The organism is Eubacterium sp. AM05-23, from assembly GCF_003477535.1.
GTDB classification, from domain to species: domain Bacteria; phylum Bacillota; class Clostridia; order Eubacteriales; family Eubacteriaceae; genus Eubacterium; species Eubacterium maltosivorans.
Map to the genome: position 1 here is coordinate 221,526 of NZ_QUDF01000004.1, position 115,343 is coordinate 336,868.

Sequence of the window (115,343 nt, forward strand, 5' to 3'; positions counted from 1 at the left end):
AGGAGGAGCGCATGAATAAAAATAAGATAAGCATACGCCCCGCTACCGTACAGGACGCGGCGGCGCTTTTGGATATTTACAGGCCCTATGTGGAGGAGACGGCCGTCAGCTTCGAGTACGAGACGCCCTCGGTGCAGGCCTTCGCGGGACGTGTGGCAGCCATCCGCGGGAAGTACCCCTATCTGGCCGCCGTGCAGGACGGCAGGCTCCTGGGATACGCCTACGCCGCGGCGTTTAAGGAGCGGGCCGCCTACGACTGGGCGGTGGAGACCACCGTGTACGTCGGGCAGGAGGCCCGTGGAGCCGGCGTTGGCCGGGGGCTCTACGAAGCCCTTGAAGCCTGCCTGGCCGCCCAGAATATTCTCAACCTTAACGCCTGCATTGCTGTGCCCCAGGGGGACGACCCCTACCTGAGCCGGGACAGCGTGGCCTTCCACACCCGTCTGGGCTACCGGCCTGTGGGCGAATTTCGCCAGTGCGGCTACAAATTTGGCCGTTGGTACAATATGCTGTGGATGGAAAAGCACATCGGCGCCCACCAGAGCAATCAGCCCCGGGTAAAGGCCTTTGAGGAAGTCTGGGAAGAGCTGGAGGCGCAGTATGAGTGAGCGTCCAAATCTGGATAAAAGCCTGGACAGCGCGGCGTTCCGAAACTATTACTACCTGAAGGAGGAGCTCGTGGCCTTTTGCAGGCAGAACGGCCTGCCCGTTTCCGGCGGAAAGCTTGAGCTGACCGAGCGCATCGCCCATTTTCTGGACACCGGCAGGGCGCTGGCCCCATCTGCCAAAAGCCGGCCGGGCAAGGCCCGGGTGGGCTTGATCACAGAGGACATGGCCATCGAGCCGGATTTTGTCTGCTCCGAGAAGCACCGGGCATTTTTTAAGGAGAAGCTCGGCAAAAGCTTTACCTTTAATGTGGCTTTCCAGAAGTGGCTGAAGGCCAATACCGGCAAAACCTACCGGGAGGCCGTCGCCGCCTACGAGAAGCTTCAGGCCGAGAAGAAAAAGGGAAAAACCACCATTGACCGGCAGTTTGAGTACAATACCTATATCCGGGATTTCTTCGCAGACAACGCGGGCAAAACCCTAAAGGAAGCCATTGCGTGCTGGAAGTATAAGAAAGGCCTGCCCGGCCACAACCGCTATGAGCGGGCAGACCTAAGGGCCCTGCCAGACAGGCAGGAGACCGAAAACAGAGAGGAGCGTTAACCATGCGTTTAGAATACATGGAAATTGAAAACATCCCTGCCCTGCTCTGGGGCTGGCCGGCGGACAAGGTCATCATCGCCGTCCACGGCAGCCAGTCCAGCAAGGGTGACGACCCCATCCGCATCATGGCCGAACACGCCAACATGATAAACGTCGGCTATCAGACGATCAGCTTTGACCTTCCCGGACACGGGGACCGGAAAGGCGAGGACACCCCCTGCACCGTGCAGGCGTGCCTGGCGGATCTGGCCACGATCATAGACTGGGCAAGAAAGCGTTGGCAGTCCGTCAGCCTGTTTGCCGTCAGCCTGGGCGCGTATCTCAGCCTTACGGCCTATTCCGGCGAGGCCCTGGACAGGGCGTGGTTCCTGTCGCCGCTTGTGGACATGCAGGGCATCATCGAGAACATGATGGACAGCTTCGGCGTTACAGGGGAACAGCTCCAGCGGGAGCAGGCTGTCGCCACCCCCATCGGCCAGACCCTGTACTGGGATGACTATGCCTATGTGCTGGAGCACCCTGTCAGCCAATGGACAGTGCCGACCGAGATCCTGTACGGCGAAAAGGACGACACCTGTGAGCGCAGCGCCGTCGAAGCCTTTGCCCGCCGTTTTTCCTGCGGCCTGGAGATCGTGCCAGAGGGTGAGCATTACTTTCATACACCGGAGCAGATGGAGGCCTTTGTGGCCTGGATTAAGCAGACCGGGCTGTGGAAAGAATAAAATTTCTTTTTAAAACCCGTTGACCCTCACGCTGCGTGATAGTGTAAGATAAGGTTAAACCATTAATGAGACAGGAGTTGATTTTAGTGAGAACCGTAAAGCAAGTAGCAGCGCTGACTGGCGTGAGCGTGAGGACGCTGCAGTATTATGATGAGATTGGCGTGTTTAAGCCCACCGAGGTCACAGAGGCGGGGTACCGGCTCTATGACGATGAGGCCCTGAGAACCCTTCAGCAGATTCTGTTTTTTAAGGAGCTGGATTTTCCGTTAAAGGACATCCGGGAAATCATGGCCGACCCTGGTTTTGATAAGACCCGGGCCTTTAAAAAGCAGCGGGAGCTGCTGCGGGCTCGGCGAGACCGGCTCAACAAGCTCCTCGACCTTCTGGATAAGCTGGAAAAGGGCGAATCCTGCGTGAGCTTTGAAGCCTTTGACCTGAGCGAATACCTGCGGATCCTGGAGGAATTTAAAACCGAGAACACCGCGGACATCGTCCGCCACTGGGGCAGTGTGGAGGCCTTTGAGCAGTTTATGAAAAAGGTGAAGGAGGATGAGACCCACATCGCGGAGCTCGCAATAAAGCAGTACGGCAGCGTCGCAAAATACACTGCGGCCATGAAGGACAGCATCGCTCATTTTTCTGAGAATATGGAAAAAATAGAGGCCATGAAGCAAAACGGCGCCATCGAAAAAAACGCGGCCCTCATGGAGGCGCTGTACAGCAGCAGGGAAAAGGACCCGGCGTCGCCCGAGGTGCAGGCCATTGTAGGCGAGCTTATCGCCCTGGGGGAGGAAATGAACCTGAACATTGACAAGGGCGAGCACTACTGGGATATGATGATCGACTGGTACCTCCACAACGACGCGGTCATCAAAGCCATCGACGCACAGAAAGGCCCCGGGACTTCGGCCTTTGTGGGGCGGGCGCTTGCGTGTTATTTTGAATCAGAGCGTGTCCGCGCTCAGATGCATGAAAAATATGGCGTATGACGGATTATGAGATTATTTATACAGAGAAAGCTATTTCAAGCGGACTTTTGGCCAATAAAGGGGCATCGTACTGAGAGCACGGCACAATTTTGTGCCGTGCTCTTTTGGCTTCAAGTCAGAATCCGCCCGGGAAAATAGACGGGGTGGGTGGATTGTGGTAAAATGTTGAGTAAGGAGCGGCCATACAATGAATATAATGATACGGGAAATCCGGGAGACGGAAATCCCAATGTTAAAGGATTTTTTATACGAGGCGGTCTTTATACCGCAGGGGGCCGAAGCCCCGCCAAGAGCGGTAGTGGACACGCCAGAGCTGCAGGTCTACGTGCGTGATTTTGGCAGACAGGCGGCAGATCTTGGCCTGGTGGCCGAGGTAGATGGAAAAGTCATCGGGGCGGTCTGGGCGCGGATTATGGAGGACTACGGGCATATCGATGCCCGGACGCCGTCCCTTGCCATCGCCCTTTTTAAAGCATACAGGGGCCTTGGAATCGGCACAGAGCTGATGCGGGCAATGTTTACCAGGCTCGCGGAAAAGGGCTGGGGGCAGGTCTCCCTGTCGGTCCAGAAGCTTAACGGCGCGGTCAGGCTGTACCGGCGCCTTGGCTTTAAAGTGGCAGACGAAAACAGCGAGGAGTACATCATGGTAAAGGAGCTGGGCAGACAATGAATGATTTAGTGGCCAATATTGACAGGCTGCACACCACCGAAATGGGCGCGGCGCGCATAAAAAGGAACCTGTCCATTGGGGATGTGGACGCTGTGCAGTGGTGCAGGGCGAGGATACTGGACCGGGACGCCGTAATGGAAAGAAGGGGCAAAAACTGGTATGTCCGCGTGGGGGGCTGCGAGATCACCGTCAACGCCCACAGCTATACGGTTATCACCGCCCATAAAATAAAAGAGCAGCTGCCCGGACAAAGCAGGGCCAGAGGGAGTAAAAAAGATGGCGGTTATCTGCCAGAAGATTAGCGGGCTGGCATTTACGCAGAGGGGAGCAGACAATGTCGAAAAACCTAAAGGCAATGCTTTTTTCAGAAAATGGCATGAAAATTGTGAACACCCTGTTTTTGATCACCGCTTTTTGCGGTGGCGGTGTGCTGACCATTTTAACCTACAGCCTCTGGCTGTTTTTTCTGGCCGGCTCGGTCAAACGCACAGAATCGAAGGCTATGAGGGCCTTTTATGTTTTGCTGGCCTTTTTTGCGGCGGCGGTGGTGGTGTGGCAGCTGGCCTGGCTGGTGATGGGGCTGTTTCTAATTTAAGAAAATCTTAAGAGGTCTCTAAGAAAAAGGCAAGGACATTCAGGCAAAGTTCAGGTACAATAAAAAGAGAAACCATCACACTTAAAAAGGAAAAGAGAAATGCAGACCGAAATATTAGTAGTAGACGATGAACCGGAAATCGCGGATCTGGTGGCCCTTTATCTGGGCAATGAGGGTTTTGCGGTGCGCCGGTTTTACAGCCCAAAAGAAGCCCTGGACTCCGCCCTCGAGGCTCCGCCGGAGTTAGCGGTGCTGGATGTGATGATGCCCGGGCTCGACGGCTTTACCCTGTGCCGCAGGCTCCGGGAGAAGTACACCTTTCCCATTATCATGCTCACCGCCAAGGAGGAGGAGATCGACAAGATCACTGGCCTTGCCATCGGCGCGGACGACTATGTGACCAAGCCCTTCCGGCCGCTGGAGCTGGTGGCCCGGGTCAAGGCCCAGCTGCGGCGCTCCCTGCGCTACAACGGCGGCCAGCAGGAGGCCGAGGCCACCGCTGCCTACCGGGGGCTGTTTCTCAACCGGGAGACCCATGTGTGCACCCTGGACGAAAAGCCCGTGGAGCTCACGCCCATCGAGTTTTCCATCCTGTGGACCCTGTGCAAAAACAGGGGGCGGGTCATCAGCTCCGAGGAGCTGTTTAAAGAGGTCTGGGGCGAGAAATATTTTACGGGCAATAATACCGTCATGGTTCACATCCGCCATCTCCGGGAGAAAATGCAGGATTCGGCGGAAAACCCGCGGTATATAAAGACCGTGTGGGGCGTGGGGTACAAAATTGGATAATCCGTTTAAAAGGCTGAAGCGCAAAATCCTGATCCAGGTGCTGCTGGCCGCTCTGGCCGCCCTGGCTGCGGGCTGGGTGCTCATGACCCTGTTTGTGGACGGGGTTCTCCAGGACAGCTTTGCCGACTACGTGGTTTATGTTTTCGCCCATTTCACCAGTGGGGAGCGGGCCGAGGCACTCTACCGGGAGATTTTCCAGAGCAATAAAACGCTGTGGATGGCCGCGGGCTATGTGCTTTTGCTCTGCGCCATTTTTTACTGGGGCATGACGCGCTTCACCCGGTATTTTGAGGAAATCAGCCAGGGGGTCGACGCGCTGGCCGACGAGAAGGCAGGGGACATTGAGCTGCCCCCGGAGCTGGATTTTATGGAGAAGAAGATGAACCAGGTGCGCCAGTCCCTGGAAAAGCGCGCCCGTGACGCGCGCGAGGCCGAGCAGCGGAAAAATGACCTGGTGGTGTATCTGGCCCACGACATTAAAACGCCGCTGACCTCGGTCATCGGCTACCTGAACATTCTGGAGGAGGCGCCCGACATGCCCCTTGAGCAGCGGGCAAAATACACGAAGATCACCCTGGACAAGGCCTGCCGCCTGGAGCAGCTCATCAATGAGTTCTTTGATATCACCCGCTTTAACCTGCAGACGGTGGTGCTGGAAAAGGAGCAGGTCCACCTCTCCTACATGCTCATGCAGCTGGTGGACGAGTTTTACCCCATTTTCGCGGCTCAGAACAAACAGGCCGAGCTTAAGACAGACGGCGGCATCGACCTGGAGGGCGACGCGGACAAGCTGGCCCGGGTGTTTAACAATATCTTAAAAAACGCTGTGGCCTACAGCGATCCGGACACAGTCATCGAGATCGAGGCGAAAAGGGCTGGGGAGGCTGCAGTTGTCACCTTTAAAAACAGGGGACGAACCATTCCGCCCCACAAGCTCGAGAGCATTTTTGAGAAGTTCTACCGGCTCGACGCGGCCCGTTCCACCGCTTCGGGCGGCGCTGGCCTCGGGCTTGCCATCGCAAAGGAGATTGTCCTGGCCCACGGCGGCGGCATCAAGGCAGAGAGTGCCTCCGGCCTCACCACTTTTACCGTGACCCTGCCCCTGCGGGGTTAAGAAAATCTTAATGGGAACCTAAACAAAGGTTAAAAAACGCGGCTTCTTTCTGTGGTTTAATAAAGCCATGAGAAAGGAGCTGTCAGGCAGTCAAAAAATTTAATCGGCAGAAGCTAAAGTCTTAAAAAGCACAACTTGAATGGAGAATGTAGAATTGAGAATTGAGAATTACCGGAGCAAAATGCTGCTGCATTTTGATTAGAAGCGGCCGGAGGCCGCAATTTCAATCGCCCCCGCCAGGGCGAAAGTGTTCCGACATTCTCCATTTTCAATTTTCAATTCTCCATTGATACCGCTTCACGTTTTGGCTTTGCAGCTTGTGACCGACTTTTCTGACATTCTGGCGGCTTCTTTCTGTGGTTTAATAAAGCCATGAGAAAGGAGCTGTTTTTTATGTATGACAACCGAAGAAAAAGCAACCGGTACAAAAGAAAGCGAAAGTCCGGCGGGCGGGTGGCTCTGCTTGCGGCCATGGCGGGGTTCGGCCTTTATGCCTTTATTTTTGCCTTTAAGCTCATAAGCCCCGCGGGGTCTGCGCACCCGGTGAGCGCCATGGGCGGCGTGAGCCTTTACAGCGAGAGCGCTGTACTCATGCGCCTGGACGACGGCGAGACCCTTTATGAGAAGAACAGCGGCGAAAAAATCTACCCCGCCTCACTGACCAAGCTCATGACCACGCTGGTGATCCTGGATCAGTTCGAGGATCTGGATCACACGGTCACCCTGTCCGAAGCTGTTTTTGACCGCCTGAGCGGCTCCGGAGCCTCCATGGCCGGGTTTTTACCCGGTGAGCGGATTACCCTGAGAGACCTGCTCTACGGCTGCATGCTGCCCTCCGGGGCGGACGCGGCCATGGGGCTGGCCTGCGCCACTGCGGGGTCAGAGGCGGATTTCGCGGCGCTCATGAACCGCAGGGCAGCGGAGCTGGGCATGGCCCACACGCATTTCAAAAACGCCACCGGCCTGCACGATCCCGGGCATTACACCACCGTCTCCGACATGGCGCGCCTGCTGAGGGCAGGGCTTGAGAACCCGGATTTCCGGGTGCTGTTCACCACCCTTTATTACCAGACAGCCCCCACCAACCGGCACCCCGGCGGCCTGGGCCTCAGCAGCACCCTGAACGCCCTCATGGATACGCCTTGCCCGAACGGTGTGACCCTCCTCGGCGGCAAAACCGGCTATACCGAGGAGGCTGGCCTGTGCCTGGCCTCCCTGGCTCAAAAGGGCGGGCGGGAGTATATTGCCGTCACTGCCGGGGCGCCGGGCAGCCATGAAACCTCACCCCGCCACCTTGAGGATGCCTTCCGGCTTTATGGGCTGGTGGATTGCGTTTAAGCGCCTTCTGTGGTAAAATTAATCAATTACAGCAGACTCGTGAAGGGAGTCCCCGGCGCCTTACCAAAGCCCGGGCAGGAGGGAATTATGATGATGGAAGAATATTTGTCCGTGCTGGGGGCGGATCAGACCGCGTCGGTGCTGGATAATGCACCGGTCGCGATTTATGTCAGCGCACTGGACAACTGGGAGCTGCTTTACGCGAACCGTCTGGCAAAGGCGCGTTTTTCAAAGCAGCTGTTAAAGCCGGGGCTGACCTGCTATCAGGCCGCGGGCCAGGACCGCCCGTGTCCCTTCTGCAGCGCGGAGAAAATGAGCCGGGAGACGCTTTTAGTCAGAAAGTTCAGCCACCCGCAGACCGGACGGGTCTATGAGCTCAGCGGGAAGATCATTGACTGGGCGGACCGCCCCGCGCAGATTGAGTACATCGTGGATATTACCGACAGAGAGCGGGAGGAGGCGCGGTCAAGATCGCTCAGGGCTGAGCTGGAGGAAACCTTTACCAGTATTCCCTGCGGCCTGTGCGTTTACCAGTTTGACGGCGTCCAGATTTTGCCTGTGTTCCACAATCCGGCCTTTTATGAAATCATGGGCTATTCCGAGGCGCATATAAAGGAAGTGGAGCAGTCCACCGAATTCCTGGGGGTGCATCCTGAAGATGCGGAAGAACTGCGGCAGAAAATCCAGAAAGCCATTTTGTATAACGGCACCACGCAACACACCTACCGTGTTTTTAACGACCGCAAGGGGGAGTACCGATGGATTCGGCTGGATGGCTCAGTCAAGGAAAAGGAGGACGGCGCCAAGCTTTTATATGGGGTTTACAGCGACATCAGCGAGTCGGTGCGCCTGGAAAAGGAGCTGACCGCTGCCAACGAGAAGCTTGAGCACATTGTTAACGCCATTCCCGGCGGCGTGGCCAGCTACCGCGTGGAGGGAGACCGCTTTATCCCGACCTTTTTTTCCGACGGCATCATGGCCCTCTCAGGCCATACCCGGGAGGAATACCAGGCGATGGTGCGGACCGATGTCTTTGATATTATCTACGAGGCTGACCGGGAGCGGGTGCACGCGGCTGCCTGCGCCGCGGTTAAAAGCGGCGGCGTCCTGGACGTCTCCTACCGCATGCGCCACAAGGACGGAAGCCTGGTCTGGATTCATCTCAACGGCCAGTGCATGGGGCCTTTGTCTCAGGATGCCCAGTTTTACGCAGTGTTCACCGGCATATCGGACGAAACCCGCCTTTTCCAGGGCATTGCCAACGAGATTGCCGACGGAGTCTATGTCATCGACAAGTCAAACTATGACCTGCTCTATGTGAACGAGTCCGGCGCCCTTTTTAGGGAGGAACGGAGCTGCGCGGACCAGAAATGCTATAAGGCGCTGTTCGGAAAGGATGCGCCCTGCGCCTTCTGCACCCTGAAGACCCACGCGCCCGACGGCAAAAGCCACAGCATGGACACGGGCGAGGCGGGGCGCTTCTACAGCACGCGTTTTAAGGAAACCAACTGGAATGGCATCTCCTCCTATATTAAATATGTGCAGGATGTGACCGAGGAGGTCCGCGCCCAGAAGGAAAAGGAGCGGATGGAGGAATATTTCCAGACAGTGGTCAAAAACCTGCCCGGCGGCGTGGCGGTTATCCGCTGCCTGGAGGATGGCCGCATGAAGCCCGAGTACATTTCCGACGGTTTTGCCGAGCTGTCCGGCATGCCGCTGGACAGAGTCTGGCAGATCTGCAAAGAAGACGTCATGGCCGGCGTGCACCCCGAGGACCGAAAAAAGGTGGGTGAGCGCATGGCCGAGTACATCCGAAACGATGAGAACTACTGTGAGATGGTCTACCGCCTGAGAAGGGGTGACGACTCCTATGTATGGATCAAAAACACCCTGTCGCTCATAAGGGGCAGCAGCGGTGAAAAGCGCATCTACGCGGGCTATCACGATATTACAAAAGAGCGTGAGGAGCAGGAGCAGCTGCGCAGAAAGTACAACGATCTCATCATGCAGCACTACCGCAGGCCCGATCCAGACGCCCTGATCATCGGCCACTGCAATGTGACCAAAAATCAGATCATCGAAATCATGGACCACACCGGCTCCGATCTCCTGGAGACCTTTGGAAATGTCCGGGAATCCTTTTTTACCGGGGTCTCCAGGCTGGTGGTGGACCCGGACGAGCAGCAGGCCTTTTTGGATAACTACCTCAACGCGCCCTCGCTGGCCGCCTTTGAGGCTGGTAAAACCGAAGTGGTCATGAAAAGCTATATCAAGCTGCCCACAGAAGCCCACGGGCGCTATGTCAAATTTAAGGTAAACCTGGTGGAGACACCGGATACCGGCGACGTGACCGGCATCCTGACAGTGACCGACATCACAAAACAGACCATCTCGGAGCGCATGATGGGCAAGCTGGCAGTGGCCAGCTACGACCTGGTGGCCGAGGTGGATGTTCTTCAGGACCGCTACCGGGTTATCTCAAAGGACGACGCCTACAGCGACATACCCGAGCAGGAGGGCATTTATTCGGAATGGATCAGCGAGCTGGCGGATTCCAGGGTGGTGCCCAAGGACAGAGCCCAGGTCGAGCAGCTGTTAGATGTCCGCACCCTGCCGGAGCAGCTCATGAAAAAGGGAGACTACTCTTTTTCCTATTCCGTCATGGGTGAGAAGGGCGAGCTGCTCTTTAAGAACATGACTGTCTCCGCGCTGGATATGCGGCTGGGGCGTGTCTGCCTGGCCAGAACCGACATTACCGATTCCATCAGAGAGCAGCAGGGACTGCTGAACGTGATCGCCTATACCTTTGAGATGATCGGCTTTATCGACATTGACACCGGGCGCACCACCATGTACACCCGCCAGATTGTGCTTGAGAGCCTGCCGCCCTATGTGATCGAGGATTACACGAAATCCGCGGGCCGGCTCGCAGAGTTTTATGCCTCGGACGAGGGGCAGGACAATGCCCGGAAGCAGTTTAGCCTGGACACCCTGCGCGGCCGTCTGGAGAAAAAGCCAGAGGGCTATGATTTCGTGCTGCCATACCGCCTGGGCGAGGGGGAAATGCGGTACAAGCAGATTAACGTGCTGTGGGGCGACCAGAACCAGAAAACCGTGTGCCTGGTGCGGGCAGACGTCACCGACATGCTGGCCTCCGAGCGCGCCACAAAGGCAGCGCTGGAAAAGGCGCTGTCACTGGCGGAAAAGGCCAACCAGGCCAAGAGCGATTTTCTCTCATCCATGAGCCATGATATCCGCACGCCCATGAACGCCGTTATGGGCATGACCACCCTGGCCTCGGCCCATCTGGACGACCGCGACCGGGTCAGGGACTGCCTGGATAAAATCGCCGTGGCCTCAAGGCATCTGCTCAGCCTTATCAACGATATTCTGGACATGAGTAAGATCGAGCGGTCGCAGATTACCCTGAACCACTCCGCCATCGCGGTTTCCGACCTGCTCCGCCAGGTGGACGCCATGATCGCGCCCCAGGCCGCGAACAGTGGCCTCGCCTACAGCGCCCGTTCGAAGAATCTCCGCCACCCCTATTTTTACGGCGACCCGCTGCGCATCAACCAGATTTTGATCAACCTCCTGAGCAACGCCATCAAGTTCACGCCCGAGGGCGGCAGGATCGAGCTGCTGGTGGAGGAAATACCACCGGTTAAAGCGTCTTCCGCTGTCCGCTACCGGTTCAGCGTCAGCGACACTGGCGTGGGCATGTCCGAGGAATTCCTCATTCATGTATTTGAGCCCTTTACCAGAGGCCGAAACGTGACGCGGATCGAGGGAACCGGCCTTGGCCTCAGCATCACCAAGGGCCTGGTAGATTTGATGGAGGGCGAGATCACCGCCGAAAGCCAGGAGCGCGCAGGCACCATTTTCCGGGTAGAGCTGGAATCTATAGCCGCCCAGAGCGCGTCTGAGATTTCCCCGCAGCCTGAGGAGGAATGCCTGGGTTTTTCCGATGAAAAGCTGCTCGCAGGGCGCTGCTTCCTCATCGCAGAGGATAATCCCATCAACTCCGAAATCCTCAGTGAGCTGCTGAAAATGCTGGGCGCCGTCTCCGAGATCCGGGTTAACGGCGCCGAGACTGTGGAGGCTTTTAAGCGCGCTGTGCCAGGCACCTACGACGCGGTGCTCATGGATATCCAGATGCCTGTGATGAACGGCTTCGAGGCCACAAGGGCGATTCGAAGCCTGCCTAGGCCCGACGCGCGCGCCATCCCCATTGTCGCCATGACCGCCAACGCCTTCGCCGAGGATATTCAGGCTGCCCTGGACGCTGGCATGAACGCCCACGTGGCCAAGCCTGTGGATATGAAAATCCTGCGCGCCACACTGTGCAGGGTGCTTAAAAATAAAGCATGAGGATGAAACTAAAAAAGATCGGCACAATTTTGCGCCGATCTTTTTTTAGGCTGCTGCGGTAGTGTTGTATTCGATAATCAAGAGTTCGCTTGCCAGATTTTCCGCGGTTTGCATTAAATCCTCAAGTCGGTCAATGGTGTCGCCATCAAAGTATTCCTCGCCGCACTGGCGGCATTTTGAGCAGGGCACGTTTTTAACAATGAGAATGCAGTTTTTTAACTGTGAAAAAAAAGTTGTCTGTGCGGGTTCCATGGTTCCGCCGCAGGTAAAACACTTCATGCTTATTTCTCCTTTCGCGTTTTAAGATCTTCTTCCCATTCTTCTGAAGGTTCCTAAGCTTTTCCAAGGAATCCACAAATTTTCGTCCGTTTTTCGATTTTTTGGGTAATATTTATTAATGAAGTCTTTTAATTCTTAAAGTGGATTAAGAATTACAATAAAACGTTATATGATTTACATAAATCATTTGACAAAATATTGGTTAGGGTGTATGATTAATGCATAGACGAGGTGAAAACTATGAAAAAAAGTGTATATAGCCTGATGCTTTTTGATGAGATCGTTGAAAAGATCGATCAACTGGCATATGAAAATAATACCAACCGCTCTCAGCTCATCAACGATATATTAGCTGAGAAGATCGGTCTCGAGACGCCTGAACAGCAGGTGCAGAAAATACTGGAGCAGCTGGACCAAAACCTCAGCGATACCCTGTCGGTGAGCCAGATCAACAAAAACTCCAGCATCCAGTTTGGCAAAAGTCTGAAATACAAGTACCGGCCAAAGGTGCGGTACAGCTATGAGTTTGTTAATGATAACGGGCAGAAATACGCGGTGCTTAAGGTAAGCTCCCGTACCAAGTCCGAGGATTTGAACGAGCATTTTGACCAGTTTTTCCAGAAAATCTGTAACATTGAGCGCAAAAACAACGAGGCGGATGAAAAGGACAGCGAATACCTGACCAACCACAAATTCATCCGTGAGTTTAAGGAAAACGGTGCGGTGCAGAACGGTGTCGGCAGCGTCACCAATTTTCTGACCGAGTACCTGCGCATGATCGATTCCGCCATGAACCTCTATTTTGAGAGCAGCGGCGATGAAAATCTGGATCAGGAGCTCGAAGCGCTGTATGAACGGTTTTTTAAAGAACCGGAGAAATAAAAAACGCCGCCAGACGGCTTGACATACAAAATTTAAGAGAAGTAGGTGATATTTAATGGACATGAACATGTTAACACAGAAATCAATCGAAGCGGTTAAAAACGCCGAACAGATTGCCATAGACCATGACCACATGGAGATTCAGCCGGAGCATCTGCTCCTGGCGCTGCTGACTCAGGAAAACGGCGTGGTCGGAAGATTATTTGAACGGCTGGGTAAAAACACCTATCCGATTGTTGAAGAATTAAAGGGCGATATTGACAATATGCCCAGCGTGACCGGCCCGGGACGCGAACCCGGAAAGGTTTATATCAGCCGCGACACCGACAAGGTCATGAATGAGGCTTATAAGGAAGCCAAGAAGATGGAGGATCAGTACATCTCCGTCGAACATTTGCTGCTGGGCTTTTACAGCCTGAGCCGGCAGAACGCGGCGCTGGAACTGCTCACTCGCCACGGCGTCACAAAGGACGAGGTCTTAAAGGTCTTAAAGGATGTGCGCGGCGGCCAGCGGGTCACCAGTGACAACCCCGAGGGTACCTATGAGGCCCTGACCCAGTATGGGCACGACCTGGTGCAGGACTGCATCGACAACAAGCTGGACCCGGTCATTGGCCGTGATTCTGAAATCCGGCATACCATCCGTATTTTGTCCAGAAAGACCAAGAACAATCCAGTGCTCATCGGGGAACCGGGCGTTGGTAAAACCGCCATTGTCGAAGGTCTGGCTGCCCGGATTGTGCAGGGCGACGTGCCCGAGGGCTTAAAGGACAAGCGCATCATCTCTTTAGATATGGGCGCGCTGGTAGCCGGCGCCAAATACCGCGGCGAGTTTGAAGAGCGGCTCAAAGCCGTCTTAAAGGAAGTGAAGGACAGCGACGGACGCATCATCCTGTTTATCGATGAGCTCCACACCATTGTAGGAGCCGGGAAAACCGAGGGTTCCATGGATGCCGGCAACATGCTCAAGCCCATGCTGGCCCGCGGCGAGCTCCACTGTATCGGCGCCACCACACTGGACGAATACCGCCAGTATATTGAAAAAGACCCGGCGCTGGAACGGCGTTTCCAGTCTGTGCTGGTCGATGAGCCCACCGTTGAGGACACCATTACCATCCTCAGAGGCTTAAAGGAACGCTATGAAATCTTCCACGGTGTCAAGATTCAGGATAACGCCCTGGTCTCCGCGGCAGTGCTTTCCAACCGGTACATTACCGACCGTTTCCTCCCCGATAAGGCCATCGACCTTGTGGACGAGGCCTGCGCCATGATCCGTACCGAAATTGACTCCATGCCCGAAGAGATGGATGAGGTCAACCGTAAGATGATCCAGCTGGAAATCGAGGAAACCGCCCTCAAAAAGGAAGAAGACAAGCTCAGCAAGGAGCGTCTGGAACGGATTCAGAAGGAGCTGGCCGAATACCGCGACCGCTTCAATGAAATGAAGATCCAGTGGGATAACGAAAAGAACGCGGTGGAATCGGTTCAGAAGATCAAGGAAGAAATCGACCGGGTCAACCACCAGATCGAGCTGGCCCAGCGCGAGTCTGACTATGACAAGGCCGCAGAGCTGACCTACGGCAAGCTGCCGGAATTACAGAAGAAGATGAAGGAAATGGAGGAAGCTGCCGAAGCCAGAGGCGAAGGCGAATCCCTGATCCGTGAGAGCGTGACCGAGGACGAAATCGCCGAGGTGATTTCCAACTGGACCGGTATTCCTCTGAGCCGCCTGATGGCAGGCGAACGGGAAAAACTCCTGAACCTGGAAGATACCCTCAGAAAACGCGTGGTCGGCCAGGAAGAACCCATCGAAAAGGTAGTCGACGCCATTATCCGCTCCCGCGCGGGCATCAAAAACCCCAACAGCCCCATTGGCTCTTTCCTGTTCTTAGGACCGACCGGGGTCGGTAAAACCGAGCTGGCCAAAGCCGTTGCTGCCAACCTGTTCGATTCCGAAGACAACATGATCCGGATCGACATGAGCGAGTACATGGAAAAATTCTCCGTGAGCCGCCTCATCGGCGCACCTCCGGGATATGTTGGCTATGAAGAAGGCGGCCAGCTGACAGAAGCCGTACGGCGTAAACCCTATTCGGTCATTCTCCTGGACGAAATCGAAAAAGCCCATAAGGACGTGTTCAACGTGCTGCTCCAGATTCTGGACGACGGCCGTGTGACCGACTCCCAGGGGCGGACCATCGACTTTAAAAACACCATCATCATTATGACCAGCAACATCGGCTCCGAATATCTGCTCGAGGGCATCGACGCCGAGGGCAACATTCTCATCGAAACCGAGGAAGCGGTCATGAATTCCCTGAAGAATTACTTCCGGCCCGAATTCCTCAACCGTATTGATGAGATCGTGCTGTACAAGCCACTCACCAAGCACTCCATCGGCAGAATCGTTGACCTGATGATGGCCGAGCTCCAGAAACGCCTGGACGACAAGCGCATTGTGGTCAAACTCAGCGAGGACGCCAAGGAAGCCGTCATCGACCAGGGTTACGACCCCAGCTACGGCGCCCGCCCGCTCAAGCGTTTCCTGCAGAAAAACATTGAAACCATGATCGGCAAGGAAATTATCCGGGGCAACCTGGATGAAGACCAGGTGGTCACCGTCGACTTTAAGGACGGCCACTTTATCATTGAAAAATAAAGAACGACTGAGACCAGTGCAGATTCGCGCTGGTCTTTTGCGTGTCGACAAAGTCGTTTATGAGATGCAAAGCTAAAGCTTGAAGCCGTTTGAGTTGAAAATTGAAGGTTGAAAGTGGAAGGTTATGGAACGTTTTCGCTGACGCAAAAACGATTAAAAGGCGGCCTGTGGCCGCGTCTCATCAAATGTGCAAAGCACATTTGTACCTGAACTATCCACTTTCAACTATCCACTTTCAACTAAACAATCCTCTTTTTAACGCTTTATATCCTGCTGACATTTTTTGCCAATATTTGAGATCGGCGCAGATTTGCGCCGATCTTTTTTTGCCAATAAAACGGCAGACAAAAGCTTTATCCAGCATAAAAAGAAATGACCAGAGGCAGAAAGCATGCTATAATCATCATATACCGCCGGGGACAGTGCGCCGGGCGGCCATATTTGCTTTCAGACACTGTGAAAAAAGAGCGTTCAATATTGTGGAGGAACAACGATGCGTGAGCCGTTATATTTTAAGACCCGCGACGCGTTCAGAGGCTGGCTGGCGGATAACTGCCAGTCCAGTGACGGCGTCTGGCTGGTATTTGGAAAAACAAAAGCGTTCGTGACTGTAAAAGCCAGTGAGGCGCTGGAGGAAGCCCTGTGCTTTGGATGGATCGACGGCCAGATGAAGCGGGTTGACGACCAGTCCTACATCAAATACTTTTCCGCGCGCAGAAAAAACAGCAAATGGTCCGCAAAAAACAAGGCCCTGGCAGAAAGCCTTGAAAAACGTGGGCTGATGACAGACATCGGCAGGGAAAAGATCGAGGAGGCCAAGAAGAACGGCCAGTGGGACAGCGCAGTGAGCCCCTCTGCCATCACAGAGGAGCAGATTGAGGCAGTCGCCGGACTGCTGCGGGAAAACGAATTGGCCCACGCCAATTTTCAAAACATGCCGCCTTCTGTGAAAAAGACCTATACAAGAGCCTATCTCGACGCCAAAACAGAGGCCGGACGCGCCAAACGCCTGGCGTGGATGACCGGCCGGCTGGAGAAAAATTTAAAGCCCATGTGATCAGGCAAAAAAGGAGAAGCGTTTGTGAAATCAAAAGCCGTTTTTCGCACCGCCTGCGGCATTGCCGCCCTCTGTCTGATAGCCAGTGTGATTTTTGGCCTGCGGGGACACGCCAGCGAAACAAAGGTGGTGGCTGACAAGCCTTCACCCTATACACAGGAGCAGATAGAAGCCGCGGCGCGCGCTGTCAAATGGGATGTTAAGCGGCGGTTTGGCTGGGAGCTTCTCGAGCTGACCTACGAGGACTGCGGCGTTTTGGAAGATGGGAAAAGCGCCGTGTTTTTTAAAGCTGTGATCCGTACGGGCTTTCTGACAGATGGCAGCGCCCCGCCGCGCAGTATGCTGTACTGGGGCTTTTGGGTTGCCCAACGGCCGAACGGCGGCTGGTATGTGGTGCGCTGCGGGTATGGGTAAAAGACGAGGATAGGATTGGCCCTGCGCTTATAAAAAACAGCAGGCCTTCTCTTAGTGGAAAGGGCCTGCTGTTGGCGGTTCGGGCCTGGCGGCCTCAGTGTGTTTTAGTCATGCAGCCTGCTGTCTGCCCAGCCTTTGTCAATCGCCGCGTTACAGTCTGCGTCGATGGCTTCGGCTGTTTCTTTCGGGGTCTTTGTTCCGGTAAGCAGACTGTGGATATGGGTGTAGAATACATCGCGCACACCACGCCAGTTCGGGTTGTTGGCAGTGAAATCCACCGTGTTAGCAGTATTGGCAGTATAAGCCTCCTGCATAAAAATGTGGTCGGCTGTCCGTTCTGTTGTGGCCCTGCTCGCGGGCAGTCCGATCTGGGCGTAGTCCATCAGTTCCTCATTGGCATAAAAATAGCTTACGAAGTCCTTGGCGGCTTTCAGCTTTGCTTCATCGCCATTGTCAAAAACCTGAAAGCCGGTGACAAACGATGTGTTATAACCCTTTCCGTCCATACTGGGGAAATTGACAAGGCCAGTTGCGCTCATATCGAGGCTGTCTGTTGTGGCGCTGTTCATCATGTGAATGGCCAGCTGATTGTTCAGGAAAAGATTCACACAGTCGTTGATCTCCAGGTTTTCACAGCTTGCGGGAAAGTATCCTTTGCTATAGGAATCCGCGATCCACTGGAGCGCAGCGACGCCCTCCTCAGTGTTGAGATGGAAGCGGCCTTTTTCATCAAAAAATGAGCTGCCCTTGCTGCGCAGCAGGGTCATGATATGTGTGTCGCCCTGGTCGTTTTTGGCGTACATCATCATGGGATAAGACATCTCTGGCAGCTTAGCCGCCAGTGTGGACAGGATGGTCTCCCATTCCTCAGGGGTCCAGCTCTGGATTTGGTGGTCCTCGCCAATGTATTGGTCCAAGCCACACTGGCGGAACAGGTTTTTGTTAAAGCACATGGTGTTTTGCAGGCTGTAATAGGGCAGCATGTAGGTTTTTCCGTTTATCTGGCTCATCTCCCAGCTTGCCCTGTCAATGTCGCTTTTCATGTCATCTGTGATCAGGTCGTCCAAAGGGACTACCCGGCCCGTATGAATATAGCCCGCCATGTTAAAATAGCCTTCAAATAAAATGTCTGCGGCGTTTTCGGTGTCAAAGCAGTCTGTAATGTATTTATCCTCATCGACGTAGTCGAATTTTACGACATTTACGGTAACATCAGCGCCTTTGTATTGGGCCGCGAATTCTTTGCCGGCCTGTATGAGCACGTCGTACATGTCCGTAAGGTCGGTGTTGGCGTTCGCCACGGTAAGCGGTGGAACCTTAATCGTCAGGACCGTCTGCTCTTTTTCGGGCTCTTTAGCAGTACAGCCAGACAGAACCCCCAGCAGGAGGCTCAGGATTAAGCCGCCTGCTAAAATTTGTTTCCATTTTTTCATTTTTGATTTTTCTCCTTATTTTGTAACGCCCAGCATCTGTATGAGCTTTTTGACGTCGATGGGCTTTGCGATAAAGTCGTTCATTCCGCTTTCAAATGCTTTGTCCTGGTCTTCCTTAAAGGAATTGGCGGTACAGGCGTAGATGATTATGGATTTTGCGTCGGGACGGTTGAGCCCGCGGATTATTTTTGTCGCCTCGTAGCCGTTTCGCACGGGCATCTGCACGTCCATCAGAATAACGTCGAATTCGTAGGGGGCAGAGGCTTCAAACCGTTCGACCACCTGGCCGCCATCGGCCGCGTGGGTGACAGTAAAGCCGGAAGCCTTCAGCATTTCCAACAAAATTTCGGCGTTCAGATCATTATCCTCAGCCACCAGAATATTGAGCGGCCCGCGCTCCGGCACTTCTGTCGGGACAGCTTCTGCGGCGGGCGCCGTATCGGAAACGCTGTCTGCGGTGCCGGCTTTTATGATAAAGGTGAAACAACTGCCCTTACCGACCTCGCTTTTGACAGACAATGTGCCGCCCATCTGCTTTGCCAGCAGGGAACTGATGGACATGCCAAGCCCCGTGCCCTCAGTCCCCTGGGAGACGGTATTGCGCTCCTGGCTGAACGCGTTGAATATTTTTTTCTGGAAAGCTTCGCTTATGCCGCATCCGGTATCCTCGACGGAAAAAATTGTTGTGACCTGGCCGGACTCAACGTTTGTCTGAAGCGCCCGCAGGGTTACCTGGCCACCTTCCGGTGTAAACTTGACTGCGTTGCCAAGAATGTTCATCAGGATTTGCTCAATCCGCGTCTCGTCCCCGATGATTTCAGGATATCTGATATCTGTTTCGATCTGAAAGCAGATCTTTTTGTCCTCCATACGGCTGCGCATAATGGTTGCGACTGTGGAGACCAGCTGTTGAAGGGAAAAAGGCTTTGCGTCAAGCGCCATCTTTCCGGCCTGCAGTTTTGACATATCCAGAACATCGTTGACAAGGGAGAGCAGGTATTTTGCGGTTGCGTCGGATTTATGGAGATACTCTGAAAGCGCCTTCGGGTTTTGGGTGTTCTGCTGCATTAACTGGTTCAGGCCGATGATGCCGTTGAGCGGCGTCCGTATCTCGTGGCTCATATTTGACAGGAAGTCCCCGCGGGATTTAGCTTCGGCCTTGGCAGTGGCGGAGATTAATAAGACCCGGATGATGATAAACATCATTGCGCACAAAACGGCCACGACAACCGCGAGCATAGCGCTGGTCATCGAAACAAACTGCTGTGTCTGCTCGTTGAAGGCTTCCTCGTCGACTGTCAGCACGATGCTCCAGTCTGTTCCGGGCATGGGGATAAACGAGGCCACCTGTTTGGTGTGATCCTTATATTTAAAATGCTTTAAAGAGGATTCGCTTTGATTAAGCTGGGTGACAATTTCCGTGATCTCTGTTTCGGACATGCCCGTGTTTTTCTGGAGCTCCTCGAAATAGTTGTCAATTTTTCCAATGCCGGCGCTGGCGTCATAGTTTACAACATAGTTGCCCCTCTTGTCGATAATACTGGTAACCCCACGGCCGTCGAAGCTGTCGATTTTCAGGCGGTCGGCAATAGCGTTGATTTTTGAGAAACCGACAATCCCGATAAATTTTACATCGTTTAACTGAAATGGGTTACACTGGATGCCGTAAACAAGGCTTTCTTTGAGGGTCTCCAGATAGTCGGTGTCATCGTAGCGCATCACAAATTTTTCATCGCCGGAGAGCAGGGGCCGCACATAGCTTTTATCGCTGCTGTTCTGAACAATATTCGCGCTGGAATAGGTTCGCCCCTCGGAGTCCACCAGATAGATGTCATCAAAATTATTGGTCAGATGTTCGAGATTCAGGCGGCGGCACACATCCTGTATCGTCGTGTATTTATTGTTCTCTGTTCTGTAATAAACAGCGGATAATTCATCCCATGAGTTTTCCAGTTCATTTTGGATATTCTGCCGGTCATGTTCAGATAATTCGTCCATAAAAGCAATGACAGAGGATTCTGTTGCGCGGGAAAGCTGATTGATATATACTAAGACTGCGGACAGCATAACAATAAATGTTGCTGAGACAAGAAATGTAATCCGAATTTTATTCCTTTTCATTATAGGTCTCACCCCCGATGATAAAATATTATGGTCACTGAAAATTCAGGATATCCTTAAGCAGCGGATCAGACGTGATACCGTTTAATTAAAATATGATCGGATTCAAAGTACCATTTATAAGAGTAAGTATAACAGAATCAAAGAATAATAGCAACTGCATAAATAAATTCAGCATAATAAGTGACAGCGAACAATTCAGGAAAAAGGCGTCTCCCCGGAAACAAGCCACGGGAGAAAATAGAACGGCCTGATATAAAAAGTCGGTATGGCGAAATAGATGTGTTCGCATTTTATAGATTAAGCCGATATATGCAAGGAGGAAAAAATGAAATCAAAGGCATGGAACTGGGAGAAAAACCAGTCGGATTACTGGCTCATCCCCTGTGTGGAGAGTCCCTATCTCGCGGAGCGGTGGCAGGCGAAGGGCTTCCTGCGCTTTCTGGACCTGGGCTGTGGCCTGGGGCGGCACGCGGTTTATATGGCGAAAAAGGGCTTTGAGGTCACCGCCGCCGACCTGTCTGCGTACGGCGTCGAGCACACCAGAAAATGGGCCGGGGAGGAGGGGATCCCCCTCACGGCCTGCGTGGCCGATATGCTGGACCTGCCTTTTGAGGACAACACCTTTGACTGCGCCATGGCCTACAATGTCATCTACCATACGGATATTCCGGGCTTTCAGGCCGCCCTGGCGGAAATCCGCCGGGTGTTAAAGCCTGGGGGCGAGCTGTTCCTCACGCTCATCTCCAAAAGCACCTACGGCTACCGGCAGGCAGACAGCCGCCGGCGCGTTGACGCCAACACCCTGCTCTCGGAAAAGAGCGATACGGAGACGGGCGTGCCCCACCTCTATGTGGACCTGGAAGACATCAAACATTTCTTTAAAGCCTGGTGCCTTGAGGACAGCCTGAAAGAATCCTGTGTCTATAACCCAGAGGAGCCGCAGTATTACAGCGCGCACTGGAGCCTTATCGTCCGAAAATAAATCGGTTCGATTGCATATTGACAAGTATAATAGAAGCAGGTATAATGATAAAAATTGAATAGCCTTTGAGGTGCTTAGCAATAAGAGAATAGGGAAACCGGTGCGAATCCGGTGCGAACCCATCACTGTAAACAGGGACAAAGCCTGAAAGCCACTGGAGCGATCCGGGAAGGCAGGCCGCGGACGAGCTGTAAGCCAGGAGACCTGCCTTAAAGAAGAAATGCGTGCAGGGGGATTATGCAGCGGCGTGTTTGAACAAACGAAATCTCGGAAAATGGGACCGATGAGCAGAGTGCTTATCGGTTTTTTTATTTGCCGAAAAGTCAGGGAGCCTGTTTTATGGAAAGATGTTGATATCCGCGAGGATTTGACATAAATTTTATTTTTAATGGAGGGAAAAATGAGAAAGAAAATCATTGCGCTTGTGTGCGCGCTGCTTCTGCTGGTTCCGGTATTTGCCGGCTGCAGCCAGAGCGGGGATTCAGCAAAGGCGGAGAGCATTACCGTCGTGGACGATACGGGCCGTGAGGTAACCATTCCCCAGCCCCTTGAAAAGGTGGTGGTGGCCAACCGCTACAATTCGGAGCTGATCCGAGGGATTGGCGCCATCGACAAGGTGGTGGCTGTGGATAAGAACACCGCTCAGGACCGTGTGTACTGGGGCCAGTTCGACCCGGATAATGTCATCGGCAAGGGCCAGAGCGAGCTGAACTATGAAAAGATCGCCGAGCTGGGCGCTCAGGTGCTCATTACTCCGGACAACGGAACCTGGGAGGAAGACATCAAAAAACTGGAGCCCTTCGGCATTCAGGTGGTGGTGGTATCTGGCTATAACAACGCTGAGCTGCCCAAGGAAATTGAGATTTTAGGCAAGCTGTTCGGCAAGGAAAAGGAAGCCGAAAAGCTCACCAAATTTTACCAGGATAACATGGACATGGTGGCCGAAAAAATTAAGGACGTCAAAGGCACTAAAAAGGTGTACTGGGAATACGGCGACCCGAATACCACCTGTATACCAGGGACCAGCAATGACGGCTGGAACAGCATGCTTTTAAATGCCGGGGCTGTGAATATTTTTGGCGACCCCACCATTACCGGCAAGACCATTGACCCGGAAAAGATTCTGATGGAGGACCCGGACCTCATCATCAAAACCTCCTCTGGCCCGGCGCTCAAGAATACCGGCGTCTACACGCCGCCGACAGCGGAGGACTACAGCACCATCTCCAGCGAAATGCTGAGCCGTGCAGGCTGGTCCGATTTAAAGGCGGTCCAGAATGACAACTTCTATGTGACCACTGGCTTCTGCGCCGGCGGACTGGGCAAAATGATCGGGACGGTTTATACCGCGAAATGGTTATACCCTGAACAGATGAAGGATGTTGACCCTGACGCCATCTTTGACGAATGGATGGAAATTCAGGGGGTCGATCCGGTAGAAGGGCATGTTTTCCAGGTTAAGCACCAATAGCGATGGAAAAGCAGCAGTCATTAAAGGCCTATCATAAAAAAAGAGCGGCGCTGATGCTGGCAGCAGTGATCCTTTTGATCATTGCTGCTTTTTCCAGCTGCTTTGTCGGCGTCGCCAACGTGACTGTAGGGCGGGTATTCGCGACCCTGCTGCCCGGCGGCCATTTTATGGGTGCGACGGCTCTGAACCAGACCGAGCTCACAGTGCTCATGCAGCTGCGCCTGCCGCGCATTACCATGGCGCTGGTTTCCGGTATCGGCCTGGGCATCAGCGGGCTGGTCATGCAGGCCATCACGGGCAATAAGATGGCGAGCCCCTTTACCACCGGGCTCTCGAACGCCGCGGCCTTTGGGGCTTCACTGGCCATTATTTTCGGGTTTATGCCCTTTGGCAGCAATCAGGTAGGCACTGTCGTGATGGCCTTTGTGTTCGCCTTTATCTGTGCCGCCATGGTGTACGGCATCGCCTCGGCCAAGGGCATGGGCAAGACCACGATCATCCTGATCGGCATTGCCCTCAACTATTTCTTTTCAGCCCTGAACGCCAGCATGCAGTATGTGGCCAACGAGCAGCAGCTGTCCGCCATTGTCCACTGGACCTTTGGCAGCCTTTCGGAGATCACCTGGGAGCAGATTATCGTGGTCTCGGTGATTCTGCTTTTGATTTTTCCGTTTATCGTCCGTTTTGCCTGGCATTACAACCTCTTGTCCACCGGGGACGAAAGTGCGGTGGCGCTGGGCGTGAATGTCATGCGGCTGCGGCTGTTTTCGGGCATTGCGGTCACGCTCATCTCATCGGCCATCGTCAGCTTTACAGGGGTGATCGGCTTTGTGGGGCTGGTGGCCCCGCATATCGCCAGGCTTCTAATCGGCGGCGACTACCGCGCGCTCATCCCGCTCACTGCCCTCTCCGGCGCCATTCTGCTTATCGCGGCGGATACCGTGGGCCGGGTGGTGGTTTCGCCGGTGATCATCCCGGTGGGCATTGTGGTCTCCTTTATTGGGGTGCCGGTGTTTATCTACTTAATTGTAAAAGAACAGAAAGAGCGGTTGGTCTGATGAAAATCACAATCAAAAATTTAAGCTTTGGCTATCGAAAAACTCCTATTTTAAAAGGCGTTAACATCGAGGTGGCGCCGGGAAAGCTGTGCGTGCTGCTGGGGGCGAACGGAGCGGGCAAAAGCACACTGATCAAGTGCGTCAACGGGATATTAAAGCCTGAAAAGGGCGAGATTTACCTGGATACTACCGATCTTCTCGGTCTGCCGCAAAAGGAAAAATCCAGGCGCATCGGCTATGTACCCCAGAGCACTGAGGTGGAGGACAGCGGCCTGAATGTTTTTGAGATGGTGCTGTCCGGGCGTGTGCCCCATATGAAGGGCAGGATGAAGGACGCCGATTATGAGATTGTCCGCTCGGTTCTTGAGAAGATGTCGCTCAGCGGCTACAGCACCAAGCTTTTAAACCAGCTGAGCGGCGGCGAACGGCAGCGGGTTTTTATCGCCCGCGCCCTGGCCCAAGAGCCGGTGGTCATGCTTCTGGACGAGCCCACCAGCAACCTGGACCTGCGCTACCAGCTGGAAACCATGGAGATTGTAAGAGGGCTCTGCCAGGATAAGGGCATGACGATTATGGCGGTGATCCACGACGTCAACACCGCGGTCACCTTTGCCGACCAGGTGGTACTCATGAAGGATGGAAACATTCACGCCGCCGGGCACCCCGACGAAATACTGAACACAGAAAGCCTGGAGCATATTTTCGACGTCCGCGTCGAATTCGCGGCCTATCAGGACAAACAGTATGTGATTCCCAGGCGGTGCACCGGTTAAAAAATTAAGGTAATACCAATATACCCGCCGGGCGGTCAATAAAAAACAGCCCGGCGGGTATATTTTTTAAAGAAAGGCTTTTAAATCCGGTGAAATTTATGCTATAATAGGCATGTAAAACGATTACTATCTTGTGCTAAAATAAATAATTGTAAATTCGGTGATTTTGCTTGATCTTTTCGCCACTTATATTACAATTATAAGGTAACGGCACAAATAGTGAAAACCAATGTTAAATTAATTATTTATCAGGAGGATAAAATATGAGTATTCGATTCGATTATTCCTATGCAGGACTGTCTCAGGAAGAATTTGACAACAAGGCGGCACAGATCAGCCTGGCAGACAAAATGCTGAAGGAAAAAACAGGCGCCGGCAGCGATTTCCTAGGCTGGTATGATTACCCGGTGGCTTATGATAAGGAAGAGTACGCCCGGATCAAGGCGGCTGCGGAAAAAATCAAGGGCTCCTGCGACGCGTTTATCGTCATCGGTATCGGCGGCTCTTACCTTGGCTCTAAGGCGGTAATCACCGCGCTTACCAGCACCTTCTTCAATGAAGAAACCGACCGAAAAGCGCCTAAAATTTATTTTGCCGGCGAAAATATCAGCGGCAAATATATGAAAGACCTCATCGACCTGGTCAAGGATCAGGACATCTGCGTCAATGTGATCTCCAAATCCGGCACGACCACCGAGCCGGCCATCGCCTTCCGCTTTTTCAAGGAAATGCTGGAAAAGAAATACGGAAAGGACGGCGCCAAGGACCGTATTTTTGCCACCACCGACAAGGAGCGGGGCGCCCTGAAGTTCTTAGCTGATCAGGAAGGCTATGAAACCTTTGTGATCCCGGACGATGTGGGCGGCCGTTACTCGGTTTACAGCGCTGTGGGCCTTTTGCCCATCGCCGTCGCAGGGATTGATATCGACGCTTTCATGGACGGGGCCAAATCCGGCTATGAGGAATACGGCGTGGATTCTGTTGCCGACAACGCCTGCTACCAGTATACCCTTTACAGAAGCTGCCTGTACAACCGTGGCAAGGCCATCGAGATTCTGGTGGATTACGAGCCCTCTCTGCGCTACTTCTCCGAGTGGTGGAAACAGCTTTACGGCGAGAGCGACGGCAAGGACGGCAAGGGCCTGTTCCCGGCGTCGGTCCATTTCTCAACCGACCTGCACTCTGTGGGACAGATTATCCAGGACGGCCACAAGAATATTTTTGAAACCATTCTGGCAGTGGACGAGCTGGACGGCGATATGACGGTTAAGCATGAGGAGGCAGACCTGGACGGCCTGAACTACCTCGAAAACCGCACCATGCAGGATGTCAACGAAAAGGCGTTTTTAGGAACGCTGCTGGCGCATGTGGACGGCGATGTGCCAAACGGCGTCATCTACCTGTCCAGGCTGGACGCTTTCCACATTGGCAAGCTGGTTTACTTCTTTGAAAAGGCCTGCGGCCTCGGCGGCTACCTCCTGGGCGTTAATCCCTTTAACCAGCCAGGGGTCGAAGCCTATAAGAAAAACATGTTTGCCCTGCTCCACAAGCCAGGCTATGAAGAGCTGACCGAAGCACTGGAAAAACGCCTTCCCAACAAATAAAAGTACGAACAGAGATCGGCGCAAAATTGTGCCGATCTCTTTTTCATGTTCGTAAAACTGACCATTGGCAGAATGGAAGGATTATGGTAAGATAAATAAATTGGAAGTTAAAGGAGGAATTATGGAAAAAAACGAAAATCAGAGTCCTGAGAGCAGGCATACCCATCAGAACGGCGGTTTTACCAACAGCCTGGGGTTTGTGCTGGCCTGCGTCGGCTCCGCAGTGGGACTCGGCAATATCTGGATGTTTCCCTACCGGGTAGGGCAGTACGGGGGCGGCGCGTTTTTAGTGCCTTATATTTTATTTATTGTTATTTTCGGCCTGGTGGGCCTCTCCGCAGAGTTCGCCATCGGCCGGCGCGCCAAAACCGGAACCCTGGGAGCCTATGAGTACTGCTTTAATAAAATCGGGAAAGGAAAGCTGGGGTACATTCTGGGCTGGATTCCGCTGCTGGGGTCTCTTGGGATTGCCATCGGTTACGCCATTATCGTGGGTTGGATCATCCGCGCTCTGGCCGGATCCGTCACTGGCGCGATCCTGAATACGGACGCGGCGGCTTATTTTGGTCAGGCAACAGGCAATTTCGGCAGTGTGCCCTGGCATGTGCTGGTCATTGTCATTGCGGCGGGCATTCTTATGTTCGGCGCTACAAAGGGGATCGAGAAGATCAACAAGATTTTAATGTCGTCCTTCTTCATTCTCTTTGCCATTCTGGCCATCCGTGTGGCCTTTCTGCCCGGTGCGGTCGAAGGCTACAAGTTTCTGTTTATGCCGGAGTGGAGCGACCTGCTGAAGGTGGACACCTGGGTCATGGCCATGGGCCAGGCGTTTTTTTCGCTGTCCATTACAGGTTCGGGCATGATCGTCTACGGCACTTACCTGAACAAATCCGAAGATATCCCCAAGGCCTCCATGCGCACGGCTATGTTCGATACTCTGGCGGCCATGCTGGCAGCCCTGGCCATTATGCCGGCTGTTTTTGCCTTTGGCATTGAGCCCAACGCGGGCCCGCCGCTGATCTTTATCACGCTGCCCAACATCTTTAAGCAGATGCCTTTCGGCCAGCTCTTTGCAGCGGTGTTCTTCCTGTCGGTGGCTTTTGCGGGCATTACCAGCCTCATCAATATGTTTGAAGCTGTGAGCGAATCGCTCCAGACCCGTTTTAAGCTGCCGCGCAAGGCCGCAGTTGCCCTGTGCGCGGGGGTGGCGCTGCTCGTGGGTATTTTCCTTGAGGCAGAGCCGAATGTCGGCTCCTGGATGGATTTCATCACCATCATTGTCGTGCCTTTCGGCGCAGTGCTGGGCGCGGTGTCCATCTACTATATCCTGGGCTACAAAGACATTCAGAAAGAACTGGAGCTGGGGAGAGAAAAGCCCCTGGGCGCTTATTTCGGCCCCCTTGCCAAATATGTTTACGTGCCGCTGGCTGTGGTGGTATTTATCCTCGGTCTGGTCTACGGCGGTATTGGCTGATCCTTTTAAAAGCCGGAGAAAAGTGAGCTTCTCCGGCTTTTATTTTTGAGAAATTATGCATAAACGTGAAAGAATATGCAAAACTGCTTTACTTTAATCAAGTTTTCTAATAAAATAAGTACATTAATATTTTTTTAAGGAAGCGAGGAGTTATGAGTACGATATTAAATCCTGAGTTTATTATTTTTGTGATCTATCTCATCATGCTGGTTGGCATAGGACTCTATTTCTACAAAAAGACCTCGAGTATTGAGGGGTTCCTTTTGGGAGACCGCGGTCTGGGCAGCTGGGTTACAGCCTTTTCTGCGCAGGCCAGCGACATGAGCGGCTGGCTGCTGATGGGATTGCCAGGCGCCATTTACCTGGGCGGTATGCCAGAGGTGTGGATCGGCATCGGCCTGTGTGTGGGAACCATTTTAAACTGGAAATTTGTGGCCGCGCGCCTGCGCACCTACACAGAAAAAACCGATTCCCTGACCCTGTCCACCTTTTTTGAAAGACGGTTTAAAGACCCAACCGGAGCGATTCGTGTGATTTCTGCACTGATCATTTTAATCTTTTTTACCATTTATTCATCCTCCGGTATGGTGGCCTCCGGCAAGCTGTTTCAGATGATGTTCGGCATTGACTACACCACCGCGGTGCTCATCGGCGCCCTGGTCATTGTGGCTTACACCTTCCTCGGCGGGTTTTTGGCCGTATGTTGGACCGACCTGATCCAGGGGATTCTGATGATTATCGCCATTGTAGTGGTGCCCATTCTGGCCATGAGCCACCTGGGCGGCATGCAGCCTACCCTGGACGCCATGGCGGCCCAGGGACTGAGCATGAACCTGCTGGGCGGGGGTATCTCGGTCATGGCTATTATCTCAGCGGCCTCCTGGGGCCTTGGTTACTTTGGGCAGCCCCATATCCTGGTCCGCTTTATGGGGATCAAGAGCATCAAGGAGCTGCCAAAATCCATGACCATTGCCATTATCTGGGTCATCATTGCCCTGACCGGCGCGATTTTTGTGGCGCTGTTGTCCATTCCGCTGTTTCCGGGCCTCACAGACGGCGCCCAGGAAACCGTGTTTATGCTCATGATCCGCAAGTTCTTCCCGCCGTGGATCGGGGGGATTTTCCTGGCGGCGATCATGGCGGCGATTATGTCCACCATCGATTCGCAGCTGCTGGTTTCCTCCTCAGCCCTCACCGAGGATCTGGCCCGCATTTTCTTTAAAAAGGAGCTGACGGAAAAACAGAGCGTGAATCTTGGCCGCCTGTCGGTTATCATCATCGCAGTCATTGCCCTGTTCATGGCGCTGGTGCCAAACTCCACGGTTATGGGGCTGGTCTCCTACGCCTGGGGCGGTTTTGGCGCGGCCTTTGGCCCGCTGGTGCTCTTTGGCCTGTACTCCAGAAAAACAAGCTGGAAAGCGGCCCTGTCGGGTATGATTGTCGGAACCCTCACCGTTATTATCTGGAAGCAGACCGGCCTCAGCAATACCCTGTACGAGATCGTGCCAGGATTTTTCTTAAATGTGATGACCATCCTCATCGTCAATGCTTTCTCTAAGCATGATGAAACAGCAGAAGCAGAATTCGACGAGGTGCTGGAGGAAATGAAAGCCATCAGGGCAGAATAAGATACGCATAGGACGGCTGTCAAGAGCAGCCGTCTTTTTTATGCCTTTAATTTATTTAAGGTACCTGTACAAAATCCTTGACACGTGCAACAGGTACCTGTATAATATAAAGCATAAGGTACCTGTTATAAATTAAAGGAGGTAACAAAATGGACGAAAAAGATATGGAATTATATGAGAAGCTGTCAAGACTCCAGTGGCTTATGCAGCGCAGCCACCTGAGAAATCATGTCAAAAACGGCCCGGTAGGCGATCCGACACGGGGACAGGGCAGAGTGCTGGCCATGCTTAAGATACAGCCTGAGATCAGCAGTAAGGATCTGGCCTATCTGCTTGGCATACGGCAGCAATCCCTCAACGAGCTTTTAAACAAGCTGGAAAAGAAGGGCTACGTGACCCGCATGCCCTCAGAGACAGACCGCAGGGTCATGCTTGTCCACCTGACCGAGCAGGGAAAGCAAGCTCAGGATGAAAACAGCGGAGCAGACGACGCAGGACTTTTTGACTGCCTGACGCCTGAGGAGCGGGACCAGTTTAACGCATACCTGGACAGGATGATCGCAGCCTTTGAGCAAAAGTGCGGAGACGGCATGGACGACGGCGCCAGAGAATGGATGCGCGGGGCCTGTGAACGCATGGGAAAGGACCAGTTTGAGCGGCTCATGAGCATGCGGATGGGCGGCCGCTCCTTTGGAAATCATTTTGGGCAGGGCGGCCCGGGCTTTGGGCCCTTTGGCGGCTTTGGCAGACCCGGTGATCCGGAGGACGAGTGATCCGGCAGCTCCGCGGGCGCAGCGGTGTTTTAAAGCCGAAAAGGAGGGATGTGTATGTTTTCAGCAATAGCCCTGTGTTTTTACGGCGTTTACCTGATCTGCGAAGCTTATAAAGCGGACAGAAGCCAGGTTCAGCAATAAGAATCCTGACGAAAAAGACGATATGCCAAAAGGACATGCTCCCAATAAAGCGGTATTGTCACAGCATACGGCGTAGCCAGTTTTGGCTATGCCGTTTTTCCGTTCAGCGCCTTGATTCCGGGACGATAGCGGGCGTAACAGAATAGACGAAATCAGCGGTTTATGATAGAATGTGGGCAGGACAGTAACCTGTTCCGGGCCAGCTTGTTTTTGGTGATTGTATGAAAAATAACGATTAGGAGGTGAGAACATGATCACAGGATACTACTGCACAAATATTTTTTCTGAGCAGGCAAAAGAACTGATTGCATTTTATGCACAAATGCTGGAAATACCTTTTATTAAAACCGATGATGACAATTCAAACGGGGTTTATCTCGGTTTTATCGAAAACGCGCCCACTCTTTGCATATGGGACTGCAAAAAATGCGGCGTAGAGCCGACCGGGCGTCAATCCTTTGTATTTCAAACAGAAACCCTTGATTTAACAATAAAAAGCTTGAAGAAAAAAGGGCTTTCACTGTCTGATGCCGTCCGATATGATTGGGGAACCTATGAGGTTCGCTTAAGTGATATTGACGGAAACGAGATCGTGATCGCTGAGTTTGTGTGATAGACGGACGATCAGTGAAAAGCTGGTTGCCCGCCTTTTATTTTACGCTTAAATGTGTTCGAAAATGCTTAAATACGATTGAATATGTTCTTTTTTGTTGACAAAACCCTGTAAACACGATATTATAAACAAAAGAAAGCATAAATGTTCGTATTTAAACAGAATGACCGGTTCCAATGCGACCGGATAAAGAGGAAAATCATGTTTCCAATAGAGAGAAGAGAAAAAATAATCGAAAACCTTGAACAAAACGGCAGCATCACCGTTGAGGCGCTGGCCCAGAAGCTCGAGGTCACACCCACAACCATCCGAAGGGATCTGAAATACCTGGAGGATAACGACCGCATTACCCGCACCTTTGGCGGGGCGGTGGTAAAAGAGGGGCTGGTGGAGGAAATCGCTGTCGCCAAAAAGGCCAGCGCCTACCAGGCTGAGAAAAAACGCATCGCCAGGGAAGCCGAAAAGCTGGTGGAGGACGGACAGACCATTGTGCTGGACGCCGGCACCACCAACATGGAGCTGGCCCTGCTGCTGGCCCGCGGCACGAAGCAGATCAGCGTGGTGACTGATGATATCCTCATTGCCGCCAGACTGCTGGAAGCGCCCCTTGTGGATGTCCACTGTACCGGCGGCCATGTCCAGAAGGATGTGGGTGTCTGTCTCGGCGGGCACGCCGAAGCCTTTTTTGAGGGTATTAACGCAGACATCGCCTTTTTGGGCGCCAGCGCTGTGGATGTGGAAAAGGGCGTGAGCTCGCCGTCCATGGAAAAGGCGGCGCTGAAGCAGCAGATTCTGGAATGTGCCAGAGAAAAGGTGCTGCTGTCCGACAGCTCAAAGTTTGGCCGGGTCAGCTTTGCCAAAATCTGCGGGATTGACCGCTTCGACCGGATCATAACCGACGCGGGGCTGGACCCCGAGACAGAAGCGCGGCTCTTAGAGACAGAGATCGAATGGATTAAAGCATAAGGGGGAGAGCAGATGACAAGGGCAGTAATCATCGCCGACGATTTAACTGGGGCCAATGTGACCGGGGCTTTGCTCAGGAAAAACGGCTACCGCTTCGCGACCTTTCGGCACGGCGCGGCTGTCGGGCCCGTGGTATTATCAGACTATGACGCTGTGGCGGTCAGCACAGACAGCCGGGGCATCGAGCCGGAGGCAGCCTACAGCAAGGTAAAAAGCACAGCGCAGGCCTTTTTGCTGCCCGCGGGCTGCTTTTATCAAAAGCGGATCGACAGCACTTTGAGGGGCAACATCGGTGCCGAAACCGACGGGCTGCTGGACGCCCTCGGCGGCGAAGCTGTCGCCCTTGTCTGCGCGGCTTATCCGGATGTCAAGAAGCTGGTGGCCGGGGGCTACCTTTTAATTGAGGGAAACCTGCTGGAGCGCACCGGGGTCGGCAAGGACCCCAAGTGTCCGGTAACCCTGTCATCGGTCCGGGCGATTCTGGAACAACAAACCCGCTACCCGGTCGGCACTGTTGGTATGGATGTCGTGTCCAGGGGAGCGGGAGCTATCCAAGGAGAAGCGGAAGCGCTTATCCGGCAGGGCACGCGGATCATCAGCTTTGATGCGGTGGCGGGAGAGGACATCACCGCCATTGCCCAGGCGGGCACATCTCTTGGCCGTCCCTTTATCACGGTGGACCCCGGGCCGCTGACACTGGCCTGCCTGAACGCGGGAAAAAAACAGCGCACCCGCAAACGCGTGCTCATGGTCATCGGCAGCGTGGTGCCCATTGTCAGGCAGCAGGCCGAAGCCTTTGAGGCCTTTTTCAAAACCGGGCTGGTGCAGGCCGATGTGCTGGCCCTGCTGGATGAAAACCGCAGCGCCGCCGAAAAACAGCGGATCTTCAGCGCTCTGGACGCGTGCGCGCAGCACAGCGATTTTGTGGGCGTAATGACCGCCAAAAGAGAAGAAGACGTGCTGGACTTAAGGGAAACTGCCGAGCGCTTCGGCTATAATGTCGAGACCCTGTCCGAACACATCGGGGCAGCCATCGCCGAGCTGGCCGCCGCTTATCTCGAGGCCCACAGCCGCGAGATACAGGCCCTTTATACCAGCGGCGGGGACATTACCCTGGGCGTGTGCGAAGCCCTGGAAAGCGCGGGTATCTGCGTGCTGGATGAGATCGAGCCCTTTACCATGTACGGAGAGCTGATCGGCGGCCCTTACAGCGGCCTGCCCATTGTGACAAAAGGCGGATTGGCCGGAAGGGTGGATACCCTGCGAAACGCCATGTCCTATTTACAGATAAAACTAGCCGAAAAGGAGTAAGAGTATGAAACCAATCATTGCAATACCTATGGGAGACGCGGCGGGCATCGGACCGGAGATTACCGTCCGTGCTCTGGCCGATAAGATGATACAGGAGATTGCCCGCTGCGTGGTCGTGGGCGATAAGGACGTGCTGGAGGACGCCATCCGTGTAAGCGGTGTGGACTTAAGGATTAACTGTATCGAGGAGCCAGAGGACGGCGACTATACGCCCGGTGTCCTAAACCTCATCGACCTTGACAACATCGATATGAACACCCTTAAAATCGGAGAAATCCAGGCCATGACCGGACAGGCGGCCTATGAGTATATCAAAAAAGCCACAGAGCTGTGCCTTGAGCATAAGGCGGACGTGCTGTCCACCACAGCCATCAACAAGGAGTCCCTGAAGCTGGCAGGGGTGCCCTATATCGGACACACCGAGATCGTGGGCGCGCTGACAGGGACAAAGAACCCGCTGACCATGTTCCAGGTCCGGAACCTGCGGGTGTTTTTCCTCACGCGCCACGTCTCGCTGAGAAAGGCCTGTGATTTGGTGACAAAGGACAGCCTGCTCACTTTTATTGACGACTGTGTGAAAGCGCTGGAGGTGCTGGGCGTTGATAATCCGAAAATCGCCGTGGCGGGCTTAAACCCCCACAGCGGTGAGCACGGCCTGTTCGGAACCGAAGAGGTAGACCATGTGATCCCCGCGGTTCGGGAGGCAAAGGCCAGGGGCATTGACATCGAGGGCCCCATCGGCGCCGATTCCGTCTTTTACCAGGCCTTAAACGGCCGCTACGACGCGGTGCTCTCCCTGTATCACGATCAGGGGCACATCGCCACAAAGATGGTGGATTTTGAGCGCACCATCTCCATCACCAACGGGATGCCGATCCTCAGAACCTCGGTGGACCACGGCACAGCCCTGGATATCGCGGGCAAGGGCATTGCCAGCCCGGTCAGCATGATTGAGGCCATCCGCCTGGCCGTCGAGTACGCGCCCAATTTTAAGCGCGAATCCCAGAGTTTGCAGGCAGTGTAAGCATTGCAAAAATATATTTAAATACGGGGGTATTTATGATGCAGAAGTTTGAAAAAGTGTTTGACATGTCACAGCCGGTATTTCACAATTGTCCGGGATGGCCCACCTATGAGCTCACAGAGGTGACCTATGAGGCCATTAACCCCAAGGACGGCTTTACGGCGGAAGTCTTTAAGATGAACGCCCACACCGCCACCCATCTGGACGCGCCCTTCCATTTTTTCCCGGAAGGCAAAAAGATTGATGAAATGCCCATTGAAGGCTTCCAGGGCGAAGCACTGATCATTGACCTTCGGGGCATTGCGCCGGATACAGGCATTACCAGCGAGCACCTCAAGCCCTACGCGGACAAGATTAAGGAAGGGGACATTGTCCTCATGAACACAGGCTGGTGCAAGAAGAGAGCCATGACAAAGGAATACTATTACCAATGGCCTTATCTCACAGGCGAAGGCGCGGAATGGCTGCATGAAAAAGGTGTAAAGGGCGTTGGCATTGACGGCCTGAGCATTGGCGGATGGGGACCGGATAAGGGGCCGCAGCCCCATGTGGTTCTGCTCTCAAAGGAAGTATGGCTCCTGGAAGAAATCGACTTCCCGGATGAAGTGATGGATTACGAACGGGTTTACTTCTGCTGCTTCCCGCTCAAGCTTCAGGGCTTTGGCGGCGCACCGGCAAGAGCCGTTGCCATGGTGTAAAACCGGAGATACAAAAAGATCGGCGCAAAATTGCGCCGATCTTTTTGTAATGTCTTATGCTTCAGGTGTTTCCATGGATTCCAGAATCGCGTCCACAAGTCTGTCAAGCTCTTTGGTTTTTTCGGGATGGAGAGCAGAGGCCATGGACAGGCGGTCATTGATGACGGTCATGTCCTTCAGTTCATTTTCGACAAATTCTTGCATCAGATCGCCGGAGCAGGGAGCCCAGGAGCCGTTTTCCACAATGGCCACGGTGCGGTTCTGCACGTTCAGGGCCTTCATATCCATGAGGAAGTTATGCATGGCCGGGTAGATGCCGAGGTTGTAGGTCGTAGAGGCCAGAACCAGGTGGCTGTACTTAAAGCTTTCGGAAATGAGCTGGGACACATGCGTGGAGGACACATCATACATGACCACATTGGTCATGCCCCTTTCACAGAGACGCACAGCCAGGGACTGGGCGGCGCTTTCCGTATTGCCGTACATCGACGCGTAGGCGATCATCACACCCTTTTCCTCCGGCACGTAGCGGCTCCACAGATCGTATTTTTCGATAAAATACATCAGGTTTTCGCGCCAGACTGGCCCGTGGAGCGGACAGATGAATTTGATCTTGTCCAGAATGCCGGCGGCCTTGCCCAGCAGCAGCTGCACATGGGGGCCATATTTTCCGACGATATTGGTCAGGTAGCGGCGGGCGTCGTCAAGCCAGTCACGGTCAAAATTCACTTCGTCAGCAAAAAGCTTGCCGTCCAGAGCGCCAAAGGTGCCAAAGGCGTCGGCGGAGAAAAGGGCGCCGTTTGTCACGTCAAAGGTAACCATGGCCTCGGGCCAGTGCACCATGGGCGCGAAAACAAAGGTGACGGTGTGCTTGCCGAAAGAGAAAGTATCGCCCTCCTCTACGACAATGCAGTCATGGTCGTCGACATGAAAGCCGAACTGGCGCATAAACAAAAATGCTTTTTCATTGCTGATAATCTTAATTCCCGGGTAGCGGATCAGGATTTCCTCAATGCTGGCCGCGTGGTCAGGCTCAAGATGGTTGATGACAAGGTAATCCAGGGATTCGCCGTCTAAAACAAACTCAAGGTTTTCTAAGAGCTGGCGGCAGGCCGACCAGTCCACTGTGTCAAAGAGTACATTTTTTTCATCGCGCAGAACATAAGCGTTGTAGCTGACGCCGCGCGGAATGGGATAAACATTTTCAAACAGGGCCAGGCGGTGGTCATTGGCCCCAACCCAGATCAGATCCTCGGTTACATTTCTAACTGCATACATTGATTAAGCCTCCTTTTTGGCGATAATAAATTCAGATTTTTCGGCGCCGCACAGCGGGCAGACCCAGTCTTCCGGAACATTTTCAAACAGTGTTCCAGGAGCGATGTCGTTTTCCGGATCGCCCAGATCGGGATTATATTCGTAGCCGCAGCCGCCGCAGATGTAGGTTGGGCCTACGGGCGTTGGTTTTGGAGCCTTTGGCCGTTTAATCTTGACCATTTCAGGGGCTGGTTTTTTCTCGCCGGTGCCCAGGGCTTTGGCCAAAACAGGCAGCACCTCGTTCACATCGCCCACAATGCCGTAGTCACAGTTTTTAAAGATGGGCGCATTGCCGTTACTGTTGATGGCCACAATGGTGGAAGCGTCCTTGATCCCTTTGAGATGCTGGATGGCGCCGGAGATACCGCAGGCGATATACAGGTTGCCTGAGAACTTCTGTCCCGACATTCCCACATAGCGGTTGAGGGGCACGTATTTTAAAGTCTCAGCCACTGGCCTGGAGGAGCCGATGGCAGCTCCCGCAGCCTTTGCCAGATCCTCGATGAGCTTCATGTTTTTCTTGTCGCCAATGCCAACGCCGGCCGAAACCACGCGCTCAGCGTCGACAATAGGGGTGTCCATGGGAATCCCCACAGAGAAATCATAGCCGTCCTTTTCAAGGGCTGCGACGAGGGCGTCGACCTTTGCCTGGATATCGCCGTCCTTCAGAATAATGTGCTTGCGAACGCCGGTGATGGGCGCGGGTTTTTTAGGCGCGCTGCCGGAGCCGCCGGCCTTTTTTGGGGGCTTTCCCAGAATGTGGGAGGCGATGACTACACGCTGAATTTCGTTGGTACCCTCATAGATGGTTGTGATCTTAGCGTCGCGGTACATCCGCTCAACCTCCATGCCCTTCAGGTAGCCGGTGCCGCCGAAAATCTGCAGGGCGTCGTTGGTGACTTCCAGAGCAATATCGGAGGCATACTGTTTAGCCATGGCGGATTCCATGCCGTAGGGCTCGTGGTGTTCCTTAAGCTCGGCAGCCTGGTAGACGAGCAGGCGGGCTGTCTGCAGCTTGGTGGCCATGTCCGCGATTTTAAAGGAGATGGCCTGCTGGAAGCCGATGGGCTTGCCAAACTGGACACGCTCTTTGGCGTAGGCCACTGCTTCCTCAAAAGCGCCCTGGGCGATTCCCAGCGCCTGGGAGGCAATACCGATCCGGCCGCCGTCCAGGGTTGCCATGGCAATTTTAAAGCCCTGGCCCTCCTCGCCTAAAAGGTTTTCCTTGGGAACCTTCACATCATTGAAAACCAGCTCGGCAGTGGAGGAGGAGCGGATCCCCAGCTTGTCGTAGTGATCCCCAAAGCTAAAGCCTTCCCAGCCCTTCTCTACAATAAAGGCGGAGATGCCGCGGGTCCCGATATCGGGTGTAGTGACCGCGAAAACAACATAGGTGTCGGCTTTTGGCGCGTTAGTGATGAAAATTTTATTGCCGTTTAGCAGGTAGTGGTCGCCCTTGTCGATGGCGGTGGTTTCAGTTCCGCCGGCATCGGAGCCCGCGTTTGGTTCTGTCAGGCCAAACGCGCCGATTTTTTCACCCTTACACAGAGGAATTAAATATTTCTGTTTCTGCGCTTCGTTTCCAAAAGCGGCGATGGGCCAGGTTCCCAGCGAAGTATGGGCCGACAGGATAACGCCGGTTCCGCCATCGACGCGGGAGAGCTCTTCAACCGCGATGGCATAGCTCAAAACATCAAGACCCTGTCCGCCGTATTCCTTTTCAAACGGGATACCCATGACGCCCATTTCGCCAAGCTGCCTGATGGCTTCGTCCGGAAACATATTTTCCTTGTCCATCATGAAAGCATGGGGCTTCACTTCTTTTTCAGCAAACTCACGAATTTTCTTGCGCAGGGCTTCATGCTGCTCGGTCGTTTTAAATAACATTATAGATCCTCCTTGAAATATAAATGAATCAATACCTTATATTGGATGATTTTTGTCCAATATTGCCGAAAAAACCATGCGGTCACCCGCATTTTAAAATTTCTTCTAAGCTGCTGGCCTTCAATCGGTCGTTGAGCTCTTCCTGGATAACCATGAGGTGATTATGAAAACAACAGCTGCCATGTTTTTCACACCATTCGCAGCGATACCCCGATTCCATACAGGGGGACAGAGAACAGCTTCCATCGATGGCGCACATCAGATCATACAGGGAGATGGTGCGGGTGGGCCTGTTAAGGCTGCATCCGCCTTCGCTGCCTCGGGCAATGCTCACCAGACCAGCGCGTTCCAGTTTCTTGATGATCTTGTAGGCAAAGGCTTTCGGAATCTGCTCCTCGTCAGAAAGCTGGCTCACAGAACGGCGTTCACCGTCGGCCAGGGAACGGACAAGCCTCAATGCATAATCGGTTTCTCTCGTAATCAGCACTAATGTAATCCTTTCAAATTTATAAACTCATTATAGCAATGTGGATAAAAATAGTCAAGTATAAAAAATTGTCATTTTCTTATCGAAAAGTGGGGTGGAGTAGAAGTGATATGAAGCGGCGCAGCCGAGACTGCGCCTTTTATCCAGATAAGAAAAAAGGGCCAGGCGCTTTGGGAAACGGCTGGGAATTTTGCCGCTTTAGTGGAACAGCCGGACACCAGCGAGATAAAATGCCGACTTTAGTGAGGAAGATATCATTGTGAGTGCAGTGCCCGCAGGCCGCTTTTTTCTTCCTTAGGTAAAAGACTCCGTCTCTTGGGATAGACAAATGGAGAATGGAATTCTACATTCTCCATTTAAAAATTACTTTCTAACAATTTATATCCATTCCAGGTTTATTTCAGTCATGCCAGCGGTGTGCAGGGGCAGGCGGTCAGCCGCTCATCGTCTGGCTCGATGGCCTCGCTCACGCTGATGGGGTTTTCAAAATGCAGGGCGCCGCCGCAGACGTCGGCATAAACGGTGAGCACGACCATGCCGTCGCCCTCGGGATGCCTGGTATCGTCGCAGATACCGCCCATACGGCAGCGGTCCGTCACGTTCAGCTTAAAGTTCTCCGGTATAATCACATTCACGCCGCCATTTCTCACCTCAATGTCCAGGTCATATTGCTTTTTATCGGCCTTCACCTGGGAGAGGTCAACGCTCATGCCGCCGCAGAACACGCCGATCTTCATATCCTGCATGGGCACGTCGCCCACAATTTTATTTTTACCGCCGCAGATCACGCACTGGTCCAGCGCGTTTCCGGTCTTATCCATGCTCTCCTCAAAATCATGGCCTTTTTTCAGAACACAGGCAAAAAAGGCTGTGGAGGCGGCAAAGGTAAAGGCCGCGGTGCCGAGTAACAGGTCCTTAAATTTCATGTTAAATCTCCTTGCATATGGTGTTATGATTAATGATAGCACCTTTTTCTTTAAATTAAAATAGGGGCGCGGGATTCTTAACCGATTTAAGCGAAGATGATGATGAAAACGTTGCTGTATACAATTTTTAATCTAAAATTAAAAAAGTGTGGTATAATAAGCTCAAAGCTTTATTCAGACAGAGTAAGCAAAATAATAAAGAATGTGAGATGCAAAACATTTGGAATACATTTATAAAAGAAAATACAGTGAAGAATTTTTAGAAATCGTAAGCGACATCATCGATCATCCGAAATTTCAGGAGCTGAGAGATATCGACCATCACGGCAACGGGCTTTACGCGCATTCGGTGGCGGTTGGTTACAACTCATACCTCATTGCCAAAAAGCTGGGCCTTGACTATGTCTCGGTGGCGCGGGGCGCGCTGCTGCACGACTTCTTTTTCCAGGACTGGCGCGATAATGAGAAGGACGGCAGAGGCCTTGACCGCATTCGCCAGATGCACGGCTTCAGCCACCCCAAGACGGCCCTTAAAAATGCAAGAAAATATTTTAACATCAATGATAAAGAAGCGGACATGATTGTCAAGCACATGTTCCCGCTTACCATTACCCCGCCCATGCACCGCGAGAGCTGGGTGGTCACGGCAGTGGACAAGGGCGTCGCCATTAAAGAGATGGTTTGCGAGCATACTCCGCGCAAGCTGTACTACAAGTTAAGATTTCAAGACTAGCCTGGCTTAGTTTTATAAATAAAATAGAGATTCTGGAGGAAGACATTGGGTTTGAAACATTTAGAAGAGATTGAAAAAGCAAAAGCACATTTTGGTAAAATTCTGGAAGAGCAGTTCGCGCGCATCGACCGCATGAAGGCCGAAAGCGAATTTGTCGACTACGCGTCTAAAGATCAGATCGTCATCGGGATTGTGGGCGGCGACGGCATCGGCCCTTTCATTACCGCGGAAGCCGAAAAGGTTCTGGCGTTTCTGCTAAAGGATGATGTGGAAAAGGGACGGGTTGTCTTTAAGGAAATCGACGGTCTGACCATCGAAAACCGCGCAGCCTGCGGCAAGGCCATTCCAAACGATGTCCTGGCAGAATTAAAGGAATGTGACGTTATTTTAAAAGGACCAACCACCACCCCGAGAGAAGGGGATAAATGGCCGAACATCGAGAGCGCCAACGTGGCCATGCGCCGCGAGCTGGACCTGTTCGCCAATGTGCGCCCGGTCTCAGTTCCCGAAAAGGGTATTGACTGGACCTTCTACCGTGAAAATACCGAGGGCGGCTACGCGGTCGGCAGCAAGGGTGTCCATGTCAACGGCGACCTGGCCATCGATTTTACCGTCACCACCCAGGAGGGCTCAGAGAGAATCATTCGCGCTGCCTTTGACTACGCGAAGAAATCCGGTAAGAATAAGGTGACAGTGGTCACCAAGGCCAATGTCATCAAAACAACCGACGGCAAGTTTTTAGATACCGCCAAGGCCATCGCGAAGGAGTACCCGGAGGTGGAAATGGACGACTGGTACATTGATATCATGACCGCCAAGCTGGTCGATGAAAAACGCCGTTCCCAGTTTAAGGTGATGGTGCTGCCAAACCTGTACGGCGATATTTTAACCGACGAGGCTGCCGAGTTCCAGGGCGGTGTTGGCACCGCGGGCTCTGCGAACATCGGCAAGCGCTACGCCATGTTTGAAGCCATCCACGGCTCAGCGCCGAGAATGGTCGACGAGGGCCGCGGCCAGTATGCAGACCCGTGCAGCATTATCCGCGCAGCTGGCATGCTGCTCGAACACATCGGCTACATGGACGAAGCCAGAAAGCTTCAGATGGCGCTGGACATCTGCGGCAATTTTGAGAAGAAGCTGGTCATCACCGGCCGGGATACCGGCGCAACCGGTGCAGAGTATGCCGAATACCTGATGAACACCCTTTCTCAGGATAATCTGGAAGAAGTATTTAACAGCTATCAAAAATAAAGCATCACTCGAGAAAAGACTTGTTTAGACGAACAGGTCTTTTTTAGTCGGTTTCATATAAAATTTAGATTGCCAGTGTATAATAGAAATGATCGTACAATAAAATCCAGATGAAGGAGCGATGCGTATGCTCGAAAAATTAAATCTTGATATCGAAATTGAAAAAGCGGTTTATAAGGAAGAAAAAGATGCCCTCTCCCTTAAGCTGGGCGCCCTGCAGCGCCGGATAAAGGAGCTGGGCATACCGGTGCTCATTATTTTTGAGGGCTGGGATGCTGCGGGCAAGGGGACGCTGATCAACGACCTGATGATCCCGCTGGACCCCAGAAGCTTTGTGGTATACAACGCCATCCGGCCCAACGATGATGAAATCAACCGGCCTCTGCTGTGGCGCTATTGGACCAAAACGCCGGAAAAGGGACGGATGGTCCTGTTTGACCGCAGCTATTACAGCGATCTGGTTCACCGGCCAAAGCTGGACAAGGGCGAGCTGAAGCGGCTTCTCCACCAGGCCAATGATTTTGAGCAGGTTCTGGCACAAAACGGGACCGTCATCATCAAGTTTTTTATCCACATCAGCCAGAAAGAACAGAAAAAGCGTTTTGAGAAACTGGAGGAAAACCCGTCCACCAGCTGGCGTGTGACCGAGGAGGACTGGCGTGAGAATAAAAACTACGATAAGCTTTATAAAAAGCTCAACCACGCGCTGGAGGCCACCGACACCGACTGCGGCCCGTGGACACTGGTAGAGGGACACAATAAGGATTACGCCTGCCTGAAAATTTACAATACCCTTGCGTTCCGGCTGGAAAAGGAAATCGAGAAAGTAGAGAACACGGAAAAGCCAGTGCTGCAGCCTCTTATCTCTGCCGGGGACGATCCTTACCGCACCCCGGTGCTGGAATCCGTGGACATGGACAAAAGCATGGACCGGGAGACTTACAGGGAAGAGCTGAAAAAATGCCAGAAAAAGCTGCGAGATCTCGAGTATCAGATCTACAGCCGCCGCATACCTGTTATTATCGGCTTTGAGGGCTGGGACGCCGGAGGCAAGGGCGGGGCCATCAAGCGCCTCTGTGAAAACCTGGACCCCAGAGGCTACCGCGTTTATCCCACTGCCGCGCCCACCAGCGAGGAGCTCTCCCACAACTGGCTCTGGCGCTTCTGGAAAACCGTGCCCAAGCGCGGGCATTTCAGTATCTATGACCGCACCTGGTACGGCAGGGTAATGGTCGAGCCCATCGAGGGTTTCTGCACAGCCGACGATTACAGAAGAGCCTTCCGGGAGATCAACGATTTTGAGCGGCAGCTCACAGACTTTGGGGCAGTGGCGCTCAAGTTCTGGATGAACATCAGCAAGGACGAGCAGGAAAAACGCTTCAAGGAAAGAGAAAACGACCCGGACAAGCAGTGGAAGATCACCGATGAGGACTGGCGCAACCGCGAAAAATGGGACGCCTATGTGGTGGCTGTGGACCGGATGCTGTTAAAAACCTCCACCGAAAACGCGCCATGGATCGTGGTGGAGGGCAATGACAAGTACTATGCCCGGATCAAGGTGCTGAAAACCGTCATCGGGGCCATCGAAAAGAAAATAGCAGAGCTGGATGCCTGAAAAGCGAAAAAAAGCGCTGTTTTAAGCGCGGAGTGAAAAGAATGGCGCTGAAAACCTGTTCAAAACAATGGAGAAGCGTCAAAATTTGTCAAAAAAATACCCGAAATCAAAATTTTACCTGTCAATTTTTTAACAGAGATTTCTGCACGAAAAACAGGACAAAAAATTATCCGAAAAGGTGTGTATACACCCTAATTGAATTGTGTTATAATCGATGAAGGTAAAAATTTGTTATACACAATTAATACATTTTTAAATGCTTAATTTCTAAGGAGGAATATCATGTCCAAAACAATGATGACAATGGATGGGAACCAGGCTGCTGCTCACGTGGCATATGCCTTTACTGAAGTAGCCGGCATCTTCCCAATCACCCCGTCTTCCCCAATGGCTGAACACGTTGATGCCTGGTCTGCACAGGGAAGAAAAAACATTTTTGGAGAAACCGTCAAAGTATCTGAAATGCAGTCTGAAGGGGGCGCCGCTGGTACAGTCCACGGTTCTTTGGCTGCCGGTGCTTTAACAACAACCTTTACAGCTTCTCAGGGTCTTTTATTAATGATCCCGAATATGTATAAAATCGCCGGTGAATTATTACCAGGCGTATTCCATGTATCTGCCCGTACTCTGGCTGCTCACGCTTTATCCATCTTCGGCGACCACGGCGACGTTATGGCTTGCCGCCAGACTGGTTTTGCCATGCTGGCCACCGGTTCTGTACAGGAAGTCATGGATTTAGGCGGCGTTGCGCATTTAGCTGCCATCAAATCAAGAATTCCGTTCTTACACTTCTTCGACGGCTTCAGAACCTCTCACGAAGTTCAGAAGGTTGAAGTCATGGATTATGAAGCTTACAAGAAAATGGTTGACTGGGATGCCATTCAGGCTTTCAGAGATCACGCTTTAAATCCGGAACACCCTGTAACAAGAGGAACCGCCCAGAACGGCGACGTCTTCTTCCAGGCGCGTGAAGCCTGCAACAAATTCTACGACGCTGTTCCAGACATCGTTGCAGAATACATGGACAAAATCTCCGCGGAAACCGGCAGAGAATACCATCCGTTCAACTACTACGGCGATCCGGATGCTGAAAACATCATTGTCGCAATGGGTTCTGTCACAGACTGTATCGAAGAAACCATTGACTACCTGGCAGCACAGGGCGAAAAGGTTGGTGTATTAAAAGTACACTTATTCAGACCTTTCTCTGAAAAATACTTCTTTGAAGCATTACCGAAAAATGTTAAACGCATCTGTGTCTTAGACAGAACAAAAGAACCTGGCGCACTCGGCGATCCTTTATACCAGGATGTCTGCACCATTTTCTACGGCAAGGAAAACGCTCCTTTAATCATCGCCGGCCGCTACGGCTTAAGCTCCAAGGATACCACTCCTGGCCAGATCAAGGCTGTTTACGACAACCTGAAATTAGACACACCGAAAGATAAATTCACCATCGGTATTGTCGATGATGTTACCTTCACAAGCCTTGAAGTAACAGATAACATCCACACTGTTCCAGAAGGAACCAAGGGCTGTAAATTCTGGGGTCTGGGTTCTGACGGTACCGTCGGCGCCAACAAAAACTCCATCAAAATTATCGGTGACCACACCGACTTATACGCTCAGGGCTACTTTGACTATGACTCCAAGAAATCCGGCGGTATCACCGTTTCCCACTTAAGATTCGGTAAACAGCCGATCAAGTCACCATACCTGATCGTTAACTCTGACTTTATCTCCTGCTCGACACAGGCCTATGTACACCAGTATGACCTGTTAAACGGGCTGAAAAAGGGCGGCACATTCTTGCTGAACACTGTTTGGTCAGTCGATGAGCTGGGCGAACGTCTGCCGGCAAGCATGAAACGCTACATGGCTGAAAATGATACACAGTTCTATATCATCAACGCCACCAAGGTTGCAGAAGAAATCGGTCTTGGCCGTAGAACCAACACCATCATGCAGGCAGCTTTCTTCAAATTGGCCGACATCATCCCAATTGACGACGCGGTTAAGTTCATGAAAGAAGGAATCATGAAATCCTACGGTAAGAAGGGTGACAAGATTGTAGGTATGAACTACGAAGCTGTTGACGCTGGTATCAACCCGGATATCTTAACCAAGGTAGAAATTCCTGCTGACTGGGCAAACGCACAGGACGAAGCCGTAGAAGTTAAAGACGAACCAAAATTCGTTAAGGAAATCCTGCGCCCGGTTAACCGTTTCGAAGGCAACAGCATCCCTGTTTCCGCTTTCGTCGACAATGAAGACGGTACTTACATGGCTGGTTCTTCCGCTTATGAAAAACGTGGTATCGCTGTAAATGTACCACAGTGGATTCCGGAAAACTGTATCCAGTGTAACCAGTGCTCTTTCGTATGCCCGCACGCTGCGATCCGCCCTGTATTAATGGACGAAGCTGAAAAAGCCGCTGCTCCAGAAGGCTTTGACAGCATTAAAGCCAACGGCAAACAGTTCGATGGCTTACAGTACAGAATCCAGGTGAGCGTATTAGACTGTACAGGCTGCGGCAACTGTGCCGACGCATGCCCGGCTAAGACAAAAGCTCTGGAAATGAAACCTCTTGAAACTCAGGAAAATCAGGTTGCCAACTGGGAATATGCAACAACGGTTCCAGTTAAAGACGACCGCATGAATAAATACACCGTTAAGGGCAGTCAGTTCTGCCAGCCGCTGCTTGAATTCTCCGGCGCCTGTGCTGGTTGTGGTGAAACGCCATACATCAAGGCTGTTACCCAGTTATACGGCGACCGCATGATGATCGCCAACGCGACTGGCTGTTCCTCAATCTGGGGTGCATCCACACCGTCCACACCATACTGCAAAAACGCTCAGGGCCAGGGTCCTGCATGGGCAAACTCCCTGTTCGAAGACAATGCAGAATATGGCTTCGGTATGTTACAGGCAAGCAACAAGATCAGAGAAACCATCGCGAACTATCTGACAGCCATCGCGGAAACTGCACCTGAAGCAGTAAAAGCTGCTGCGAACAAGTGGATCGAAAACAAAGACGACGCAGAAGGCTCTAAAGCAGCAGCAGCAGAATTAAAAGCCGCTCTGGAAGGCTACTCTGTAGATGACCAGGTACTGGCAGATAAACTGAAATTCGTTAAGGACAATGCAGATCACTATGTCAAGAAATCCGTATGGGTATTCGGTGGTGACGGCTGGGCTTACGATATCGGATACGGCGGTTTAGACCATGTATTAGCCTCCAAGGAAGACATCAATGTATTCGTTCTGGATACAGAAGTTTACTCCAACACTGGCGGCCAGGCTTCTAAATCTACTCCGACCGGCGCCGTTGCACAGTTCGCAGCGTCTGGCGAAAGAATCAAGAAGAAAGACCTTGGTATGATGGCAGCTACCTACGGCTATGTATATGTTGCCCAGGTTGCCATGGGTGCTGACAAGAACCAGTACATGAAGGTATTACAGGAAGCGGAAGCTTATCCGGGTCCATCCCTGATCATTGCTTACGCGCCATGTATCAACCACGGCATCAAGGGTGGTATGGGCCGTACCCAGTCTCATGAAGCAGATGCTGTTGCATGCGGCTACTGGCACTTATACCGTTACAACCCAATGCTGAAAGCCGAAGGCAAAAATCCATTCACACTGGATTCAAAAGAACCAGACTTCAGCAAATTCCAGGATTTCATTAACAGCGAAGTTCGTTACACCTCATTACGTTTAAGCTTCCCAGAAGTTGCAGACCAGTTATATGCAAAAGCTCAGGAAGAAGCCGAAGAACGCTATGCAGGTTACAAACGCATGGCTGCGCAGGAATTCTAATCCAGGCTAAAAGTACAAAGCCCTCGGACTCCATATGGAATCCGGGGGCTTTTTTATAGTTATTGTGGGTACAGATAAGGTTTTGCGTTTGTCCATTCTCCAAAAGGGTATCTTATAAGAAGAAATACCGAAAGGAGAGAGAAAATATGTTTTTTGACAGAATTTTTGATATAAATGATAAGGATGAACGCGTCTATAAGCGCTACCTGAATGGAGAATGGACAGGCGGCAATGATGAGGGCCAGACGCTTGCCATCAAATCGCCCATCGACGGTTCTCTGGTGGGCAGGATACCGGCCATGAGCAGAGATGAGGTGGACGAGGCCATTGCCAGCACAAAGGACAGCCTTCAGGCATGGGCCGAAATGCCCATCTATGAACGGGCCGAAATCTTTTATGCCGCCGCAGACCTGTTTGAAAAGCATCTGGATGAGATGGCAGAGGTGCTGGTGCGGGAAGTTGCAAAGGATCTGGCCTCAGCCCGCTCTGAAATTGAGCGTACCGCGGACTTTTTGAGATACACTGCCGACGTGGGAAAAAGCATGGCCGGCGAGGCCATCAGCGGCGATAATTTTCCCGGTGGCACCCGCAACAAGATTTCCTATGTAACGAGGGTGCCTCTTGGCACAGTTCTGGCCATTTCACCCTTTAACTATCCGGTAAATCTGGCCATGTCCAAAATTGCTCCGGCGCTTATCGGCGGCAACACGGTGATTTTAAAGCCCGCGACCCAGGGAGCCATCAGCTCGCTGCATCTGGTGGAAATCCTCAACCGGGCCGGCCTGCCAACCGGCGTGCTGAACACGGTAACCGGCCGAGGCAGTGAAATCGGGGATTATGTGGTCACGCACAAAGGGATCAATTTTATCAACTTTACGGGAAGCACCGAGGTGGGGCGCCATATCTCAAAAATATCCGAGATGGTGCCACTGCTTCTGGAGCTTGGCGGTAAGGACGCCGCAGTGGTTTTACCCGACGCGGATCTGGATTTTGCGGCCGATAACATTGTGTCCGGCGCCTTTTCCTATTCAGGACAGCGCTGTACGGCGGTCAAGCGGATTCTGGTACAGGAGGAAGTGGCAGACAAGCTGGCCGAAAAGCTGAAGGCGCGTGTCGAAAAGCTGAACGTCGGTGATCCCTGGAAAAACGCCGCGGTGGTTCCGCTTATTGATGATCAATCAGCGGATTTTGTCCAGGGACTAGTGGATGACGCGCTCGACAAAGGGGCAGAACTGCTGACCGGCAATAAACGTGAGAAAAACCTGTTTTACCCAACCCTTTTAGATCATGTGACTAAAGACATGGAAATTGCCTGGGAAGAGCCCTTTGGCCCTGTTTTACCCATTATTCGGCTAAAGAGTGTGGAGGAAGCCATCGAGATCGCAAACGCCTCAGAATACGGCCTTCAGTCCTCTGTTTTTACCAATAATATCAATCAGGCCTTCTACATTGCCAACCACCTGGAGGTGGGGACCGTACAGATTAATAATAAAACCGAGCGCGGCCCGGACCATTTCCCGTTTTTGGGTGTAAAAGCCTCAGGCATGGGCACCCAGGGTGTAAAATATTCCATCGAGGCCATGACAAGACCAAAGGCTATGGTGGTTAATATTCAGAAGATCGATTAAGAATTAAACAAAAAAATATCATTTAATATTGAAATTTTATCCGGATTTTGCTATAATAGCCTCAAGCAAAGCATACCAACGGAAGAATGCCCCGGGCAGACTGCTCCACCGCAACTGTGAAAGTCAGATACGTGTTTTGCCAGTTTCGCGTGGAAGCATCAAAGAGGTAAATTTTGAAGAACCTCCACCGAAAACAGGTGGAGGTTCTTTTTTTAGCCCTTCCGGCGGGCCGGAGCCGGGCTGTGAAAATATGAGATGATAGCAGGAGGTAAACATGGATTTTTACAAGGTAGTGACGGCCAATGACCGCAAGTCATTTGAAAAGCAGCTGAATGAAGCCCATGAGGAGGGCTACCATATCAATAAGGACGGCATACAGGTCAACACCAACGGGGTGGGTCTGAACCTGATCTATACGGCAGTCATGTGCCGGAAGTCCTGAGCGGGGATAAAATGAAGCGAGCCCGGCACAGTTTTGTGCCGGGCTCTGATTATGCGGGCTGGTTAAAAAAGCGTTTGAAGTTTTCGACAATCTCATCAATGTTTTTTTCAGTAATGATGAGCGGCGGGTAGATCATCACAAACTGAGGAACCGCCGCGAATTTTTTTACAAGAATTCCCTTTTCCTTCATAAACTGCACAAAGCTGTCTGCGACCGATTCCTTTTTAAAATCAATGAACAGGATCAGCCCTTTGCCCTTAATGCTGAACTTCCGGCCGCAATTGGCCTCAAGGGCCCGCAGCTTACCCTGGAATCGGGTACCCAGCGCCTGGATCTTTTTCGACAAATTTGAGGATTCCATGAAGCCGAGGACAACCTTCAGCATGATATAATTGGGCACATCCTCCAGAACCACCCGGGATTCCTGAATGGCGAAAAGCTTGTTGATCCGCTTTGTCATGGACACAAAGTGTACGGAGCGGTGATTGTACAGGCTGCCGTTATAGACAAGCACATCGGGCTGGATGTCGTAGAGCTTATAGGAAAAAATCGGCCCGGTCCGGTAAAAACCAGCGGTGGAATCATCCCAGATAATGGGAATGTTAAACTTGGCGAGCAGATCCAGGACCGGCTCCAGCAGGTCTTTTTTCGCGATGGAGGCGTCACTTGTAATAATGGGGTTGATGATACAGCCCGCCAGCGCGCTCCGGTGCTTTTTAAGAATAAGCTTGATGGTTTTGAGCTCCGGAAAGACCGTATTTTTGATACCGTCGATGTTGACCTTTGGGTCGTCGGCGATGAGCTCCTCGAATGAATAAATCTGTCCGGCAAACTCTTCAGGGAAAAGCCCGGGGAGTTTTTCAAGACAGAGAAATTCCGTCTTGCCGCGTTTGGAGGACAATGCCTTGAGCAGACGCGGGTAAGGATTCTCAGAGCTAAAATAGGTTACGGCCAGCTTTTTAGGCAGGTGCGGCTTAAGCTGCGCGTCCAGATCACTCAGCAGAGACTCCAGATCCACAGGTTTATTTTCCCGTTGATAGTCCTTAACCATGGCGTTAATATCCCGGTTAATGGTGGGGTTATTATAACCGCAGCTCCAGAGCAGACTGTCTGTGTAAAAGCTGAGGTACATATTTTCATCGGTGTCGGTCAGAGTTTGAAGGCTTCCCTTGGAAATATCAACAATCCCGTCGAAGGAATCCGTCAATTCCGCATTAAACATTTTTTTGGTTTCGTTTTTACTCATGTTTACCTCCCTCTAAATAGAACTAACCTTATTTTCCCTTAAAACTAAGAAAATGACAAGTGATTTTAATAAATTCCGGAATAACCTGAAATAAAAAAGCAACGTCCTTAAAAGAACGTCGCTTTTCTTAAGAATTAAATTATTTGGTCGCATCAACAGCGTTTAACGCGTCGTTAATGGAACGAACCATTGCTTCCGGGTCAATGCCGTGGGCAAGACATCCCTGTTCAATATTTTCAAAACGGGCAGCCATGCAGCCAAAGCAATGCATTCCGTATGCCTGGAAAACCGGCACAGAATCAGGATATTTTTCAACGGCTTCTAAGATGCCCATATCTTTTGTTACTTTATCCATATTGTTCACCTCCAAATGGTTATTATAATCATACTATACCCCTATTATATAGTTTGAAAAAGATTTTGGCAAGAGTATAAAGAAAAAAGAAAGCCAATTACTTGAAAAAAATAAGAGGCCGTTGTATAATAGACATGATAGGGGAATTTTCTATAAAGGGGTGTATAATGTGATAACCGACAAAGTAGTGGTACAAAACCGTGCTGGACTCCACGCAAAGCCAGCATCCTTATTTGTACAAACGGCCAATAAGTTCAAGAGCGAAATTTACATCAGTAAAGGCTCAACACGTGTAAACGCTAAAAGCATTATGGGTGTAATGATTTTAGCTGTTCAAAAGGGCGATGAGATCGTAATCGAAGCCTCGGGCGATGATGAAAAGCTCGCGGTCGAAAAGTTAATAGAACTCATTAATAATAAATTCGGTCTGCCCGATGAATCTTAACAAAATGTAAACTAAGAAAAGTATGGATGGGTTCATTCATACTTTTCTTTTGTTAACGCGGCGTTACCGCGCTTTTTTACGATCTTATGACAACAAAGGAGTTTTTATGCGCAAAATACTGATCGCCATTTCCTTTTTTACCCGCTTTCCCATAAAGCTGAAGGATGTGAGCGAGGAAGAATTTTATGATTCAATGATTTTTATGCCGCTTGTGGGCCTTCTGGTTGGAGCGATCCTGTTCGCGGTCTCCTGGGTGTTATCCTATATTCATGTCATCCAGCTGCAGGCCCTCTTTACCATGATCGTCTATATCTGGATTACCGGCGGTCTGCATCTCGACGGCTTTGCCGATACAGTGGACGCCCTGTTCTCATCCAGAGACCATAAGAAAATGATGGAGATCATGAAGGACAGCCGCCTGGGTTCTTTTGGGGCCATTGGCCTGATCCTGCTGTTTCTGACCATCTGGTCCTGCTATACGGTCATTTTGCCGGAAAACCTGCTGATTCTGATCCTCATGCCAGTTATCGGCCGATACTGCGCCATACAGACCTGCTGCTTTTCAACCTACGCTGAGGGCGGCGGCGGACTGGGACGCCGGATTGTTGAGATGACCAAGCCTTGGCATGTGCTGCTCTACCTGGTGCTGATCCTGCCCTTTGCCTGGTTTGCCATTGGGCCGGTGGCCTTCTTTGCAGCGCTGGGAACCATGGTCATCGATTTAGGGCTCATGTTTTATTTACAGCGTAAAATCGGTGGCATCACCGGCGATACCATCGGCCTGACCATCGAACTGACCCAGACCATTTTTCTGGTGGTTCTGGCGGTTATTCAGGCGAATTGGATGATTCTGGCAGCGTGATGACCATGAAAAATCAATGTTTACCGACCAACCGGCAGGAAATGTGTGACCACGGCTGGCAAGAGGTTGACTTTGTCCTGGTCACAGGGGACGGCTATGTGGATCACCCCTCCTTTGGGGCGGCGGTGATCTCACGGGTGCTGGAAAGCCATGGCTACCGGGTGGGCATTATCGCCCAGCCCGACTGGCACAGCGCCGGGGCCTTTGAGGTCTTTGGCCGCCCGCGCCTCGGCTTTATGGTGACAGCCGGAAACCTTGATTCCATGGTCAGCCACTATACCGTCAATAAAAAGAGGCGGAAAAAAGATGTGTATACGCCGGGAGGCGCTGCCGGAAAAAGGCCCGACCGGGCCACCATTGTCTACTGCGGCAAAATACGGGAGACCTATAAGGATGTTCCGATTATCATTGGCGGAATCGAGGCCAGCCTGCGGCGTTTTGCCCATTACGACTACTGGCAGAACAAGGTGCGGCGCTCAATTCTCTTTGACAGCCGGGCCGATCTTCTGGTCTACGGCATGGGCGAAAAGGCCATTGTCGAGATTGCGGACAGCCTCAATGCCGGCATTCCGGTATCCGAATTAAACTACATTAAAGGTACAGCCTGTATCATTAAAGAAATGCTTTCGGATTGTGTGGAATTGCCGGGCTGCGAAGCGGTGACCGAGGATAAAAAGGCTTATGCCGAAGCGGCAAAAGTCATTCATGGGAGCAATGATCCTTTTAACCCAAGGCCATTTATCCAGGCGACCGGCAACCGGTACCTGTGCCAGAATCCGCCGCAGATGCCGCTGACTGAGGCAGAGATGGATGAAATCTACGGACTGCCCTATACTTTCCGCCAGTGCGAAAGCTCGCTGGGGGACGGTGTAATTCCGGGAATCGAGGAAATAAAATTCAGTATTACAGCCAACAGGGGCTGTTTTGGAAATTGTCATTTCTGTGCCCTTGCCATTCATCAGGGGCGGTATATCCAAAAGCGGAGCAAGGCCTCCATTGTGGCCGAAGCAAAACGCATGATTAAAGATCCGGATTTTAAGGGCTATATCCATGATATCGGCGGTCCAACCGCTAATTTCAGAAATCCGGCCTGTGAAAAGCAGAAAACAAAAGGCGTCTGCCCGCACAGGGAGTGCCTGTTTCCCAAGCCCTGTGAGAATCTGGACACGGACGAAAGTGAATATCTGGAGGTGCTGCGGGCAGTAAGGCAGCTGCCGGGCGTCAAGAAGGTATTTGTCCGCTCTGGCATTCGTTACGACTTTCTGCTGAAAGACAAAAATAAAAGCTTTTTTAAAGAACTGGTGAAATACCATGTCAGCGGACAGCTGCGGGTAGCACCAGAGCATGTGGCGGGGTCTGTGCTCCGCAGCATGGGAAAACCGGACTTCTCGGTTTACGAACGTTTTCACCGGGAATTTGTCCAGTATGATAAACAGTTCAAGACCAATCAATTTGTGGTTCCTTATTTTATAACCGGCCATCCAGGGTGCACCCTGAGCGACGCCATCACCCTGAGTGAGTACATCCGGGACCATGGCGCTGTGCCCGAGCAGGTGCAGGATTTCTATCCGACGCCGGGCAGCATCGCCACAGCCATGTATTATACAGGCTATAATCCCTTTACCATGGAGTCCATGCATATTCCAAAGGATAGGGAAAAGCTGATGCAGCGCGCGTTGATCCAGTACAATCGGCCAGAGAACTATAAGCTGGTTCACGAGGCTTTGATAAAGGCCGGCCGGAGAGACCTGATCGGCAGTCACAAAGGGGCGCTGATCCCCGAAAAACCCCGCGGCGCAAAAATGGCCAAGGGAAAGGCCCCAGAGAAAAAGCCAGGAACCAGAGGTAAAAATAAAAGAAAAAATGGTGGTAAAAATGGAAATGGAAAAAAAACTAACCGAATCAATTGAAGACTATATTGAAACCATATATTTGGATTTTTCGCAGGATAACCGGGGCGTCCGCATCACCGACCTTGCCCAGGCCATGGGGGTGAGCAAGGCCAGCGCCAACGACGCTGTCAAAAAGCTGAAATCCCTGGGTTATGTAGAGCATGAGCGCTATGGCCAGATCTATCTGACCGACAGCGGCGAGGCCATGGGCATCAAAATCTATGAAAAACACTGTATTATTACCAAGTTTTTAAACCAGGTTCTGGATGTCAGCCCTAAGGTGGCAGAAAACGACGCCTGCTGTATCGAGCATATCATCAGCGATGAAACCTTTGAAAAGATGAAAGCTTATCTGAAGGATAACGAATAAAAAAGACCGTGCCGTTCACCGAGAGCGGCGCGGTTTTTTATATGACAGACCAGGCATTTTCTGTTACAATAATCCTAACCGAGAAAGGAAAAGAAACCATTGAAGATAAAAGAGAAAATCACCATGGTGTTAGAGGATATTACCCACAGCGGCGAGGGCGTCGGCCGGATCGACAATATGATCGTATTTGTGGACGGCGGCGTGCCGGGCGACACAGTGGAAATTGAGATAACCGCCATCAAGAAGACCTATATGACCGGAAAGATTTTAAAATTGATTGCTCCCTCCGGGACACGGCAGGAGCCGCCGTGTCCCTATTTTGGGCGCTGCGGCGGCTGTCAGCTCCTGCAGGTGCAGTACGATGCTCAGCTTGCCATCAAGCATAAAATCGTCACCGACGCACTGGAAAGAATCGGCGGGATTAAGGACGTTCCGGTAAACGCCGTGATCGGCATGGAGGTGCCGTACCGCTACCGCAATAAAGCTCAGTTTAAAATCAGCGGTAAAGGCGTGGGCTTTTTCGCCAAGAGAAGCCATCAGATTGTCCCCATCGAAGACTGCCTGACCCAGCCTGAAAGCTGTGTACAGGTCATAGAAACCTTTAACGCGCTGCTGAAAGATGGCTGCTTTGAGCTTTACGACGAGCAGCAGCATACAGGCTTTTTGAGAGGAATTGTCCAGAGAACCAACGAGCAGGGCGAAAATATGATTGTGATCGTGGGAAACGGAAAAAAACTCAAGCATAAAGATAAAATCCTGCAAGCCATTACCGAGAGAATTCCAGATGTGCGTTCCATCTACCTGAATGTCAATACCACCAGAGGGAATGCCGTGCTGGGCAGAGAAAACCATCTGCTGCTGGGCACACCGCAGATCGAGGAACGCATCGGCGACCTGAGCTTTCTTATCTCGCCCAATTCCTTTTTCCAGGTCAATACCCGCCAGACAAAGGTGCTGTATGATCTGGTGAAAAGGATGGTCGCCTTAACCGGCACCGAAACACTTTTCGACCTTTATTGCGGCACAGGCACCATCGGCCTGTACCTGGCCCGTGAAGCCGCCCAGGTCTATGGCATCGAGATCGTGGAAAACGCCGTCCTTGACGCCCAGGAGAACGCCGAGCGCAATCAGATCGAAAATATCCGCTTTATCCAGGGAAAATCCGAAACTGAAGCCCCAAAACTGGCAGAAGAAGGCGTCCACCCCGATGTCATTGTCCTCGACCCGCCCAGAAAAGGCTGCGACCCCGCGCTCCTGGAAATGATCAAAAACCTGGCCGTCCCCAAAGTCGTCTACGTTTCCTGCAACCCCTCCACCCTGGCTCGCGACCTGAAAATACTGCGTGAGTATGGGTATCAGGTGCAGGAAGTTCAGCCAGTGGATTTATTTCCTGGGACGGGGCACGTTGAGGTTTGTGTCGAATTATGTCGAAAGTGACTATCTATAGTAAAAAATTTTTTCGTATGGAAAATCCGAGAAGAAAAAGTTATTCTGTTTGGAATATCGTGTAAATAACGGACGAAGAGTGAGTGAAAACAAAATAAGTGTAAAAGATACGCTTTATATTTTATGGTATTACACAGTTTATAGTAATAACGGATAAATACATGAAATGAAGGCGAGGTATTATGGATATTGAAGAGGTTCTAGTTTTAATAAATAAAATTGAAAAAATCGTGGGCACCTGTTTTTACGATGAAGATGAAGTCAATGAAGATACTGACATACTTGAATTGCATTTCGATGAGTATGGGGAATTAGGATTTGAGATTGATAAAGGTACTGGATTAGTGTCCGTATTTATGTCATTTAGTTACTATGATTTTAATAAAGAAGAATTTGAGCGCGGCTACTACGATACAGAGGATGTTGAAATTGAGACAAGAACAAAACTTCTTGAAAGCAGTAGTATATTATACTTCAAAGCACATTCTGTAAACTATATAGTATCTGTGTGGGATGATGGTTGTTATATGTGCCCGGGGTATGTTTCTCGAGTCGGGTTTTGTCAAGAAGAATATTCAGATGAAATGATGCAGGAGTTCTTGAGGCTATTCCAAAACTATTCATCAACTATTGCTTGCTTAAGCGATTTACAATTAAGACGATTTATTTTTAAGTGTATCTGTCATAATCATAACATTAAAGTAACTGGAGATACAAGGCTAACTATTGGATCAGCGTCAGTAATACTTAGTGATAACTCATTTGCTGACGGTAACATAGAGCATTATTATTTGGGGAAAGAAAAGTTTTTGTTTTCAGTATCGGGACAGCATTATGCAGCAGAAGCATGTCCAATTGAAGTGTTCATAGAAGCACAGGATATGTGCGAATTGTTTGAGGATATTTCTTTCTTTTTTGATAATCCTCCGTTATATGGTGCACCTACGCTCCAAGCAATTGGCACTCACATGGTATTAAGTATCAAAGCACATGCTGATATGCATTGCTTGTATTCACAAATTGAGGAATCAGTGGCACTTATGAGTCACAGTAGTATTATTCCATTTGCATCAGAGACATTTAGAAAAATATATTCCGAGGAATATGGAGGATTATTAGAAGCTTTTACTGGTGAGAATCCTTTGATTATTACCGAGGGTTCCACCGATTGGAAACATATGAAAAAGTACTGGTCACAATATATCAAACAATTTTACAAGGTTGATTTTTTTGAGTATGAGCCAGGAAATTCATCTAAAAGTGGAATGATAAAACAAGAAATGGGCAGTGCAGCGCTACTTGAAATGTGTAGAGCTTTCAGTAAAATGAAATTGGGTAAGATTTTTATTTTTATTGCAGACCGCGATGAACCGAAGATTGTAAAAGAAATGGGCAATGAGCCAAATCCTTATAAATATTGGGAAAATGGGGTGTATTCTTTAGTTCTACCTATTCCAGAGCATCGTATTTCAACACCCGAAATCTGCATTGAGCATTATTACTCAGATGTTGAAATCAAGACCTTTTATGTATGCTCCGACAAAAAAGAACGGAGACTGTTTTTAGGAAACGATTTTGATAAATATGGAAGAGATATCGAGCATGGATTACTGTGTGTTAAGCGGAGTCTTTGTGGTGCTGATAGCATAAAAGTAATAGATGGCTCGAGCGATACAAGGGTGATATCTATGGCTGAAAATAATGACATCAATTATGCTTTGAGCAAGCAAGAGTTTGCAGCTCGGTCAACGATAATAAAAAGCTCACCATCTTACAATGCGTTCTGTAGGTTATTTGAAATTATTCAAGAAATCATTCAAGATTCAAAACGAAAAAAATAATATCAAATAGCCTTAAGAGCACTCAATATGTACCATGTGCAAGCAATGTTAAATCTCAAGCAAGATTCTTGTTTTTTTAGAATCATTTAAAAGGCTATGCCCTGTTAGTTATTGACTGTAGTAAAGTGCAGCGTTTTTTCCATTATTCTTCAATATTGATACGAATGCCAGACTTGAATGGTTACTTTACGGAAGAGTTACGCAGTAGCCTTTCGTTCATTAATAAAATAAAAAAAAGAACTGTAGTAATTGTGCCTCAGACTGTGGCACAATTAGAATCCGATTATGCCGAGCAACACGGGCAAGTAGTTCTCTATCTGGAGATGCTAAGCCCCAAAAAATCTATGATATAATCTAAAAGAAGGACAAAGCTAAGGCTTAGAAAAGTAGCTAGAAGATCATTTTTGTAGGAATTATGTTGTTTCCACCAAGGCCGGATTACGTCTTTCAGGAATCTTTTTCACACACTCAACGCACGTTGAGAGTGTTGTGTTGATGTCACGGGTCGAAAAATAAAAGCCAAGGAATGGCTTGAAATAAGGGAATTTCCGTGATTTGAAGTTCGGGTTTTGGCTCTTGTATAATTGCTGAAAAGACTTTCCGGGAACATAGCTACTGCTGAATAATGTAGGGTTGAGTTGACAAGATGAAAACGGATAGGGTTGTGGAGATAGGATTGTTACTGTAAATGAGTTGAGTAGATGATATAATCAAAACAGGATGATTATCATTCTTGAAATGCAGAGCAGCTAAAGAGTTGGATACTGCAAATACAGACAGTGACTTGATGATTTCTATTATTGAATCGCTTGCGCAGGCGGAGAATGAATCCCGTAGTGAAAACATTAAGTGGGGAATCAAGCAAAGTGCGGTTTCTGGAAGATCGAAGCTGTATGACAGAAAATGTTATGGATATAAGCATGATACGGAGAGGCATCTGGTTATTGACGAGGAAACATCGAAGAATGTGAAGTTGATATTTGATTTGTATCTTAGCGGGCAGAGCGTTCTGGGTATCATCAAGGATTTGGAAAGAAGAAAAATACCATCGCCAACTGGAAAAGAAAAGTGGTGTAAAAGAACAATTGATGTCATGCTGAGCAATGAGAAATATACCGGTGATGTTCGCCTTTTGAAATCGAGGGAAAGCGAAACAAAGTATTTGTCAACAGATAATAACCCAGCGATGATATCAAAGAAAATTTTTGAGGCGGTGCAAATTGAGAAAAGAAAACGTAGTAATGTGATTAGGATAGAGAGTGGTAACCAGCGCAAAGATAGAAAATACAGTTCAAAAATGAAACTATAAATGGAGAAATAATGAGGTCAGAAGCAATAATAGCTGCACTTATTGGTGCGGGAATTACATTAGTCACAACGATATGTACATCACTTCTAAACTATAGAATTAAAAGAAATAGAATTCGTTATGATTATGAAACCAAAAAACAAGAGACAAAAATAGATAAATTAAACGAAATATATACAAAATTGATTGGAATAATTAATCTCTATCCTGACATATCACCAAATGATGTGCTGAACAGCGTTGAATATGCACCTAATTATTCAATGGAATGGTTTGATGCTGTTTTGAAAAGTTTAGATTATCAGATTGAGGATTATAGAAAACAGTTGCAAAATGAAAATAATAGTTTGGGGCGGAAAAGTGATATTGAAACGCAGATATCAAATAGAGAGTATTCAAAAGAAAAAATATCATGGATTCGTGATCAGTATATTAAAGCCAAAGAAGAGTATGATTTATTTTATGAATCAGATAAAGCAGTATTTGATCTTTATGCAGGGCAGAATGTACGAAATTCTCTTGTGGAATTTGAAGTCGTTATTCATAATGTGTTTATATCTGGACGAAGAGCAGGAGAAGCTGGAGACCCAATCAAGAATATTATTCAAGTATCTCGCAGAAATATTGTAAATAGCATGCGCGACGATATTGGAATAAGTTAAAAACCAAGCAGGACTTAATGCTTTTACGATGTCCCCATCTAAATGGATAAACAATGTTTCAGCGATAGGAATGTATCGAAAGCAGGACGTTATGGCGGAACATATGCACATTCCGATATTACCTTTGAATTTGCATCATGGATATCACCTGAATTTAAGTTATATATCATTAAGGATTACCAGAGAATAAAAACAGATGAAAATAGTCGATTGTCATTAAAATGGAACCTTAATAAGGAAAGATCAAAATTAAATTATCGTATTCATACAGATGCTATTAAGGAGAATCTTATTCCACGGGAATTAACGAAAGAGCAGATTGCTTATACATACGCGAATGAAGCAGATTTACTGAATGTTGCTTTATTTGGAATAACAGCAAAGCAATGGAGAGAAATGAATCCTGACAAAAAAGGGAACATGCGTGATGATGCGAATCTTAATCAATTACTGGTATTGTCAAACATGGAAAGTTATAATGCTGTATTGATTGAATAAGGAAAAAAACAGTCAGAGCGATTGGCATCGCTGCGTGACTTGGCGATTAAGCAGATGAAAAACATGGAATCTTTGACGATGACAGGATTGGCTATGCTTACAAAAAATGAAGATGAATAACGACGTTATTATTGATAGAATGCCCTTGCAAGCGAAAATAGCCTAATCAAACTTAGCTGACAAGATTGTTTGAAAAGTGCTTAAACACAGGGAACATTCTATAAACGTGTAGAAAAGCCTATCAATCACATGTGAAGACGGTGGTCCAGTTGGTTAGAAAAAATCTGGACATATATTGAGGTTACGTTTGATATGAATGAACTCGATTTGACGGCTTTGGAAGTAAAAGGGACCTAAGAGGAAATTAAGGATTATATCATGGAAAAGTATGGTCTGAAAGTCTTTTCAACGTATATTGTATAGGTAAAAAGAAGTATGAGATTTTAAAAGAGAAAATTTATAGTATTTCTAATTCCAAAGAATGGCCCGGTAATGTCTGATGTGGAAAGAAAAACGATCCCTTTTTATAAAGAATCAATTTACAACATAGAGGCCCAGACTGTATCAATGGTTGCTGAGTGTACTACTTCATACGAAAAAGAATAATAGGGGAGATTGCCAAGATGGATGCGGCAAAAGGAAATATATATGCAATATTGAATGGAAACAAACAGTTTTTGATTCCTGTCTATCAGCGTTACTATAGTTGGGACCTAGAACAGTGCAAACGGCTGTGGGATGATATTGTAGAAATGCAAAAGAAGAACAAAGCAGGCCATTTTGTAGGTTCGATTGTTAATATTGCGGAACAGGCTATGCCTACTGGCGTTCAGAAGTTTATGATTATCGATGGACAGCAGCGAATGACGACGTTGGCTTTGCTGCTGATTTCTTTAAGAGATTATGCAATGGAACATCCAGAAGATACTACAATAAATTTTCGGCGCATTAATAGTATGTTGTTAAAAAACGAGTATGAAATTGGCGATGAGCAGTACAAATTGTTATTGACAGAGACTGACCGCGCTATGCTGATAGGTTTGGTAGAAAGAAATCTAATTCAAATCACAAGCTCATCACGGATATTGGAAAATTATCAATTCTTTTCAGATCGTATTGCAGATATGGAATTGAAACCGGCAGAAATTTATGAATCTATCGGAAAACTCCAGATTGTAAACATTACTCTTGATCGTGCGGTGGATGATGCACAGGCCATTTTCGAAAGCCTGAATTCCACAGGTAAAGAGCTGTCAGAGTCTGATTTGATTCGAAATTATGTTTTGATGGGATTGGAAACCAGTGAGCAGAATTATGTGTATACGCATCAGTGGAGGCCTATGGAGTTGCTTTTTGATTATGAAAAGCAGGATTCGATCATGGATAAATTTTTCCGTGATTATCTGACCATGAAATTAACACGCATTCCAAAGATTAACTGCGTCTATGAGGAATTTAAAGCATATCATTTAAATTGTGAGTTTGCCTCCGTTCGTGAATTGTGTGAGGATTTGCTGACTTATGCGAAATATTATACAGATATGATTTTTAGACGTAGTTTAAATCCGAATGTCAAAGCATTGTATACGGATATCCATGCTTTGAGAATGGATGTTGCATATCCATTTCTATTGAAAGTACATAGCGATTGTGCAGAAGGAGCCATTACTGAGGAGAACCTGATTGAAATCATGAAAATGTGCATCAGTTATGTTTTCCGCAGAAGTATTTGTGATATTCCGACCAATTCACTGAACAAGACCTTTGCAACTCTGCGCAATAAAATTCGTACAGATGATTATGTAAACTCTATTAAAGCATTCTTCATATTAAGGGACGATTACAAGGAGTTTCCTGATGACGACAAGTTTGGAAAAGCCTTTGTTACAAAGGATATTTATAATATGCGCTCCAGAAACTTTATCTTGAGTCATTTGGAGAATTTCGGGAACAAAGCTCCAATTATTATAGAAAATTATACAATCGAGCATATTATGCCGCAGAGTAATAATCTAAGGGATGATTGGAAAACAATGCTCGGACCAAACTGGCGTGAAATACAAAAAACTTATCTTCACACAATTGGTAATCTTACGCTCACCGCTTATAATTCCGAAATGAGCGATAGTCCGTTTATGATAAAAATGGAGATGGAGGGTGGATTTAAGGAGAGTGCGCTTCGTTTGAATGCTTATCTTGTTAAACTTACAGAGTGGAATGAACAGCGCATTAAAGAACGCGCAGCTTTATTAAATAATAAAGCGAAACAGATATGGCAATACCCAGATTTAAAACCAGAAGAATTAGCTCCATACCAGGTAGAAGAAAAGCCTACGCAGCGTTACACATTAGAATCCTACAACATTAACGCCTTTACAAAAATGCTATTTGAAATGCTTGACCGACGTATTATGAATTTGTCACCGGACGTAAAGAGAGAGTTTAAAAAGCTTTATATCGCCTATAAACTGGACACAAACTTTACAGATATCGTAGTGCAGAAACAGCGCTTGCGTATTTCGTTAAATATGAAATACCCAGAAATAATCGACCCTAAAGGAGTGTGCAGAGATATCACAGGTATTGGCCGGTGGGGCAATGGTGATGTTGAGTTATTTTTTGAACATACATCTGAAATAGATGATGTGATGGAATTAATTGAGCAGTCTTATCGAATGCAGGCTGATTAAAAGCAGAAAAAACAATTACAGTCAGATGAAATATTTAGGATATTATTTTGAGGTTCAGATAAATCAATGAAAGGACACCTCATGGAAAACTTAACACTCATCCCACCCACAAAAGCAAATAAAACTGCAATACTGGCGTTCAAAAATGAATTTTTTCAAGCCGGCGAAAGAGTCATCAACGGCAGCGCGCTTCTCGATCAGATGGATTATGAGGAGTGGCTGGAAAACATTAGAAGAAATAGAGATTTTCAAACAGTGCGGGAGGACTGGGTGGTGTCCTCGACGTTTTTGGCAGTCCGTGAACAAGATCAGCGGATTGTGGGGATTGTTGATCTTCGTCACAGCCTGGGTCAGCCCTTTCTTGCGGAATACGGGGGACATATTGGCTATGCTGTCCGCCCTTCGGAGCGCGGGAAAAGCTATGCGGTGCAGATTTTATCGCTGGTGCTTGAGGCGGCTCAGAAGCTGGGGCTTGAGGCAGTGATGCTGGGTTGCTACGCGGATAATATGGGATCAATCAAAACGATGCTGAAATGTGGTGGTGTATTAAAAGAGGAGAAGCCTTATATTGATGGAAAGCCCATGTGCATTTATTGGATTACCATCAAGGCGGGACCTATCCGCAGGCTCATACAAAAAGATACGGAACGTGCAGCGGAAATCGTCAACCATTGCTGGAAAACCACTTATGCGGGCTATGTGGACCCTGTGCAGCTCGATGAAGTGTGGTGCGGCAAACGCAGTGAGGCCATTAAAGACGAATTCCGGACAAACCGACTGGAGAATTACGTGTTCGATGAAAAAGGAGTGAAAGGCGTACTCTCCTGCGGTAAAAGCGCAGATGCGGATAAGCTCGAGGCCTTTGAGCTCTGGCGGATTTATGTTGATCCAGCGTTTCAGGCGCAGGGGATTGGCAGTAAGCTGCTGGCGTTTGGAGAAGCGCTGGCAAGAGAACGGAATTATCAGGAAATGGTTATCTGGGCCTTCGAAAAAAATGAAAATGCCTGTGCGTTTTATAAAAAGCATGGCTACAAACCAGATATTACGCAGCATCTGGGTGAAAACTTTAATGCTGAGGGTCTCAGATTTATAAAATCATTATAAAAAATCCCCTGTCGATAAAGGCAGGGGATTTTTGCTTTGACCAGTTAATTAATTTTCAGCTTTAACGGCTTCCAGCACTTCAGCGATGCCGGTTGCGCCCCATTTTACACAGTATGGAATCGAAAAAGATTCATCATGAAACGCATTGAGTGCGTCCAGCGTTTCCGGGGACAGCTTGGACATAATGGCTTCTAGGGCTTCAAAATGTTCATTTATTTCTTTAAGACGGACAGTGTCATTTTCTTTGATTTTCACAAAGTTACCTCCTGAAAGTGTTTAGCGATACTTTTCTTTTCTTTATTTTAACACGGTCTGCCTAAAACCTCAATGGCAGGCGGCCCTAAAATTTTTCAGAATATTTTCAGAATTTGTATGATAGAATGTTGTTTCAAAAAGGTATATACTATTAAAGAAAAAAGAATCCAAAAGAATGAATCAAAAGCGCGATTTAACAGAAAAGGGATGAATAAATGAATAAAAATAGGACGTATAGTAAGTGGAGCATTCTGTTCACTGTGCTGATTATGACTTTTATGGTAACGCTGGACGGGAGCATTGTGAACGTGGCGCTTCCGGTTATGTCGAGTGAATTGAATGCGAGTATGGGTGATATCGAATGGGTAGCCAGTATCTATCTTGTGGTCACCTGTGCCACGATTTTGATTTTTGGCCGATTGGGCGATATGATCGGCAAGGTTCGGATTTTTCAAATCGGGGTCATTCTCTTTACCATTGGCTCGCTGCTGTGCAGTATTTCCGGTACACTCCCGCTCTTAATTGGCGCAAGGGTGGTGCAGGGGCTGGGCAGCGCGGCAGCCCTCGCCAACAATCAGGGAATCATTACAGAGTCTTTTCCGCCCGATGAGCGGGGAAAAGCCCTTGGGTTTGTCAGTACCTTTGTGGCGCTTGGGAGCATGACCGGCCCAACCCTTGGCGGGATGATCCTCACAGTGCTTCCTTGGACTTATATTTTTTTGATTAACATACCGGTTGGCGTGCTCTCCTTTTTAATCGGCCTGAGAACGCTGCCGAATAAAAAACCGGCAAAGCCAGGACGTCTGGACGCAAAGGGCTCGGTTTTGCTGCTGCTTTCAATACTGTTGCTGTTCGGCTCGTTTACCTTGCTTCAGAATGGCGTCAGCCTGCCGATTATCATCGGCATTATTGCCGGTGCGGTTTTTCTGGTATTATTTATTGTGGTTGAAAAGCGGATGGATGATCCGCTAGTACCCATCGGTATTTTTAAAAACAAAATGTTTTCCCTGAATCTTTTTACCATGCTGACAGCATTTGTCGCCATTGGGGCAAACAATATTATCATGCCCTTTTATCTCCAGGACGCCCGGCAGTTCAGCCCTGGAATGGCGGGACTTTTGATGACAGTTATCCCGCTGATCACAGCGGTCATGGGCCCCATCAGCGGCACCATGTCTGACCATATCGGCAGTGAGCTGCCAACCATGATCGGCCTTATCTTCACGACGATTGGTCTGGCACTGATGACAATGCTCGGCATTGATACCACCATAGCGGTGATCATTCTCTTTCTCGCGGTTATCGCGGTGGGAAGCGCCTTGTTCCAGTCTCCCAACAATTCTCTGGTTATGGGCAGTGTCTCCAGGGATGAGCTTGGTCTGGTAGGCAGTCTGGCAGGCCTGGTGAGGAATATGGGCATGTCAGTGGGAATCACGGCCGGTACATCTCTGCTGTACAGCCGGATGAGTGATATGGCGGGCTACCGGGTCACGAATTATATTCCTGGCCACCCGGATATCTTTTTATACGGCCTGCGGTCGGTTTACATCATGCTAGCGGTTGTTGTCTTCGTCGGGGCTTTGTTAACCGTTATCCGCTTTGTCTATGCAAGAAAGCAGGAGAGAAAACAAGTTGCTCAACAGGAAAAATAAAACAGAAAACCGGTGAATACAGGTAATTGGATGTATTCACCGGTTTTATTGATGCTTTCAGGATAAAAGATCGATAAGGCTGATTTGTTTGCCTTCATTTGGATTCTGGGGTTTCCCTGCGGATTGGCGTTTCAGCATAGCCTCTGGCAATTCGTTTAGAAACGGCGAAGGCTCTGACGAAGTTGTGAGGATCAGCTCATCTTTGGCCCGGGTCATCCCGACAAAGAACAGCCGGCGTTCCTCCTGAATATCCGAAGATAGCTTGCCAACCTCCAGAGGCATCATGCCTTTTTTTGCGCCGTAGAGGAATACGATGGGGAATTCCAGCCCTTTGGAACCGTGGAGGGTCATAAGGGTAACCGCGTCTGAGGTATAGGTTTTATTCGCACTTCTTTTCAGATCGCCTTCTTCTCCAAAGGTCAGTGTATCCATGAACTCAGCCAGCGTTTTGTAGAAAACGGTCATATCCAGAAATTTTGCAAAAGACTTGTTTTCATTCAAGCCGAGCTCGGCAGCCCAGTCTTCTAATAGCTTTTGCGGTTTTGCGCGCTTTACTTTGGGCAGATATTTTTCCTTCAGATAGACATAGGGGCAGCGGCTGGTGTCAATCTGATCCGGTGTGTTAATCAGGATTTCTGCTGTTTCTTCCGGGAGATCCCAGAGAAGCTTCAGGCACATTCTGAGAGAAAGCTGGTCTTTGGGGTCAAGAAGTGTCCGGAAGAAGCAGACGGTTCCCCGGACATTGCGATCTGTGAGAAAATCATCTCTGCCAGTGATAACATAGGGAATCCCCTCTTTTTTAAGGCAGGTTTCGAGCATTTCGGCCTGTCTGTGCGTACGGTAGAGCACAGCAATATCTGAAAAGCTGCGCATGGTCTGGCTGTCCTGCCGGTTATCGGCGGTTTCGGTGTCCAGCATGTCGATCCCCCCAATGAGCCGGTTGATTTCACGGGCGACAAAAATCCCCTCCGACAGCTCGCTGGGAGCGCTCACCAGTTTGAGTGGTGTTCCCTTTGACTGGAAAGGCTGTATCTCACGCTGGGCGCCCTCGTTGTGATTGATGACCTGACAGGCTGAGGTGACAATTTCCGGAGTGGAACGGTAATTGTGCACAAGCCGGATGGTCTGGAGCTCAGGGTAATCTGCACTCAGGCGCTCAAAGCATCGGGCGTCTGAGCCGCGAAAGCCATAGATGGACTGGTCGGGATCACCGATAACAAAAAGCTCTCGGCCATCGCGGTTCCATGATTTGATAAGCTCATATTGGATGGGACTGATGTCTTGAAACTCATCGACTAATAAAAAGCTGTAGTGGTTTTTACGGATGCTGTTTTTATCTTCGGATTCCAGCATTGCCAGCGTTTCGGTGAGAAGATCGTCAAAATCCAGGACAGACAGTGCTTTGAGCTGCTGGCCGTAATAATCGAAGGTAGCTTCTGAGAGGACGTTTGATTCCCTTGACAGGCCGGTTTTCAAAAGAGAGACTTCCTTCAGAAACTGCTTTGCGGAAAGGGTCAGGCCAAAATGGCGAATGGTTTCTTCTGCGGTTTCAAGGGTTTCAAAGGCGTCGGCCAGCGTAAAACTTTCGCGGTGCTCCTTTAAGATTTTATTGCACAGGCTGTGGAAGGTTCCGATGTTTACCTGTCTGGCAGCGCGTTTTCCCAGCTCTTTCTCGAGCCGCTCACGCATTTCGGCGGCGGCTTTGTTCGTAAAGGTGACGGCAGTGATCTCCGTTGGCTTAACGCGCCGTTCATTGAGTAAATGAAGGATACGGGAAACCAGGGTTTTTGTTTTTCCGGTTCCCGGACCTGCGATGACGGCGAGGGCTCTCCGCGCGGTTATAACAGCTTCCAGCTGCTCTGCGTTTAGCGATTCTGTCATAATGGGATGCGGAGGCTGGGCTGCTTCGGGTTCTTCGGGTTTGCCTGCGGCAGGCAGTTGCTTTGCGGCCTTTTCTTTCCGGGGCATCTGCGCCAGTTCTGAAGACGCAAAGAGGCTGACCTGACCGTCAAGGGCATTTAGCTCGGAATCGTCAATAAGTTTGACCTTTCCGTATTCGCCGTCATAGCCAGGTGTCCGTTCGACTTCGCCTTTTCTGAGGCGGTTAATGCCTTCTGAAATGAGAAAACCCGCTGCTTTTTTGATATCTTCGATGGGCGCTTCGCGAAGAATTGAAAACTCTGCCCCCAGCTTTTGCAGCATTTCCATGTAATCTTTTTGCACTTTCACACTGGCTGCCGAGCGTCCTGTGGAGGCGGCGATGACCTCGGGCAGAGGCACCAGGCTTTCATAAGGCCGGGCATTTTCAAGCTGATAGCCATCCTCCCGGTCCGAGAGCTGTTCGACACGGTGAGAGACGCCGATGGTCAGTTTTCTGCCGCAGACCGGGCATTTTCCATTATAGGGCTCCGCTTCCTTTGGGCTTAAACACAAATGGCATTTCCGGTGTCCGTCGTAATGATACTTGCCTTCTTCAGGAAAAAACTCAATGGTTCCTGCCAGTCCCTTACCCTCCTGGATCGCGCCGGAGAGCCCTTCATAGCTGAGCTCTATATCCATTAAATTGGCTTCCCGTCCCAGCTTGGCAGGGGAGTGGGCGTCGGAATTCGAGATGAGCTGATAGCCGTCGAGGGCGGAAAGCCGCCAATTCATGGGAGGATCGGAGGATAAGCCAGTTTCCAGCGCGTGGATATGAGGCGTCAGGTCCTCAAAGCATTCTTCGATGGTATCAAAACCTGAGAAAGCGCCAAAAAGCGAAAAATGCGGCGTCCAGATATGGGCGGGAATATAGATTGCCTCTGGGCAGGTTTCGAGCATGATCTCCAAAAGGTCGTGACAGTCAAGCCCTAGTATGGGCCGTCCGTCGGAGTAGATATTGCCGATAGCTTCCAGCTTTTTGGAAAAGAGCTCGGCAGATTCAAGGCCTGGCAGCAGAATGACGCTGTGCACCTTGCGCACCCTGCCGTTTTTTTTGTAGATTGAACTGATCTCGCCCGTGATGACAAAACGCGGGTCGGCCTTGACGCCTGCGGTATCGTCCTTTAAGCGAAAATCTTTTTTTAAAGTATAGAGGCCTGATTCGGCGGGCTCGAGTTTTTCCTTTAATTCTTCCCGCCACGCCGGATGGGTGAAATCTCCGGTTCCGAGAATATCAATTCCTTTTCTTCTCGACCAGAGATCCAGATGTTCTGGAGTACACTCCTTGCTGGTGGCTCTTGAGTAACGGGAATGTATATGTAAATCTGAAATAAACAAAATGATCACCTGCTTCTAATTAAGATATGCTTAATTATAGCCTTTTTCCCCTGAATGTACAAGGGAGTAGAGACTGACAGCCTATAGCTTTTTTATTTTGTCAGCTTTTATTCTTTCTTAGTAAATGTTATAATAGAATTAATTTAATTGTAAACAATTAAAACAGAGGATGAAGATAAATAAGGATGTGAATCCAATGGACAAACGACAAAAATATAAAGAACGTTTATTACAAATTGATCAGGATTTATTTGAGCTTAAGCCTTTATTAATCGATAATAAAACCCTAAAGGAAAACACTGATTATCTGGCAGATTTTTTAAAGCGTTATCTGCCCATAAACCAGCTGGCGCTAGTGCAGATAACCAGTGAAGGCGGTATAAGGGAAAGGGCTTTCTGGAAAAACGACCGGAATGAGGATTTTTGGCTGTCTGTTATTCATGATTGTATGGATAAGTGGCAGAATGAAAAAGACAGCCTGTCTGATTTTGATAAAATGGAGTCAGGTATCGAGAAAGCCTCTGTCTATGCTTTGTTTCCAGTGGCCTGTGAGGACAGGCTGGCAGGTGCTCTGCTGGTGCAGAAGCCTGAGCAGACAGGCATGTGGAAGGAAGAGGAGATTGCCCTTCTGGAATTAATGGCCTCCACGGTCAGCGTGACGCTGATTAACCGTGCCCGTTACGAGGAGTATGCCCTTCAGGGGTATGTTTTCAATGAGCTGATGGACAATACCAGCACAAATATCTATGTCACAGATGTTGAGACCAATAAAATACTTTTTATGAACAAGGCAATGCAGAAATCTTTTGGAATCGAGAAGCCAGAGGGAAAAATCTGCTGGCAGGTTCTTCAGAAAGGGATGGACGGGCCCTGTCATTTCTGTCCAGTGCCGGGGCTTTTGAAAGAAGAGGACGAGCACCCCTCAGTTGTATGGGAGGAAGAAAACACACGAACCGGCATTACCTACAAAAATTATGACAGCTTTATGCAGTGGACAGACGGGCGCACTGTTCACTTCCAGCAATCCGTTGACAACACAATAACCAGGCAGCTTGAAAAGGCTGCCGCCACCGACGAGCTGACCGGGCTGCTGAACCGGAGGGCTGGAAAGCTGGCGCTGGACCATACACTCAGCCAGGCAAAGCGGGATAAGCTCCGGGTGATTGTGGGCATGTATGATGTCAATGACCTTAAGCAAGTCAACGATACCTACGGGCACGCAGAGGGCGATGTTTTACTGAGAACTATTTCCGGGAATATTAAGGAATGCCTGGCGCCGCAGGATTACATATTCCGGCTGAGCGGCGATGAGTTTATCATTGTTTTCAAAGATACCGATCTCGCGGCCTCCAAGGAAAAGGTCTCTCAGGCCAGAGAGCAGATACAGCTTTTTAAGGAAAACAATCAGAAACCCTATGAGATGAGTTTCTGCTGTGGTTATGAGGAGGTTGAGCCCGAAGACCACCGAACCATTACTGAGATTCTGACCAGCGTCGATGAGAAAATGTATGAGAAAAAAAGGCTGTTTCACATTCAAAAGGCAGAAGAAAAATACCGGAAGGATGGCGAGAAGCAAAGCCGGACAAAGACCTTCAGCTATGATAAGGAGCACCTTTACGATGCCCTGGTCCAGAGCACCGATGATTACATCTATGTGTGCAATATGAAGACAAACACCTTTCGTTACCCCAAGGCCATGGTGGAGGAGTTCGATCTTCCCGGCGAGGTAATCGAGAACGCCGCGGCCGTTTGGGGAGCCCGTGTTCATGATCTGGATAAAAAAGCCTTTCTTGAATCAAATCAGGAAATAACAGATGGCCGGACAGACTGCCACAGCGTCGAATATCGCGCCAGGAACCGCAAGGGTGAGTGGGTCTGGATGCGGTGCCGAGGACATCTGGAACGCGACGAAGCCGGAGAGCCGACACTTTTTGCCGGCATTATCACAAATCTGGGCAAGAAAAATAAAATAGACCATCTGACCGGGCTTTTTAACAAGTTTGAATTTGAGGAAGAAATCGAGCGGTTGATCAGCACAAAGCCGGATCAGCCCATTGGAATAATGGTTCTGGGAATGGATGAGTTTAAGCGTATTAATGACCTTTATAACCGGAGCTTTGGCGACGAAGTCATACGGATCACCTCCCAGAAGATACAGACCTTTCTGCCGCCGGATGCCACCGTCTACCGGATGGATGGTGACGAGTTCGGCATTATTCTCAGAAATGGTACGGCGCATGGCCTGGAAAACATTTATGCGAAAATATACCAGGCGCTTAACCATCAGCAGGAGTTCAACGGTAAAAAGTTTTACTGTACGCTTTCTGCCGGATGCTCGCTTTACCCGTCAGACGGCAGAACTTATCTCGATTTGATTAAATATGCAGGGTATTCCCTGGAGTACGCTAAAAATAAAGGTAAAAACCAGATTGCCTTTTTCTCGGAAAAAATCCTGATTGGAAAGACCCGCCAGCTGGATTTGACAGAGCTGCTGCGCGAGAGCGTGGAGCGTGGCTTTAAAGATTTTGAGGTTTATTACCAGATGCAGGTCAATGCTGATACCAGAGAAATAAAAGGGGCGGAGGCGCTGGCGCGCTGGAAATGTGAAAAATACGGGCAGATACCGCCAGACCAGTTTATACCGATTCTGGAGGAAAGCGGCCTTATTATGCCGGTTGGCAGATGGATTTTTGAACAGGCGCTGGACGCCTGCGCCCATTGGATAAAAAAAGACCCGGATTTTGTCATCAGCGTTAACCTGTCCTACGTCCAGCTTGAGGACGCCGGGTTTATCGATTTTATGGAGCAGGCCGTGCTGAACAGCGGCGTTCCCCCGGCTAACGTGGTAGTAGAGATGACAGAAAGCTACATTGCCTCTAATATTAACCGGGTCGAGGGGATTTTTGACCGAATTCGCAGCTTCGGCATGAAAATCGCCATGGATGATTTTGGAACCGGTTATTCCTCGCTGGGTATCCTGAAGAAGATTCCGGCAGATATTGTGAAGATTGACCGGATATTTGTAAGGGATGTTCAGACAAGCCATTTTGATCTGACCTTTATAAAATTCATTGTGGAGCTGTGCCATGATGTGGGTATTGAGGTCTGTCTGGAGGGGGTGGAGACAGAGGACGAATACGAGGCTGTAAAGCCTCATGACGTTGATTTTATTCAGGGATACCTTTTTGGAAAACCTGTGCCGGAAAATACTTTTGAAGAACAAAATTTTAGTTAGGGAGTGGAAAAATGGATGATCAGGAAAAAAAGGATCAGATTTTCAGTTATGCGGTTGAGAATTTTAAAAACGGATTAAACTGCGCGGAGTGCGTTTATGACGCGTTGATCAGGGCAGATGTGCTGGAGGCTGCGCCCGAAACAAGAGCGATGTGCACAGGCTTTGGCGGCGGCATCGGGCTCAGCGGTTATACCTGCGGAGCGCTTTCCGGAGCGGTCATGGCAAACAGCGCCATATATGGCCGGCCTGATCCATGGGCAGTGCCGGATGAGGAAAGAGGCCATGAGGTGGCGGCTAAGTATTACAGGCGCTATAATAAAATGGTGCACGATTTTGAGGCGGCGAACGGAGGCGTGCTCTGCCGGGATATCTGCTCAAAATACGAGGACTGGCACAGCAAAGACCGGAAAAAGGCATGTCTCAAGCTTATCGGCGCCGCAGCGGTGATGGCTTATGAATATTTACAGATGCCGCAGGAAGAAGCCTTTGAATTACCTTACGGTGAAAACATGGGAGAAATGAAGTAAAAAAATAATTGCCCTGTCTTAAATTCTTGAAGAAGTCTTGAAGAAATGACAGGGCAGTTTTATTGTATAATGGATTTTATAAACTTATTATTAAGGGGAGCATTATGCATACATTAAAGAATGTCGCGCCAGTGGTCTGGATCATCATCGCTGTTTTGGTTTTGTGCGGGGGCGTGGTCCTTATTTTTAATACGACTCTGGCTTGGAGTATCATCGAATGGAGTGTTGCCGCGCTGATTCTGGCGGTAGGATTGATTTACCTGTTTTCGGTTTTTATTAAGACAGCTGAGCATAGACTAAAAGCCCTTGGTCTTGGGGCACTCTGTGTTTTGGGCGGCGCCGCGCTGTTTGCCATGCCGCGTTTAATCGGCGGCACCTTTGGTCTGGTATCTGCGGTTCTGGCCATTATTATTGGCCTGCTGGTGCTGCTGAACGCCTTTAAGCTTCGAAAAGACGGAGCAGGCTGGGTAGGCACGCTGATTACGGCGGCCGCTTATCTTGCCATTGGCTTTGCCATGTTTTTTGCGGAATCAGGAGGACGCTTGTTCAGCGTGCTGCTGGGCCTGTATTTCGTGGTTTTTTCCTTTAATATTTTTGGGGACGCGTTGGTTTCCCTGATGGGAAATAACACTGCGGCTCAGAAATATAAAAGAAAGGTCCGCGTTCCGCTGCCGACTTTTATCGCAGCTTTTTTGCCGATGAAAATGCTGAGGACGGTCAATCATCTGGTTGAGGAAGCCCCTGACGAGCTGCTGCTGGTCGAGCAGCCTGAGCAGCGGCATGAACCAGATATGGAAATCTATATTCATACGCGGGAAGGGTTAATCCCGGGTATGGGACACGTGGATATCGCTGTCGGTGATCGGGTATATACCTATGGAAATTATGATGACGCCACCTGGAAAATGGGAGGCTTCTTTGCCGATGGCGTAATGGTTGAAATGGACCGCGAGACACATATACGCATGTCGCTGGAGGTTGAGAAAAAAGTCCTGATGGTGTATGGCCTTGCCCTGAAACCAGAGCAAAAGAAAGCTATTTTGGAGCGTATCGAAGCGTTAAAGGCAGATATGATTCCCTGGGAGCCACTGGCCCAGCGGGCAGAAAAGGGTGAAATCAAAGGAAATCCAGAGGACTACCAGGATGTTGCCAGCCAGACCTACCAAAACTCCAGAGGATGTTTTTACAAATTTAAAAGGGGGAACCCTTTTAAAACCTATTACGCGGTTGGTACAAATTGCGTAAAGCTTGCAGACAGTATTGTCGGCCAATCGGGGATTGATTTGCTAAGGGTAAACGGGATCATCACTCCTGGCACCTACCTCGATTATCTCGACAGCCTGTACGAACGTGGGGACTCCATTGTGGTCACCCGAAAGCTCTATCGTCCGGAAAACAGCGCCGGCAAATAGAGAATAAAGCAAAATTCAAGGTTTCAGACTGTTTCCGGATCTGGGTTTTGATTTATTTTCTTTTATACGTTATAATAGCACTATTATAATGTTAAGTGGGGAATAAAAATGCAGTGGACTGAGAAGGATTATCGAAAGATGGACACTGCCATCAAAAAAGGATATGAGTTTTTTTCAGAGAGCCCTGAAAAATCCGTTAACTACTGGTGGCAGGTTTGGACTAAAATTAATAACTATAACCAGAAAAACGGCAGCCGCAGCTTTTATAATGCGCTGGACGGCTGGTCTGGCTGGGATACGTCGCCCCTTACGTGGATGACTGATTTTGAGGATGCTTTTGTCAATTATGGCCGGCTGGATCAGCGGATTACCTACTGTGAGACCATGCTTCAAAATTATGACGATATCAGCAATGTCAGCCGGCGGATTATCAATAATACGCTTGCCTCTGCTTATCTGGAAAAGGGAGACCTTAAAAAGGGCGACGCCTTTTACAGAGAGCTGATGAAAAATCCGGAGAGTGACCTGACAGTGTGGGTCGATTATGCCAAAACCTTTACGAGCGGGGTAAGACAGGAGAATGATTTTGGGAAGGCGGCACGCATTCTGGAGGAAGGCGAAAAGCGCTTGAAAAACCATGAGGTCAGCCCAATTGGCAGCAATGACCTTTACAGCGCTTTGGCGGATGCCTACGAGAAACTGGATATGCCGGACAGGGCTGATGCCACCCGGTCAAAAATAAAGGGCGATGCAGCTAAAAAAGAATCCTTTTTTACAAGGCTCTTTAAAAAGAAAAAATAGGAGAACTAAAATGACAGAAGAACGATTCAAAGAGATATTAGATGCCTTTTTAGGCGATCCTGATTTAATGGCGAATGTAAATGTAGCGCCGACCTTTGAAGCCGGCTATGAACTGGTTGCGGAAAAGCTGCCGGGATTAGGCCTGGAGGAATTTACAGAAGCCATGAACATGCTCCGTCAGGTAATGCTGGCAAACGCAGGAAATACCAATGTTCAGTAATTTTTGAAAGATCAGGAGGCCTTCGCTTGTGAACGAAGGTCTTTTTTATTTAGAAGAAAGATGAAGAGAGGAAAAAATTGTACGAAAAAATAATGAATTTTGTCCGGCAAAAGCCTGAGGCTTACGCGCCGTGTACCTCAAAGTTTTGGGATGACCCGCACATTTCCAAACAAATGCTTAAAGCCCATCTGGAGCCGGAGATCGATTCGGCCTCCAGAAAGCACAGCTTTATAAAAAAATCTGCCGAATGGATCGCGGAGTTGAAAGAGCCTAGGGAAAGCAAGCTCCTGGATCTTGGCTGTGGGCCTGGCCTGTACACGGATTTGTTTGACGCAAGCGGCTTCACCGTTACAGGGATTGACATTTCACAGCGCTCCATTGAATATGCCAAATCCCAGGCGGCTTTAAAAAAGAAGCGCATTGAGTATCGATGCCAGAATTATCTGGAGATCGACTATCTGGAGGCTTTTGATGTGGTTACTCTGATTTACTGTGATTACGGCGTTTTATGCCCTGCCGACCGAGAGCGGCTGTTGAAGAAGATAATGAGAGCGCTGAAGCCAGGAGGGCTCTTTATATTAGATGGCTTCACAGAAAAATTCTGGCAGGATGTCCCGGTGAAGCAGGAGATTTCATATCACGAGAGCGGCTTCTGGTCACCAGACGCTTATGTATGCCTGAGCAGGAATGCGCATTACTCCGAAACCAAAAACACGCTGGAGCAGAGCATTATCATCACAGCGGATGAGTGTCGGTGCTTTAATATCTGGAACCAGATCTTTACAAAAACTTCGATGAACCAGGAATTAAGCGGCGCTGGATTTGATACAATCACGTTCTTTGACGATGTGTGCGGAAAGCCTTTGTCAGAGGACAGTAAGACAATCTGCGCAGTAGCCGGGAAAGCGCAGGCTTTTAAGAGATGAGATAAGGATCTTGTCTCTTTTTTATTACATAAAAGTAGATATAAAGAAAACTTTAGGTCGATGGGGTTTTCGCGTCACGGGTAAAATGTTATAATCGAGAGCAGTGAGTTCAAGAATAAAGGAGACAGTAGGATGAAGACAGAATTAAATAAAAAAGTGCCCTTTGGGGGATGCTCGTTAAAGGATTTTGGCATGATCGCAGTCGGATCATTTTTACTATCCCTGGGGATCAGCTGGTTTGCGGACCCGGCCGGACTGGTCGTTGGGGGCATCAGCGGCCTCGCCATTGTTGTGAAAGCGATCACCGAGAGCTGGTTTGGCTTTGCGGTGCCTCTTGCGGTTACGAACCTTGTCCTCAATGTGCCGCTGTATCTCATCAGCCTGAAGCAAAGAGGGTTTGGGTTTATACAAAAATCTATCTACGCGGTTTTATTGATGACACTGTTTTTGTGGGTGGTCGAGTACATTCCCAATATTTTTGATTTCAAGGATGATCTATTGCTGGCGGCGCTGGCGTGCGGTGTGTTATCCGGCGTCGGTATCGGTATGGTCATGCGCGTCAATGGAACCACTGGCGGCACGGAAATGCTGGCGGCCATCGTCAAGTACATCCACCCTCATTTTCCCATTGCCAAACTGATTTTTTTTATTGATGCGGCAATCATTGCTCTTGGCTTTTTCATTTTTGGGCCGGAGCGGACTGTCTATGCGGTCATCAGTGTTTATGTATGCTCTAAAATTATTGACGGCATGCTGGAGGGCGTCCATTTCGCCAAGGAGGCTTTGATTATCAGCGATAAGAGCAAGGAAATATCTGAAGCGATTTTTGAGTATTTGGATCGCGGCAACACGGGCATCCCAATCAAAGGGATGTATACCGAGGAGCAAAGGGAAATGCTGATGGTGATTGTTTCGCAGAAGGAAGTCGTTCAGCTGCGCCAGATTGTGACAGCCATTGATCCCAGAGCTTTTTTGATTATCGGAGATGTCCACGAGGTGCTGGGTGAAGGTTTTAATGAAGACTACGATGAGCTGAGCCTGAGCTAGGAGGGCGCTATGAAGAGGAAATACATTAAACCGGCCGGACTGCTGATGGCTGTCTGTATAGCGGTCACAGGACTGGCGGGCTGCGGGAAAGAAAAAGTGGCAACCCGTACCGATTTTGCGCTGGATACAGTCATCACCATCGCGGCCTATGGTCAGTCGGATGAAGGAATTTTAAAGGAGCCTTTTAACCGGATACGTGAGCTTGACGGCAAGCTCAATGCATTTTCAGAGGACAGTGAGATTTCTAAAATTAATGCGGCCGCTGGTCTGGAGCCGGTGGCAGTGTCGGAGGATACCTTTAACGCGGTGAAAAAGGGGCTGGAGTACAGTGAGAAGACAGGCGGCGCTTTTGACATCACCATTGGCCCGCTGGTGGATTTGTGGAAGATTGAAGCGCCGGGAGAAGGGGTTGTGCCTGAGCAGTCTGATATTGACGCGGCCAGAGCGCTTGTGGATTACCGGAAGGTGGTTTTGGATGAAGCGGCTCATTCGGTGTTTTTGAAAGATCCGGGAATGAAGATAAACCTTGGAGCCATCGCAAAAGGCTACATCGGTGACGCGGTAAAGTCTGTACTGCAGTCGGAGGGGGTAGAACGGGCCATTATTAATCTTGGCGGCAACGTGGTGCTGCTTGGCGGAAAGTCAAACCGCGAGCCCTTTACGGTGAGTCTGGAAAACCCTGAAGACCCATTGAGTAACGGCAGTATCAGTGATGCGTCGACCCTTGGGGTTTTAAGAGAGAGGGATAATTCAATTGTTACCTCAGGGGATTATGAGCGCTACTTTATTGGGCCGGACGGTAAAAGATACCACCATATTCTGGACCCCAAAACAGGATATCCTGCGGAGTCAGGCCTGCACCAGGTCACGGTGATAACGGACGTATCGGCCGATGCTGATGCGCTGTCGACCTCTTTCTTCGTGATGGGTCTGGATCAGGCTATGGCTTATATCGGCGAAACGGAAGGCGTCGAGGCAGTTTTTGTGACGACAGATAACCGCATTGTGGCGACAAAAGGGATGGAGGATGCCTTTATCTTTGATGAGCAGAATTATGGGAATCAGTATACTCTGGAATTTACAGAACCTTGATTCTTAATACGCATTTATTAACAGAACCTTTATGAGCTTTTGAATATAATAAGAGCTGAAAAGAGAAGCCACAGGATGTGGTGGAAAAGAGGGAAAAAATGAATGCAGAATTTACAGAAAAAGCGGTTACAAAAAAGATAAGCAAGTGGCAGACAGCCTGCCAGGCTTTTGCCGGAACACAACCGGAGGAGCTGGCGGCTATAGCGGCGCTGTGCTATAAAAATGATGACACCGAAAGGGGGCAGGCAGTCTATAGACAAGTATGCCGGTATTACCCCAATGCGGAAGGCTTTTTTCAAAACGTCGAATACAGGCGGATCGGCTATAATGAAAAAACTGGCCTGAGCGGCATAAATTTTGATGGAAACATCATAAGAAAAGGCAGTGTGGACGCTGTGCAGAACTATTTTCTGGCTTTTGGCCATGCGTTTCCGGATGCCTGCATACTGGCAGAAAAAACCGCTGGTATACCCGGGCATAAAATAGAAGTGATCTGCAAAAATGGTGAAGTTATCGGGATGGTCACTCTGGTGCTGGAGCAATCCGTTATTTCTGAAAACAATATAAAAGAGGCCGCCTTAACAGCCTAAAAGGGAGATGAAAAGAGTGATTTTCATCTCTCTTTTTTATATAGCAGGGAGATCGTAACGAAACATTAATGGCATTATATACTTTCTTTACACTATCTTTATTTCGGTGCGGGTATAATGCTAATACCGAAAGGGGTGGAGAAGTATTATGGAAATAATAACGATCGCTACAGGTATTCTTGGGTTGGGATTAATGGGGTATCTGTTTTATGTTTTATTCAAAGGTGAGAATTTATGAGCAGCGCGATCATTCAGGATATTATCTTTCTCGTCTGTGTCATTGGGCTTGGGGCTCCTATAGGAAAACTGGCTTATAAAATTATGGAAGGTGGAAAGATAAAGTTTTTAGGTTTTTTAAGACCTGTAGAGCTTTGTGTGTACAGAGCGATGGGTGTCGACGAAAACAGAGGAATGAGCGGCAAACAATACGCCACTGCCGCCCTCCTGTTCAGTCTTTTTGGTTTGATCTTTTTAATCGCTCTGCTGATGTGCCAGGGGTTCCTTCCCTTTAACCCTGAAGGACTGCCGGGATTGAGCTGGGATCTGGCCTATAACACTGCGGCAAGCTTTGTGAGCAATACAAACTGGCAGGCATACAGTGGTGAGACAACTCTTTCCTATCTGTCGCAGTTTCTTGGACTAACGGTTCAGAACTTTGTGTCCGCGGCAACAGGCATTGCGGTTTTGTTTGCCCTGATCAGGGGGTTTATCCTCAAAAAATCAAAAACTATCGGGAACTTCTGGTGTGATCTTGTAAGAACGGTTCTGTATCTGTTGCTGCCACTGTCCTTGATTGTTGCCATCATCCTGATGTCTCAGGGCGTTGTACAGACACTGGCGCCATACGCTCAGGCCGCGCTGCTGGAGGGCGGCGGTTCTCAGGTAGTCCCTCTGGGGCCGGCGGCCAGCCAGATTGCCATCAAACAGCTTGGCACAAATGGCGGCGGTTTCTTTGGCGTTAACTCAGCCTTTCCGCTGGAAAACCCAACGGCTATTTCTAACTTTGTAGAATGCTGGGCGATCATCGTCATTCCGGCGGCTTTATGCTTTACTTTTGGAAAAGCCGTAAAGGACAGTAAGCAGGGCCGGAGCATTTTGACCGCCATGACGCTGGTGTTTATTATCGCGCTCACCTTGGCCACCATGAGTGAATACAATCTTGGTCCGCAGTTCAATAATGTGGCCGCTTCTGCCAGCATCGAAGGAAAGGAGGTCCGGTTTGGCGCAGGCGGTTCAGCGCTTTGGGGAGTGACCACCACAGCGGCCTCCAATGGATCGGTGAACGCAATGCACGACAGCTTTACACCGCTTGGCGGTATGTTTCTTATGTTTATGATGCAGTTGGGAGAAATTATCTTTGGCGGCGTCGGATCTGGGCTTTATGCGATGCTGGCCTTTGCCGTCCTTGCGATTTTCATCGCGGGGCTGATGGTTGGGCGTACACCGGAATACCTTGGCAAAAAGATAGAGCCTTTTGATATGAAAATGACCTGTACGATTATTCTGGTCCCGCCGCTGCTCATATTGGGTGGTACGGCCATTGCCACCATGATGCCGCAGGCATCTGACTGGCTGACAAACAGCGGTGCACATGGATTTTCAGAAATCCTTTATGCCTATACCTCTGGCGGGGCAAACAATGGGAGCGCTTTTGCGGGCTATGCGGCCAACAACGTGTTTAACAATGTGATGATCGGCTCAGAAATGCTGCTGGTACGCTTTATTCCAATGGTTGCTGTGGTTCGCCTTGGCGCAAATCTGGCGTCAAAGAAGGCAGTGCCCAAAAGCGACGGTACACTCAGTACCACTGGCCCCATGTTTGTGGGACTGCTGATCGGCGTTTTTCTGATCATCGGCGCGCTTAGCTTCTTACCGGCACTGGCCCTTGGACCAATTGCGGACTATTTTACCATGCTATGATGTGAAAAGGTGAGAAAATGAAGAAAAAAAGTATGTTTAGCAAAGACATCATGAAGGATTCACTCGTCCAGTCTTTAAATAAATTAACGCCGCGCGTGCAGATCAAAAATCCGGTCATGTTTGTGGTATACCTTGGAGCCATCCTCACATCGGTTTTATTTGTTCTGTCATTGTTTGGCATCAGCGATGCACAAAGCGGTTACACCCTCGCCATTGCCATTATTTTGTGGCTGACAGTTCTTTTCGCCAATTTTGCCGAAGCGCTGGCGGAGGGCAGGGGACGCGCCCAGGCAGAAAGCCTGAGGAGCAGCCGGAAGGATGTAATGGCGAGAAAGCTAAAAACAGCGGATGTTAATGCTGATTATGTGGAGGTTAAAGCTTCTGAACTAAAGAAAGGCGACATCTTTCTGGTAAAAGCCGGAGAACAGATTCCTATGGATGGTGAGGTTATCATTGGCGCGGCGTCAGTAGACGAGAGTGCCATTACCGGGGAATCGGCCCCGGTAATCCGTGAGTCAGGCGGTGACAGAAGCGCTGTCACGGGCGGTACCTCGCTGGCCTCTGACTGGCTGGTGGTTCGTGTAACGGCCGAATCGGGAGAGACCTTTCTGGACAAAATGATCGCCATGGTAGAAGGCGCTTCCAGAAAGAAAACACCCAATGAGGTTGCCCTTCAGATTTTGCTGGTAACCTTAACCATTATATTTTTAGCCATCACGATTACGCTGTTTCCTTTTTCAGGATTTGCCGCGGCACAGACCGGGCAGGGCGAAGCGGTCACAATTACCAACCTTGTCGCTTTGCTGGTCTGTCTGGCGCCAACCACCATCGGGGCGCTGCTTTCCTGTATTGGGATTGCGGGAATGAGCCGGTTAAACCAGGCTAACGTGTTGGCCATGAGCGGCCGTGCCATTGAAGCCGCAGGCGATGTGGATGTTCTTCTTTTAGATAAAACAGGCACCATCACCTTCGGCAACCGCCAGGCCAGTGAATTTTTGCCGGTAAAAGGTGTAAGTGAGGAGGCGCTGGCCGACGCGGCGCAGCTGGCATCCCTGGCAGATGAAACACCTGAGGGCCGCAGTATTGTGATTCTGGCTAAGAAAAAATTTAATATCCGCGGGCGGGATATGGAAAAGCTCAACGCGGATTTTGTGGAATTTACAGCCAAAACCCGTATGAGCGGGATCAACTATAACGGTAATGTCATTCGGAAAGGCGCGGCAGACGCCATAAAAGAGTATGTGATGATAAAGGGCTACCCATATCCGGATGAATGTGAAAAGATTGTCGAGAATGTCGCCAATCAGGGAGGGACGCCGCTGGTAGTGGCTAAAAACGGCCGCGTGCTGGGGGTTGTCCACCTGAAGGATATTATTAAAAACGGCGTTAAGGAAAGGTTTGACGACCTGAGAAAAATGGGGATTAAAACCATTATGATCACTGGAGATAATCCCATGACAGCTGCGGCCATCGCAGCTGAAGCGGGTGTGGATGATTTCCTAGCAGAGGCAACCCCGGAAACCAAGCTAGATTTAATCAGGGATTACCAGTCCAGGGGTTATCTGGTTGCCATGACCGGTGACGGCACCAACGACGCCCCGGCGCTTGCCCAGGCGGATGTGGCCGTCGCCATGAACACTGGTACACAGGCCGCCAAGGAAGCCGGAAATATGGTGGATCTGGACTCCAGCCCCACCAAACTGATTGAAGTCGTACAGATCGGCAAACAGCTGCTGATGACCCGGGGTTCATTGACGACCTTCAGCATTGCCAACGATGTGGCCAAATACTTTGCCATTATCCCGGTCCTGTTCTTTGCTATTTATCCCCAGCTTTCAGCTTTGAATTTTATGGGGCTGACCAGCGGCACCAGCGCCATGCTCTCAGCCATTATTTATAACGCGCTGATCATCGTTGCGCTGATTCCTCTGGCCCTGAGAGGGATCAAGTATCAGGAACAGCCGGCAGGAAAGCTGCTGCGCCGCAATATGCTGGTCTATGGCCTGGGAGGGCTCATCGCGCCCTTTATAGCCATCAAGCTGATTGATATTATCCTAACCGCCTGCGGATTAGTGTGAGGTGAGTGAAATGACTGAAAATAAATCGGTAGTGCGACCGGCCATCGTTGGGTTTTTGATACTGGCACTTATTACAGGCGTGATCTATACCTTTGTGTGCACAGGTATCGGTCAGCTTCTGTTTAACCATAAGGTAAATGGGAGCATCATCAGCGGGACGGCCAATGGGCAGGAGGTATCGTACGGTTCTGAGTTTTTAGCGCAGCCTTTTACAACCCCTGAATATCTGATTGGCAGGCCCTGGAATGACGGAGCCCCCACGAATTTAAACCCGGTAGGTAACGAGCAGGCGGCGCTGGTCCAGGAAAGAATCGACTGGTGGCATGAGCTGGACCCGCAGAATAGAGCAGATATTCCAATGGAACTTGTTACTGTGAGCGGCAGCGGCTATGACCCCGAAATCACACCGGCCGGGGCTGAGTACCAGGTGGCGCGTATCGCGAGAGAGCGCCGTATCAGTGAGGAAAGGGTAAGAGAAATCATCAGCGCCAATACAAAGGATCGAGCTTTTGGCGTGTTGGGCGAGCCAACGGTTAATGTACTAAAAGTAAATTTAGCACTTGATGGTATTGAAACAGAATAATCGTCTATGATAGTATTAAGGGATAGAGGAAGCTCTATCCCTTGAGATACGTTGAGCGATAACAGAGATAAGGTCATAGTGGAGGTAAAACATGGATTTTCGGGATGAACGTCCAAATCCGGAACGTTTACTGGAAGAAATAAACGAGGAAGAACGGCGCAGCAGAGAAGATGAAGAGGGTATCGGGCATCTGAAAATCTTTTTTGGTTATTGCGCTGGTGTAGGCAAAACCTATACAATGCTGGAAGAGGCGCAGCAGCTTTATAAGAAGGGTGTGAATGTACTGGTAGGTTATGTGGAGCCCCATACCCGTCCCGAGACTATGGCAATGCTTGAGGGACTGCCTGCAATCCCGCCTCAGGTGGTGGACTATAAAGGCATCACCCTCAGAGATTTTGATCTGGACAAGGCGCTTGAGCAAAAGCCAGAGGTCATTATCGTCGATGAGTTTGCCCACACCAATCCGGAGGGCTTTCGCAATAAAAAGCGGTATCAGGATATCGAGGAGCTGCTGAACGCGGGCATTGACGTGTATACCACTGTCAATGTCCAGCATATTGAGAGCCTGAATGATGTAGTCAGCAGCATTACCGGGATCATTGTCCATGAACGTGTGCCGGATTACATTTTTGATAAAGCGGATAAAATTAAGCTGGTGGACATTGATCCCGAGGAACTTCTGAAGCGTTTTGAGGAGGGAAAGGTCTACGCGCCGGAAAAGGCAGATCTGGCGAAAAGGCGGTTTTTTACCGTTGAGAACCTGAACGCCCTGCGTGAAATCGCTATGCGTAAGGCGGCAGACCGCATTGTCAGCGGCGCCGGCACGAAAAAGAAGAAGGTGCCCTTTTCTAAAATGCTGGTATGCGTGGGGCCGTCGCCTTCGTCGTCACATTGCATACGGACCACAGCCAGGATAGCCGACGCTTTCCACATTCCGTGGGTCGCATTGTATGTTAAAACCTCAGACCGAACCTATGCGGATATCAGCGAGCGCAAAAACCTGCAAGATAACATGAACCTGGCCGAGCAGCTGGGTGCGGAGATTGTCACCATGCAGGGCGATGATATGGCCATGGTAATATCCGAGTACATCAAGCAGTCTGGGATTACCAATGTTGTAATCGGCAAAGGGAGAAACAAGCCAAATCCTTTTAAAGAGGATCTGGAAGATCAGCTTTTAAGCATGAACCCTGGCATTGAGATACACATTGTGCCGGACAGCCAGGCCGAAAAAAATGGCGGCAGTATTCCCAAAAAGCGGCTGAGCTGGCTGAGTAAGCGCATATTGAGCCTGCATTTTTCATTGAAGGATTTTGGGAAAACCGTTTTGATGCTATTGCTGGCAACGGTGGTCTCGTTTGGACTCAGGGACCTTAATCTGGGTGACCAAAACATTATCATGGTTTATATTCTTTCGATTCTGGTGATTTCCAGATTAACCGTTGGATATTTATATGGTGTATGCGCCTCTGTTTTCGGCGTACTGCTTTTTAACTTTTTCTTTACAGAGCCTTACTTCACCTTTAACGCCACCAATCCGACCTACCCGGTAACTTTTATCGTGATGCTCTTGGTAGCATTGATGACGAGTGCGCTGACCAATGGGATTAAGGTTCAGGCCAAAATGGCAGTGATGAATGAAAGACGCACTGAGATTCTTTATGAGCTGAGCAAAAAGCTGCTGATTACCCGCGGCCTTGAGAATATTGTCACGCTCACAAATGAATCTCTGACCTCAATTTTTGAGCGTTCTGTTATTTTTTATACGCAGAATCCAGATGAAAAGAACCGTGGAACCTTTATGCAGGGGCCGGAGCACACAAGCGGCAGTTTCATGCAGTTCAAGGAAGAGGAAGCAGTGGCTCACTGGGTATTTCAAAACAAGAAAGCGGCCGGAAACGGCACAGACACGCTGGTGGGCGCAAAGGGATTTTATATGCCGGTTGTCTCACAGGACAGGGTCTTAGGCGTTATTGGCGTTTCCTGCGTCGAGGAGATGCTTCCGCCAAAGCGGCGGGCATTTTTAAAAATGATCGTGTCACAGGTTGCCATGGCTCTTGAACGGCAGCGGCTTTCTGATGAACAGGGAAAGGCGCGTCTGGAAACAGAAAAGGAAAAGATGCGGAGCAATTTTCTCAGAGCCATTTCCCATGACCTGCGGACACCGCTGACCGGCATCCTGGGCTCCAGTTCGGCGCTGCTCGAAAATATCGGAGAACTGGATATCCCGACGCAGAAAAAGCTTTTGCGTGATATCAAGGATGATTCTGAATGGATTATCCGCATGGTTGAGAACCTGCTTTCCGTGACGCGCATCGGAGAGGGAAAGGTTGATTTGAAGAAGCATCCCGAGGCGGTAGAGGAGATTGTCGGCGAGGCTGTCGCCATTATCCGCAAACGCTTTGATCATACGGACATTAAGGTTGAGGTGCCGGATACCCTTTTGATGGTATCCATGGACGGCACGCTGATTGAACAGGTCATGATCAACCTGATGGAAAACGCCATAAAGTACGCGGGTTCTCATCCCGTTTTAGATGTAAAGGTGCAGAATTTAGGGACAAAAGCCCGCTTTATCGTGGGTGATAATGGAGAGGGAATCTCCGAGACCATGCTGCCGCATATTTTTGAAGGCTACATGGGTGATGATGAAAAGAGCAGCGATTCACGCCGCGGCATGGGAATTGGTCTGACCATTTGCAAATCCATTGTTGATGCCCACGGCGGTACATTGAAAGCTAGAAATAAACAAGAAGGCGGGGCAGAGTTCAGTTTTGAACTGCCCGTAGAGGAGGATGACAATAATGAGTCATAAAGCGTTAGTACTCTTAGTTGAAGATGAAAAAGGAATAAGGAATTTTATCTCCACAGTTCTCGATGTCAATAATTACCGCGTGGTGGAGGCGAGAGACGGAAAGGAAGCCCTTGAGCTTTTTACTTCGCGGTGCCCGGATTTAATCCTGCTGGATCTTGGACTTCCGGATATGGACGGCATAGAGGTTTTAAAAACCATCCGGGGTTGGTCTGGCATACCGATTATCGTTGTCTCGGCAAGGGGCCATGAGCGAGAAAAAGTCGAGGCGCTCGACCTTGGAGCAGATGATTACATCACCAAACCGTTCGGGACTTCGGAGCTGCTGGCCCGTATCCGCACAGCCATGCGCCATCAGCAGGTGACAGTGGAGGTGCCGGAGAGAACAATCTTTTCTGTGGGGGACCTGACCATTGATTTTGATAAAAGGCTGGTGACCCTGAATGATAATCCAGTCCATTTTACGCCCATCGAGTACAAAATACTTGAGATTTTGACTCAGTATCCTGGCAAGGTGGTCACCTATGATCAGATTATTAAAGACATATGGGGGCCATATACCAATGAGAATCAGACGCTTCGGGTAAATATGGCAAACATCCGGCGGAAAATTGAGAAAAACCCTGCGGAGCCCAAGTATATTTTGACAGAGGTGGGCGTAGGATACCGGTTTGTAGATGAGATATAGGCTTTGAAGAAGCCATTGAGAAACTTCAGAATGCGCTGCGGCGCTCTGAAGTTTTTTTTATTATGAGAGCGGCCATACTGCTTTTACCATCGCCTGTTCTTGCGCCAGCTTGTAAAAACAGATATAATATTACACTACAGACCATTGACAAATAAAGGGCTAGCATGGCATCAGCTTTTCCCTTTGCCAGCACAAAAGTCATATTGTCGCAATGGGCTGAAAAAGAAAACAGGTGAATGATCATGAAAAAAAATATGGAGGACCTCATTATTATCGGCGGCGGGGCTGCTGGTCTGGCCGCGGCGGTTACGGCCAAACGTGCCGCGCCGTCTATGCGGGTCACAGTGCTTGAAAAAAAAGATAAACCAGGCAGAAAGCTCAGGGCCACTGGAAATGGCCGATGTAATATCACGAATACAGCCCTGGCGACAGCCCCATCGACCATTGCTTTTTTTGAGTCGCTGGGAATCCCCGCGCGGGAGGACAGCGAGGGAAGGGTTTATCCCTTTTCAGAAAGTGCACCGCGGGTGGCAGATGTTTTTACAGAGCATCTGAAAGCCCTTGGCGTGAATCTGTGGACTAATGCTCCGGTCAGGGGCCTTTTGGTTGAGAAGGGCTGTTTTACTGTGGATGTTGAAAAGGAACAGCTTTTTGGAAAAGCAGTTATTCTGGCCACTGGTGGAAAGGCGGGGCCCTCCTATGGGTGTAGCGGCGATGGATATGCTCTGGCAAAGGCCCTGGGGCATAATGTGACCAAAACACTGCCGGTTTTGACGGGAATTTGCTGTGCGGAGATGCCGGAAGCCTTAAAGGGGATCCGGGTAAAGGGAAAGCTGAGCCTGAACTGCCGCGATCAGGTGGTCTTTTCGGAGCAAGGGGAAATCCAGTTTACCGACTATGGCATTTCGGGTATCTGTGTTTTTAATCTGAGCCGTTATCTAAAATATCTGGGAGAGGAAAAGCTTGAGCCCTATACAATATATCTCGACCTTGCGCCGGAAAGGAGCTTTGTTTCAATGCTTTTTTCATGGCGTCAGGACAGTGTGCTCGGAGGGAAGACCTGCACAGATGTCGTATCCGGAATGATCAAGCCGCCACTGGCGGCGTTGCTGCTTAAGCAGACAGGTATCAATGAGAAAAGGAAGCTTTCAGAGCTTTCGGAGTCTGAAATATCCATGCTGGATGAACATTTGCACCTTCTGAGTTTTAAGCCGGTTTCCACCATGGGCTTTAAGATGGCCCAATGCACGGCAGGCGGTATTAAGGCCAATGAGGTAGATGAAAAAACACTGGCGTCAAGAATAGTGCCAGGTCTCTATTTTGCCGGGGAAATTCTGGATTACGACGGCCCTTGCGGCGGTTATAATCTGGATCATGCTTTCAATACAGGGCGCCGCGCCGCTGAGGCCGCAGCGGCCGCATTCCTGCAGGGAGACCATCATGTATAATTATCGAATCACCAATATTCGTCTGGAACTGAACCAGGGCTGGAACGCGCTGCCTGAAAAGGTGGAGAAAGCCTGCGGCCTCAGCGCTGGAACCCTTGCCGAATCGGACATTGCGGTCCGCAAAGAATCGCTGGATGCCCGGAAGAAAAAGGATATCCACCGGGTGCTCACCCTTGATTTCAAGTATTGTGGAAAGCTTCCTGCGCGTGGTCGGAAGAGGGTGTCAGCTGCGCCAGATCTGAGGCCAAGAGCCATTGCGCCAGGAGAAAAGCCGCTGGCAGGCCGTCCCCTGGTAGTCGGCTTTGGTCCATGCGGTATTTTTGCAGCGCTCTCATTGGCTGAAGCGGGCTATGCGCCCATTGTTGTGGAACGGGGGCGCCCCATGGAACAGCGTGTGGCCGATGTGGATGCTTTCTGGCAAGAGGGAAAGCTCGATCCTGAATCCAATGTGCTGTTTGGAGAGGGCGGCGCCGGAACTTTTTCCGACGGCAAGCTGACCACGGGAATCAAGGATCCCCATATTCATCAGGTGCTTACTTCCTTTGTGGATGCCGGGGCGCCGGAGGATATCGCCTACGCTCAAAAGCCACATATCGGGACAGACATTCTCCGTAAAGTTGTGGTAGCGTTGAGAAAACGCATTGAGGCAGCAGGCGGAGAAATCCATTTTAACACACAGATGACAGGCTTTGAGCAAAATGAGAATGGCGAACTGGTTTCAGTAGAGCTGAAAACCGGAGAAGAGAAATGGAAACACAGCACAAACGCTGTTGTACTGGCCTTAGGGCACTCCGCGAGGGATACGTTCCGCGCTTTAAAGGATATGGGCATCCCGATGGCGCAGAAACCGCTGTCCATCGGGGTGCGTCTGGAACATCCCCAGCGCATTATCGACCAGGCCCAGTACGGCGGTCAGACCGGCCTTCCTCCGGCGAGCTACAAGCTTTCCTGCCGCGCGCAGAATGGACGGGGCGTTTACTCCTTCTGCATGTGTCCGGGCGGTGAGGTGGTGACAGCTTCCACGCAACCGGGCATGGTCTGTGTCAATGGTATGAGCAACCGAAACCGCGACAGCGGTACTGCCAACGCCGGAATTTTAGTAGATGTCCGGACAACGGATTTTCCGTCAACGGATGTTCTGGCAGGCATTGAATTCCAGGAATACTGGGAGCGGCGTACCTTTGAATATGGAGGCGGCCGGTTTGCGCCGCCAAGATGCAGTTTTGCAGAGTTTCGCGATAATACCGGAAGGGGGCCGGAGGTTGCAGCGTGCCTGCCGGATTTTGCAGCGGAGGCTCTGAGAGAAGCCATACCGGTATTCGGTAAGCGGATCAGGGGCTTTGACTCGGACAAGGCGCGTGTTACAGCTGTGGAAACCCGGAGCTCATCACCGGTGCGTATTCTCAGAAACGATGATTACGAAAGCGCGCTTAAAGGGCTCTACCCTGCCGGTGAGGGGGCGGGATACGCTGGAGGGATCACCAGCGCTGCCTGCGATGGCCTCCGCGTGGCTGAAGCGATTGTCAGAAGGTTTGCGCCCTTTCTGGATAAAGTGGAGCCTTGAAAACATGAATATGAGCCGATAGATAAAAAAAACACATAAGTCGCTTACTTACCGCTTCAGATATGTTGAAAACAAGTATTTTACTTGCTTGGCGCTAGAAAGGGAGGTTTGAAGAAAAAATAAAAGGACGAAGAAAGTTTAAAAAAGAGGAATTTAGTTTGCCAATAAATGGAAAATAAACAGAAAAATCTATAAAATCCTAACCATCAACTGTTTATTTTATATCATAAAAAGAACTTTAAAATTTGTAGATTAGCTTTTTATCCAAAGAGTTAATCTACTTTTTTATTGGAAAGGAGCATGAAATGTACGGTGATGATCAAATCACCTTCGCCAATCAAATCAGCATCCTCGACTATTCCCAAGCGGTAGGCCTAGAACTGGATTACCGGCCAAAACATGTTTTGGTCAAAGGGATCGATAGCCTTGAACTGACTCTTGACGGCAGAGAATGGCATTACCATTACGACGGTATCGGCGGCGGGATTGTCCAGTTCGTCACCTGGCTCCATGATATCAGCTGGAAGGAAGCTATGCAGCGACTCTTGGATTATGGATGTTATGGCACGCCTGAGCAAATACCGATACCAGCGGGTCGGATAGTATCCGAGCCGGGTACAAAAGAAAAAGAAGCGCCGGTTCCATTTGTGCTTCCTGAAAAAAAGAAACCCTATCGGAACCTCTTTGCCTACCTCATCAAAACCCGTAAGATCAGCCAGCCCGTTGTTCAGTATTTTATTGAGCAGAAGAAGCTCTACATGGACAAACACAACAACTGCGTTTTTCTAAGTTACAATGAAAAAGGTCAGCCAGTCTCCGCTTTTCTGCGCGGCACCTGTGATCGTGAAGGAAAAGCCCCCTTTAAATTCATTGTGCCGGGAAGCGATGAGCGGTATGGCTTTACCAAAGAAGGTAGCAATCACCGGCTCCTGATCTTTGAAGCCTGCATTGATCTCATGTCCTATATCACCATTCAAAGCATGAAAAATCCTTTATACCTCCATAACACCGAAGATCATTTTATTTCGACCAACGGGCACAAATATGAACCGATTCGGACCTACCTGAGTGAACATCCCGAGATTGACCAGATCGTATTCTGCGTGGATAACGATGCGCGCAATGCCATGGGCGTAATCCCGTCCGAGAAATTTATGGAAAGGGCAAAAGCTGTTCTTCAGGATACTTTCCCAGAGCGCTTCCAGGACGGGGCGCATTTCTATAAACATTTACCAAACCTCAAAGATTGGAATGACGACCTGAAGCACCTTGTGGAAAATCGGGAAAAAAGAATACAAGAAAAAAATAAGAGCGTTCGATGCCGCTGATCAGCAGCTTTCAATCAAAATATTGAAGGCTGCTTTTTTATATTCTGGGGGCAAAAGTTTGGCCTGTGCAAATCAGGTAGCCCCCCCCTCGTTATTTCTTTTCAAGTATTGGGGTCAATTCAAGAAAATCGGTCCCAATGACCAACAACAAACGCCTTTTGGCGGTTTACATAGATAATACACATGAAGGAGGTCAAAAGTGAAAACAAATTTAAAAAGGAGGAAGGAACCCAATGAGCCTAAAATTTAAAAAAGTAACCGTTGTTTTAGTGGCTCTGTTGATGCTGTTTTACGGCACTGGTTTTACGGTAGAAGATTCAGTAAAAGCCGAAGAACAAAGCCGTCGTTCGATAGAAACTGAAGCTGCAGAGGTTGAGGCAGAAAGTAAAACAGAGACCGCAATCACACCAACACCCCTGACGCCCGAGGAAGAAACCGTCCTTGAAACCAACGGGATACAGGCCACTGAGGATACCGGCAAAAGAGATGCTTCCGGCAACTACATTCTCGGAGAAACAAAAACCGGCGGGATCGTGACTTGTTCCACCAGCCTGCGAACCCTGGCCAGTAAGTCCTTTGGGGATGAACCCTACTATAAGAAATTCCAGCGGGCCGCGGGCTGGGACGATGGCGTGATCTACAGCAGCGATTTTGCCAGCCCAGACGGCTCTGATATTATCACGACAACCAGCCCGATTATTCGAATATCCGACAATGGTGTGGATCAGATCGCCTATTGCGCCGATCCTTCACTCAATATTCCGAGTGAAGTTGTCGGCCCGGGAAATCTGATCACCTATATTCGCGACACTAATAACGTCCAGAGCTGGCGCATCCGAAACGTTATGCACTGGGGCTACCATGATGGAAACAGCGGGGAATATTATGTTCAGACATGGGCAGCGATCCGTGTGATCGCCGGGATATCCAGCTACGTGGATTATTATCTGACCGATCCCGTTGTCGCCGATCTGGTCTACAATAAGAGCTATCAAAACCCCAATAACTGGGAGGCCAGTTGGTCCATTGTCCCCGAACGTGAGGAAGCCGTCTGGAACCAGAACACCAAACGCCAGGAAACAGGATGGTTTCAAACCTACTGTAACAATATTCAAGACCATGGAAATTATACGGTCAACCTGCCCGATGGTGTCCATGCCATTGCCCGAAATACCGCAGGCCAAAGTTACGGCGATTATACCGGCTCCATGACCATTTATGACGATGATGACTTTATGTTGTGGGCTGACGGGGCATATCAAGGTCAGATTTCTGCAACCATTACGCCAACCACCACCAAGACCCACAGCTCTGACGCCGGGAATCCTGACGCCTGTGTGATCTACTATCCCGATGTACCCGACACCCAGCGGATGTTTGTATCTTTGGCCGTTGGCAGAAGTCCCTTAAACGGAGCCTTCCGTGCAAGCTTTTCCGGAGCCACCGGGGATGCGCAGCTTCAAAAGACCGACAACCGTACCAAGGAAAAGCTTGCCGGTGCGACCTTCGGGCTCTACGATGCCAAAGATAACCTGATCAAACAGGGCGTCACCGATGAAAACGGGCAGTGGAACGTGACCGATTTAGTCTTTGGAGATTACTATTTCAAGGAAATTGCAGCACCAAAAGGCTATGAACTGGATCAGACAAAATTACCTTTCACCATTGACGGCATCCGGGACGTAGTGACGGTCTCCACGGTCAATGAGCCGAAGAAAGTCCCTTTTCAGTTTATTAAAAGGGATGTCGAAACCAAAGATCCCCTTAAGGGCGTGACCTTTGTGCTGTATGGCTGTAATGAAAAACATACGCATAACAATCTACAGGATGACAAGATTAAATCCTGCTGGCAGACCGTTGTCGGCACCCGGATCAGCGGCACAGACGGGAAAATTGACTTTGGTAATCTCTATGCCGGAGAATATCAGCTCGTGGAAACCAAGACCGTCAGCGGATACGCCAAGCCCATGGGACAGTGGCGCGTGACCGTTGACCCCGAAGCGTCTGAAACCGTGAAGATCACCACCAAAGGAACCGCCCCGGCATTTATAAAAGATGGCGGTGTTCTGAAAGTCGATAACCAGAAAAATTATAAACTGCCCTTCACAGGCGGCAGTGGTGACCACCGCGACGCATTGATACTTGCCGGGATTGTTTTATTGATTGCGACGGGCATTTTAGCCCTTGTCCTCAAAAAGAGAAACAGCAGAAATTCAAAAGGAAAAAGGAAGGATAAACAAAATGAAATTGAAGAATAACCCATTGTTAAAGAAATTAGGCGGCATTGCCCTGTCATTCGCCGTTTTATGCACAAGCTGCACACCATCATTCGCAGCTACCGGATCGCCCGATACGTCAGTTGAGCGGAGCCTGACCATCCATAAGTACCACATGGAAGACATGAGCCATTCGACCACCGAAGGCACCGGCCAGCAGACTGATGTGGTTCCGGCAGACGCCATCCCACTTCCAGGTATCCAGTTCAAAGTGACCAAGATGCAGGATACGGACCATACCAAGGTGGACAGCACCTGGAACATCCAAACGGTCACTACCGGCGCCGACGGCTCCGTGACCATCCGCGGCAACAGCAACCTGCCCATGGGCGTCTACAAAGTGGAAGAACAAACCAATCCGGCGGTAGCCGTCAAGGCCGACCCGTGTCTGGTATCTGTGCCCCTCACCAACCCCACCGGCGACGGGTGGATCTACAACGTCCATGTATTCCCGAAAAATAAAATTAAACCGGGGCCAGAAATTGACAAGTTTGTGACCGAACTGGAAAACAAACATGATACCGCGGACATCAGCGAGAGCGTGAAGTGGATTATCGAAACCACGCTGCCGGATGATGTGGCAACCTGTAAAGACTACACGGTCACTGATACCATCGACACCCGGTTGGATTATGTTCCCGGGAGCCTAAAGGTTTACCGCGTGGACACCAGCAAAAACCGCGTGCTCATGACACCAGATTGCTACACCGTGACAGAACCAAACACCGCCAACAGCCGGACACTCACCGTCCAGCTGACCGCCATCGGTAAGCAGACCGCTGCCAAATCACTGCCAAACAAGGAAGATGTATCCGCGACACTGAATCTTGAGTTCAACACCCTGGTGAACAAAACCGCCGAGGGGAGCCTGGGACAGCCCATTCCAAACGGTGCAACCATCCATTACACGAACAACCTGGACATCGTTTTTGAACCGCAGTCCGTCAAGGAAAAACCCGAAGTCCATACCGGCGGCGTCAATCTGCTGAAGGTCGATTCCGAGGACAACACCGTCAAGCTCCAGGGTGCTAAGTTTAAAGTCTACCGCACCGAAGCCGATGCCAAGAAAAACATCAACGCGGTCAAGGACCCGGCCAACAACAGCGTTGACTGGGAAGTGACCACAGACACCAACGGTATTGCCCACTTCTGGGGACTGGCCTATGGGAAAAAAGGCCAAGATGCCTATTATGGAGACAGCACCAATTATTGGGTGGTAGAAACACAGTCTCCAGTCGATACAAATGGCAAGCCTTATAACCTGCTCAAATACCCAGTGAAAGTGACCGTCAATTCAAACAGCCATAATGATGCAAACAGGATCGTCATTGAGAATATTAAACATTATGATCTGCCTTACACTGGTGGCGTGGGAAATATGACACCACTTTATATCGGAGCAGTATTGATTTTACTTGCTGGTGGAGCGACCGTTATCTTAGTTCGTAGACACCTACAGGAAAAAAAGCGATAAAAAACTTAAAAAGGAGGCCAGAAAATGAAACGGGTTTTAACCACACTGTTAATCGCCACTTTGTTTCTAGCAGGGATCGGCTGTCTCTTTTTCACCGACATCGTCTATTTTCTGGCCTCCCAAAGACAGGGAAAGGTCATCGAGGATTATCAGCTAAGTGCCGAAGCAATGAACGCACAGCGGCTGGAGGCCGAGTATCAAAGGGCTGTCAGTTACAATTTACAGCTTAGTACCGGCGTCATTGAAGATCCCTTTTCCGAGGAACAACCAGAGCATACCGATGCGTACAATGAAATTTTAAACATCAATGACACCATGGGAACCCTGGAAATCCCAAAGATACAAGTCAACCTGCCCATCTATCACGGGACTGGCGACATCGCTCTGTCCGAAGGCGTTGGCCATTTGAAAGGCACCTCCCTTCCAGTGGGCGGAGCCGGTACCCATGCTGTTTTGACCGGCCACCGCGGTTATTCCGGGGCAAAGCTTTTTACCGATCTGGACAAACTTGCAATGGGGGATCGTTTCTATTTGCATGTTTTAGACCAGACTTTGACTTATGAGGTGGACCAGATGCGGACCGTCGAGCCGAACCAGACCGAAGCCTTAAGGATCGAACCCGACCAGGACTATGTGACCCTGCTAACCTGCACGCCGTACCGGATCAACAGCCATCGGCTGCTGGTTCGTGGAAAACGGGCGGAAGAAGGCCCCGCAGAAGTGAAGCTTGATACGATGGAAGAACCGATACCTGTTAAGGAATTGTTTTTTTCCTTTGTATCTTTAGTGGGGATTGCAATGGGCATCTGGTATTTGAAAAGGAGAAAGAAGCATGGATGAATGGAATTTAGGTGCAATGCTGACACTAAGCAGATTGGGAGGAAATGTATAATGATAACTTTAACCATAATGAATATAACACAATTATGCAGGAGGCGGGGTTAAATCGCTTTGTTATGTCTGTAAAGCAATGGGTGAAGAGAACAAATTTTATTGGAATTGTAGCAAAAGCCGGACGCTATGGCGGCACATATGCATACTAAGATATTGCATTTGAATTTGCAAGCTGGGTTTCTCCACAGTTCAAATTATATCTTATTAAAGAATTTGAACGTCTGAAAAAAGTAGAACAGGCGCAAATAGGATGGAACGCTAAAAGAGAATTAGCAAAAATCAATTATCAGATTCATACAGATGTAATCAAGGAAAACTTGATACCAAAAAAATTAACATCAAAACAAATTTCCATTGTTTATGCGTCTGAAGCCGATGTGTTAAACATGGCACTTTTTGGAATGACCGCAAAACAGTGGAGAGAAAAAAATCCAGATAAAAAGGGAAATATGCGGGACTATGCGAATATAAACGAATTAATATGTCTGTCTAACATGGAAAATATTAATGCAGTGCTGATCGAAGATGGGCTACCTCAGAGTGAACGTTTATTAAAATTAAATAATATCGCGATTCATCAGATGTTAATATTGGAAAACCAGAAAGAGTCTCTTTATTTAAAATGACAATGAAACTTCTAATTCCCTCGAATTCGGGGGAATTAGAAGCAGGTAATGGCAAAATAATAAATAAGCTTGTCAACAAGCATTTATAACGGGAATACTTAAACGAGTATTCTCTTTTTTATTACGGTCCGCCGCTCAAAAAACATTGAGCGGCTTTTTGTATTTAGGAGGTGTCAGTCATGGCAAAAACTAAAGTAATAACAATCTCCAACCAAAAAGATGGCATTGAAAAAACAGGGGTTCGTATTAATCTTGGAGTTGGGCTTGTAGATCAAGGTCAAAAAAGGAGGAAAATTTAAAATGGAAGCGTGGCTTCAACTATTGTTTAACCACTTAATTGAGATCACAACACTAGTCTTGATGATCTGTATGGGAACATGTCTGTTTATTATCCGGATCTATCTGCAATGGAAAAGAACCAAAAAGTGCTACCCGCCAGCCTTTGTAGGACAACTGATCATTCTTTTTATCGGTTGTATTGCTTTGCCGGTACACCTGGCCGTAAAGAACGATCTGTCATTACTGCTGATTCTTTGTTTAGCTTTTTTAGTGCTAGCACTACTCTTTGCCTTACATGGTATTGGCGTGGCAGTGTACCGGCATTATTATCATTGGGTTGGGAGAGAGCATGCGCGAGAAAGCGCTTATGGCAATGGGGGTGAATAAATAAGTTGTTGCATTTAGAGAGAAACGGTATAATAATGTTACAATGATAAATCGGAATTAGGTGGAGGATAAAATCATGTCAAAATATAGGGTTATTTTTGAGGGTAAAGTTGAGGATAGATTGTACGGCACTTATGAGGAGGCAGAAGAGGCTGCGCTTTATTTATGCAGTTGTTCAGGAGAAGGCGCAGAAACTCTTCATATATCAAATTCAGGAGATTACGATTATGATGAAGATGAGGAATGTGAGTATGTAATTGAAGAAATTGATTAATATCCAGTGTTAAAATGGAGAGTTAGAAAAAATGTTAGTTCTTGGAATTAATAAGATTTTGAAATGGTGTCAGATTACTTCAGGTGGCAGAACATACACATGTCCAACAAAAGTTATAGATGGAGAGATATTTTTTCATTTTAAAAAAGAAGGGCATAAAGCAGCACAGTTTGCATCTGAACATATGGTGGAACTGGTTCAAGAAGATGGAAATATTTTTTCAAGACCATTTAAAAAATAATATTCATTTTTGATTCTTGTTTTTGAACAGAAAGCTTAATTGAAATTTTATCTATACAAGATGAAGGGATAAATTTCAGTTTGTTCAAGAGCTTACATGTAAAAAACATCAGATAATCAATGGCATTCCGTACCGATAAAAGAGAAACAGTATAGCGAAAATATAAAATTTAATGCATTATTAATAAAAATGAAAACAGAGGTAATAAACAATTGAACACCAAAGGTGAAGTTCTTATCTATCAATCCGAAGATGGATTAACACACATAGAAGTGAAAATGGAAGATGAGACTGTCTGGTTGACACAACAGCAGATGGCAGAACTATTTCAAACTTCAAGAACAAACGTTGTAGAGCATATTCAACATATATACGAAGAGGGTGAATTGGATGAAGATTCAACCTGTCGGAATTTCCGACAGGTTCGTCTTGAAGGGAAACGAAAAGTTTCGCGCGAGCTTCCCTTTTATAATTTAGATATGATTATCTCATTGGGGTATCGGGTTAAGTCAAAAATCGCCACCAATTTTCGTAAATGGGCGACAGAGCGTCTAAAAGAATATATGATCAAAGGCTTTACCATAAATGACAATCAATTAAAACAATTAGGAGGCGGAAATTACTGGCATGAGCTTCTTGATCGTATCCGAGATATTCGCTCGTCTGAAAAAGTAATGTATCGACAAGTGCTTGATCTGTATGCAACCAGTGTCGACTATGATCCTAAAAGTGATGAGTCTATCCGCTTTTTCAAAATGGTGCAAAACAAATTGCATTACGCAGCACACGGGCACACAGCAGCGGAAGTGATCTATGAACGTGCAGATGCAGAAAAACCATTCATGGGGCTTTCATCTTTTACAGGCAATGTGCCAACATCAAAAGACATTGTGGTCGCAAAAAATTATTTAAAAGAGGATGAACTGAAAGTTTTAAATAATTTAGTATCCGGATATTTTGACTTTGCGGAAATTCAGGCAATGCGCAAAAAACCCATGTATATGAGTGATTATGTGAAGCATTTAGACAGTATTCTTTCTTCTACAGGAGAACAGCTGCTTACAAATGCTGGCAGTGTAAGCCATGAGAAGGCGATAAAAAAGGCAAAAGACGAGTATCGAAAATATCAGATTAATACCGTTACCCCGGTAGAACAAGCCTATTTAGAGACGATTAAAAATATGGAAAAAACAGCGAAAAGGAAAACGAAAGATTAAGGCAGTTTTTAAGTCCTATGCATTGTTGAATAAACAGATAGTATTTTTAGAGAGACACAGTGTTTAGAGTAGAATACTCTGTTGCATTTGAAGTGGTATAATAAGTAGGAATGGTAAATGGAATTTAAAAAGGGGAATCACAATGGACAGAGCGCAGTTAATACGGTTCATCGCAGAACAGTATAACACACATGAAGAAAATCCATGGAAGAAGTATCCAAATCATTCTGTATTCAGACATAAAGAAAATCAAAAATGGTTTGCCCTTATGATGAATATTTCTAAAAGTAAGCTAGGCTTGACTAATAATGGGATGATCGATGTTCTGAACGTTAAGTGTGATCCCATACTCATCTATACGCTCAGAAATGAAAAGGGAGTCTATCCCGCATATCATATGAACAAAGAAAACTGGTTGACACTGACTTTAGATGGCAGTATCAAGGATGATCAGTTAAAATGGTTACTCGATCAGAGCTTTGAGTTAACAGCGTCAAAGAAAAAACAGAAGTAAACTTTGGACCCACGCACTATCAATGAACGACGGCTAAAAAGAATGTTTGTGATTTAAGGGGGAGACATGGAAAACATACGGCTCTTTGAGTATGATACAATCCGCACCGCATGGGATGAAGAAAAAGAAGCGTGGTACTTCTCAATTATTGATGTTATTACAGTTTTAACAGAGGCCGAAAATCCCAGACGTTATTGGAGTGACTTAAAAAAAAGCTGAAATCAGAAGGGGCGATTCAACTGTACGAAAATATCGTACAGTTGAAAATGAAGGCCAACGACGGAAAAATGCGGCAGACCGATGCAGCGGATACCGAACAGCTGCTCCGAATTATTCAGTCCATTCCATCCCCAAAAGCAGACCCCTTTAAAGCCTGGCTGGCGCGTGTGGGTAGTGAGCGGATTGAAGAAACCATCGATCCCGAGCTGACTATTGATCGTGCACTTGAAACCTACCTTAAAAAGGGCTATAGCCGGGAATGGATCAATCAGCGTTTGCAGGCCATACAAGTCCGCTTTTCAATATTATCTGTAGTACAATGCGAATGTAGATTAGTCGAATAATGTGTCATATAAAAGATATAGAATACGAAGGAGAGTAGACTTGGAGTTTGATGTTATGGCAAGTGAAGCAGAAAAAGTGATAAATAAAAACGGTGTAGATGAGGGTGTCGCGTTTGCTCTGTTTACAAATAAAGGGAATTTATATATTCCTTTTTGTGCTGACACCTGTTGTGGCTATGGAAAAAAGTTTTGTGAAAACCACGACCTCTTAAGTGATATGATTGCCGCTGACGATACCAGAATAATAAAAATCGCTTGTGCTTTCAAACAAACTGAACTGGCAAAACAAACAGGTATTGATATCCCTTGCGCATGGATTCTGCAATTCATTTACAGTATGAACAAAGAGAATGCTAATGCTGAAATTCTTATGCCATCAGGTGCCACCAAAACACTTATGTTTTGTTGTCCGCCAAATTTGGAGAGAATATGTCAAAAAAATTAAAAATATACACCATAGTGCAGGAAGAAGGAGTCCCGAAAATAAATTATAGAGATAGTTTTATTCACAGAAAGAGGTCTATCCAGAAGTTGAACGTCAAGTGTGATTCAATGCTTACTTTGGATGGCAGTGTCAAGGACGATCAATGAACGACGGCTAAAAAGAATGTTTGTGATTTAAGAGGGAGACATGGAAAATATACGGCTCTTTGAGTATGATACAATCCGCATCGCATGAGATGAAGAAAAAGAAGAATGGTTTTTCAGTTATTGATGTGTGGCGGTTTTGACCAAAGCAAAGATGCCGGAGCATACTGGCGAAAGCATAAACAACGGCTAATAGCCGAAGGAAACTAAACCGTGACAAATTATCACAGTTTGAAAATGACAGCGGCCGATGGCAAAAAAGAAAGACCGATTTGAAGAAACCATTCAGGAGGAATCCGATGTCAAGAAAAAACCATCAGAAGATTGATGGCCGGTTGCTCCGAACCGATAAGCGCATCGGCCATTTAAAACAAAAGCAGATCGAAAAGATCAATGCCTGGCTTTATGAAGCTTACCGAATGCAGTATCAAACCCTCAACCGGCCACCGGACAAGCGCCACAATCAGGCGATTGTCAATGCAGTCTATGATAAAATCGAAGCAGCGGATATCTGGATACCCTATGGAGAAATCTGGAAGTATTATTTAAAAAAGAAAAGTAAGTTCGAAAAGCGAATAAAAAAAGAAGAAAACAGAATATTGGAAGAAACAGATTAGGAATACACGAAAGGTATTCCTTTTTTTATTCCCTACGGACAGCCGCTCATTCGTTGAGCGGCTATTTTAATGAGAGAATCGAAAGGATCAAAAAATGAAAGAAGCAAAAGTTTTTTCGCTGTGCAACCAAAAGGGCGGGGTTGCTTATGGAAAGAAGCATATTATGGAAAGAAAAAAGGAAAACATCGGATAGATACAGACATTTTCCTCAAATAACTTTACATAAAAAGATTGTTAGTCCAGTGATTTTAACCAGTCGAGAAGTTCTGGGTCATTTTTCCAGGATGGTATTTTTTCTGGTGAAGGACTTTCGTAAGCGGCTTCCAACGCAGCCCGTTTCATTTTTTCGTCAGCTTGTGCATAAACTTCGGTTGTTTTAACGTCAACGTGCCCAAGAAGATCCCGGATATAAATAAGATTAATCCCAGACTGTAGTAAATGCATGGCTTTACTGTGGCGCAAACAGTGTGGCGAAAGTTTGTCTGGAAAGCCTAAAGTGCCCTGTGCTTTTGCTTGATTCACATATTTATTCAGAATATAGGCAACGCCTGCGCGTGTTAGCTTTTTTCCTGAACGATTACAGAAAAGCGGATACTCGCCATAAGCGGCATGACACAAACCATATTCTTCAAGATATTGCTTTACCAATCGGCTCGTTGCTGTCATGACTGGAACCAAACGTGATTTACGTCCTTTTCCCGTAAGCTTAACGACCATGGGGTCAGTGACACGAATATCGGAAACTTTAAGATCGACTAATTCCTGAACTCGGGCGCCTGTGTCATAGAGTAAACTCAATAAAACAACATCGCGTCGTCCCGAGAGTTTTGTGGTATCTGGCTGTGTCAATAAGCTTTGTACACATTCTAAAGAAAGATAGTTCATGGATGCAGCGACACCACGTTTCATTGGAATGGCCAAAATTTTTTGATAGGATGCTAAGTTCTGTGGCTGTTCATATTGCAGGAAACGAAAGAACGCGTGTAAAGCGGCCAAACGTTGGTTTCTCGTTGAGACGCTGTTTTTGCGCTCGCTTTCTAGCCAATCTAAAAAATCATTGATAAAAGGGGCATCAATCATGTCTAAGGATAGTTTTTCAACAGCAATCTTTTTGTGATCTCGACTAAAACGCAAAAACAATGAAAAACTATCACGATAAGAGAGAATGGTATTTTTACTTGCCCCAACGTAGTTTGGCAGATAAACAGATAAAAACTGTGTTAAATGATAGGCAAAATCCGTTGGCTGCACCATTAATCACCACTTGGAATGACGGTGCTACAGGTCTTTTCGACCGTCTTTATCACATCAGGGTATACTTCCGCGGTTAATCGCAGGTAATCGGAGGTTGCACCTAAAGATTTATGCCCAAGATATGTCGATAAGATGGGAAGCAGTGCCATTAAGTCATTACCATTCTTAATCCATTTCTGAAGCACATGAACCGAAAAGGTGTGTCTTAAATCGTGTAGACGCGGTCCGTGATTTTTACCACCATGAGAAATACCTGCCACTTCTAAATAGCGTCGAAAGCGCTGATAAATGGTGTTTGGACTAATCATCGTCCGGTCTGGCGCCATAAAGAAAAAATCATTATCGCGTTGCCACAAGATATTTTTGCTGTATGCAATACAGGCATCCGTAACGGATGCCGCCATTGGGATGTAACGATCTTTTCCAAATTTTGCATCCCGGATCGTCAATACACCATCGGTCAGATTGACGTCCTGAAGCCGAAGTTTTAAAACTTCTGAAACACGAAGACCACAGCCATAGAGTATTCGAAAAATCACAGGTAATGCTAAGTGCATATCTCTGGATTGCTCACAAGGAGATGTTTCATCGACAGCCTTTAACAAGTTTGTGATTTCCTGGTGTGTAAAAATATAAGGCGTAAAATCTTTTTTCAAATTCTCCTTTTGAGGTGGTAAGTGATAAACCTCAAAGCCCAGATCTTTAAGATATTGCCCAAATTGGCGAATACAACTTATTCGATGAGCGCGGCTTTTAGCCGCTTCTTCCGGACGTGGTTTGATCCATGCTTCAACAAACGCTTTCGGTAATGCAATTTCTAAAAGTTTCCACGTTTCAGCAAAATGACACAGTCGGGAAAGAACCTTTTCTTCACTACTGTACTTATATCCCTGGGCACGTTTATAATCGATGAACGCCGCAGCCTGTTCACCTAAAATGCCATTAAGTTCTGGACGTTTATGCTGAGTGATCATCGTACCACCTCCAATGCACACTGTCTGAGTTGCTCGATATCGATTTTTAAATAAATCATGGTTGTATTGCTGTCTGCATGCCCAAGAATTTCAGAAATAATTGGAAGAGGCATTTTGTTTTCTAAAAGCCGACTGGCCAAACTATGTCGAAGCGCATGCGGTCCGCTTTTTCGTTTTTCGATATTAATCCCTGATTTTAGCATATAACGATGGACTAAGGCATACATGTTTCTTGAACTGAACACGCGTATTGGCGGTTGATGTCTTACAAAGACATTGGAAGCATCACAGACTGGACGGCCATATTTTAAATAATCAATGATCGCTTGTCCAACATCTTCCAAAAGTGGCAGACTAATGGGATTCTTTGTTTTATGTTGTACAAAATAGATCTTTTCATTTTCCCAGTCAAGATTTTCAAATTTTAAATTTTGGATATCTCCACTTCGAATTCCGAGGCGCGTTAATAACAGGAGTATGGCGTAATCGCGCTTTCCCAGAGGGCTGCCACGATCAACAGATGATAAAATGCGTTCAACTTCCTGCTTTGAATAGCTTGATGGAATGGTTGAAGACTTGTCGTAATGAATACGCGGAACCTGTTCTGATAAATCGTATGGATGATAATGCTGCTCATAACAATGCTTCATAAAAAAACGTACCGTACGAAGCATTGCAGCCCTTGTTTGTTTACTAAAACCTAAAAGACTCTTCGTAAAGCCATGAATATCTACAACCGAAATGTCTGTGATCCTATCAATGTTTTGCCCCGTTAAATAGTTAAAATAACGTTCTAAATAAAGTTGGCTTACCTGAATACTTGTGGCAATAATCCCAATACGCTGCCGTTCCTGAATAAAAGATTCAGCGATTTCTTTAAAACACGCAGGAAATTGATAGAACCTTCTCTTTCTACCTCGAGTCATAACGGTTCCCGTCATTTGAATTTCAGCGAGTTTTTGCATACATCGAATTGGTGGCAGTGCCTTTTCACTCAAGGGATATTCCAAAAGAATTCCATAGTGTTCTTTCAAGAAGCCCGTTCCAACATCTGTGTCAAAATAATGAATGTTCTGTTGTTGAGCATACTGAAGCAATTGATTCGTTACACTCTTAAAATAACGACAGGTACTCTGAGCATACTGTGCATTTGCGAGCCATTCTCGCGCCTTTTCAACCAATTCTTGAATGGGCAATCTTTGTTGTTCCATTTAAAAACCTCCATAAATTTTATTTTATAAATTTATTCTGGAGGATTATGTAAAGTTAATCAATACAATTGAAGGAGATTATATGAATATTAGTAATCAACTTTCCATAATAACTTTCTTTTCATTACCGACGTTATGTGAAGCTTCACATAACGTTGCTAAGACCAACACAACCGTCAACCTGGGTATTGGCCTGGTAAATCAAGGGAAGAAAGTTCTGGCAATTGATTCAGATGCCCAAAGCGATTTGACCATTTCCCTGGGCTGGCGTGACCCTGAGCAATTAAATATTACATTGGCGACTTTAATGAAAGAGGCCATCATGGACGAACCCATTCACACAAAAGAAGCCATATTACATCACCCGGAAGGCATCGACCTCCTACCCGCAGACCTTGAGCTCTCAGCCATGGAAATGTCCTTGGTGACCACCATGAGCCGGGAGTATGTCCTGAAACGCGTCATACAGGATTTAAAACAGGATTATGACTACATCTTGATTGACACCGCCCCAAGCCTTGGGATGATCACCATCAACGCCTTAGCCGCTGCCGATGGTACGATAATCCCCGTCCAAGCCCAATTTCTGTCCGCTAAAGGGATGACAGAACTCGTTAAAACCATTGGAAAAATCAAGCGTCAGATTAACCCGTCACTGGAGATTGAAGGGATTATACTGACCATGGCCGATGTCCGCACCAACATGACCAAAACCGTCGCCGAAACCATAAGAGAGCAGTACGGCAGTGCTTTGAAAATATACCGGAACGTCATCCCCTTTGCCATCGCCGCCGCTGAAACCAGCGCGGAGGGAAAAAGCATCTACACCCATGCCAAGGGCAGCAAAGTCGCCAAAGCCTACGAAGCATTCACAAAGGAGGTGTTATTAAATGCCGAAAAGCAAAGAACTCAAGCTCGATCTGCCCAGTGTCGATGAGCTGTTTACCACCGAAGAGGAGCGGCTAGACGCAAACCGTGAAAAGGTACAAGAAATCCCGATCGACCAGATTGAGGATTTTTCAAACCATCCATTCAAAATTAAGGAGGATGAAGCCATGATAGAAATGGCTGAGAGCATCAGGGAGTACGGCGTTTTGGTGCCCGCACTGGTTCGGCAGAAAGCGGATGGCCGCTATGAGATGGTGGCCGGACACCGGAGAAAGTGCGCAAGCCGGTTAGCCGGGATGAAAGAAATCCCCTGTATTGTTCGGCATCTTTCGGATGATGAGGCCATCATCATTATGATTGACAGCAACCTGCAAAGGGAGAAAATACTTCCATCTGAAAAAGCGTTTGCCTATAAGATGAAACTCGAAGCCATGAAAAGGCAAGGGAAAAGGCCAGATTTAACTTCTCGCCCATTGGGCGAGAAGTCGGTAAGCGTCAATGAATTAAGTATGGAAATGCCTGATAGTGCTAGACAAATACATCGTTTTATCCGCCTGACAGAACTCATCGAACCACTTTTAGACCTCGTTGATGAAAACAAAATCGCATTCCGTCCAGCCGTTGAACTCTCTTATTTAAACAGAGACGAACAGGCAAAACTCCTGGATGCCATGCAGTATGAGGATTGTACGCCATCACTGGCTCAGGCAACAAAAATCAAGCAGTTTTCTCAGGAAAATAAGCTGAGTGAAGCCGTCATGCTTTCCATTTTGCAGGAAGAGAAACCAAACCAGGTGGAGAAAATCAAAATTCCCAAGGAGCGGATCAGCAAATTCTTTCCCAAGGGGACACCCGAAAAGAAAATCGAAGAAACCATTGTGAAAGCTTTAGAGCTTTACCAAAAGCGCGAACGGCAGAAGCAATCGGCAAGGTAAAACCAAAGCGGCAGAAATGCCGCTTTTGCCGTTACAAAAGAAAAAAGGAGGCTTGTGATGGATGATGAAAAAATGAAATGCGGTGATTATGAGATCACAAAAGAGCTGCATATCGGTGATAAAACCATTGTTTTCGGGGAGAAGCCTGGTGATTATGGGCCCGACCAGTACCTGTGCGCCAATCGGCAGATCATTCTCTTTTACGCAAGGTATTCAGAAATCGAAACCGGCTCCTATCTGGACATGATGGACGTATTTACCACGCGTGTGCAAGCGCAGATCGAACAAGCCCGGGAAACCCTGAGTCAGATCACGGTCCCCATGGAGGTGATTACCCCGGAGATGTGCTACCCAGATGATCCGGCTGAGAAAATTGAGGGAAAAGTCATTGCCATCAAGCCAGAAGTTTTGCGGCCAGAGTGCCAACACGCTGCGAATCAGCTGGGCTATGTAGTTGGCGGTTTCGGAGCCCGTGGCAATACCCGGGGGAACGCCGTCTTTGTCAAAAAGCTCTACGGCCAGGAAGAAACCCGCTTTGAACGTGATGACGTCCAGGGCGTCGTGAAGCCCGAATGTCTGCCGGAATGGGCAAAGCAAAACCTCGAGCAGATCAAACAAAGACAAAAGAAAGAACAAAACCGAAAAGGAGAGGCACGATGATGAAAGCGAAAACGACATTGCCCGATTTTTGCTATACCACCTTGTTTTCAACCGGCGAGATTGTCCGGATACGGAAAGGGGCGCTCACCTATGAAAAAACCGAGCTCTCCACTCCCGACCGGGCAATGAACCGTCTGATCGCAGAGCGTGCCAATACGGTGATGGGCATCACCAAAGCCCAGAGAGAAGCCATGCTCGGCGGAATGCTTTTAGGCTGGGAGCGGCCAGCCGCGGACCCCAACCGGTATGACCTGAGCGGCAACTTTATTCTGATCGAAGACATGAAAAAATAACGTGTTACAAAAGAAAAAAGGAGGAATTAACAGTGAAAGACGAAATCAATCAAGGCTATGTGATCACAGACCGCATACAGGTCGATCCAGATCATGCCTTTGTTTTGGGCTATAATCCGAAAGCCCCGCAGCCCTTTGTCACCTGGAAATGCGGCCAAAATGATTACTATTATTATGGACACTATTATAATGATCAGGACAAAGCCATCAGAGATTTGTGCGCACGGGTTATTGAGGAACTCGACTATAAAAAAGAGAGAATGACCCTGGCTGAGCCCGTTATCGGAGACAATGGCACCGGTTCAAACAACGAAAAGTCTGAGTATTGTTCGAGTACACCACAAGAAAATGGTCGATTCAAAAAAAGTAAACACAAGGATTTTGAGAGGTGATACCATGGCAAAAAACACAAGAGGACTCCGGATTTTAACGCGCCTGATCGACGCCGGGTACGACACCGAAAAAGCCATTGCCGGGATGACCCTCGACGATATTATCAAACTTGAAATTGTGAACAGGAATGATATGGCCGTGCTGAATGGACTCATTAAAAGCGTAAAGGCCAACCGCGTGGTGACCTTTTTAGCTTCCGGTTCAGAGCCTGAGCAAAAGGGGACAGCACTACAAAATTTAACGACAGATAAAGGGGAAGAAAACAATGAAGAAAATCAATCCAATCCATCACCACATGATCTCGTTTGTTGACATCCACGCATTGGATCTGTTTGAAATTCCCGACGGTGAAAGCATCACCATTATCCCCATGACCGGCTGTCCGGTGACTTATCCCTGTTACTTCATCGACCGCAGACACTTTAAGCTGCGGGATACCGTTTGGCACCCCATTGACTTTGCTAGACAAATGGCCCGTTTGGGGAACCTTTACCGGCCCGAAACCCCTGGGCCTTCCGATGTGCTGGACTATTATGAAGTCTACCAGATTCCAGACCGGCAGAACACCGATTATGGCTTTGGACCCCTTAATCAATTCCTTACCCGGTTTAAACGGGAAGATTATGTTTTGTGCTACCAGGGCATGTTAGCGCCGGTGACCGAACTGCTCGACCTGTACAAATTTCTCAACCGAAACGACCGACCATTCCAGGATAAGATGCACCCTTTGTGCATGGGCGATATTCTTGTCACCCATCGGGAAGAAAAAGTTCAGGCTTTTTACGTGGACGCCGAGGGTTTTCCAGAAGTGCCGGAATTTTTAAACACCGCTGATACCACTGATAAGGAGAAAGTGCGGTAAGCCCATGGCCATGAAATACCAAAGCGTTGTCGCACTTTACAACGCCACGATTCAGGAGGTGACCGCCCGCCCAGAAAACTGGATGGCCTTTTTAAAAACCGCCAGCACCAACTTTCGTCTGCCCTTCGATGAGCAGCTCCTGGTCCATGCCCAGCGCCCGGATGTGACCGCCGTGCTCACTACGGAGCGCTGGAACCGGCGCTTTGGACGGTGGGTGAAGCCGGGCAGCAAGGGGATCGCCGTCTTTGACAAGCAGAGTGACCGTCTCCACCTAAAACACTATTTTGACCTTTCCGATACCAAAGAAGGCTGGAATAAGCATCGTGTCCGGCCCGTTCCCCTCTGGCAGGTCCAGGAGACCCATCACCCAGCCATCGTTGAAACCCTTGAGGATACCTTCGGAACACTCGAAGCCCGAGACAACCTGATGCAGGCCATCATCAGCGTCAGTGTCAACGCCGGTGAAGACAATCTGACCGACTATCTGGAAGATCTGAAACAAAGTGTGGCAGGCAGCTTCCTCGATGGTCTGGACGACCGGAACCTCGGCAAACGCCTGCGGGACCTGATGGTGAACAGCATGACCTACATGCTCATGCTGCGCTGCGGCCTGGATACTGAGGCCCTTTTTGAAGCCGATGATTTCAGGGAGATCACCGCCTTTAACACACCCCAGACGATTAACATCATCGGCAGTGCCACCTGTGAAATCACGGCAATGGCCCTCAGTGCCATTGCGAGGACCGTTCGCAGGCTGCAACGGGAGGAACAAAATGATCCAGGTATGTTTGCAAAACTTGAAAAACCAGCCTACAATGAGAAACAAGAGAAACAACCATTCAATGAAAGGAGTGCTGAAAATGAACATCACCTACAGCCAACAGGGCGATTACCTGCTGCCGGATCTGACCGTACCGGAGGAAATGCCCATGCCCCAGGGCAAGTACGCGAGCCTGCGGAAGACCTATCTGATGCAGTACCACTACGGCTTGTACCTGAACCTGCTCACCCAGGGGAAACTCAACGCCCACTTAACCGAGATACAGGAAACGGCCAGCAGAAGGATGGTGCAGATCACCCGCCAGATGATGGAAACCGAGGACGTGAGCGAAACCCTGAAAGCCAACGATCCAATGAAATGGACCGGACTGGTGAACAACATCCAGAGGCGCGTGGAAGAGCAAATTCTTCAGGAACTGATTTACAATTAAATCAAGAAACACCAGTACCGATACCATCCCAGGAGATCCTTGAAGAAATCCTGATCACAACCCCGCATCTGCGAGACCCGAAAAAAACGATTCAGGCGGTTTTTGAAAAACAGACCGAACCCGAGCGCCGTGCCCGCTACCTGCACCGCATTTTCAACAAAGAAGCGACGGAGGTGACTTTAAAAAAAGGCGCGTCCGTCTTTTATGAAGCCACGGAAGACGCCCTGAATTTTTGGAGCGGTACGTCTGAAACCCGAACAGCCGAAAACCGTGTGAGCTGGCAATCCATGGCCGACAGCCTTGACCGGATGATTCGTACAAACCGTTTCACAGACGATTACCGCCCCATCCCAAGCGCCTTGGAGCAGCAGCGTCTTTTAGATGGAAAAGCAGAGGAGAAAACCCCCTCTGCTTTTTTGTTGGCGCAGGAACCTGAGCTCAAGGCGGGTGATGCCATCACCTTAGGGACAACCGCATACCGCATCCTTCGCATGGACGATCAGCAGGTGGAACTGCAAAACCAAGCCTATCCGCTTTTAACAGAAACGTTGGACCGGGAAGCTTTTGATCAAAGCGTTAAGGAAACGTCCGTCCATATTCTGCAACCCGCGCCAGTAAAGCAGACCCCGGACAAAGCAACAGAAGATACTCCGGCCCCAAAAACGGCTGGGGAAACCGTTGAGTCGGATACAAAAGAAAAAAGCCTCCAGTCACCATTACCCGAGATACCCGAGGACATCCCTGGCTATAAACTTGGCTATGGCCTGCTTGGAAATGGGGTGACTGTGTGGAACAGCCTGGTGGAAGAACACGGCGATTACCAGACCATCGCGCATATTTCACCAGAAGGGGAGGTTACATTCTACCAGGACGATCTGCCAGATGCAGTGATTCAGCGTATCCAAAACCAAGCAGAGTGTGAAAAACAGGCATATCTGGAGAGAACCAAAGCTGAAAAGCCAGCAGAGACGATTACGGTTGGGATGAAAATAGCGGTTGAGGGGCGGGAATACCGGATCTTTTCCATTGACGACGAACGTCAGGAAGTATCCTTAAAGGACATTACGTTTGATCAAAGCAGCGGCTTTCCGATTTTTCGGCATGAACCGCTTTCTTTTGTCATCCGTTACCTTGACACACAGACCGCAGGACCCGAAGCACCTCGGGCGATCGAAAGCGTTAAAACACGAGAAAGCGCCAACGCTCTGAACCGGGATGGAGCCATTCGAACCGCGTCCTTGGAACAACACCAATACCGTATTACCGAGGATACCCTTGGAACCGGCGGCCCAAAAGAGAAATTCAAAGCCAACATCGCCGCCATCAAGACCCTGAAGCAATGCGAAGCCGAAGGGCGTCTGGCTACACCAGAAGAACAGTCTGTTCTTGCGGGATATGTTGGCTGGGGCGGCCTTCCCGATGCGTTTGACTCTGCCAAAGACAGTTGGCGCACCGAGTATCAACAACTGAAAGCCCTTCTCACCGAAGCAGAATACAAAGCCGCCAGAGCCTCCACCCTGACGGCTTTTTACACGCCGCCGGTGGTCATCAAGGCCATGTACCAGGCCCTTGAACGCATGGGCTTTCGTCAGGGGAATCTCCTGGACCCGGCCTGTGGAACCGGCCATTTTTTCGGCCTGCTGCCTGAAAGCATGGCAGGCTCTCAGCTCTATGGTGTTGAGCTGGACCCGCTTACCGCCGGCATTGCGAAGCAGCTTTATCCGGGCAGCAGCATTGTGAACAGCGGTTTTGAGGATTTCAAGCCCCCCGACGGCTTCTTTGACGTCGCTGTCGGCAATGTCCCCTACGGACAGTTTAAAGTCAATGATGCAGCGTACAATCGGGAAAACTTTTTAATCCACGATTACTTTTTTGCCAAAGCATTGGATACGGTAAGACCCGGCGGCATCGTAGCCTTTATCACCTCCAAAGGCACCCTGGACAAGCAAAATTCGTCCGTGCGGGAATACCTCGCAAGACGCGCAGAGCTCATGGGCGCGATCCGCCTGCCCGACAATACCTTTACCGCCAATGCCGGTACTCGTGTGACTGCGGATATTCTCTTTCTGAAACGCCGCGATTTTTTAGCCCCAGAGAAAGAAGAACTGCCAGCCTGGACGGCATTGAATATGGACGATGCGGGCATAGAGATGAACGACTACTTCGTAGACCATCCTGAAATGATTCTGGGAAAAATGGTGGTTGAGAGCGGCCCCTTTGGTCCTGAAACCCGGTGTAAGGCCGTAGAAAGTGAAAGTTTGGCGGAGCGGCTCCATGAAGCCATCCACCACCTGCCGTCCGATATTTTCGAATACAACTTTGGCCCCGAGGAGGACATGGAGGGGGAAGAAACCGAGACCATTCCGGCAGACTTTTCCGTCCGGAACTTCTCCTTTACCCTTAAAAACAACAAAATCTACTACCGTGAAAACAGCCAGATGCTCCGGATCACCACCAACAAGACCGCGGAAAACCGTATCCAGGGCATGATTGACCTTCGTGAGATCACCAGAAAACTCATTGACCTGCAGCTGGAGGACTACCCGGATCAGGACATCACGCTTGAGCAAATGCGTCTGAACCAGGTTTATGACGCCTATGTGAAGCACTATGGCCGCCTCAATGCCCAGGCCAACCGGCTTGTTTTCCGGGATGACCACAGCTACCCGCTGCTCTGTTCACTGGAAATTCTGGACCCCATGGGCGGCTTTGTCCGTAAGGCGGATATGTTCACCAAGCGCACCATTCTGCCGCGCGTTGAGATCACCCACGTCGATACCGCAGCGGAAGCCCTGGCCGTGTCCTTAGCCGAGCGCGCGAAGGTCGATTTGCTCTACATGGCCGGATTACTTTACACACCCGAGCAGGAGCCTGGGCTGTTTGACCCCCAAATCGAAACGGAAGGCCCTTTGATCCCGCTCGATGAGACACCCTTTCGCGAGATGGTTGAAAGCCTGAGAAACGTTATTTTCAAAACCCCGGAGAGCGGGCCCTTTGATTTTTCCGGAAATTGGGCCGAGGGCTGGCAGACTGCCGATGAATACTTAAGCGGCAATGTGCGTCAAAAGCTCTCGGTCGCAAAGCTTGCCGCCGCCACCTGTCCAGAGTTCGGCATCAATGTTGAAGCCCTGGAAAAAGTCCAGCCCCAGGACCTGGACGCGTCCGAGATTGCGGTGCGCTTAGGCACCACCTGGATTCCCCAGGAGGACATCCAGGACTTTGCCTTCGAGACCTTTGAGACCTCCGACTACTATCAGCGTAAGATAAAAATCCGACAGTTTCCCCACAACCTGGAGTGGCGCATTGAGGGAAAGAAGCTGGACCGGGAGAGTGTGCTGGTCCATGAAACCTTTGGGACCACCCGGAAAAACGCCTATGAGATTTTGGAAACCACCCTCAACTTAAAGGACGCCAAGGTTTACGACTACGTGCTGGATGACAACGGCAATCAAAAACCCGTGCTGAATCAGAAGGAAACCACCCTGGCCCTTGAGAAACAGGAGCAGATGAAGCAGGCCTTTCAGGACTGGATTTGGTCCGATGCCGGGCGCCGGGACCGCTTAACCAAGTATTATAATGAAAATTTTAACGCCACAAGGCTGCGAACCTATGACGGCTCACACCTGAAATTCTATGGGATGAATCCCGAGTACACCCTGAGACCCCATCAGGTAAACGGTGTTGCCCGGACCATTTACGGCGGCAACACCCTGCTGGCCCACGTGGTGGGCAGCGGCAAAACCTTTACCATGATTGCATCGGCAATGGAACAAAAACGTCTGGGCCTCTGCCGGAAAAGCATGTTTGTGGTGCCCAACCATATCGTCGGACAGTTTGCCTCTGAATGGCTGCAGCTTTATCCGTCTGCGAATCTCTTAGTCACCACCAAAAGAGATTTTGAACGCCAGAACCGGCGGCATTTTTGCGCCAAAATCGCCACCGGGGATTGGGACGGGGTTTTGATTGCCCACTCTCAGTTTGAGAAAATCCCTCTGAGCAATGCACGGCAGATCGCCTATTACCAGGCTCAGGTCGATGAGATTCTCGGCTATCTTGAGGAACTTAAGTATCAGCAGGGAGAGCGTATGACCGTCAAACAGCTTGAGAGCAGCCGGAAAAACATTGAAAAAAAGATTGAAACCCTGATGCGGCAAAAGGACAAGGACGATGTCATTACCTTTGAAGAGTTGGGGGTCGACCGGCTCTTTATAGATGAAGCCGACGAGTTTAAAAACCTCTTTGCCTATACCAAAATGCGCAACGTCGGCGGTATCAGCCAGACCGAAGCCCAGAAGTCCACGGACATGTTCTTAAAAACCCGCTACATGGACGAGCTGACCGGCGGAAAAGGCGTCATCTTTGCCACCGGTACCCCCATTTCCAACAGCATGGTTGAAATGTACACCCTCATGCGCTATCTACAATACAGTACCCTCACAAGACTGAAACTGACCATGTTCGACGCCTGGGCGAGCACCTTCGGAGAGACCATTACCGCCCTGGAGCTGGCACCCGAAGGCAGCACCTACCGCATGAAAACCCGGTTCGCGCGCTTCCATAACCTGCCGGAGCTCATGACCCTGTTCAGGGAGGTGGCCGACATCCAGACCGCCGACATGCTGGAGCTTCCGGTACCCAAGGCCGAGTACCGTGTCATCGAAACCGAGCCCAGTGACTTTCAGAAAGAAATGCTCGAAGGTCTGGTGGAACGGGCCCAAAAGGTGCGCAGCCGGCAGGTGGACCCGAGCGAGGACAACATGCTCTGCATCACCAACGATGGTCGTAAGCTGGCCCTGGACCAGCGGCTTTTAAATCCCCTGTTGCCCGACGATCCCGGCAGCAAGGTCAACGCACTGGTTCAGGAAACCTACAACCTGTGGAAGGAAAATGAAGAAAAGCGCTTAACCCAGCTCATTTTTTGTGACCTTTCGACCCCGAAAAAGGACAGTGAATTCAATGTTTATGATGATATTAAAAAGAAACTGGTGGCAAAAGGTGTGCCTGATGTAGAAGTGGCCTATATCCATGAAGCCGATACCGAAGCCAAAAAGAAGGCCATGTTTGCCAAGGTGCGGACCGGCGCCATCCGCATTGAGCTGGGCAGCACCGCCAAAATGGGGGCCGGAACCAACGTACGTGCGTCCGTAAGGATAGCATAATACCGCCTCATAGCAGGCAATAAATTAAAGAGAAATTTATATGGTCAGCAGACTTACTTGCGGTCGAAAGGCTTAGCGAGGAACACAGCACGTCTGAAAAGCATTTACGTTTTGAAGTTTAGTTATAAGCGGGA

Annotated in this window: 98 protein-coding genes, 4 pseudogenes and 1 riboswitch; of the genes and pseudogenes, 85 read left to right on the top strand and 17 right to left on the bottom strand. The window is 49.1% G+C overall.

All coding sequences use genetic code 11. The features are described 5' to 3' along the window. Positions 1 to 11: 11 nt before the first annotated feature. The 11 genes and pseudogenes from DW091_RS06970 (at position 12) to DW091_RS07020 (ending at position 11,797) form a co-directional block, all read left to right on the top strand. A complete protein-coding gene (locus DW091_RS06970; protein WP_074616186.1) occupies positions 12 to 608 on the top strand; it encodes a GNAT family N-acetyltransferase in 597 nt (198 codons plus the stop codon). Next, positions 601 to 1,209, top strand: a complete 609-nt coding sequence (locus tag DW091_RS06975; protein WP_118517767.1) for a DUF6434 domain-containing protein — start codon at positions 601 to 603, stop codon at positions 1,207 to 1,209. Before DW091_RS06970 ends, DW091_RS06975 begins: the two co-directional genes overlap by 8 nt. A 2-nt stretch (positions 1,210 to 1,211) precedes the next feature. Further along, on the top strand, positions 1,212 to 1,931 hold the full coding sequence (locus DW091_RS06980) for an alpha/beta hydrolase (RefSeq protein ID WP_118517768.1): 720 nt from the start codon (positions 1,212 to 1,214) through the stop codon (positions 1,929 to 1,931). An 86-nt stretch (positions 1,932 to 2,017) separates the two neighbouring features. Beyond that, the gene (locus DW091_RS06985; protein ID WP_118517769.1) at positions 2,018 to 2,920 is read left to right on the top strand and encodes a MerR family transcriptional regulator; all 903 of its coding nucleotides are present in this window, start codon (positions 2,018 to 2,020) and stop codon (positions 2,918 to 2,920) included. A gap of 187 nt (positions 2,921 to 3,107) precedes the next feature. Continuing rightward, positions 3,108 to 3,590 carry a GNAT family N-acetyltransferase gene (locus tag DW091_RS06990; protein WP_058695068.1) on the top strand — a complete coding sequence of 161 codons (483 nt, stop codon included), beginning with the start codon at positions 3,108 to 3,110 and terminating at the stop codon, positions 3,588 to 3,590. Next, positions 3,587 to 3,823 (top strand): annotated as a pseudogene (locus DW091_RS06995) (DUF3781 domain-containing protein); the annotation flags it as partial. The gene DW091_RS06990 and the pseudogene DW091_RS06995, both read left to right, overlap by 4 nt. Positions 3,824 to 3,924: 101 nt before the next feature. Beyond that, complete coding sequence (locus tag DW091_RS07000) at positions 3,925 to 4,185, top strand: hypothetical protein (RefSeq protein WP_074616273.1); 261 nt, start codon at positions 3,925 to 3,927, stop codon at positions 4,183 to 4,185. A 99-nt stretch (positions 4,186 to 4,284) separates the two neighbouring features. Then, positions 4,285 to 4,974: a VanR-ABDEGLN family response regulator transcription factor gene (gene vanR, locus DW091_RS07005; RefSeq protein ID WP_074616174.1), complete on the top strand. Its 690-nt coding sequence runs from the start codon at positions 4,285 to 4,287 to the stop codon at positions 4,972 to 4,974. Continuing rightward, a complete protein-coding gene (locus DW091_RS07010) occupies positions 4,967 to 6,088 on the top strand; it encodes a HAMP domain-containing sensor histidine kinase (protein WP_096919372.1) in 1,122 nt (373 codons plus the stop codon). The genes vanR and DW091_RS07010 overlap by 8 nt, the downstream gene beginning before the upstream one ends. A 393-nt stretch (positions 6,089 to 6,481) precedes the next feature. Then, positions 6,482 to 7,426 carry a serine hydrolase gene (locus tag DW091_RS07015; protein WP_118517771.1) on the top strand — a complete coding sequence of 315 codons (945 nt, stop codon included), beginning with the start codon at positions 6,482 to 6,484 and terminating at the stop codon, positions 7,424 to 7,426. Between the two features lie 87 nt (positions 7,427 to 7,513). Next, entirely contained in the window at positions 7,514 to 11,797 is a 4,284-nt protein-coding gene (locus tag DW091_RS07020; protein ID WP_118517772.1) for a PAS domain-containing protein, read from the top strand. Between the two features lie 45 nt (positions 11,798 to 11,842). Here DW091_RS07020 and DW091_RS07025 read toward each other — a convergent pair whose 3' ends face one another. Further along, positions 11,843 to 12,076 carry a type II toxin-antitoxin system MqsA family antitoxin gene (locus DW091_RS07025; RefSeq protein WP_058695061.1) on the bottom strand — a complete coding sequence of 78 codons (234 nt, stop codon included), beginning with the start codon at positions 12,074 to 12,076 and terminating at the stop codon, positions 11,843 to 11,845. A 240-nt stretch (positions 12,077 to 12,316) separates the two neighbouring features. Here DW091_RS07025 and DW091_RS07030 point away from each other — a divergent pair, with 240 nt between their 5' ends. From DW091_RS07030 to DW091_RS07045, 4 genes are all read left to right on the top strand, one after another. After that, complete coding sequence (locus tag DW091_RS07030) at positions 12,317 to 12,958, top strand: hypothetical protein (protein WP_074616171.1); 642 nt, start codon at positions 12,317 to 12,319, stop codon at positions 12,956 to 12,958. 55 nt (positions 12,959 to 13,013) lie between these two features. Next, positions 13,014 to 15,617, top strand: a complete 2,604-nt coding sequence (gene clpB, locus DW091_RS07035) for an ATP-dependent chaperone ClpB (protein WP_118517773.1) — start codon at positions 13,014 to 13,016, stop codon at positions 15,615 to 15,617. A 493-nt stretch (positions 15,618 to 16,110) separates the two neighbouring features. After that, on the top strand, positions 16,111 to 16,674 hold the full coding sequence (locus DW091_RS07040) for a YdeI/OmpD-associated family protein (RefSeq protein WP_058695057.1): 564 nt from the start codon (positions 16,111 to 16,113) through the stop codon (positions 16,672 to 16,674). A 24-nt stretch (positions 16,675 to 16,698) separates the two neighbouring features. Further along, complete coding sequence (locus DW091_RS07045; protein WP_118517774.1) at positions 16,699 to 17,088, top strand: hypothetical protein; 390 nt, start codon at positions 16,699 to 16,701, stop codon at positions 17,086 to 17,088. A 104-nt stretch (positions 17,089 to 17,192) separates the two neighbouring features. On the opposite strand, the gene DW091_RS07050 is transcribed toward DW091_RS07045, so the two are convergent. After that, complete coding sequence (locus DW091_RS07050) at positions 17,193 to 18,521, bottom strand: extracellular solute-binding protein (RefSeq protein ID WP_118517775.1); 1,329 nt, start codon at positions 18,519 to 18,521, stop codon at positions 17,193 to 17,195. A 15-nt stretch (positions 18,522 to 18,536) separates the two neighbouring features. Then, positions 18,537 to 20,642: a hybrid sensor histidine kinase/response regulator gene (locus DW091_RS07055; RefSeq protein WP_118517776.1), complete on the bottom strand. Its 2,106-nt coding sequence runs from the start codon at positions 20,640 to 20,642 to the stop codon at positions 18,537 to 18,539. Positions 20,643 to 20,970: 328 nt separating this feature from the next. Between DW091_RS07055 and DW091_RS07060 the strand changes: the two genes are divergently transcribed. From DW091_RS07060 to DW091_RS07120, 13 genes are all read left to right on the top strand, one after another. Then, positions 20,971 to 21,627, top strand: a complete 657-nt coding sequence (locus tag DW091_RS07060) for a class I SAM-dependent methyltransferase (protein WP_118517777.1) — start codon at positions 20,971 to 20,973, stop codon at positions 21,625 to 21,627. Positions 21,628 to 21,678: 51 nt separating this feature from the next. Beyond that, a riboswitch (cobalamin riboswitch) is annotated at positions 21,679 to 21,854 on the top strand. A 173-nt stretch (positions 21,855 to 22,027) separates the two neighbouring features. Then, complete coding sequence (locus DW091_RS07065) at positions 22,028 to 23,098, top strand: ABC transporter substrate-binding protein (protein ID WP_224168757.1); 1,071 nt, start codon at positions 22,028 to 22,030, stop codon at positions 23,096 to 23,098. A 2-nt stretch (positions 23,099 to 23,100) separates the two neighbouring features. Then, positions 23,101 to 24,156: an iron ABC transporter permease gene (locus tag DW091_RS07070; protein ID WP_118517778.1), complete on the top strand. Its 1,056-nt coding sequence runs from the start codon at positions 23,101 to 23,103 to the stop codon at positions 24,154 to 24,156. Beyond that, complete coding sequence (locus DW091_RS07075) at positions 24,156 to 24,929, top strand: ABC transporter ATP-binding protein (RefSeq protein ID WP_118517779.1); 774 nt, start codon at positions 24,156 to 24,158, stop codon at positions 24,927 to 24,929. The genes DW091_RS07070 and DW091_RS07075 overlap by 1 nt, the downstream gene beginning before the upstream one ends. 263 nt (positions 24,930 to 25,192) lie before the next feature. Then, positions 25,193 to 26,533, top strand: coding sequence for a glucose-6-phosphate isomerase (locus DW091_RS07080; RefSeq protein WP_118517780.1), 1,341 nt, complete (start codon positions 25,193 to 25,195; stop codon positions 26,531 to 26,533). 121 nt (positions 26,534 to 26,654) lie between these two features. Further along, the gene (locus DW091_RS07085) at positions 26,655 to 28,007 is read left to right on the top strand and encodes a sodium-dependent transporter (RefSeq protein ID WP_118517781.1); all 1,353 of its coding nucleotides are present in this window, start codon (positions 26,655 to 26,657) and stop codon (positions 28,005 to 28,007) included. Between the two features lie 152 nt (positions 28,008 to 28,159). After that, on the top strand, positions 28,160 to 29,635 hold the full coding sequence (putP, locus tag DW091_RS07090; protein WP_058695047.1) for a sodium/proline symporter PutP: 1,476 nt from the start codon (positions 28,160 to 28,162) through the stop codon (positions 29,633 to 29,635). Positions 29,636 to 29,784: 149 nt separating this feature from the next. Next, complete coding sequence (locus tag DW091_RS07095; RefSeq protein WP_118517782.1) at positions 29,785 to 30,408, top strand: MarR family transcriptional regulator; 624 nt, start codon at positions 29,785 to 29,787, stop codon at positions 30,406 to 30,408. 391 nt (positions 30,409 to 30,799) lie between these two features. Next, complete coding sequence (locus DW091_RS07100; RefSeq protein ID WP_118517783.1) at positions 30,800 to 31,162, top strand: glyoxalase/bleomycin resistance/dioxygenase family protein; 363 nt, start codon at positions 30,800 to 30,802, stop codon at positions 31,160 to 31,162. A 201-nt stretch (positions 31,163 to 31,363) separates the two neighbouring features. Then, complete coding sequence (locus tag DW091_RS07105) at positions 31,364 to 32,128, top strand: DeoR/GlpR family DNA-binding transcription regulator (protein ID WP_058695044.1); 765 nt, start codon at positions 31,364 to 31,366, stop codon at positions 32,126 to 32,128. Between the two features lie 12 nt (positions 32,129 to 32,140). Next, the gene (locus DW091_RS07110; protein ID WP_118517784.1) at positions 32,141 to 33,439 is read left to right on the top strand and encodes a four-carbon acid sugar kinase family protein; all 1,299 of its coding nucleotides are present in this window, start codon (positions 32,141 to 32,143) and stop codon (positions 33,437 to 33,439) included. 4 nt (positions 33,440 to 33,443) lie between these two features. After that, positions 33,444 to 34,463 (top strand): 4-hydroxythreonine-4-phosphate dehydrogenase PdxA, encoded by a 1,020-nt coding sequence (gene pdxA / locus DW091_RS07115; protein WP_058695042.1) that lies wholly within the window; start codon positions 33,444 to 33,446, stop codon positions 34,461 to 34,463. Between the two features lie 35 nt (positions 34,464 to 34,498). Then, a complete protein-coding gene (locus tag DW091_RS07120; protein WP_118517785.1) occupies positions 34,499 to 35,161 on the top strand; it encodes a cyclase family protein in 663 nt (220 codons plus the stop codon). A gap of 54 nt (positions 35,162 to 35,215) precedes the next feature. Here the strand turns inward: DW091_RS07120 and DW091_RS07125 are convergent, their stop codons facing one another. The 4 genes from DW091_RS07125 to DW091_RS07140 all read right to left on the bottom strand — a co-directional run bounded on the left by DW091_RS07125 (position 35,216) and on the right by DW091_RS07140 (position 39,778). Continuing rightward, positions 35,216 to 36,439, bottom strand: a complete 1,224-nt coding sequence (locus DW091_RS07125) for an FprA family A-type flavoprotein (RefSeq protein ID WP_058695040.1) — start codon at positions 36,437 to 36,439, stop codon at positions 35,216 to 35,218. 3 nt (positions 36,440 to 36,442) lie between these two features. Beyond that, the gene (locus tag DW091_RS07130; protein ID WP_118517786.1) at positions 36,443 to 38,365 is read right to left on the bottom strand and encodes an acyl-CoA dehydrogenase family protein; all 1,923 of its coding nucleotides are present in this window, start codon (positions 38,363 to 38,365) and stop codon (positions 36,443 to 36,445) included. Between the two features lie 82 nt (positions 38,366 to 38,447). Further along, positions 38,448 to 38,852 carry an Rrf2 family transcriptional regulator gene (locus DW091_RS07135; RefSeq protein ID WP_118517787.1) on the bottom strand — a complete coding sequence of 135 codons (405 nt, stop codon included), beginning with the start codon at positions 38,850 to 38,852 and terminating at the stop codon, positions 38,448 to 38,450. Positions 38,853 to 39,256: 404 nt separating this feature from the next. Then, the gene (locus DW091_RS07140; RefSeq protein ID WP_058695039.1) at positions 39,257 to 39,778 is read right to left on the bottom strand and encodes a hypothetical protein; all 522 of its coding nucleotides are present in this window, start codon (positions 39,776 to 39,778) and stop codon (positions 39,257 to 39,259) included. Between the two features lie 220 nt (positions 39,779 to 39,998). Between DW091_RS07140 and DW091_RS07145 the strand changes: the two genes are divergently transcribed. The 6 genes from DW091_RS07145 (at position 39,999) to DW091_RS20095 (ending at position 49,266) form a co-directional block, all read left to right on the top strand. Next, a complete protein-coding gene (locus DW091_RS07145) occupies positions 39,999 to 40,511 on the top strand; it encodes an HDIG domain-containing metalloprotein (protein WP_058695038.1) in 513 nt (170 codons plus the stop codon). 45 nt (positions 40,512 to 40,556) lie between these two features. Continuing rightward, positions 40,557 to 41,762 (top strand): isocitrate/isopropylmalate family dehydrogenase, encoded by a 1,206-nt coding sequence (locus tag DW091_RS07150; RefSeq protein ID WP_058695037.1) that lies wholly within the window; start codon positions 40,557 to 40,559, stop codon positions 41,760 to 41,762. A gap of 127 nt (positions 41,763 to 41,889) precedes the next feature. Continuing rightward, entirely contained in the window at positions 41,890 to 43,377 is a 1,488-nt protein-coding gene (pap, locus tag DW091_RS07155; protein ID WP_118517788.1) for a polyphosphate:AMP phosphotransferase, read from the top strand. A gap of 282 nt (positions 43,378 to 43,659) precedes the next feature. Next, positions 43,660 to 47,196: a pyruvate:ferredoxin (flavodoxin) oxidoreductase gene (gene nifJ, locus DW091_RS07160; RefSeq protein WP_074616151.1), complete on the top strand. Its 3,537-nt coding sequence runs from the start codon at positions 43,660 to 43,662 to the stop codon at positions 47,194 to 47,196. 146 nt (positions 47,197 to 47,342) lie between these two features. Then, positions 47,343 to 48,824: an NADP-dependent glyceraldehyde-3-phosphate dehydrogenase gene (locus tag DW091_RS07165; protein ID WP_118517789.1), complete on the top strand. Its 1,482-nt coding sequence runs from the start codon at positions 47,343 to 47,345 to the stop codon at positions 48,822 to 48,824. Positions 48,825 to 49,098: 274 nt separating this feature from the next. Then, the gene (locus tag DW091_RS20095; RefSeq protein WP_013379836.1) at positions 49,099 to 49,266 is read left to right on the top strand and encodes a hypothetical protein; all 168 of its coding nucleotides are present in this window, start codon (positions 49,099 to 49,101) and stop codon (positions 49,264 to 49,266) included. Between the two features lie 49 nt (positions 49,267 to 49,315). Here DW091_RS20095 and DW091_RS07170 read toward each other — a convergent pair whose 3' ends face one another. Next, on the bottom strand, positions 49,316 to 50,512 hold the full coding sequence (locus tag DW091_RS07170; protein ID WP_074616149.1) for an aminotransferase class III-fold pyridoxal phosphate-dependent enzyme: 1,197 nt from the start codon (positions 50,510 to 50,512) through the stop codon (positions 49,316 to 49,318). Between the two features lie 139 nt (positions 50,513 to 50,651). Continuing rightward, positions 50,652 to 50,867, bottom strand: a complete 216-nt coding sequence (locus DW091_RS07175) for a DUF1858 domain-containing protein (RefSeq protein ID WP_013379838.1) — start codon at positions 50,865 to 50,867, stop codon at positions 50,652 to 50,654. A gap of 169 nt (positions 50,868 to 51,036) precedes the next feature. Here DW091_RS07175 and DW091_RS07180 point away from each other — a divergent pair, with 169 nt between their 5' ends. From DW091_RS07180 to DW091_RS20100, 11 genes and pseudogenes are all read left to right on the top strand, one after another. Then, entirely contained in the window at positions 51,037 to 51,312 is a 276-nt protein-coding gene (locus DW091_RS07180; RefSeq protein WP_038354235.1) for an HPr family phosphocarrier protein, read from the top strand. Between the two features lie 106 nt (positions 51,313 to 51,418). Next, the gene (cobS, locus tag DW091_RS07185; RefSeq protein WP_118517790.1) at positions 51,419 to 52,174 is read left to right on the top strand and encodes an adenosylcobinamide-GDP ribazoletransferase; all 756 of its coding nucleotides are present in this window, start codon (positions 51,419 to 51,421) and stop codon (positions 52,172 to 52,174) included. A 5-nt stretch (positions 52,175 to 52,179) separates the two neighbouring features. Next, entirely contained in the window at positions 52,180 to 54,084 is a 1,905-nt protein-coding gene (locus DW091_RS07190) for a YgiQ family radical SAM protein (protein WP_224168758.1), read from the top strand. Then, the gene (locus DW091_RS07195; RefSeq protein WP_041690140.1) at positions 54,056 to 54,436 is read left to right on the top strand and encodes a metal-dependent transcriptional regulator; all 381 of its coding nucleotides are present in this window, start codon (positions 54,056 to 54,058) and stop codon (positions 54,434 to 54,436) included. Before DW091_RS07190 ends, DW091_RS07195 begins: the two co-directional genes overlap by 29 nt. Positions 54,437 to 54,535: 99 nt before the next feature. Further along, complete coding sequence (gene rlmD / locus DW091_RS07200) at positions 54,536 to 55,873, top strand: 23S rRNA (uracil(1939)-C(5))-methyltransferase RlmD (protein WP_118517792.1); 1,338 nt, start codon at positions 54,536 to 54,538, stop codon at positions 55,871 to 55,873. A 191-nt stretch (positions 55,874 to 56,064) separates the two neighbouring features. After that, a complete protein-coding gene (locus DW091_RS07205; RefSeq protein WP_118517793.1) occupies positions 56,065 to 57,723 on the top strand; it encodes a hypothetical protein in 1,659 nt (552 codons plus the stop codon). A 733-nt stretch (positions 57,724 to 58,456) separates the two neighbouring features. After that, entirely contained in the window at positions 58,457 to 59,032 is a 576-nt protein-coding gene (locus tag DW091_RS07210; RefSeq protein WP_224168759.1) for a recombinase family protein, read from the top strand. An 11-nt stretch (positions 59,033 to 59,043) separates the two neighbouring features. After that, positions 59,044 to 59,694: a hypothetical protein gene (locus tag DW091_RS07215; RefSeq protein WP_199678142.1), complete on the top strand. Its 651-nt coding sequence runs from the start codon at positions 59,044 to 59,046 to the stop codon at positions 59,692 to 59,694. Further along, positions 59,693 to 60,312: pseudogene (locus DW091_RS07220) on the top strand (KilA-N domain-containing protein); the annotation flags it as partial. The gene DW091_RS07215 and the pseudogene DW091_RS07220, both read left to right, overlap by 2 nt. Positions 60,313 to 60,815: 503 nt before the next feature. Then, positions 60,816 to 62,882, top strand: coding sequence for a DUF262 and DUF1524 domain-containing protein (locus tag DW091_RS07225; RefSeq protein WP_118517794.1), 2,067 nt, complete (start codon positions 60,816 to 60,818; stop codon positions 62,880 to 62,882). A gap of 81 nt (positions 62,883 to 62,963) precedes the next feature. Beyond that, entirely contained in the window at positions 62,964 to 63,986 is a 1,023-nt protein-coding gene (locus DW091_RS20100) for a GNAT family N-acetyltransferase (protein ID WP_158577850.1), read from the top strand. A 48-nt stretch (positions 63,987 to 64,034) separates the two neighbouring features. Here the strand turns inward: DW091_RS20100 and DW091_RS07235 are convergent, their stop codons facing one another. Then, positions 64,035 to 64,241: a hypothetical protein gene (locus tag DW091_RS07235; RefSeq protein ID WP_058695029.1), complete on the bottom strand. Its 207-nt coding sequence runs from the start codon at positions 64,239 to 64,241 to the stop codon at positions 64,035 to 64,037. Positions 64,242 to 64,456: 215 nt separating this feature from the next. Here DW091_RS07235 and DW091_RS07240 point away from each other — a divergent pair, with 215 nt between their 5' ends. Continuing rightward, positions 64,457 to 65,893 (top strand): MFS transporter, encoded by a 1,437-nt coding sequence (locus tag DW091_RS07240; protein ID WP_118517795.1) that lies wholly within the window; start codon positions 64,457 to 64,459, stop codon positions 65,891 to 65,893. A 57-nt stretch (positions 65,894 to 65,950) separates the two neighbouring features. Here DW091_RS07240 and DW091_RS07245 read toward each other — a convergent pair whose 3' ends face one another. Continuing rightward, positions 65,951 to 69,148 (bottom strand): UvrD-helicase domain-containing protein, encoded by a 3,198-nt coding sequence (locus DW091_RS07245; RefSeq protein ID WP_118517796.1) that lies wholly within the window; start codon positions 69,146 to 69,148, stop codon positions 65,951 to 65,953. A gap of 196 nt (positions 69,149 to 69,344) precedes the next feature. Here DW091_RS07245 and DW091_RS07250 point away from each other — a divergent pair, with 196 nt between their 5' ends. The 14 genes from DW091_RS07250 (at position 69,345) to DW091_RS07320 (ending at position 87,079) form a co-directional block, all read left to right on the top strand. Next, on the top strand, positions 69,345 to 72,383 hold the full coding sequence (locus DW091_RS07250; protein WP_118517797.1) for a diguanylate cyclase: 3,039 nt from the start codon (positions 69,345 to 69,347) through the stop codon (positions 72,381 to 72,383). Between the two features lie 11 nt (positions 72,384 to 72,394). Further along, positions 72,395 to 72,910, top strand: coding sequence for a C-GCAxxG-C-C family protein (locus tag DW091_RS07255; protein ID WP_058695026.1), 516 nt, complete (start codon positions 72,395 to 72,397; stop codon positions 72,908 to 72,910). Positions 72,911 to 73,014: 104 nt separating this feature from the next. Then, complete coding sequence (locus tag DW091_RS07260) at positions 73,015 to 74,322, top strand: DUF308 domain-containing protein (RefSeq protein WP_224168760.1); 1,308 nt, start codon at positions 73,015 to 73,017, stop codon at positions 74,320 to 74,322. A gap of 108 nt (positions 74,323 to 74,430) precedes the next feature. Further along, on the top strand, positions 74,431 to 75,123 hold the full coding sequence (locus tag DW091_RS07265; protein WP_147365280.1) for a hypothetical protein: 693 nt from the start codon (positions 74,431 to 74,433) through the stop codon (positions 75,121 to 75,123). Between the two features lie 10 nt (positions 75,124 to 75,133). Beyond that, the gene (locus tag DW091_RS07270) at positions 75,134 to 75,343 is read left to right on the top strand and encodes a hypothetical protein (RefSeq protein ID WP_058695023.1); all 210 of its coding nucleotides are present in this window, start codon (positions 75,134 to 75,136) and stop codon (positions 75,341 to 75,343) included. Between the two features lie 77 nt (positions 75,344 to 75,420). After that, the gene (locus DW091_RS07275) at positions 75,421 to 76,269 is read left to right on the top strand and encodes a class I SAM-dependent methyltransferase (protein ID WP_118517800.1); all 849 of its coding nucleotides are present in this window, start codon (positions 75,421 to 75,423) and stop codon (positions 76,267 to 76,269) included. 132 nt (positions 76,270 to 76,401) lie between these two features. Continuing rightward, entirely contained in the window at positions 76,402 to 77,316 is a 915-nt protein-coding gene (locus tag DW091_RS07280) for a YitT family protein (protein WP_058695021.1), read from the top strand. A 9-nt stretch (positions 77,317 to 77,325) separates the two neighbouring features. Then, entirely contained in the window at positions 77,326 to 78,408 is a 1,083-nt protein-coding gene (locus DW091_RS07285; protein WP_118517801.1) for an FAD:protein FMN transferase, read from the top strand. A 98-nt stretch (positions 78,409 to 78,506) separates the two neighbouring features. After that, positions 78,507 to 78,998, top strand: coding sequence for a hypothetical protein (locus DW091_RS07290; RefSeq protein ID WP_118517802.1), 492 nt, complete (start codon positions 78,507 to 78,509; stop codon positions 78,996 to 78,998). Positions 78,999 to 79,232: 234 nt separating this feature from the next. After that, positions 79,233 to 80,918 (top strand): potassium-transporting ATPase subunit KdpA, encoded by a 1,686-nt coding sequence (gene kdpA / locus DW091_RS07300; protein ID WP_118517803.1) that lies wholly within the window; start codon positions 79,233 to 79,235, stop codon positions 80,916 to 80,918. 17 nt (positions 80,919 to 80,935) lie between these two features. Continuing rightward, positions 80,936 to 82,996: a potassium-transporting ATPase subunit KdpB gene (gene kdpB / locus DW091_RS07305; RefSeq protein ID WP_118517804.1), complete on the top strand. Its 2,061-nt coding sequence runs from the start codon at positions 80,936 to 80,938 to the stop codon at positions 82,994 to 82,996. Between the two features lie 10 nt (positions 82,997 to 83,006). After that, the gene (locus DW091_RS07310) at positions 83,007 to 83,579 is read left to right on the top strand and encodes a potassium-transporting ATPase subunit C (RefSeq protein ID WP_074616133.1); all 573 of its coding nucleotides are present in this window, start codon (positions 83,007 to 83,009) and stop codon (positions 83,577 to 83,579) included. A 91-nt stretch (positions 83,580 to 83,670) separates the two neighbouring features. Then, entirely contained in the window at positions 83,671 to 86,394 is a 2,724-nt protein-coding gene (locus DW091_RS07315; protein WP_118517805.1) for a sensor histidine kinase KdpD, read from the top strand. Then, positions 86,384 to 87,079, top strand: coding sequence for a response regulator transcription factor (locus DW091_RS07320; protein ID WP_058695014.1), 696 nt, complete (start codon positions 86,384 to 86,386; stop codon positions 87,077 to 87,079). The genes DW091_RS07315 and DW091_RS07320 overlap by 11 nt, the downstream gene beginning before the upstream one ends. A gap of 25 nt (positions 87,080 to 87,104) precedes the next feature. Here the strand turns inward: DW091_RS07320 and DW091_RS20105 are convergent, their stop codons facing one another. Next, positions 87,105 to 87,323 carry a hypothetical protein gene (locus DW091_RS20105; protein ID WP_158577851.1) on the bottom strand — a complete coding sequence of 73 codons (219 nt, stop codon included), beginning with the start codon at positions 87,321 to 87,323 and terminating at the stop codon, positions 87,105 to 87,107. On the opposite strand from DW091_RS20105, the gene DW091_RS07325 reads away from it, so the two are divergent. The 16 genes and pseudogenes from DW091_RS07325 (at position 87,322) to DW091_RS07400 (ending at position 101,369) form a co-directional block, all read left to right on the top strand. Beyond that, the gene (locus tag DW091_RS07325) at positions 87,322 to 88,527 is read left to right on the top strand and encodes an aminoacetone oxidase family FAD-binding enzyme (protein ID WP_158577852.1); all 1,206 of its coding nucleotides are present in this window, start codon (positions 87,322 to 87,324) and stop codon (positions 88,525 to 88,527) included. The genes DW091_RS20105 and DW091_RS07325 overlap by 2 nt on opposite strands. Then, positions 88,520 to 90,091, top strand: coding sequence for an FAD-dependent oxidoreductase (locus tag DW091_RS07330; protein WP_118517807.1), 1,572 nt, complete (start codon positions 88,520 to 88,522; stop codon positions 90,089 to 90,091). The genes DW091_RS07325 and DW091_RS07330 overlap by 8 nt, the downstream gene beginning before the upstream one ends. 305 nt (positions 90,092 to 90,396) lie before the next feature. After that, entirely contained in the window at positions 90,397 to 91,419 is a 1,023-nt protein-coding gene (locus DW091_RS07335) for a DUF3991 and TOPRIM domain-containing protein (RefSeq protein WP_118517808.1), read from the top strand. 233 nt (positions 91,420 to 91,652) lie between these two features. Beyond that, entirely contained in the window at positions 91,653 to 93,677 is a 2,025-nt protein-coding gene (locus DW091_RS07340; protein WP_118517809.1) for a SpaA isopeptide-forming pilin-related protein, read from the top strand. Continuing rightward, complete coding sequence (locus tag DW091_RS07345) at positions 93,661 to 95,169, top strand: SpaH/EbpB family LPXTG-anchored major pilin (protein ID WP_118517810.1); 1,509 nt, start codon at positions 93,661 to 93,663, stop codon at positions 95,167 to 95,169. Before DW091_RS07340 ends, DW091_RS07345 begins: the two co-directional genes overlap by 17 nt. Before the next feature lie 24 nt (positions 95,170 to 95,193). Then, complete coding sequence (locus DW091_RS07350) at positions 95,194 to 96,009, top strand: class C sortase (protein WP_118517811.1); 816 nt, start codon at positions 95,194 to 95,196, stop codon at positions 96,007 to 96,009. A gap of 35 nt (positions 96,010 to 96,044) precedes the next feature. Beyond that, a pseudogene (locus tag DW091_RS07355) lies at positions 96,045 to 96,689 on the top strand (KilA-N domain-containing protein); the annotation flags it as partial. A 179-nt stretch (positions 96,690 to 96,868) separates the two neighbouring features. Further along, on the top strand, positions 96,869 to 96,988 hold the full coding sequence (locus DW091_RS20510) for an AAA family ATPase (RefSeq protein ID WP_224168761.1): 120 nt from the start codon (positions 96,869 to 96,871) through the stop codon (positions 96,986 to 96,988). A gap of 1 nt (position 96,989) precedes the next feature. Then, positions 96,990 to 97,355 carry a hypothetical protein gene (locus tag DW091_RS07365; RefSeq protein WP_118517812.1) on the top strand — a complete coding sequence of 122 codons (366 nt, stop codon included), beginning with the start codon at positions 96,990 to 96,992 and terminating at the stop codon, positions 97,353 to 97,355. A 76-nt stretch (positions 97,356 to 97,431) separates the two neighbouring features. Continuing rightward, positions 97,432 to 97,629: a hypothetical protein gene (locus DW091_RS07370; protein WP_118517813.1), complete on the top strand. Its 198-nt coding sequence runs from the start codon at positions 97,432 to 97,434 to the stop codon at positions 97,627 to 97,629. 31 nt (positions 97,630 to 97,660) lie between these two features. After that, positions 97,661 to 97,870, top strand: coding sequence for a hypothetical protein (locus DW091_RS07375; RefSeq protein ID WP_118517814.1), 210 nt, complete (start codon positions 97,661 to 97,663; stop codon positions 97,868 to 97,870). Positions 97,871 to 98,082: 212 nt separating this feature from the next. Continuing rightward, positions 98,083 to 99,087, top strand: a complete 1,005-nt coding sequence (locus tag DW091_RS07380) for a virulence RhuM family protein (protein ID WP_187368460.1) — start codon at positions 98,083 to 98,085, stop codon at positions 99,085 to 99,087. Positions 99,088 to 99,229: 142 nt separating this feature from the next. Beyond that, positions 99,230 to 99,601, top strand: a complete 372-nt coding sequence (locus tag DW091_RS07385) for an MmcQ/YjbR family DNA-binding protein (protein ID WP_118517815.1) — start codon at positions 99,230 to 99,232, stop codon at positions 99,599 to 99,601. Positions 99,602 to 99,667: 66 nt separating this feature from the next. Continuing rightward, positions 99,668 to 100,116: pseudogene (locus tag DW091_RS07390) on the top strand (Bro-N domain-containing protein); the annotation flags it as partial. Positions 100,117 to 100,219: 103 nt separating this feature from the next. Next, positions 100,220 to 100,609 (top strand): hypothetical protein, encoded by a 390-nt coding sequence (locus DW091_RS07395; RefSeq protein WP_147365281.1) that lies wholly within the window; start codon positions 100,220 to 100,222, stop codon positions 100,607 to 100,609. A gap of 442 nt (positions 100,610 to 101,051) precedes the next feature. Further along, complete coding sequence (locus DW091_RS07400) at positions 101,052 to 101,369, top strand: transposase (RefSeq protein WP_118517817.1); 318 nt, start codon at positions 101,052 to 101,054, stop codon at positions 101,367 to 101,369. Positions 101,370 to 101,603: 234 nt separating this feature from the next. On the opposite strand, the gene DW091_RS07405 is transcribed toward DW091_RS07400, so the two are convergent. Genes DW091_RS07405 through DW091_RS07415 form a run of 3 tightly spaced genes read right to left on the bottom strand, consistent with a single transcriptional unit; the run spans position 101,604 to position 104,808 of the window. Beyond that, positions 101,604 to 102,620, bottom strand: a complete 1,017-nt coding sequence (locus DW091_RS07405) for a site-specific integrase (RefSeq protein WP_118517851.1) — start codon at positions 102,618 to 102,620, stop codon at positions 101,604 to 101,606. Between the two features lie 2 nt (positions 102,621 to 102,622). After that, the gene (locus DW091_RS07410; RefSeq protein WP_118517818.1) at positions 102,623 to 103,597 is read right to left on the bottom strand and encodes a tyrosine-type recombinase/integrase; all 975 of its coding nucleotides are present in this window, start codon (positions 103,595 to 103,597) and stop codon (positions 102,623 to 102,625) included. Beyond that, positions 103,594 to 104,808, bottom strand: a complete 1,215-nt coding sequence (locus tag DW091_RS07415) for a site-specific integrase (protein WP_118517819.1) — start codon at positions 104,806 to 104,808, stop codon at positions 103,594 to 103,596. The genes DW091_RS07410 and DW091_RS07415 overlap by 4 nt, the downstream gene beginning before the upstream one ends. A gap of 82 nt (positions 104,809 to 104,890) precedes the next feature. Between DW091_RS07415 and DW091_RS07420 the strand changes: the two genes are divergently transcribed. From DW091_RS07420 to DW091_RS07450, 7 genes are read left to right on the top strand one after another with little or no spacing between them, the layout of a single operon-like run. Further along, positions 104,891 to 105,745 carry a ParA family protein gene (locus DW091_RS07420; RefSeq protein WP_118517820.1) on the top strand — a complete coding sequence of 285 codons (855 nt, stop codon included), beginning with the start codon at positions 104,891 to 104,893 and terminating at the stop codon, positions 105,743 to 105,745. Further along, positions 105,699 to 106,631: a ParB/RepB/Spo0J family partition protein gene (locus DW091_RS07425; RefSeq protein WP_118517821.1), complete on the top strand. Its 933-nt coding sequence runs from the start codon at positions 105,699 to 105,701 to the stop codon at positions 106,629 to 106,631. Before DW091_RS07420 ends, DW091_RS07425 begins: the two co-directional genes overlap by 47 nt. A gap of 57 nt (positions 106,632 to 106,688) precedes the next feature. Continuing rightward, on the top strand, positions 106,689 to 107,291 hold the full coding sequence (locus DW091_RS07430; protein ID WP_118517822.1) for a hypothetical protein: 603 nt from the start codon (positions 106,689 to 106,691) through the stop codon (positions 107,289 to 107,291). After that, entirely contained in the window at positions 107,288 to 107,584 is a 297-nt protein-coding gene (locus tag DW091_RS07435) for a hypothetical protein (protein ID WP_118517823.1), read from the top strand. The genes DW091_RS07430 and DW091_RS07435 overlap by 4 nt, the downstream gene beginning before the upstream one ends. A gap of 32 nt (positions 107,585 to 107,616) precedes the next feature. After that, positions 107,617 to 107,976, top strand: coding sequence for a hypothetical protein (locus tag DW091_RS07440; RefSeq protein ID WP_118517824.1), 360 nt, complete (start codon positions 107,617 to 107,619; stop codon positions 107,974 to 107,976). A 4-nt stretch (positions 107,977 to 107,980) separates the two neighbouring features. Continuing rightward, entirely contained in the window at positions 107,981 to 108,289 is a 309-nt protein-coding gene (locus DW091_RS07445) for a hypothetical protein (RefSeq protein WP_187368461.1), read from the top strand. Beyond that, positions 108,243 to 108,839 carry a YodL domain-containing protein gene (locus DW091_RS07450; protein ID WP_118517825.1) on the top strand — a complete coding sequence of 199 codons (597 nt, stop codon included), beginning with the start codon at positions 108,243 to 108,245 and terminating at the stop codon, positions 108,837 to 108,839. The genes DW091_RS07445 and DW091_RS07450 overlap by 47 nt, the downstream gene beginning before the upstream one ends. Positions 108,840 to 108,930: 91 nt before the next feature. Here the strand turns inward: DW091_RS07450 and DW091_RS07455 are convergent, their stop codons facing one another. After that, positions 108,931 to 109,110: a hypothetical protein gene (locus DW091_RS07455; RefSeq protein WP_118517826.1), complete on the bottom strand. Its 180-nt coding sequence runs from the start codon at positions 109,108 to 109,110 to the stop codon at positions 108,931 to 108,933. Then, on the bottom strand, positions 109,111 to 109,707 hold the full coding sequence (locus tag DW091_RS07460; protein ID WP_118517827.1) for a hypothetical protein: 597 nt from the start codon (positions 109,705 to 109,707) through the stop codon (positions 109,111 to 109,113). A gap of 61 nt (positions 109,708 to 109,768) precedes the next feature. Here DW091_RS07460 and DW091_RS07465 point away from each other — a divergent pair, with 61 nt between their 5' ends. Both DW091_RS07465 and DW091_RS07470 read left to right on the top strand, forming a co-directional pair. Next, a complete protein-coding gene (locus tag DW091_RS07465; protein ID WP_243092195.1) occupies positions 109,769 to 110,050 on the top strand; it encodes a TnpV protein in 282 nt (93 codons plus the stop codon). 983 nt (positions 110,051 to 111,033) lie between these two features. Next, positions 111,034 to 115,209, top strand: a complete 4,176-nt coding sequence (locus DW091_RS07470) for an N-6 DNA methylase (protein WP_224168763.1) — start codon at positions 111,034 to 111,036, stop codon at positions 115,207 to 115,209. Positions 115,210 to 115,343 lie beyond the last annotated feature (134 nt).

What these genes read in the sequence shown, in the direction of transcription:
- DW091_RS06970 (WP_074616186.1), top strand. Translation starts at nt 12, where the DNA reads ATGAATAAAAATAAGATAAGCATACGCCCCGCTACCGTACAGGACGCG.
- DW091_RS06975 (WP_118517767.1), top strand. Translation starts at nt 601, where the DNA reads ATGAGTGAGCGTCCAAATCTGGATAAAAGCCTGGACAGCGCGGCGTTC.
- DW091_RS06980 (WP_118517768.1), top strand. Translation starts at nt 1,212, where the DNA reads ATGCGTTTAGAATACATGGAAATTGAAAACATCCCTGCCCTGCTCTGG.
- DW091_RS06990 (WP_058695068.1), top strand. Translation starts at nt 3,108, where the DNA reads ATGAATATAATGATACGGGAAATCCGGGAGACGGAAATCCCAATGTTA.
- DW091_RS07000 (WP_074616273.1), top strand. Translation starts at nt 3,925, where the DNA reads ATGTCGAAAAACCTAAAGGCAATGCTTTTTTCAGAAAATGGCATGAAA.
- vanR (WP_074616174.1), top strand. Translation starts at nt 4,285, where the DNA reads ATGCAGACCGAAATATTAGTAGTAGACGATGAACCGGAAATCGCGGAT.
- DW091_RS07015 (WP_118517771.1), top strand. Translation starts at nt 6,482, where the DNA reads ATGTATGACAACCGAAGAAAAAGCAACCGGTACAAAAGAAAGCGAAAG.
- DW091_RS07020 (WP_118517772.1), top strand. Translation starts at nt 7,514, where the DNA reads ATGATGATGGAAGAATATTTGTCCGTGCTGGGGGCGGATCAGACCGCG.
- DW091_RS07025 (WP_058695061.1), bottom strand. Translation starts at nt 12,076, where the DNA reads ATGAAGTGTTTTACCTGCGGCGGAACCATGGAACCCGCACAGACAACT.
- DW091_RS07030 (WP_074616171.1), top strand. Translation starts at nt 12,317, where the DNA reads ATGAAAAAAAGTGTATATAGCCTGATGCTTTTTGATGAGATCGTTGAA.
- clpB (WP_118517773.1), top strand. Translation starts at nt 13,014, where the DNA reads ATGGACATGAACATGTTAACACAGAAATCAATCGAAGCGGTTAAAAAC.
- DW091_RS07040 (WP_058695057.1), top strand. Translation starts at nt 16,111, where the DNA reads ATGCGTGAGCCGTTATATTTTAAGACCCGCGACGCGTTCAGAGGCTGG.
- DW091_RS07050 (WP_118517775.1), bottom strand. Translation starts at nt 18,521, where the DNA reads ATGAAAAAATGGAAACAAATTTTAGCAGGCGGCTTAATCCTGAGCCTC.
- DW091_RS07055 (WP_118517776.1), bottom strand. Translation starts at nt 20,642, where the DNA reads ATGAAAAGGAATAAAATTCGGATTACATTTCTTGTCTCAGCAACATTT.
- DW091_RS07060 (WP_118517777.1), top strand. Translation starts at nt 20,971, where the DNA reads ATGAAATCAAAGGCATGGAACTGGGAGAAAAACCAGTCGGATTACTGG.
- DW091_RS07065 (WP_224168757.1), top strand. Translation starts at nt 22,028, where the DNA reads ATGAGAAAGAAAATCATTGCGCTTGTGTGCGCGCTGCTTCTGCTGGTT.
- DW091_RS07070 (WP_118517778.1), top strand. Translation starts at nt 23,101, where the DNA reads ATGGAAAAGCAGCAGTCATTAAAGGCCTATCATAAAAAAAGAGCGGCG.
- DW091_RS07075 (WP_118517779.1), top strand. Translation starts at nt 24,156, where the DNA reads ATGAAAATCACAATCAAAAATTTAAGCTTTGGCTATCGAAAAACTCCT.
- DW091_RS07080 (WP_118517780.1), top strand. Translation starts at nt 25,193, where the DNA reads ATGAGTATTCGATTCGATTATTCCTATGCAGGACTGTCTCAGGAAGAA.
- DW091_RS07085 (WP_118517781.1), top strand. Translation starts at nt 26,655, where the DNA reads ATGGAAAAAAACGAAAATCAGAGTCCTGAGAGCAGGCATACCCATCAG.
- putP (WP_058695047.1), top strand. Translation starts at nt 28,160, where the DNA reads ATGAGTACGATATTAAATCCTGAGTTTATTATTTTTGTGATCTATCTC.
- DW091_RS07095 (WP_118517782.1), top strand. Translation starts at nt 29,785, where the DNA reads ATGGACGAAAAAGATATGGAATTATATGAGAAGCTGTCAAGACTCCAG.
- DW091_RS07100 (WP_118517783.1), top strand. Translation starts at nt 30,800, where the DNA reads ATGATCACAGGATACTACTGCACAAATATTTTTTCTGAGCAGGCAAAA.
- DW091_RS07105 (WP_058695044.1), top strand. Translation starts at nt 31,364, where the DNA reads ATGTTTCCAATAGAGAGAAGAGAAAAAATAATCGAAAACCTTGAACAA.
- DW091_RS07110 (WP_118517784.1), top strand. Translation starts at nt 32,141, where the DNA reads ATGACAAGGGCAGTAATCATCGCCGACGATTTAACTGGGGCCAATGTG.
- pdxA (WP_058695042.1), top strand. Translation starts at nt 33,444, where the DNA reads ATGAAACCAATCATTGCAATACCTATGGGAGACGCGGCGGGCATCGGA.
- DW091_RS07120 (WP_118517785.1), top strand. Translation starts at nt 34,499, where the DNA reads ATGATGCAGAAGTTTGAAAAAGTGTTTGACATGTCACAGCCGGTATTT.
- DW091_RS07125 (WP_058695040.1), bottom strand. Translation starts at nt 36,439, where the DNA reads ATGTATGCAGTTAGAAATGTAACCGAGGATCTGATCTGGGTTGGGGCC.
- DW091_RS07130 (WP_118517786.1), bottom strand. Translation starts at nt 38,365, where the DNA reads ATGTTATTTAAAACGACCGAGCAGCATGAAGCCCTGCGCAAGAAAATT.
- DW091_RS07140 (WP_058695039.1), bottom strand. Translation starts at nt 39,778, where the DNA reads ATGAAATTTAAGGACCTGTTACTCGGCACCGCGGCCTTTACCTTTGCC.
- pap (WP_118517788.1), top strand. Translation starts at nt 41,890, where the DNA reads ATGCTCGAAAAATTAAATCTTGATATCGAAATTGAAAAAGCGGTTTAT.
- nifJ (WP_074616151.1), top strand. Translation starts at nt 43,660, where the DNA reads ATGTCCAAAACAATGATGACAATGGATGGGAACCAGGCTGCTGCTCAC.
- DW091_RS07165 (WP_118517789.1), top strand. Translation starts at nt 47,343, where the DNA reads ATGTTTTTTGACAGAATTTTTGATATAAATGATAAGGATGAACGCGTC.
- DW091_RS20095 (WP_013379836.1), top strand. Translation starts at nt 49,099, where the DNA reads ATGGATTTTTACAAGGTAGTGACGGCCAATGACCGCAAGTCATTTGAA.
- DW091_RS07170 (WP_074616149.1), bottom strand. Translation starts at nt 50,512, where the DNA reads ATGAGTAAAAACGAAACCAAAAAAATGTTTAATGCGGAATTGACGGAT.
- DW091_RS07175 (WP_013379838.1), bottom strand. Translation starts at nt 50,867, where the DNA reads ATGGATAAAGTAACAAAAGATATGGGCATCTTAGAAGCCGTTGAAAAA.
- cobS (WP_118517790.1), top strand. Translation starts at nt 51,419, where the DNA reads ATGCGCAAAATACTGATCGCCATTTCCTTTTTTACCCGCTTTCCCATA.
- DW091_RS07190 (WP_224168758.1), top strand. Translation starts at nt 52,180, where the DNA reads ATGAAAAATCAATGTTTACCGACCAACCGGCAGGAAATGTGTGACCAC.
- DW091_RS07195 (WP_041690140.1), top strand. Translation starts at nt 54,056, where the DNA reads ATGGAAAAAAAACTAACCGAATCAATTGAAGACTATATTGAAACCATA.
- DW091_RS07205 (WP_118517793.1), top strand. Translation starts at nt 56,065, where the DNA reads ATGGATATTGAAGAGGTTCTAGTTTTAATAAATAAAATTGAAAAAATC.
- DW091_RS07215 (WP_199678142.1), top strand. Translation starts at nt 59,044, where the DNA reads ATGAGGTCAGAAGCAATAATAGCTGCACTTATTGGTGCGGGAATTACA.
- DW091_RS07225 (WP_118517794.1), top strand. Translation starts at nt 60,816, where the DNA reads ATGGATGCGGCAAAAGGAAATATATATGCAATATTGAATGGAAACAAA.
- DW091_RS20100 (WP_158577850.1), top strand. Translation starts at nt 62,964, where the DNA reads ATGGAAAACTTAACACTCATCCCACCCACAAAAGCAAATAAAACTGCA.
- DW091_RS07240 (WP_118517795.1), top strand. Translation starts at nt 64,457, where the DNA reads ATGAATAAAAATAGGACGTATAGTAAGTGGAGCATTCTGTTCACTGTG.
- DW091_RS07250 (WP_118517797.1), top strand. Translation starts at nt 69,345, where the DNA reads ATGGACAAACGACAAAAATATAAAGAACGTTTATTACAAATTGATCAG.
- DW091_RS07255 (WP_058695026.1), top strand. Translation starts at nt 72,395, where the DNA reads ATGGATGATCAGGAAAAAAAGGATCAGATTTTCAGTTATGCGGTTGAG.
- DW091_RS07260 (WP_224168760.1), top strand. Translation starts at nt 73,015, where the DNA reads ATGCATACATTAAAGAATGTCGCGCCAGTGGTCTGGATCATCATCGCT.
- DW091_RS07265 (WP_147365280.1), top strand. Translation starts at nt 74,431, where the DNA reads ATGCAGTGGACTGAGAAGGATTATCGAAAGATGGACACTGCCATCAAA.
- DW091_RS07270 (WP_058695023.1), top strand. Translation starts at nt 75,134, where the DNA reads ATGACAGAAGAACGATTCAAAGAGATATTAGATGCCTTTTTAGGCGAT.
- DW091_RS07280 (WP_058695021.1), top strand. Translation starts at nt 76,402, where the DNA reads ATGAAGACAGAATTAAATAAAAAAGTGCCCTTTGGGGGATGCTCGTTA.
- DW091_RS07285 (WP_118517801.1), top strand. Translation starts at nt 77,326, where the DNA reads ATGAAGAGGAAATACATTAAACCGGCCGGACTGCTGATGGCTGTCTGT.
- DW091_RS07290 (WP_118517802.1), top strand. Translation starts at nt 78,507, where the DNA reads ATGAATGCAGAATTTACAGAAAAAGCGGTTACAAAAAAGATAAGCAAG.
- kdpA (WP_118517803.1), top strand. Translation starts at nt 79,233, where the DNA reads ATGAGCAGCGCGATCATTCAGGATATTATCTTTCTCGTCTGTGTCATT.
- kdpB (WP_118517804.1), top strand. Translation starts at nt 80,936, where the DNA reads ATGAAGAAAAAAAGTATGTTTAGCAAAGACATCATGAAGGATTCACTC.
- DW091_RS07310 (WP_074616133.1), top strand. Translation starts at nt 83,007, where the DNA reads ATGACTGAAAATAAATCGGTAGTGCGACCGGCCATCGTTGGGTTTTTG.
- DW091_RS07315 (WP_118517805.1), top strand. Translation starts at nt 83,671, where the DNA reads ATGGATTTTCGGGATGAACGTCCAAATCCGGAACGTTTACTGGAAGAA.
- DW091_RS07320 (WP_058695014.1), top strand. Translation starts at nt 86,384, where the DNA reads ATGAGTCATAAAGCGTTAGTACTCTTAGTTGAAGATGAAAAAGGAATA.
- DW091_RS07325 (WP_158577852.1), top strand. Translation starts at nt 87,322, where the DNA reads ATGAAAAAAAATATGGAGGACCTCATTATTATCGGCGGCGGGGCTGCT.
- DW091_RS20105 (WP_158577851.1), bottom strand. Translation starts at nt 87,323, where the DNA reads ATGATCATTCACCTGTTTTCTTTTTCAGCCCATTGCGACAATATGACT.
- DW091_RS07330 (WP_118517807.1), top strand. Translation starts at nt 88,520, where the DNA reads ATGTATAATTATCGAATCACCAATATTCGTCTGGAACTGAACCAGGGC.
- DW091_RS07335 (WP_118517808.1), top strand. Translation starts at nt 90,397, where the DNA reads ATGTACGGTGATGATCAAATCACCTTCGCCAATCAAATCAGCATCCTC.
- DW091_RS07340 (WP_118517809.1), top strand. Translation starts at nt 91,653, where the DNA reads ATGAGCCTAAAATTTAAAAAAGTAACCGTTGTTTTAGTGGCTCTGTTG.
- DW091_RS07345 (WP_118517810.1), top strand. Translation starts at nt 93,661, where the DNA reads ATGAAATTGAAGAATAACCCATTGTTAAAGAAATTAGGCGGCATTGCC.
- DW091_RS07350 (WP_118517811.1), top strand. Translation starts at nt 95,194, where the DNA reads ATGAAACGGGTTTTAACCACACTGTTAATCGCCACTTTGTTTCTAGCA.
- DW091_RS20510 (WP_224168761.1), top strand. Translation starts at nt 96,869, where the DNA reads ATGGCAAAAACTAAAGTAATAACAATCTCCAACCAAAAAGATGGCATT.
- DW091_RS07365 (WP_118517812.1), top strand. Translation starts at nt 96,990, where the DNA reads ATGGAAGCGTGGCTTCAACTATTGTTTAACCACTTAATTGAGATCACA.
- DW091_RS07370 (WP_118517813.1), top strand. Translation starts at nt 97,432, where the DNA reads ATGTCAAAATATAGGGTTATTTTTGAGGGTAAAGTTGAGGATAGATTG.
- DW091_RS07375 (WP_118517814.1), top strand. Translation starts at nt 97,661, where the DNA reads ATGTTAGTTCTTGGAATTAATAAGATTTTGAAATGGTGTCAGATTACT.
- DW091_RS07385 (WP_118517815.1), top strand. Translation starts at nt 99,230, where the DNA reads ATGGACAGAGCGCAGTTAATACGGTTCATCGCAGAACAGTATAACACA.
- DW091_RS07395 (WP_147365281.1), top strand. Translation starts at nt 100,220, where the DNA reads ATGGCAAGTGAAGCAGAAAAAGTGATAAATAAAAACGGTGTAGATGAG.
- DW091_RS07400 (WP_118517817.1), top strand. Translation starts at nt 101,052, where the DNA reads ATGTCAAGAAAAAACCATCAGAAGATTGATGGCCGGTTGCTCCGAACC.
- DW091_RS07410 (WP_118517818.1), bottom strand. Translation starts at nt 103,597, where the DNA reads ATGATCACTCAGCATAAACGTCCAGAACTTAATGGCATTTTAGGTGAA.
- DW091_RS07415 (WP_118517819.1), bottom strand. Translation starts at nt 104,808, where the DNA reads ATGGAACAACAAAGATTGCCCATTCAAGAATTGGTTGAAAAGGCGCGA.
- DW091_RS07420 (WP_118517820.1), top strand. Translation starts at nt 104,891, where the DNA reads ATGAATATTAGTAATCAACTTTCCATAATAACTTTCTTTTCATTACCG.
- DW091_RS07425 (WP_118517821.1), top strand. Translation starts at nt 105,699, where the DNA reads ATGCCGAAAAGCAAAGAACTCAAGCTCGATCTGCCCAGTGTCGATGAG.
- DW091_RS07430 (WP_118517822.1), top strand. Translation starts at nt 106,689, where the DNA reads ATGGATGATGAAAAAATGAAATGCGGTGATTATGAGATCACAAAAGAG.
- DW091_RS07435 (WP_118517823.1), top strand. Translation starts at nt 107,288, where the DNA reads ATGATGAAAGCGAAAACGACATTGCCCGATTTTTGCTATACCACCTTG.
- DW091_RS07445 (WP_187368461.1), top strand. Translation starts at nt 107,981, where the DNA reads ATGGCAAAAAACACAAGAGGACTCCGGATTTTAACGCGCCTGATCGAC.
- DW091_RS07450 (WP_118517825.1), top strand. Translation starts at nt 108,243, where the DNA reads ATGAAGAAAATCAATCCAATCCATCACCACATGATCTCGTTTGTTGAC.
- DW091_RS07460 (WP_118517827.1), bottom strand. Translation starts at nt 109,707, where the DNA reads ATGTTCATTTTCAGCACTCCTTTCATTGAATGGTTGTTTCTCTTGTTT.
- DW091_RS07465 (WP_243092195.1), top strand. Translation starts at nt 109,769, where the DNA reads ATGCCCCAGGGCAAGTACGCGAGCCTGCGGAAGACCTATCTGATGCAG.
- DW091_RS07470 (WP_224168763.1), top strand. Translation starts at nt 111,034, where the DNA reads ATGAAAATAGCGGTTGAGGGGCGGGAATACCGGATCTTTTCCATTGAC.